The organism is Phenylobacterium sp. VNQ135, assembly GCF_049445735.1.
Taxonomy (GTDB): domain Bacteria; phylum Pseudomonadota; class Alphaproteobacteria; order Caulobacterales; family Caulobacteraceae; genus Phenylobacterium.
The window spans coordinates 435,115-547,217 of the sequence record NZ_JBMSDS010000005.1 but is presented as its reverse complement, the minus strand read 5'-3'; the positions used below and the strand labels follow the sequence as shown (position 1 = coordinate 547,217).

The 112,103-nt window shown below is 68.2% G+C and carries 103 protein-coding genes, 2 pseudogenes and 1 other annotated feature (1 of these 106 running past the window's edge); of the genes and pseudogenes, 66 read left to right on the top strand and 39 right to left on the bottom strand.

From position 1 onward, the window contains the following. Nucleotides 1-100: 100 nt before the first annotated feature. Together ACO2Q0_RS20425 and ACO2Q0_RS20420 are read left to right on the top strand one after the other, a co-directional pair. Nucleotides 101-1,630 (top strand): TonB-dependent receptor domain-containing protein, encoded by a 1,530-nt coding sequence (locus ACO2Q0_RS20425; RefSeq protein ID WP_423353354.1) that lies wholly within the window; start codon nucleotides 101-103, stop codon nucleotides 1,628-1,630. Between the two features lie 67 nt (nucleotides 1,631-1,697). Further along, on the top strand, nucleotides 1,698-2,258 hold the full coding sequence (locus ACO2Q0_RS20420; RefSeq protein WP_423353353.1) for a carboxymuconolactone decarboxylase family protein: 561 nt from the start codon (nucleotides 1,698-1,700) through the stop codon (nucleotides 2,256-2,258). Between the two features lie 474 nt (nucleotides 2,259-2,732). Here the strand turns inward: ACO2Q0_RS20420 and ACO2Q0_RS20415 are convergent, their stop codons facing one another. Continuing rightward, nucleotides 2,733-3,338 (bottom strand): VOC family protein, encoded by a 606-nt coding sequence (locus tag ACO2Q0_RS20415; protein WP_423353352.1) that lies wholly within the window; start codon nucleotides 3,336-3,338, stop codon nucleotides 2,733-2,735. After that, nucleotides 3,319-4,986 carry an FAD-dependent monooxygenase gene (locus tag ACO2Q0_RS20410; protein WP_423353351.1) on the bottom strand — a complete coding sequence of 556 codons (1,668 nt, stop codon included), beginning with the start codon at nucleotides 4,984-4,986 and terminating at the stop codon, nucleotides 3,319-3,321. Before ACO2Q0_RS20410 ends, ACO2Q0_RS20415 begins: the two co-directional genes overlap by 20 nt. Nucleotides 4,987-5,089: 103 nt before the next feature. On the opposite strand from ACO2Q0_RS20410, the gene ACO2Q0_RS20405 reads away from it, so the two are divergent. From ACO2Q0_RS20405 to ACO2Q0_RS20390, 4 genes are all read left to right on the top strand, one after another. Continuing rightward, entirely contained in the window at nucleotides 5,090-5,812 is a 723-nt protein-coding gene (locus ACO2Q0_RS20405; RefSeq protein WP_423353350.1) for a GntR family transcriptional regulator, read from the top strand. 179 nt (nucleotides 5,813-5,991) lie between these two features. Further along, entirely contained in the window at nucleotides 5,992-6,792 is an 801-nt protein-coding gene (locus ACO2Q0_RS20400) for a phytanoyl-CoA dioxygenase family protein (RefSeq protein WP_423353349.1), read from the top strand. A 59-nt stretch (nucleotides 6,793-6,851) separates the two neighbouring features. Next, nucleotides 6,852-9,035, top strand: coding sequence for a TonB-dependent receptor (locus ACO2Q0_RS20395; protein ID WP_423353348.1), 2,184 nt, complete (start codon nucleotides 6,852-6,854; stop codon nucleotides 9,033-9,035). An 83-nt stretch (nucleotides 9,036-9,118) separates the two neighbouring features. Continuing rightward, nucleotides 9,119-9,370, top strand: coding sequence for a hypothetical protein (locus tag ACO2Q0_RS20390; RefSeq protein ID WP_423353347.1), 252 nt, complete (start codon nucleotides 9,119-9,121; stop codon nucleotides 9,368-9,370). 96 nt (nucleotides 9,371-9,466) lie between these two features. On the opposite strand, the gene ACO2Q0_RS20385 is transcribed toward ACO2Q0_RS20390, so the two are convergent. Next, nucleotides 9,467-11,266 carry an FAD-dependent monooxygenase gene (locus tag ACO2Q0_RS20385; protein WP_423353346.1) on the bottom strand — a complete coding sequence of 600 codons (1,800 nt, stop codon included), beginning with the start codon at nucleotides 11,264-11,266 and terminating at the stop codon, nucleotides 9,467-9,469. A 60-nt stretch (nucleotides 11,267-11,326) separates the two neighbouring features. Between ACO2Q0_RS20385 and ACO2Q0_RS20380 the strand changes: the two genes are divergently transcribed. The 20 genes from ACO2Q0_RS20380 (at nucleotide 11,327) to ACO2Q0_RS20285 (ending at nucleotide 27,318) form a co-directional block, all read left to right on the top strand. Continuing rightward, entirely contained in the window at nucleotides 11,327-11,629 is a 303-nt protein-coding gene (locus ACO2Q0_RS20380; protein WP_423353345.1) for an FCD domain-containing protein, read from the top strand. A 36-nt stretch (nucleotides 11,630-11,665) separates the two neighbouring features. Further along, on the top strand, nucleotides 11,666-13,183 hold the full coding sequence (locus tag ACO2Q0_RS20375) for a class I adenylate-forming enzyme family protein (protein ID WP_423353344.1): 1,518 nt from the start codon (nucleotides 11,666-11,668) through the stop codon (nucleotides 13,181-13,183). Between the two features lie 69 nt (nucleotides 13,184-13,252). Then, nucleotides 13,253-13,903, top strand: coding sequence for a glutathione S-transferase family protein (locus tag ACO2Q0_RS20370; RefSeq protein WP_423353363.1), 651 nt, complete (start codon nucleotides 13,253-13,255; stop codon nucleotides 13,901-13,903). 198 nt (nucleotides 13,904-14,101) lie between these two features. Then, on the top strand, nucleotides 14,102-14,314 hold the full coding sequence (locus ACO2Q0_RS20365; RefSeq protein ID WP_423353343.1) for a LuxR C-terminal-related transcriptional regulator: 213 nt from the start codon (nucleotides 14,102-14,104) through the stop codon (nucleotides 14,312-14,314). Nucleotides 14,315-14,567: 253 nt separating this feature from the next. Next, a complete protein-coding gene (locus ACO2Q0_RS20360; protein ID WP_423353362.1) occupies nucleotides 14,568-14,807 on the top strand; it encodes a helix-turn-helix domain-containing protein in 240 nt (79 codons plus the stop codon). A 93-nt stretch (nucleotides 14,808-14,900) separates the two neighbouring features. After that, entirely contained in the window at nucleotides 14,901-15,533 is a 633-nt protein-coding gene (locus ACO2Q0_RS20355; RefSeq protein WP_423353342.1) for a lytic transglycosylase domain-containing protein, read from the top strand. Continuing rightward, nucleotides 15,530-15,850 carry a TrbC/VirB2 family protein gene (locus ACO2Q0_RS20350; RefSeq protein WP_423353341.1) on the top strand — a complete coding sequence of 107 codons (321 nt, stop codon included), beginning with the start codon at nucleotides 15,530-15,532 and terminating at the stop codon, nucleotides 15,848-15,850. The genes ACO2Q0_RS20355 and ACO2Q0_RS20350 overlap by 4 nt, the downstream gene beginning before the upstream one ends. Nucleotide 15,851: 1 nt before the next feature. Then, a complete protein-coding gene (locus ACO2Q0_RS20345) occupies nucleotides 15,852-16,193 on the top strand; it encodes a type IV secretion system protein VirB3 (RefSeq protein WP_423353340.1) in 342 nt (113 codons plus the stop codon). An 85-nt stretch (nucleotides 16,194-16,278) separates the two neighbouring features. Continuing rightward, the gene (locus tag ACO2Q0_RS20340; RefSeq protein WP_423353339.1) at nucleotides 16,279-18,567 is read left to right on the top strand and encodes a VirB4 family type IV secretion/conjugal transfer ATPase; all 2,289 of its coding nucleotides are present in this window, start codon (nucleotides 16,279-16,281) and stop codon (nucleotides 18,565-18,567) included. Continuing rightward, on the top strand, nucleotides 18,564-19,271 hold the full coding sequence (locus ACO2Q0_RS20335; RefSeq protein ID WP_423353338.1) for a type IV secretion system protein: 708 nt from the start codon (nucleotides 18,564-18,566) through the stop codon (nucleotides 19,269-19,271). Before ACO2Q0_RS20340 ends, ACO2Q0_RS20335 begins: the two co-directional genes overlap by 4 nt. Then, the gene (locus ACO2Q0_RS20330; RefSeq protein ID WP_423353337.1) at nucleotides 19,268-19,492 is read left to right on the top strand and encodes an EexN family lipoprotein; all 225 of its coding nucleotides are present in this window, start codon (nucleotides 19,268-19,270) and stop codon (nucleotides 19,490-19,492) included. The genes ACO2Q0_RS20335 and ACO2Q0_RS20330 overlap by 4 nt, the downstream gene beginning before the upstream one ends. Before the next feature lie 8 nt (nucleotides 19,493-19,500). After that, the gene (locus ACO2Q0_RS20325) at nucleotides 19,501-20,436 is read left to right on the top strand and encodes a type IV secretion system protein (RefSeq protein WP_423353336.1); all 936 of its coding nucleotides are present in this window, start codon (nucleotides 19,501-19,503) and stop codon (nucleotides 20,434-20,436) included. Between the two features lie 208 nt (nucleotides 20,437-20,644). After that, nucleotides 20,645-21,322, top strand: a complete 678-nt coding sequence (locus tag ACO2Q0_RS20320) for a virB8 family protein (RefSeq protein WP_423353335.1) — start codon at nucleotides 20,645-20,647, stop codon at nucleotides 21,320-21,322. After that, nucleotides 21,319-22,140, top strand: a complete 822-nt coding sequence (gene virB9, locus ACO2Q0_RS20315; RefSeq protein ID WP_423353334.1) for a P-type conjugative transfer protein VirB9 — start codon at nucleotides 21,319-21,321, stop codon at nucleotides 22,138-22,140. The genes ACO2Q0_RS20320 and virB9 overlap by 4 nt, the downstream gene beginning before the upstream one ends. Further along, on the top strand, nucleotides 22,137-23,228 hold the full coding sequence (virB10, locus tag ACO2Q0_RS20310; RefSeq protein ID WP_423353333.1) for a type IV secretion system protein VirB10: 1,092 nt from the start codon (nucleotides 22,137-22,139) through the stop codon (nucleotides 23,226-23,228). Before virB9 ends, virB10 begins: the two co-directional genes overlap by 4 nt. Nucleotides 23,229-23,232: 4 nt before the next feature. Beyond that, entirely contained in the window at nucleotides 23,233-24,234 is a 1,002-nt protein-coding gene (gene virB11, locus ACO2Q0_RS20305; protein WP_423353332.1) for a P-type DNA transfer ATPase VirB11, read from the top strand. Next, nucleotides 24,200-26,074: a type IV secretory system conjugative DNA transfer family protein gene (locus ACO2Q0_RS20300; RefSeq protein WP_423353331.1), complete on the top strand. Its 1,875-nt coding sequence runs from the start codon at nucleotides 24,200-24,202 to the stop codon at nucleotides 26,072-26,074. Before virB11 ends, ACO2Q0_RS20300 begins: the two co-directional genes overlap by 35 nt. Beyond that, nucleotides 26,064-26,720, top strand: coding sequence for an LPD7 domain-containing protein (locus ACO2Q0_RS20295; protein ID WP_423353330.1), 657 nt, complete (start codon nucleotides 26,064-26,066; stop codon nucleotides 26,718-26,720). The genes ACO2Q0_RS20300 and ACO2Q0_RS20295 overlap by 11 nt, the downstream gene beginning before the upstream one ends. Before the next feature lie 100 nt (nucleotides 26,721-26,820). Next, nucleotides 26,821-27,084, top strand: coding sequence for a helix-turn-helix domain-containing protein (locus ACO2Q0_RS20290; protein ID WP_423353329.1), 264 nt, complete (start codon nucleotides 26,821-26,823; stop codon nucleotides 27,082-27,084). A 21-nt stretch (nucleotides 27,085-27,105) separates the two neighbouring features. Then, on the top strand, nucleotides 27,106-27,318 hold the full coding sequence (locus ACO2Q0_RS20285; RefSeq protein ID WP_423353328.1) for a hypothetical protein: 213 nt from the start codon (nucleotides 27,106-27,108) through the stop codon (nucleotides 27,316-27,318). A gap of 31 nt (nucleotides 27,319-27,349) precedes the next feature. On the opposite strand, the gene tcmP is transcribed toward ACO2Q0_RS20285, so the two are convergent. From tcmP to ACO2Q0_RS20255, 6 genes are all read right to left on the bottom strand, one after another. Continuing rightward, the gene (gene tcmP, locus ACO2Q0_RS20280; RefSeq protein ID WP_423353327.1) at nucleotides 27,350-27,997 is read right to left on the bottom strand and encodes a three-Cys-motif partner protein TcmP; all 648 of its coding nucleotides are present in this window, start codon (nucleotides 27,995-27,997) and stop codon (nucleotides 27,350-27,352) included. Nucleotides 27,998-28,026: 29 nt separating this feature from the next. After that, nucleotides 28,027-28,812: a DUF5131 family protein gene (locus tag ACO2Q0_RS20275; protein WP_423353326.1), complete on the bottom strand. Its 786-nt coding sequence runs from the start codon at nucleotides 28,810-28,812 to the stop codon at nucleotides 28,027-28,029. A gap of 108 nt (nucleotides 28,813-28,920) precedes the next feature. Then, nucleotides 28,921-29,430, bottom strand: a complete 510-nt coding sequence (locus ACO2Q0_RS20270) for a DUF6650 family protein (RefSeq protein ID WP_423353325.1) — start codon at nucleotides 29,428-29,430, stop codon at nucleotides 28,921-28,923. 134 nt (nucleotides 29,431-29,564) lie between these two features. Further along, nucleotides 29,565-30,473 carry a nucleotidyl transferase AbiEii/AbiGii toxin family protein gene (locus tag ACO2Q0_RS20265; protein WP_423353324.1) on the bottom strand — a complete coding sequence of 303 codons (909 nt, stop codon included), beginning with the start codon at nucleotides 30,471-30,473 and terminating at the stop codon, nucleotides 29,565-29,567. Then, the gene (locus ACO2Q0_RS20260; protein ID WP_423353323.1) at nucleotides 30,470-31,081 is read right to left on the bottom strand and encodes a type IV toxin-antitoxin system AbiEi family antitoxin domain-containing protein; all 612 of its coding nucleotides are present in this window, start codon (nucleotides 31,079-31,081) and stop codon (nucleotides 30,470-30,472) included. Before ACO2Q0_RS20260 ends, ACO2Q0_RS20265 begins: the two co-directional genes overlap by 4 nt. A gap of 134 nt (nucleotides 31,082-31,215) precedes the next feature. Then, nucleotides 31,216-31,974 (bottom strand): hypothetical protein, encoded by a 759-nt coding sequence (locus tag ACO2Q0_RS20255; RefSeq protein ID WP_423353322.1) that lies wholly within the window; start codon nucleotides 31,972-31,974, stop codon nucleotides 31,216-31,218. Between the two features lie 495 nt (nucleotides 31,975-32,469). On the opposite strand from ACO2Q0_RS20255, the gene ACO2Q0_RS20250 reads away from it, so the two are divergent. Then, on the top strand, nucleotides 32,470-33,054 hold the full coding sequence (locus tag ACO2Q0_RS20250; protein WP_423353321.1) for a DUF305 domain-containing protein: 585 nt from the start codon (nucleotides 32,470-32,472) through the stop codon (nucleotides 33,052-33,054). 156 nt (nucleotides 33,055-33,210) lie between these two features. Further along, nucleotides 33,211-33,263: a sequence feature (sul1 is cis-regulatory element that is thought to sense ions involved in sulfur or methionine metabolism; They are found in Alphaproteobacteria), on the top strand. A 63-nt stretch (nucleotides 33,264-33,326) separates the two neighbouring features. Then, nucleotides 33,327-34,811, top strand: coding sequence for a SulP family inorganic anion transporter (locus tag ACO2Q0_RS20245; protein ID WP_423353320.1), 1,485 nt, complete (start codon nucleotides 33,327-33,329; stop codon nucleotides 34,809-34,811). Between the two features lie 291 nt (nucleotides 34,812-35,102). Here ACO2Q0_RS20245 and ACO2Q0_RS20240 read toward each other — a convergent pair whose 3' ends face one another. Beyond that, a complete protein-coding gene (locus tag ACO2Q0_RS20240) occupies nucleotides 35,103-36,263 on the bottom strand; it encodes an IS110 family transposase (protein ID WP_423353319.1) in 1,161 nt (386 codons plus the stop codon). 314 nt (nucleotides 36,264-36,577) lie between these two features. Here ACO2Q0_RS20240 and ACO2Q0_RS20235 point away from each other — a divergent pair, with 314 nt between their 5' ends. From ACO2Q0_RS20235 to ACO2Q0_RS20195, 9 genes and pseudogenes are all read left to right on the top strand, one after another. Beyond that, nucleotides 36,578-38,569, top strand: a complete 1,992-nt coding sequence (locus ACO2Q0_RS20235) for a ParB/RepB/Spo0J family partition protein (RefSeq protein ID WP_423353318.1) — start codon at nucleotides 36,578-36,580, stop codon at nucleotides 38,567-38,569. Nucleotides 38,570-38,973: 404 nt separating this feature from the next. Further along, nucleotides 38,974-39,285: a DUF736 domain-containing protein gene (locus ACO2Q0_RS20230; RefSeq protein ID WP_423353317.1), complete on the top strand. Its 312-nt coding sequence runs from the start codon at nucleotides 38,974-38,976 to the stop codon at nucleotides 39,283-39,285. A gap of 74 nt (nucleotides 39,286-39,359) precedes the next feature. Beyond that, nucleotides 39,360-40,106: an ArdC family protein gene (locus ACO2Q0_RS20225; RefSeq protein WP_423353316.1), complete on the top strand. Its 747-nt coding sequence runs from the start codon at nucleotides 39,360-39,362 to the stop codon at nucleotides 40,104-40,106. Between the two features lie 171 nt (nucleotides 40,107-40,277). Then, nucleotides 40,278-40,559: pseudogene (locus ACO2Q0_RS20220) on the top strand (hypothetical protein); the annotation flags it as partial. Between the two features lie 30 nt (nucleotides 40,560-40,589). Then, nucleotides 40,590-41,648 carry a tyrosine-type recombinase/integrase gene (locus ACO2Q0_RS20215; protein WP_423353361.1) on the top strand — a complete coding sequence of 353 codons (1,059 nt, stop codon included), beginning with the start codon at nucleotides 40,590-40,592 and terminating at the stop codon, nucleotides 41,646-41,648. Further along, the gene (locus ACO2Q0_RS20210; protein WP_423353315.1) at nucleotides 41,645-43,420 is read left to right on the top strand and encodes a hypothetical protein; all 1,776 of its coding nucleotides are present in this window, start codon (nucleotides 41,645-41,647) and stop codon (nucleotides 43,418-43,420) included. Before ACO2Q0_RS20215 ends, ACO2Q0_RS20210 begins: the two co-directional genes overlap by 4 nt. Then, on the top strand, nucleotides 43,417-45,603 hold the full coding sequence (locus ACO2Q0_RS20205) for an integrase (RefSeq protein ID WP_423353314.1): 2,187 nt from the start codon (nucleotides 43,417-43,419) through the stop codon (nucleotides 45,601-45,603). Before ACO2Q0_RS20210 ends, ACO2Q0_RS20205 begins: the two co-directional genes overlap by 4 nt. A 185-nt stretch (nucleotides 45,604-45,788) precedes the next feature. After that, the gene (locus ACO2Q0_RS20200; RefSeq protein ID WP_423353313.1) at nucleotides 45,789-46,688 is read left to right on the top strand and encodes an ArdC family protein; all 900 of its coding nucleotides are present in this window, start codon (nucleotides 45,789-45,791) and stop codon (nucleotides 46,686-46,688) included. 101 nt (nucleotides 46,689-46,789) lie between these two features. Beyond that, nucleotides 46,790-46,987, top strand: coding sequence for a zincin-like metallopeptidase domain-containing protein (locus ACO2Q0_RS20195; protein ID WP_423353360.1), 198 nt, complete (start codon nucleotides 46,790-46,792; stop codon nucleotides 46,985-46,987). 32 nt (nucleotides 46,988-47,019) lie between these two features. Here ACO2Q0_RS20195 and ACO2Q0_RS20190 read toward each other — a convergent pair whose 3' ends face one another. Further along, nucleotides 47,020-47,898, bottom strand: coding sequence for a restriction endonuclease (locus ACO2Q0_RS20190; RefSeq protein ID WP_423353312.1), 879 nt, complete (start codon nucleotides 47,896-47,898; stop codon nucleotides 47,020-47,022). A 260-nt stretch (nucleotides 47,899-48,158) separates the two neighbouring features. Between ACO2Q0_RS20190 and mobC the strand changes: the two genes are divergently transcribed. Together mobC and ACO2Q0_RS20180 are read left to right on the top strand one after the other, a co-directional pair. Continuing rightward, entirely contained in the window at nucleotides 48,159-48,674 is a 516-nt protein-coding gene (gene mobC, locus ACO2Q0_RS20185) for a plasmid mobilization relaxosome protein MobC (protein WP_423353311.1), read from the top strand. Continuing rightward, entirely contained in the window at nucleotides 48,671-49,699 is a 1,029-nt protein-coding gene (locus ACO2Q0_RS20180) for a relaxase/mobilization nuclease domain-containing protein (RefSeq protein WP_423353310.1), read from the top strand. The genes mobC and ACO2Q0_RS20180 overlap by 4 nt, the downstream gene beginning before the upstream one ends. Before the next feature lie 68 nt (nucleotides 49,700-49,767). Here ACO2Q0_RS20180 and ACO2Q0_RS20175 read toward each other — a convergent pair whose 3' ends face one another. The 4 genes from ACO2Q0_RS20175 to ACO2Q0_RS20160 all read right to left on the bottom strand — a co-directional run bounded on the left by ACO2Q0_RS20175 (nucleotide 49,768) and on the right by ACO2Q0_RS20160 (nucleotide 53,241). Next, nucleotides 49,768-50,631 (bottom strand): hypothetical protein, encoded by an 864-nt coding sequence (locus ACO2Q0_RS20175; protein ID WP_423353309.1) that lies wholly within the window; start codon nucleotides 50,629-50,631, stop codon nucleotides 49,768-49,770. 151 nt (nucleotides 50,632-50,782) lie between these two features. Beyond that, the gene (locus tag ACO2Q0_RS20170) at nucleotides 50,783-51,589 is read right to left on the bottom strand and encodes a hypothetical protein (RefSeq protein WP_423353308.1); all 807 of its coding nucleotides are present in this window, start codon (nucleotides 51,587-51,589) and stop codon (nucleotides 50,783-50,785) included. A 72-nt stretch (nucleotides 51,590-51,661) separates the two neighbouring features. Continuing rightward, nucleotides 51,662-52,213 carry a hypothetical protein gene (locus tag ACO2Q0_RS20165; protein WP_423353307.1) on the bottom strand — a complete coding sequence of 184 codons (552 nt, stop codon included), beginning with the start codon at nucleotides 52,211-52,213 and terminating at the stop codon, nucleotides 51,662-51,664. 407 nt (nucleotides 52,214-52,620) lie between these two features. Next, complete coding sequence (locus tag ACO2Q0_RS20160; protein ID WP_423353306.1) at nucleotides 52,621-53,241, bottom strand: hypothetical protein; 621 nt, start codon at nucleotides 53,239-53,241, stop codon at nucleotides 52,621-52,623. A 185-nt stretch (nucleotides 53,242-53,426) separates the two neighbouring features. Between ACO2Q0_RS20160 and ACO2Q0_RS20155 the strand changes: the two genes are divergently transcribed. Then, entirely contained in the window at nucleotides 53,427-53,693 is a 267-nt protein-coding gene (locus ACO2Q0_RS20155; protein WP_423353305.1) for a helix-turn-helix transcriptional regulator, read from the top strand. A gap of 31 nt (nucleotides 53,694-53,724) precedes the next feature. Here the strand turns inward: ACO2Q0_RS20155 and ACO2Q0_RS20150 are convergent, their stop codons facing one another. From ACO2Q0_RS20150 to ACO2Q0_RS20125, 6 genes are all read right to left on the bottom strand, one after another. Continuing rightward, nucleotides 53,725-53,982: a ribbon-helix-helix domain-containing protein gene (locus tag ACO2Q0_RS20150; protein ID WP_423353304.1), complete on the bottom strand. Its 258-nt coding sequence runs from the start codon at nucleotides 53,980-53,982 to the stop codon at nucleotides 53,725-53,727. Further along, a complete protein-coding gene (locus tag ACO2Q0_RS20145) occupies nucleotides 53,979-54,632 on the bottom strand; it encodes an AAA family ATPase (protein ID WP_423353303.1) in 654 nt (217 codons plus the stop codon). The genes ACO2Q0_RS20150 and ACO2Q0_RS20145 overlap by 4 nt, the downstream gene beginning before the upstream one ends. Before the next feature lie 139 nt (nucleotides 54,633-54,771). Further along, on the bottom strand, nucleotides 54,772-56,148 hold the full coding sequence (locus tag ACO2Q0_RS20140) for an integrase arm-type DNA-binding domain-containing protein (protein ID WP_423353302.1): 1,377 nt from the start codon (nucleotides 56,146-56,148) through the stop codon (nucleotides 54,772-54,774). Nucleotides 56,149-56,528: 380 nt separating this feature from the next. Continuing rightward, entirely contained in the window at nucleotides 56,529-57,353 is an 825-nt protein-coding gene (locus ACO2Q0_RS20135; protein ID WP_423353301.1) for a class I SAM-dependent methyltransferase, read from the bottom strand. Continuing rightward, nucleotides 57,337-58,017, bottom strand: coding sequence for an FkbM family methyltransferase (locus ACO2Q0_RS20130; RefSeq protein ID WP_423353300.1), 681 nt, complete (start codon nucleotides 58,015-58,017; stop codon nucleotides 57,337-57,339). The genes ACO2Q0_RS20135 and ACO2Q0_RS20130 overlap by 17 nt, the downstream gene beginning before the upstream one ends. 192 nt (nucleotides 58,018-58,209) lie before the next feature. Further along, the gene (locus tag ACO2Q0_RS20125; protein WP_423353299.1) at nucleotides 58,210-59,022 is read right to left on the bottom strand and encodes a class I SAM-dependent methyltransferase; all 813 of its coding nucleotides are present in this window, start codon (nucleotides 59,020-59,022) and stop codon (nucleotides 58,210-58,212) included. A gap of 515 nt (nucleotides 59,023-59,537) precedes the next feature. Here ACO2Q0_RS20125 and ACO2Q0_RS20120 point away from each other — a divergent pair. Continuing rightward, nucleotides 59,538-62,582: a glycosyltransferase gene (locus tag ACO2Q0_RS20120; RefSeq protein ID WP_423353298.1), complete on the top strand. Its 3,045-nt coding sequence runs from the start codon at nucleotides 59,538-59,540 to the stop codon at nucleotides 62,580-62,582. Between the two features lie 17 nt (nucleotides 62,583-62,599). Beyond that, nucleotides 62,600-63,226, top strand: a complete 627-nt coding sequence (locus ACO2Q0_RS20115; protein ID WP_423353297.1) for a hypothetical protein — start codon at nucleotides 62,600-62,602, stop codon at nucleotides 63,224-63,226. 15 nt (nucleotides 63,227-63,241) lie between these two features. On the opposite strand, the gene ACO2Q0_RS20110 is transcribed toward ACO2Q0_RS20115, so the two are convergent. The 6 genes from ACO2Q0_RS20110 to ACO2Q0_RS20085 form a co-directional block, all read right to left on the bottom strand. Continuing rightward, a complete protein-coding gene (locus ACO2Q0_RS20110; RefSeq protein ID WP_423353296.1) occupies nucleotides 63,242-63,949 on the bottom strand; it encodes an FkbM family methyltransferase in 708 nt (235 codons plus the stop codon). A 21-nt stretch (nucleotides 63,950-63,970) separates the two neighbouring features. Further along, nucleotides 63,971-66,349, bottom strand: a complete 2,379-nt coding sequence (locus tag ACO2Q0_RS20105) for a glycoside hydrolase family 99-like domain-containing protein (protein ID WP_423353295.1) — start codon at nucleotides 66,347-66,349, stop codon at nucleotides 63,971-63,973. Further along, nucleotides 66,346-69,282 carry a glycosyltransferase gene (locus ACO2Q0_RS20100; protein ID WP_423353294.1) on the bottom strand — a complete coding sequence of 979 codons (2,937 nt, stop codon included), beginning with the start codon at nucleotides 69,280-69,282 and terminating at the stop codon, nucleotides 66,346-66,348. The genes ACO2Q0_RS20105 and ACO2Q0_RS20100 overlap by 4 nt, the downstream gene beginning before the upstream one ends. Nucleotides 69,283-69,341: 59 nt before the next feature. Beyond that, nucleotides 69,342-70,313, bottom strand: a complete 972-nt coding sequence (gene fcl, locus ACO2Q0_RS20095; protein WP_423353293.1) for a GDP-L-fucose synthase — start codon at nucleotides 70,311-70,313, stop codon at nucleotides 69,342-69,344. After that, a complete protein-coding gene (gene gmd, locus ACO2Q0_RS20090) occupies nucleotides 70,310-71,386 on the bottom strand; it encodes a GDP-mannose 4,6-dehydratase (protein WP_423353292.1) in 1,077 nt (358 codons plus the stop codon). Before gmd ends, fcl begins: the two co-directional genes overlap by 4 nt. A 102-nt stretch (nucleotides 71,387-71,488) precedes the next feature. Beyond that, complete coding sequence (locus ACO2Q0_RS20085) at nucleotides 71,489-72,814, bottom strand: glycosyltransferase family 2 protein (RefSeq protein WP_423353291.1); 1,326 nt, start codon at nucleotides 72,812-72,814, stop codon at nucleotides 71,489-71,491. Between the two features lie 152 nt (nucleotides 72,815-72,966). Between ACO2Q0_RS20085 and rfbC the strand changes: the two are divergent. The 9 genes and pseudogenes from rfbC to ACO2Q0_RS20040 all read left to right on the top strand — a co-directional run bounded on the left by rfbC (nucleotide 72,967) and on the right by ACO2Q0_RS20040 (nucleotide 82,617). Then, nucleotides 72,967-73,520 (top strand): annotated as a pseudogene (rfbC, locus tag ACO2Q0_RS20080) (dTDP-4-dehydrorhamnose 3,5-epimerase). A 135-nt stretch (nucleotides 73,521-73,655) separates the two neighbouring features. Then, complete coding sequence (rfbB, locus tag ACO2Q0_RS20075) at nucleotides 73,656-74,705, top strand: dTDP-glucose 4,6-dehydratase (RefSeq protein WP_423353290.1); 1,050 nt, start codon at nucleotides 73,656-73,658, stop codon at nucleotides 74,703-74,705. Continuing rightward, nucleotides 74,702-75,592, top strand: coding sequence for a glucose-1-phosphate thymidylyltransferase RfbA (gene rfbA / locus ACO2Q0_RS20070; protein ID WP_423353289.1), 891 nt, complete (start codon nucleotides 74,702-74,704; stop codon nucleotides 75,590-75,592). The genes rfbB and rfbA overlap by 4 nt, the downstream gene beginning before the upstream one ends. 390 nt (nucleotides 75,593-75,982) lie before the next feature. Continuing rightward, entirely contained in the window at nucleotides 75,983-77,161 is a 1,179-nt protein-coding gene (locus ACO2Q0_RS20065; protein ID WP_423353288.1) for a glycosyltransferase family protein, read from the top strand. Nucleotides 77,162-77,239: 78 nt separating this feature from the next. Then, the gene (locus ACO2Q0_RS20060; RefSeq protein WP_423353287.1) at nucleotides 77,240-78,859 is read left to right on the top strand and encodes a glycosyltransferase 61 family protein; all 1,620 of its coding nucleotides are present in this window, start codon (nucleotides 77,240-77,242) and stop codon (nucleotides 78,857-78,859) included. 78 nt (nucleotides 78,860-78,937) lie between these two features. Continuing rightward, entirely contained in the window at nucleotides 78,938-80,119 is a 1,182-nt protein-coding gene (locus ACO2Q0_RS20055; protein WP_423353286.1) for a DegT/DnrJ/EryC1/StrS family aminotransferase, read from the top strand. Between the two features lie 31 nt (nucleotides 80,120-80,150). Then, nucleotides 80,151-81,188, top strand: coding sequence for a hypothetical protein (locus ACO2Q0_RS20050; RefSeq protein WP_423353285.1), 1,038 nt, complete (start codon nucleotides 80,151-80,153; stop codon nucleotides 81,186-81,188). Next, the gene (locus ACO2Q0_RS20045; RefSeq protein ID WP_423353284.1) at nucleotides 81,185-82,081 is read left to right on the top strand and encodes a hypothetical protein; all 897 of its coding nucleotides are present in this window, start codon (nucleotides 81,185-81,187) and stop codon (nucleotides 82,079-82,081) included. The genes ACO2Q0_RS20050 and ACO2Q0_RS20045 overlap by 4 nt, the downstream gene beginning before the upstream one ends. Further along, on the top strand, nucleotides 82,081-82,617 hold the full coding sequence (locus ACO2Q0_RS20040) for a GNAT family N-acetyltransferase (protein ID WP_423353283.1): 537 nt from the start codon (nucleotides 82,081-82,083) through the stop codon (nucleotides 82,615-82,617). The genes ACO2Q0_RS20045 and ACO2Q0_RS20040 overlap by 1 nt, the downstream gene beginning before the upstream one ends. Here ACO2Q0_RS20040 and ACO2Q0_RS20035 read toward each other — a convergent pair. Then, nucleotides 82,593-83,327 (bottom strand): methyltransferase domain-containing protein, encoded by a 735-nt coding sequence (locus ACO2Q0_RS20035; RefSeq protein WP_423353282.1) that lies wholly within the window; start codon nucleotides 83,325-83,327, stop codon nucleotides 82,593-82,595. The two genes, ACO2Q0_RS20040 and ACO2Q0_RS20035, sit on opposite strands and share 25 nt — an antisense overlap. Continuing rightward, the gene (locus ACO2Q0_RS20030) at nucleotides 83,324-84,127 is read right to left on the bottom strand and encodes a phytanoyl-CoA dioxygenase family protein (RefSeq protein WP_423353281.1); all 804 of its coding nucleotides are present in this window, start codon (nucleotides 84,125-84,127) and stop codon (nucleotides 83,324-83,326) included. Before ACO2Q0_RS20030 ends, ACO2Q0_RS20035 begins: the two co-directional genes overlap by 4 nt. Nucleotides 84,128-84,313: 186 nt before the next feature. Between ACO2Q0_RS20030 and ACO2Q0_RS20025 the strand changes: the two genes are divergently transcribed. After that, a complete protein-coding gene (locus ACO2Q0_RS20025; RefSeq protein WP_423353280.1) occupies nucleotides 84,314-84,556 on the top strand; it encodes a hypothetical protein in 243 nt (80 codons plus the stop codon). Between the two features lie 76 nt (nucleotides 84,557-84,632). On the opposite strand, the gene hutC is transcribed toward ACO2Q0_RS20025, so the two are convergent. Beyond that, a complete protein-coding gene (gene hutC / locus ACO2Q0_RS20020) occupies nucleotides 84,633-85,349 on the bottom strand; it encodes a histidine utilization repressor (protein WP_423353279.1) in 717 nt (238 codons plus the stop codon). Continuing rightward, on the bottom strand, nucleotides 85,346-86,704 hold the full coding sequence (locus ACO2Q0_RS20015; protein ID WP_423353278.1) for a formimidoylglutamate deiminase: 1,359 nt from the start codon (nucleotides 86,702-86,704) through the stop codon (nucleotides 85,346-85,348). The genes hutC and ACO2Q0_RS20015 overlap by 4 nt, the downstream gene beginning before the upstream one ends. A 69-nt stretch (nucleotides 86,705-86,773) precedes the next feature. Here ACO2Q0_RS20015 and hutI point away from each other — a divergent pair, with 69 nt between their 5' ends. The 4 genes from hutI to hutU are packed head-to-tail and all read left to right on the top strand — an operon-like array spanning nucleotide 86,774 to nucleotide 91,945. Next, on the top strand, nucleotides 86,774-87,955 hold the full coding sequence (gene hutI, locus ACO2Q0_RS20010; protein ID WP_423353277.1) for an imidazolonepropionase: 1,182 nt from the start codon (nucleotides 86,774-86,776) through the stop codon (nucleotides 87,953-87,955). After that, nucleotides 87,952-89,472, top strand: a complete 1,521-nt coding sequence (hutH, locus tag ACO2Q0_RS20005; RefSeq protein WP_423353276.1) for a histidine ammonia-lyase — start codon at nucleotides 87,952-87,954, stop codon at nucleotides 89,470-89,472. Before hutI ends, hutH begins: the two co-directional genes overlap by 4 nt. Continuing rightward, complete coding sequence (hutG, locus tag ACO2Q0_RS20000; protein WP_423353275.1) at nucleotides 89,472-90,284, top strand: N-formylglutamate deformylase; 813 nt, start codon at nucleotides 89,472-89,474, stop codon at nucleotides 90,282-90,284. Before hutH ends, hutG begins: the two co-directional genes overlap by 1 nt. Beyond that, nucleotides 90,281-91,945 carry a urocanate hydratase gene (gene hutU, locus ACO2Q0_RS19995; RefSeq protein ID WP_423353274.1) on the top strand — a complete coding sequence of 555 codons (1,665 nt, stop codon included), beginning with the start codon at nucleotides 90,281-90,283 and terminating at the stop codon, nucleotides 91,943-91,945. The genes hutG and hutU overlap by 4 nt, the downstream gene beginning before the upstream one ends. Here the strand turns inward: hutU and ACO2Q0_RS19990 are convergent. Beyond that, entirely contained in the window at nucleotides 91,942-93,582 is a 1,641-nt protein-coding gene (locus ACO2Q0_RS19990; protein ID WP_423353273.1) for a glycosyltransferase family 4 protein, read from the bottom strand. The genes hutU and ACO2Q0_RS19990 overlap by 4 nt on opposite strands. Before the next feature lie 102 nt (nucleotides 93,583-93,684). Between ACO2Q0_RS19990 and ACO2Q0_RS19985 the strand changes: the two genes are divergently transcribed. Further along, nucleotides 93,685-94,482 carry a sialate O-acetylesterase gene (locus ACO2Q0_RS19985; RefSeq protein ID WP_423353272.1) on the top strand — a complete coding sequence of 266 codons (798 nt, stop codon included), beginning with the start codon at nucleotides 93,685-93,687 and terminating at the stop codon, nucleotides 94,480-94,482. Then, complete coding sequence (locus ACO2Q0_RS19980) at nucleotides 94,482-95,291, top strand: FkbM family methyltransferase (RefSeq protein WP_423353271.1); 810 nt, start codon at nucleotides 94,482-94,484, stop codon at nucleotides 95,289-95,291. The genes ACO2Q0_RS19985 and ACO2Q0_RS19980 overlap by 1 nt, the downstream gene beginning before the upstream one ends. Here the strand turns inward: ACO2Q0_RS19980 and ACO2Q0_RS19975 are convergent. Next, nucleotides 95,278-97,128, bottom strand: a complete 1,851-nt coding sequence (locus tag ACO2Q0_RS19975; RefSeq protein WP_423353270.1) for a hypothetical protein — start codon at nucleotides 97,126-97,128, stop codon at nucleotides 95,278-95,280. The genes ACO2Q0_RS19980 and ACO2Q0_RS19975 overlap by 14 nt on opposite strands. A 105-nt stretch (nucleotides 97,129-97,233) precedes the next feature. Here ACO2Q0_RS19975 and ACO2Q0_RS19970 point away from each other — a divergent pair, with 105 nt between their 5' ends. The 3 genes from ACO2Q0_RS19970 (at nucleotide 97,234) to ACO2Q0_RS19960 (ending at nucleotide 99,908) form a co-directional block, all read left to right on the top strand. Then, nucleotides 97,234-98,913, top strand: a complete 1,680-nt coding sequence (locus ACO2Q0_RS19970; protein WP_423353269.1) for a glycosyltransferase family 4 protein — start codon at nucleotides 97,234-97,236, stop codon at nucleotides 98,911-98,913. Between the two features lie 81 nt (nucleotides 98,914-98,994). Then, complete coding sequence (locus ACO2Q0_RS19965) at nucleotides 98,995-99,369, top strand: glycine zipper 2TM domain-containing protein (protein ID WP_423353268.1); 375 nt, start codon at nucleotides 98,995-98,997, stop codon at nucleotides 99,367-99,369. Next, nucleotides 99,369-99,908, top strand: a complete 540-nt coding sequence (locus ACO2Q0_RS19960) for a hypothetical protein (RefSeq protein ID WP_423353267.1) — start codon at nucleotides 99,369-99,371, stop codon at nucleotides 99,906-99,908. Before ACO2Q0_RS19965 ends, ACO2Q0_RS19960 begins: the two co-directional genes overlap by 1 nt. On the opposite strand, the gene ACO2Q0_RS19955 is transcribed toward ACO2Q0_RS19960, so the two are convergent. Genes ACO2Q0_RS19955 through ACO2Q0_RS19940 form a run of 4 tightly spaced genes read right to left on the bottom strand, consistent with a single transcriptional unit; the run spans nucleotide 99,872 to nucleotide 104,354 of the window. Further along, complete coding sequence (locus ACO2Q0_RS19955) at nucleotides 99,872-101,095, bottom strand: glycosyltransferase family 4 protein (RefSeq protein WP_423353266.1); 1,224 nt, start codon at nucleotides 101,093-101,095, stop codon at nucleotides 99,872-99,874. The genes ACO2Q0_RS19960 and ACO2Q0_RS19955 overlap by 37 nt on opposite strands. Then, nucleotides 101,092-102,738, bottom strand: a complete 1,647-nt coding sequence (locus ACO2Q0_RS19950) for a hypothetical protein (RefSeq protein WP_423353265.1) — start codon at nucleotides 102,736-102,738, stop codon at nucleotides 101,092-101,094. The genes ACO2Q0_RS19955 and ACO2Q0_RS19950 overlap by 4 nt, the downstream gene beginning before the upstream one ends. A gap of 36 nt (nucleotides 102,739-102,774) precedes the next feature. Then, nucleotides 102,775-103,521 (bottom strand): ABC transporter ATP-binding protein, encoded by a 747-nt coding sequence (locus ACO2Q0_RS19945; RefSeq protein ID WP_423353264.1) that lies wholly within the window; start codon nucleotides 103,519-103,521, stop codon nucleotides 102,775-102,777. After that, nucleotides 103,518-104,354 carry an ABC transporter permease gene (locus ACO2Q0_RS19940; RefSeq protein ID WP_423353263.1) on the bottom strand — a complete coding sequence of 279 codons (837 nt, stop codon included), beginning with the start codon at nucleotides 104,352-104,354 and terminating at the stop codon, nucleotides 103,518-103,520. The genes ACO2Q0_RS19945 and ACO2Q0_RS19940 overlap by 4 nt, the downstream gene beginning before the upstream one ends. A 128-nt stretch (nucleotides 104,355-104,482) precedes the next feature. On the opposite strand from ACO2Q0_RS19940, the gene ACO2Q0_RS19935 reads away from it, so the two are divergent. From ACO2Q0_RS19935 to ACO2Q0_RS19925, 3 genes are read left to right on the top strand one after another with little or no spacing between them, the layout of a single operon-like run. Next, nucleotides 104,483-105,550, top strand: a complete 1,068-nt coding sequence (locus ACO2Q0_RS19935) for a glycosyltransferase family 2 protein (RefSeq protein WP_423353262.1) — start codon at nucleotides 104,483-104,485, stop codon at nucleotides 105,548-105,550. Next, nucleotides 105,547-105,906 (top strand): hypothetical protein, encoded by a 360-nt coding sequence (locus ACO2Q0_RS19930; RefSeq protein WP_423353261.1) that lies wholly within the window; start codon nucleotides 105,547-105,549, stop codon nucleotides 105,904-105,906. The genes ACO2Q0_RS19935 and ACO2Q0_RS19930 overlap by 4 nt, the downstream gene beginning before the upstream one ends. Before the next feature lie 24 nt (nucleotides 105,907-105,930). Then, complete coding sequence (locus ACO2Q0_RS19925; RefSeq protein ID WP_423353260.1) at nucleotides 105,931-107,304, top strand: hypothetical protein; 1,374 nt, start codon at nucleotides 105,931-105,933, stop codon at nucleotides 107,302-107,304. 21 nt (nucleotides 107,305-107,325) lie between these two features. Here the strand turns inward: ACO2Q0_RS19925 and ACO2Q0_RS19920 are convergent, their stop codons facing one another. Together ACO2Q0_RS19920 and ACO2Q0_RS19915 are read right to left on the bottom strand one after the other, a co-directional pair. After that, nucleotides 107,326-108,072: a class I SAM-dependent methyltransferase gene (locus ACO2Q0_RS19920; RefSeq protein ID WP_423353259.1), complete on the bottom strand. Its 747-nt coding sequence runs from the start codon at nucleotides 108,070-108,072 to the stop codon at nucleotides 107,326-107,328. Beyond that, complete coding sequence (locus ACO2Q0_RS19915) at nucleotides 108,069-109,118, bottom strand: sulfotransferase family protein (protein WP_423353258.1); 1,050 nt, start codon at nucleotides 109,116-109,118, stop codon at nucleotides 108,069-108,071. The genes ACO2Q0_RS19920 and ACO2Q0_RS19915 overlap by 4 nt, the downstream gene beginning before the upstream one ends. A gap of 128 nt (nucleotides 109,119-109,246) precedes the next feature. Between ACO2Q0_RS19915 and ACO2Q0_RS19910 the strand changes: the two genes are divergently transcribed. Together ACO2Q0_RS19910 and ACO2Q0_RS19905 are read left to right on the top strand one after the other, a co-directional pair. Beyond that, complete coding sequence (locus ACO2Q0_RS19910; RefSeq protein WP_423353257.1) at nucleotides 109,247-111,202, top strand: glycosyltransferase; 1,956 nt, start codon at nucleotides 109,247-109,249, stop codon at nucleotides 111,200-111,202. Then, on the top strand, nucleotides 111,202-112,103 hold the 5' portion of the coding sequence (locus ACO2Q0_RS19905; RefSeq protein ID WP_423353256.1) for a hypothetical protein. Its footprint extends 718 nt past the window's final position; the window shows 902 of its 1,620 coding nt (coding positions 1-902); it begins with the start codon at nucleotides 111,202-111,204; its stop codon lies beyond the right edge, outside the window. The genes ACO2Q0_RS19910 and ACO2Q0_RS19905 overlap by 1 nt, the downstream gene beginning before the upstream one ends.

Here is a 112,103-nt window from a genome sequence, read left to right as displayed (position 1 = left end):
CACATCAACCTGACGCAGCTTGGCGACAATCTCTTCCGGCTTGTGGCGCTTCCTTGCCATCGTTCCATCCATCCAAATGGTCCTCGGACCAACATAAGGGATGGATCACTTCAAGGGGGTCAGACCAACCAGCCCCGACGACCCCTACACGCCGATGGTCGACACCCGCGACCGCTTCCTGCGCAAGACGACCGCGCTGTCGGCGGAGCTCACCTGGGATCTGGCGGGAGGGGTGCTCACCAGCCGCACGAGCGGCAAGTGGGTCAAGCAGAAGCTCTACTTCGACCGTGACGCGCTGTTCGGACAGCCCTTCAACACCTCAGCCGCCGCCGGGCGTGAGTTCTGGGTCGGCTTCCGGGACACGACCATCGACGCCTACCAGCAGAGCCTGGACTACACCCACGCGGTGACCCTGTTCGGCCTGAGCGGCGACTTCGCGGGCGGCGTGGAGTTCCTGGCCGACGAGACCGAGCGGTTCAGCTACGAGGGAACGATCTGCGCGCTCGTCCCGACGCCTGCGGTCTGCCCGCGGGCCAATCCGGCCAACGCGAACAACATCGCCGCCTACCATGTGAAATCGAAGTCGTACTCCGGCTTCGCGTCGCTGAACCTGTCGCTCACCGAGCGTCTTGAGATGACGATCGAAGGGCGGCTGATCCACGATACGGCGGACTTCGACGGCGCTCAGGAGTTCGGCAGCAACGCGGTCCGGGTCTATGACCGCTTCATCAACCCCGCACGGCGTTCGGACAGCCTGAAGAGCACCGACTTCTCGCCGGCGGTCAGCGCGAAGTTCGCGGTGACCGACAACTCCAATATCTTCGGGCGCATCGCCACCGGCTACCGCGCGGGCGGCTTCAACGACCGTACCGGCAACACCCTATCGCCGACGCGCACCGACCTCCTGCCCGGCACGTTCGACCCGGAGACCAACATCTCCTACGAGCTGGGCTTCAAGGGCGAATACAGCAGCGTGCCGGTGCTGGACTCGGTCTTCCTCGACATCGCCGGCTACTACATCGAGAGCGATGACGTGATCATCGACTCGACGGCCACGGTGATCAATCCGAGCGACAGCATCATCAACAACAAGAACGGCGGCACCTCGGAGCAGTATGGCGTCGAAGTGCAGGTGCGGACCCGCACGCGGCTGGGCGAGAACACCCTGGTCACCACCTACATCGGCATGAACTACGCAGAGGGCTTCTACACGGACCCCGACGCGCGGGCGAACCCGACGATCAATGCGGCGACCGGCATGGTCACCGTCGCCGGCGCTCCGATCTTCGGCAACCGGATCCCGCTCCTGCCGAAGTGGCAGGCCAGCGCTTCGCTGGGCGTGGAGCACACGATCGGCGAGCATGCCCTGTTCGCGACGCTCGGCTACACCGGCGAGTGGCAGCAGGCGCACGATCAGGCGCAGACCCAGCCCTTCACCCGCCGGGTGGCGGACCGGGCGCTGTTCGATCTCTCGGCCGGCTACCGCAACGAGGACTACACGGTGCGCGGTGTCGTGAAGAACCTGTTCGACAACCAGTTTTGGCTGGCGCCGGCCGTGGCCGCCCAAGGGCGGACCGCGCGCACCAACCTCCCGACCGAATGGCGGTTCGAGGTCACTCGCCGCTTCTAGATGCTTCCTCCCCGAAGCGACCTGGCGCCGGGCGAACCCGTCCGGCGCCAATTCTTTTGGAGATGGCATGAGACGCTACATCGAGCGCACGCGCGCGGACCTGGATCCACAGCAGCGGAGGGTCTACGACGCCATCGTCTCCGGCCCGCGCGGCGCCGTTTTGGCCCCCCATCACATCCTGCTCGAAGCGCCCCACCTCGCCGGACCGGCGCAGGAGGTCGGCGCGGCCCTCCGGTTCGGCGCCAGCCTGCCGGCCACCCTCACCGAGTTGGCCATCCTGGTCACGGCGCGCCATTGGGACCAAGGCTTCGAATGGCGCGTGCACGCCCCGCTGGCGCGGGCCGCGGGGGTGTCCGAAGAGAGCTTGAATGCTTTGGCCGCCGATGAGGAGGCCACGTTCGCGAGCGTCGATGAGGCGCTCGTCTATGCGCTCTGCCGGGAGGTCCTGCGCACCGGTACCCTGTCCGACGCCACCTTCGGCGCGGCGGTGACCCGCTTTGGCCGGCCCGGCCTGGTCGAACTGCTCAGCATCGCCGGCTTCTACAGCTGGCTGGCGTTGCTTCTGAACGCCCATGGGGTCGGCGGGGACGATCCGGCCCCTAGTGCGGGCCTCGAACGAGAGTCCTGAGAGCGTTCGAGGGACGGCGATGGCGGACTAGTCGCGGCGGCTGCAATCGGCGCGGCGCGCGCCTCAGACCATGCAGCGGCTTGAGGGCATCCTCGCCTCCGCCATGGATGCGATCATCACGATCCACCAAGTGTAGAGCATCGTGGAGTTCAACCCCGCCGCCGAGCGGATGTTCGGCCTCAGCGCCATCGCCATGGCCCTCGCGAAGGACCTGTCATCGCTCGGGTGGGATGTGCTGGGCCCCGCCGCGACGCTCCAGGAGGCGCGCGCGCTTATCGCTGGCGGCCTTCCGGACGCCGCGGTCCTGGGTGTCAATCTCGGGGGCGAGCTCGTCTATCCCTTGGCCGAGCGTTGCGGCGGCAAGGCGTCCCGTTCGTCTTCTGCTCGGGTTTCGAGTTGTTGGACAGCGAGCTGCTGCGAGCCAGCAAGGTCGCCTGAGCCCCGGCGGCCGCGCCGCCGGGCGCTGGCTGCAGACTAGTCGATCGCCACGAGTTCGCGCCGTGGAGTCCCCGCGCGGAAGCGGGCGACGAAGTCCTCCACATCGATCTCGATGCCGGAGGGATTGCGCCGGTAGCTCTCGGACTGGAAGTAGGCGAGGTACTCCGCCTCGGTGTCGAAGTTGGACGCCGAGAGCTCGACGCGGTTTCCGTCCGGGTCCTTGTAATAGAAGCTCGTGCCCGGGCCGTGGTTGGCGGTGCGGAACGGGTGCTGGCCCAAGGCCTTCAGCAGTTCGAAGCGGCGGACCAGCTCCGCCAGGCTGGCGTTGCGCAGCTGCATATGATCCAGACCCGGCTCGATCTTGGGTTCGCCCGTCACCTCCGGCACTTCGAACAGTCCCAGAACCTGAGCGTAGGGATGGTCCAGGTGGAGGCGGATGAACGCGATCCTGCGGTCGCTTGCCCGCCCGAGACCCGAGAGATCCTGGCCGGGCGGCGGCGTCCGCTCGAAGAAGGGGGCCACGCCGACGACGCGTGTGTACCACCCCTTCATCTCCTCGAAGCGTTGCGTCTTTAGCACGACCTCGCTGATCCGCAGCGGGACCAGCGTCATCAGGTCGGTCTCAGGGGACGATACGGTCACGGGCAGTCTCCTCTTGGGGCGTGGCCGCGTCACCTGCGCCACGGATCTGGTCGAAGAGCGCGTAGCGGTCGCGCGGTGCCTCATCGCCCCGCCAGGCCACGTACCCATCGGGTCGCACGAGCACGAGCCGCCGCTCGTAAGCGGTCAGCACGGCGGGCGAGTCGACTCGTTGCAGGCGGAGCGGCACCCCGCGTGCGCGCGCGGCGCTTAGGAGGGGCAGAGGGTCGGCCTCGCCGCCGAGCTGAAGCAGTGTGAAACCGCGGCCATAGAGATCCAGGGTCGAGCGCCCATCCGCGAGCCAGACGTGCGGCGCACGCGACCCCGGGCGCGCGGTCTGCACATAGGTGGTGGGAGTGTAGACGGGACCGGGCTCGGCCTCGAGGCGGCAGATCGGCGAGGCGTCGTATCGGCAGTCCAGGTGGACGCCCACGGAACGCCACTCCTCTTGCATCAACTCGGCCACGGCGCTGCCGACCTGCGTCCGCGCCGCTTCGCCGTCCGGACCCGGATCGAGCAGCCGCGGATGGGTCGCCGCCTGCTTCATCCGTCCGAGATTCGCCGAGGCCTGGGCGGCGTTGCGCGCGGCGATCGGCCGGCGCTCGTCGTCGTAGCTGTCCAGCAGCCGCTCGCCGCCCCAGCCCTCCAGGGTCGCGGCGAGCTTCCAGGAGAGATCGACCGCCTCCTGCAGGCCCGTGTTCATGCCGTAGCCGCCCGTGGGCGACATCTGGTGGGCGGAGTCGCCCGCGAGGAAGCAGGGTCCGCTGCGGAAGCGCTCGGCGACCATCTGGCGGCGCACCCACGGCATCACGGAGAGCACCTCGAACGCGAGGTCGGCACCGAGCGCCCGGCGCACGGCGGCGTCGACCTGCGCCGGTGTCCATTCGCGCGGTTCGCCGCCCCCCACGATCTGCAGCCGGAAGACGTCACGCCCGTTGATCGCCACCAGGGTGGCCCAGATGCCTTCGGTCCCGATGAGGACATGCCGATAAGCGCGCCGGGTCCCCGCCCGGGCCAGGAGGTCCTCGCACCGGATCAGGACGTTCAGGCTGTAGGTGAGCGCCTCCGGTCCGATGAGCTTGATCCCCAGCCGCCGGCGGACAGGGCTCCCCGCCCCATCGCATCCCACGAGATAGCAGTATGCGACCCGGGCCTCCTGGCCCTCTGGGCCCATGAGGCGGGCCACGGCGCCGTGGGGGCTTGTCTCCAGATCGACGAAGCGCCAGCCGAACCGGAGTGTCACGTCCGGCAGCTGCTCAGCGGCCCGCCGCAGGACGGGGTCGAAAAAGTTCTGCGGACAGCGCTCCCGTCGCTGCGGGCTAAAGGCCGGAATCGGCTCCTGCGACATGCTGGGCTTGGCGTCGCGGCCCATCTCGTGGCCGAACACCGCGGTCGAATAGACGATGTCCTGCGGGAGATCGCGAGGGAACCCCGCCTGTTCCACAGCGCCTACGATCCCCCAGCGGCGGCAGAACTCCATGCTGCGGACGCCGACCATGTCCATCCGCGGCTGCTCGACGTGACCATCGGTCTGTTCCACCACCAGGCATGAGACCCCGCGCCAGCCCAGGTCCAGCGCCAAGGCGAGACCCACGGGCCCGGCGCCGACGATGAGAACAGAGGTTTCCGTGGGGAGCGGAAGAGATTGCATGCAATAAACATGCGAGAATGCCATCAAGGCGTCAAGTGGGCGGCGGGCTTGCATTCGCCTAATGATTGTATGCATCATGGGGGCGGACTGCAGGAGCTATATGGTGTCGACACAGACGGAGGCGGCGATCGCGCAGCTGCGCGAACTACTCATGAAAGGCGAGTTCGCGGCGGGCCAGAAGTTGGGCGAGAAGCTGCTGGCGGATCGATTGAACGTCTCGCGCACACCCATCCGGCTGGCGCTCAGCGAACTGGCGAAGGAGGGCCTGCTCGAATACCACGCCAATCGCGGCTTCGTGGTTCGGCGGTTCTCGATCGACACCATTGTCGACGCGGTCGCGGTGCGCGAGCAGTTGGAGGGCATGGCCGCCGGCCTCGCGGCCAAGCGGGGCTTGGGCGAGAGCCATCAGCGAACGCTCGAAGGCTGCCTGCTGCAGATCGACGGCCTGTTGCTGAAGACCCGGATCGACCATCGCGACGTGCAGACTTGGAGCGAGATCAACGGCGCCTTCCATAACGCCATCGTGGAGGCGGCGGACAACCAGGTCCTCGCCGACTTCGTCCGTCGGCTGGAGATGATCCCCCTGGCTTCAGCGCGGACCTTCGCCGGCATCTCCGACCATTTGGGCGCGCAGCTGGCGGTCATCCGCACCGCCCAGGCGCAGCATCGATGGGTCTATGAAGCGATCTTGGCCGGCGACGCGCACCGCGCCGAGACCGTGATGCGGCAGCACATCTACGACGGCCGCAACAATCTTCGCCGGCTCTTGGAACGGCTCAAGACCGAGTCGGACGACAATCTCTCTATCCTGCGCCTGGTGAGCTGAGCGGCGCTGGCGGCGGCCAGCTCCGTACGGATGGGCATGATCCACGCGCCGCACGGCCGCGTGGGGTGCCAGAGCGCCAACCCGCGAATCAGCGTCGCCGAGAACCCTAACGGTCGCGCCTTGTGGATTGCATGCATGCATAATGCCTCCCAGCATACCGACGGCCGCCGGAGGATACCATGGTCACGGACGCGGAAGTCGCGACGTTCGAGTGCGATGGCGTGGTTTGTCTGCGCGGTCTCGTGGAGCCGGAGTGGATCGAGCGGCTGCGCGACGCCGTCGAACAGGTGATGGCGAGCCCGGGATCGGAAGCCCGTGACATCACCGAAGACGGCGGCCGCTTCTTCACCGACATCTACATGCACCGCACGAACCCGACGATCCGGGCGTTCCTCACGCAATCCGGGATTGGGGCGGCGGCGGGGCGGCTCCTGAGCTCGCACCGTGCCCGGCTCTACAACGACCACCTGCTGGTCAAGGAGCCCGGCACGGATGCGCCGACGCCCTGGCACCAGGATTTACCCTATTTCCGTTGCGACGGCCGACAACTGGCCTCGTTCTGGATCGGCCTGGACCCGGTGACCCGCGACAGCGGCGCCATGAGCTTCGTCAGGGGCTCGCATCGCTGGGGGAAGATGTTCCAGCCGGTGAGCTTCGCCTCCGGCGACGCCCTCGACGCCGATGAGTTCGACGGCCCGCTGCCGCAGATCGAGGGGCGCGAGGACCTGGACTTCGTCTGTTACGAGATGGAGCCGGGCGACGCCACGTTCCACCATGTGCTCACCCTGCACGGGGCCCAGGGCAACGCCACCCTGGACCGCAGGCGCCGCGGCCTGTCCGTGCGGCTGGCGGGCGACGACGCAGTCTGGCTCCGGCGCCGCTTCTCGCCGAGCGGCATCGAAGCCGGCCTGCCCGACGGCGCGCCCCTGACCGGCGACCTCTTCCCGCTACTTTGGAGCGACGCCGCCGCAACGGCCTAATCCTTCGCCTTCCCTCCATACCCGCCATCCAGGCCGTCCCGGACGGCCGAAGGAGCCGCATGCCCAGATCCCTGATCCACCGCGCCATCCTGTTCGCCGGCGCCGCAACGCCGCTCCTGGCCGCCCCCGCCTGGGCCCAGGAGGCGCAGATCGAGGAGGTCGTGGTCACCGCCACCAAGCGCGACGTGGCGCTGTCGGACGTTCCGATCTCGGTGAGTGTGGTGACCGGCAAGGTCTTGGAGGAAACGGGCGTCTCGACCCTGTCCGAGATCGACGACTACATCCCCAACCTGGTCATTTCGGAGACGCCCTCGATCCCCATCGTGGTGATGCGCGGGATCGGCTCAAGCACCGGCAGTCTGGCCTTCGAACAGAACGTCTCGATGTTCATCGATGGCGTCTACGCCGGCCGCCCCAAGCAATTTGCGGCGCCTTACTTCGACGTGGATCACATCGAGGTGCTGCGCGGGCCGCAGGGCGCGCTCGTCGGCAAGAACACCAGCGCCGGGGCCATCGTGGCGGTGACGGCACGACCCACCGCGGCGCCCATGGCCCGCTTCGGGCTGTCCCGGGAGTTCGTCCTGCAGCGGACCCAGGTCAGCGGCGTGGTCTCGGGGCCGCTGACGGACCGCGTCGGCGCGCGCCTGTCGCTGATGGCCGAGGACCAGGCCGAGGGCCAGTTGACCAACCGCGTCACCGGCGCCGAGGACCCACGACCCCAGGCCTTCGTCGGCCGCCTCGTCTTTGACTACCGAGGCGAGGGCCTGGACGCGGTCAGCAAGTTCGAAGCCCAGCGGCGCCGCATCGGAGGCCAGCCCTTCCAGACTGTGTCGGCGAGCCGCGGCATCCGCTTCGACAAGACCCGTGAGGCCGGCAGCGCGCTTGGCCCGGAGTTCGACGAGATCCGCGCCGAGAACGGCATGGTACGCCTGGACAAGGACCTGGCCGGCCACACGCTCACGGCCGTCTCGGGCTACTCGGCCTACCGCGCCGCCACCGGCCTCGATTCCGACTACTACACCCCCGACCTCAGCTACTCGCGGTTCAACGAGGACTACGAGCAGTGGTCGCAGGAGATCCGGCTCGTCTCGCCGGAAGGCCAGCGCTTCGACTACATCGTGGGCCTCTACGGCCAGCGCAGCGACCTCTTCATCACCCGCGGCACGCACCAGACGTTCGCAATCAACGGGAGCAACCGCCGCTATTTCGACCAAGAGACCAAGATCTGGTCCGCCTTTGCGGAGGGCGTCCTCAAGCTCACGCCGACGCTCCGCGCCAAGGTCGGACTGCGCTACACCTGGGAGGACAAGACCGCCAGCTACCGCCAGATCACCGGCGCCGGCGCCCTGGGCGGAACGGCCCCCACCACCATCGCCTTCCAGGACGCACGGTCCGAGGAGCTGTTCGATCCTTCCGCGGTACTGCAGTGGGACGCGACGCCGGATGCCATGCTGTTCTTGAGCCTGGCCAAGGGGTCGAAGGGCGGCGGGTTCCAGGGCGATATCGCCGGCGCCCGCCTGGCGAGCTTCCAGATCAAGCCCGAGCGCTCGCGGTCCCTGGAGGCCGGGGGCAAGTTCCAGCTGCTGGATCGACGCGCCTATCTCAACGCCACCGCCTTCCTGACGCAGTACGAGAACCTGCAGCTCACCACGATCGATCCGAACGGCACGGGGCTGAACTTCACGACACGCAACGCCGGGGAGGCGGAGAGCTACGGCGTGGAGGTGGAGACCGCGTGGCGCATCACGCCCACCCTGTCGGCGCTGGCGTCGCTGGCGTATCTGCACGCGGAGTTCACCGACTTCGCCGCCGGCCAGTGCGCGCTGGGCCAGCCCGCGAACGGCGCCTTGCCGGGCACCTGCAGCTTCAACGGGGTGAGCCTGCCCTATGCCCCACGCTGGAACGGCTCGGCGTCGCTGAACTGGCGCCGCCCCCTGCGCGACTTCGAGCTGCGGACGAGCCTCGGGATCCGCTTCTCCGACGCGGCGCGCTACACCTCGACAAACGATCCGCAGGCCGTCCAGGCCGCGTTCGCCAAGGCCGACGTGCGGGTGGCGATCGCCGCGCCCGGCGACCGCTGGGAGATGGCGTTGTCGGTTCGCAACCTCACCGACGAGCGGACCTTCAGCTTCGTGACGCCCAATCCCGTCGGCAACGCCTTCGGCGGGACCGGCCCCGACGGACGCGTCAAGGTGATGGACGCGCCCCGCACGGTGGAGGCGCAACTGAACCTCCGCTTTTGACGCGCCCGCGCTGTGCGGCGGGGTCTATGACGCCGTGACGGTGACGCCGTTGAGGCGCGGGGCCACGGCGGCGCTGGCGGGACTTGCTGACCTGCATCCGCGAGGGCCGGACCGTGCACATGCCGGGCTTCGTGCTCGAGGCCTACGCCGAGCGGCATCTGAAGCCGCCGGGCGAGATGGCGCGGTTGTTCGCCCGGTTCCGCGGGATGGCGGAACGCAGCGCCGAGATCGCCGGCCGGATCGGCCTCGACCTCTCCGAGCTGAGGTGCGAATACACGGACGAGCCGGTGCCGTTGGGCAAGACCGCCATCCAGCACCTGCGGCACCTCGCCTGAGAAGGCGCGGCCTGGCGGTTCCGGGACAGGCTGACGGAGAAGGTGCGCGCGACGATCGAGAAGGAACTCGACCTGATCGAGCGCCTGAAGCTCCTCCTACGCTGATGAACCGGGAGTTGGCGGGCCTCCAAGGAGTTGGTGCATGACATCGGCCAAAGTCTTCCGCGGAGCTGGGTCCGCTCCCTGTGACCGCCAAGCTACGTGCCCGTCGGGGCGGAGAAGCAGCGCACCCGACGGACGGTGCCCGCACAACTCGCGCCAGGAGCCCTGCGGATCCTGAAGCGGTGACGCACCGCCAATCTGCTCAGAGGAAATGCTCATGCCGGAGTCGCGGAGGGCTAACGCGGCTGCGAGCCAGGCCTGGCCTTGCCCCCCGGCGAGCAGTGTGAAGCGATCGTAGGAAAGTAGGTCGTGCACGGAGAGAGTCGCGCCCTCTCTCGTGATCGATGCATGAGGCAACCGAGAGCCTGGGCGGGTGTTCGGAAGATAGGTCGTCGTGTCCTTCCAGATCCGCTCGGTTCCGTCAGGGATCACCGCGCCGCCTTCATAAGAGTAGCCGAGGTCAAGGCCGAGGGAGGTGTAGTGCGGGCGTTGATCCTCCGCAGCCGCTTGGGCAAGACGTCGAAGCTCCTGCGCGGTCGCCGATGGTTGTCGCAGTTGCGCTAGGACCTTCCAGTCGTGCTCTCGATCGCCTGTCAGTCCGATCGCTTCGTGAACACCGCGGTTGCGCAACTGGTTGTGCAGGCTCTGAGCCGAGTTGGCGCGGGCAACCGGCTGGGTCTCGACCTGATAGGTGTCCAGGAGCGCCTCCCTGGCCGCCCCACTTAGGACCAGGGCCAGCTTCCACACCAGATTGTAGGCGTCCTGGATCCCGGTGTTTGCGCCCAATCCTCCAGTGGGCGGAAACCGGTGCGCCGCGTCTCCCACCAGGAAGAGCCGCCCGTGGCGATATCGTTCCGCTATCTGAGCCGTCTTGGTCCAGCTTCCAATCCCGCGAATCTCGAACGGATGGTTCCGGTCTCCGACCACATCCTTCACGATCTCCGCGCAACGCGCCTCGTCATACTCCGCCAGGGTCTCCAACTCCGGCTCGTAGGGCTGCATGAACACGGCTCGGCGATCGATTCCATGGACGATCAGGCTGCCAGAGTGTTCCGGCTGCACGCACCAATTCACGTTCGCAGGGTGGTCGCTGAGGAAGGGCCGCAGGTCAGAGCCGAAATAGATTGCGATGTAGTGCGCGATCGCGCTGGGCCCCTGCATCTGGATGCCAGCCTGCTTGCGCAGACGGCTCCCCGCGCCATCCGCTGCGATCACGTATTCCGCGGTGACCTCTTCTACCTGACCCGACAAAAGTTGACGCAGGTAAACCCGCGCCCCGCTGGCGCTCTCTTCGACGCTTTCGCACTCAACATCGAAAGAGATCTCGATGCCGCGCTTGACGACCGCCTGAAGGAGCAGATCCTCGAGCTCGTCCTGCGGGAGGTTTGCTGCGCGGGTGGGACTTATGGTGGCGAGCCAGTCTCCCATCCGCACTGACGCCAGGTCGAGAGAAGCAATCTTGGGCTCCGCTAACGAAACGAACCAATTGATGTACCGGAGCTGCTCGCGGGGTGTGGCTCGAGAATGCACTGCCTCATCAAGGCCGAGGGTGCGGAAGATCTCCAGCGTGCGCGTCTTCAGCACATGGGCTTGAGGTGCCGTGTGCAAGCCGCTCCGCTTCTCCACAACGCGTGCTTGGACGCCCAAGCTTTGCAGGAGCAGCGCGGCCGTGAGGCCAACAGGCCCGGCGCCTACTATGAGAACAGGAAGCTTCCCCACGCACCACCCCAGTTGCACGCAATATGCCTGAGTTAGCGCGGCCGCTCCCCATTGACCAGTATGAAAACGGGCCATGTGCATGCAATATGTCATCCCATCCGTAGCTGCGTGTCCTTGCGCGGAGCTGAATGCGCTTTGAGCCCCCCCGCTGCGCGCTCGCGGTCAGGGACGCTCGACGTCATTCCTCTGGCCTCTGCGCGTACGTTCGCCGGCACGTATGATCGCCTCGCCGAGCAATTCGCGGTCATCAAGGCTGCGCAGGACCAGCACCGCTGGATGTTCGAAGCCATTCTGGCGCGCGATCCCCAGCGAGCCGAGAACGTCATGCGTCAACACATCTATGGAGGCCGCAACAACCTGCGGAACCTGCTGGAGCCGATGAAGCAGGGATGCTGGCCACGTACCGATGCTGTAGCTCGTCAGCTAGGCTTGTCGTAAACGACATTGCATGCAATCACCTCTTGAGAGGTGGCCATGTTTCCTATCGACTGCATGTACCGCGGCGCGCTCGTCGCTCCAGACGCCATTGCCGTGGAGACCGAAGCCGGCGATCGAGCGCTAACACACCGCGAGCTAGCGGGCGCCGTCGACGCCCTTGCCGCATACATCCAGGATCGGATCCCCGCTGCTCAAAGTCGGATCGCGGTCTGCGGGCACAACACTGTCGAGCATCTCATCGCGATCCTTGCGATCTATGCCTCGGGGAACACTTGGGTTGCGCTCAATCCGCGCAATGCTCGACCTGAGCTCGATCGTCTCGTCCTCGCCTCTCGCGCCGGTCTCATAATCGCGGACGAGGATTGCCTAGACCGGTTCGACACGAGCCTTGCGCCCGTGCTCGTCGGCGCCTCCGAAGGCCGGGCGCAAGGAAACCTCGCGGCTGTCATTCACGCCAACCTGGGGCGTCGGCCCAGCGCGCGGCCGATCACGCTGCAGGACGTTCAGGCCATCAAGTTTACGGGTGGCTCTACCGGCATTCCCAAGGGAGTGATGCAAAGCTACCGCGCTGGCGCCACCGCCATCGCCAACCTGCAGTTCGCCTATGGATACGATCGCTCCGAGGTGAACCTCGTTGCCGCTCCCGTCAGTCATGCGGCGGGCGTCTACGTCCTCCCGATCCTCGCGGTTGGAGGGCGTCACATTCTGCTCAGGACCCCTGCGGCCGGAGCCATCCTCGACGCGTTCGAGCGGCGTGGCGTGACGCGCTGCTTCTTGCCTCCGACGGTCATCTACAATCTCCTGGAGGACAGCTCCGCTGCAGCGCGGTCCTACCCCTCTCTGCGTGCCATCAGCTACGGTGCGGCGCCCATGCCAATGCCGCGGATCCGGCACGCCCAGGCTGTGTTTGGCCCGCGGATCGACGCGGCGTACGGGCAGGTAGAAGCTCCGCAGACGATTGCGCTGGCTACCGCTGACGAGCTCGCGAGAGATGATCTCGCGGGTTCCGTTGGCAGGCCAGGACGGATGAACCGTGTGTCTATCCGGACTGCCGATGGCCTTCCGGCGGGGCCTGGAGAGATCGGCGAGATCTGTGTTGCCGGCGATTTGCTTATGAACGGGTATTTGGACGCGCCGGACCTGACGGAACAGGTCCTTCGCGATGGATGGCTGTCCACTGGCGACCTTGGCTTCCTTGACCAGGGCGGACGTCTCTTCATCCGTGGGCGATCGAAAGAGATGCTCATCAGCGGCGGCTTCAACGTCTACCCGGTCGACGTCGAGAATGCGCTGGCGAGCCACCCTGCTGTCGCCGAGTGTGTGGTTTTCGGCGTCTCTGACGAGAAGTGGGGCGAGCGGGTCGAAGCCGCCGTGGTGCTCAAGCCAAATCTCTCTGCGAGTTCTGAGGAGCTGATCGCTGCAGCCAAGGCGCGCGTTGGGTCCGTTCAGGCGCCGAAGTTCGTGCACCTGGTGCCATCCCTCCCAAGGAATGCCGTTGGCAAGCTAGTCCGGCGCGAGATCGCCGCTGCGCTTACAGGCGCCCCAGGCTCGTGATCCTTCGGCTGTACCACTTCAACGACGCGGTCTGCGGGGCCAAGGTGCGCCTCGTGCTGGCCGAAGGAGATCGCCTTCGACGAGGAGGTTATCGTGGGCGAGGGGCTGTACGCCCCTGAGTACCGGCGCCTCAACCCGGCGGGCGTCGTCCCCACCCTCGTCCACGGTGGCGTGGTGCTCGTCGAGTCCACCGTCATCATGAACTATTTGGAAGACGCCTTCGGCGGCCGTGTCCTGCGCCCGGCAGCGGCAGCGGCAGCGGCAGCGGCAGCGGCAGCGGCAGCGGCAGCGGCAGCGGCAGCGGCAGCGGCATTGGACCGGGCCACCATGAACCTCTGGCTCAAGCTTGCAGACGAGGTCTACCATCCCCCGTTGGGCGCGTTGACGTATGCGCTGGTGGCGCGCCAGCCCTATCTGAACCTTACGCCCGAGGCTCGCGAAGCCGCCTACAGGCGCATCCCCGATCCTGCGCGCCAATCCCCGCGGCGGAGCGTTGTTGAGTTCGGGATGGAAGCGTCTGAGATCAGGCCTCCGCTCAAGGCGTTACGCAGCCTGCTGCTGAAGATGAATGATCTATCGACCCCCTTCCAGGCGAGAGAGCAATACAGCCTCGCCGACGCGGCACTTACGTTCCTCGATCGTCTGGACGCATTCGGCGCGCTGAACCGGAACACCGCTGCGGCCGGGTGGCTTGAGGTGATGAGCGAGAGGGCCTCCTAGGCGGCCGCTATCAAGGAACGGTTGGCGCTCGATTATTTCCTCAGGCTTGCCGCAACTGCCGATCTGCAGGAGGAGATCTTGACACTGAGCTGCGGCCCTAAACCGCGCCACCAAGTGGAGGCATGCGCGGCATCCCAACTCGCAGATTGCATGCAAAAATGGTTGCCGCTGACGACCTAGGCGAATAGCGATGCCGAAATGGCCCTTGACCGTCCAGTTCGCTCGCTGAGCGCCCGTCAGCTCGATTGCCTACGTCTTGTTGCTGATGGCCTTTCGTCTCCCGAAATCGCTCGGAGGTTGAGCCTCTCGCCCCGCACGGTTGATGAATATCTGGGCGCTGCCTGCGGCCGGCTAGGTGTGCGTACTAGAGTTCAGGCCGTCGCGACGGCCATACGGCTTGGGTTGATTTAGCCCCGTAAATATGCGGGCGAGAACGTGCGGGAATTGACCCCAACTTATCCACAGGGAATCAATCTGAGGTAGTGGTGCTGTAGTATCCAAGCTCTGCGCCACAACGTTAGGGCGACCTGCCGACCGTTCGTCGGGAGAGGCGCCGGTCCGGTTGGGGGGCTACCCAATACGGAGAGTTCGCGTGTCCGAAGTTGTTTTGAAGCCCGAGTCCAAAACCTTCCTCGCTGCTGGCGGCCGACTATCGGCCCCTGAGATGGTACCTCATCGGAGCATCACTGAGCGCCAGTTGCAGTGCCTCGCGTGGGCTCAGGAAGGAAAGAGCGCGACGGATATCGGCGTAATCCTCGGCCTTTCTGGCCGTACGGTCGAAAAACACCTGACGAAGCTCTGCGGGCACCTCGGCGTCAAGACGCGCGTCCAGGCGGTGGTGCGCGCGCGAGCTCGGTCTAATCGGCTAGGTACGGGCGTAAGTCTACGCCTCGAGGCTGGGTAGACTTACGCCTCGCGAAGAGACCTTCGGGTCGGCAGCATCGTCGCACGAGGCGGCGAAGAGCCGCCGCCAAACCGCGCTGTCTACAGGTTCTTCATGTCGCTCTCGATCGCCGCCACCCTGGCGCTGGCCGCACAGTGCGCGCCGGACATTGCGCCCGAAACACTGCTCTCCGTCGTCCATGTCGAGAGCCGGTTCAATCCGCTCGCGATCGGCGTCAACGGCGGCTCCGCAATTCGCATCTCACCCTCGACGCGCGCCGAAGCAATTGCCCAGGCGTCGTCCCTGATCGCAGCCGGTCGCAATGTCGATCTTGGGCTCGCGCAGATCAACAGCCGCAACCTGGCTTGGCTCGGACTGACGGTCGAGGAAGCCTTCGATCCCTGCGCGAATCTGGCGGCTGCCGCCCGCGTGCTGCAAGACGGCTATCGTCGCGCTGCTCCCGCCCAGTCCGGGCCGCAAGCGGCACTCCGAACGGCCTTCTCCTACTACAACACCGGCCGCGCCACCCGTGGCTTCACCAATGGGTACGTCGGCAAGGTCATGCGCGCCGCCGGTCATGTGGTGCCGGCCATCCGCGCTGCGGCTGATGAGGGGTTCGGCCAGGTGGCGGCAGACGCGGTGACCCCCTCTGCGCCGACCCCGCCAGCTTGGGATGTGTTCGCAAGCCGCCAGGTCAGCGGCTTCGTCATCCGACCCACATCATCCACCACTGGAGCTCTGCAATGACGCTGCGCTTCCGGCCGCACCGACCTTGGGCGGCGCATCTTCTACTCGCCGGGGCCATGGCGCTCTTCAGCGCGGAACCCGCCTTCGCACAGTCCAGCGGCGTCGGCGGCAACATCGGGACCTTCATCCAAAACATCGTCGACCTGCTGAACAGCAACGTCATTCGAGGCCTGGCGGTGATCGCCATCATCGTGACCGGGATCGCCTGGATGTTCGGTCATCTCGACATGCGCCGGGCGGGCACAGTCGTGGTCGGCATCATCGTCATCTTCAGCGCCGCCGGCATCGTCGACCTGATCGTCGGCGGAGGGGCCTGAGATGGCTGACGCCGCCGAGCGCTTGGCAGAGGATCCGCTCTTCCTGGCCTGCACACGGCCGGCGATGGTGGCGGGCGTGCCGATGGAGGCCATGGGCCTCAACATCATCGTCACGGCGACGATCTTCCTGGCCGCGCATGGCCTGGCCTGGCTGCTGATCGGCCCAGTGCTCCACGTCGTGTTCCGGGCGATCTGCAAGCACGACCATAACGCTTTCCGGGTGTTGTGGCTGTTCGTCGACACCAAGGGCCGCGCGCGGAACGGCTCGGTCTGGGGCGGCAGTTCGACCACGCCGCTTCCGGTGCGCCGCCGCTTTCGCCTCAATGAGGTGCGCCGTGGCTGACGATGGCACGCTCCGTGTCCGACCCCAGCCGTCCGCCGCCCGCCGCGAATTGGAGCCGCAGCGCGCGCTCCCTTACGCGCGGCACGTGACCGACCGCATCATCGCGCTCGATACCCAGGCGCTGATGATCTCGTTCCAGCTCGATGGCGCAAGCTTCGAGACCGCGGACATACGCGATCTCAACGACTGGCACGCCAAGCTGAACGGCGCATGGCGCAACATCGCCAGCGACCAGCTGGCCGTCTGGCATCACCTGGTCCGGCGCGAGCACCATGGGTATCCGGAAGGGGCGTTCCGCTCCGACTTCGCCGGTGCGCTCGACGGCCGTTACCGGGACCGGCTGGGCGGCGGACGCATGTTCGTCAACGAACTCTACCTGACCCTGGTCCTGCATCCCGGCCGCGAGGCGGCTGAGCGCCTCGGCGCCTGGCTATCGCGTGGGAAGGCGGCCTCCGTCGATGAGGAAGAACGTGTTCGCGTGATCGAGGACGCGGCCCGCGACCTTGCCCAGTACCTCGCCCGCTATGGCGTGCGGCCTCTCGAACTCGAGGAGCGCAATGGCGTCTGGTTCTCCCAACCGTTGGAGATGCTGCGGCTCATTCTGACCGGCCGTCACGAGCCGGTGCCGCTCGTCCGCGGCCACTTGGGCTCGGCGGTCTATTCGGCGCGGGTGATCTTCGGGCGCGAGGCCCTGGAGGTGCGCGACGCCGCCAGCGCGCGCTTCGGAGGCATCTTCGGGGTGAAGGAATACCCGGCCAGCACCCGGCCTGGCCTCTGGAATGGTCTCCTCTCCGCCCGTTTCCCCTTCGTCGCCAGTCACTCCTTCAGCTTCCTGTCCAAGCCTGCCGCCCGCGCGGTGATGGAGCGCAAACAGAACCAGATGCTCTCGGCTCGCGACCGGGCCTCGTCCCAAGTCGTGGGGCTCAATGATGCCCTCGACGACCTGATCTCGGGCCGCTTCGCCATGGGCGAGCACCAGGCCTCGGTCCTGGTTTGGGGTGATGGGACGCGCGAGCTTGCCGACAACCTCGCCAAGGCTCGCGCCCTGCTGGCCGAGTCCGGTCTCGTGGTCGCCCGGGAAGACCTCGCATTGGAGGCGGCCTTCTGGGCGCAATTCCCAGGGAACTTCGGCCGCCGGGTCAGGCCGGCCGCCATTACGACGCGGAATTTCGCGGGCCTGGCGCCGTTTCATACCCACCCCGCCGGGCGAGCGTCCGGCAATCATTGGGGCTCGGCGGTCGCGCTCCTGCGCACCTCGGCGGGCTCGCCCTTCCACTTCAATTTCCATGTGGGCGACCTTGGCCACACCTTCATCTGCGGCCCGTCCGGAGCGGGCAAGACGGTGGTCCAGAACTTCCTGCTCGCTCAGCTTGAGAAGCTGAACGCCCAGCAAATCTTCATCGACAAGGACCGCGGCGCCGAGATCTTCGTGCGCGCTTGCGGCGGCGCCTATCTAACCCTTCGAAATGGTGAGGCCTCGGGTTTCGCGCCCCTAAAGGCGCTCAGCTTCGACCCAGGCAGCCGCGCGTTCCTTCGCAGTCTTGTCCGTCAGCTCGTTGGCGCAGACCGCCAGCCCCCGACCGTTCAGGAGGAGCGCGCGATCGACGAGGCGATCGCCGCGCTCGCGCCGCTGCCTCCCGCCCAGCGATCGCTTTCCGCGTTACGTGCTCTGCTCGGCCAGAGAGACGCTGGCGGTGTCGGCGCCCGGCTAGAGAAATGGTGCCGTGGCGGCCCCCTCGGTTGGGCGCTCGACAATGACGAGGACGCGCTGTCGCTCGACGCGCGCTTCCTCGGCTTTGACATGACCCACCTGCTGGACAACCCCGAGGTCCGCACGCCGGTGATGATGTACCTCTTCCACCGGCTGCAAGGCCTGGTGGACGGACGTCGCCTCGTCATCGACGTCGACGAGTTCTGGAAGGCCATCGGCGACGAGGCCTTCCGTGACTTGGCTCAGGATGGACTGAAGACCTATCGGAAGCAGAACGCTTTCATGGTGTTCGGCACCCAGTCGCCGGCCGACGTTTTGGCGAGCCCCATCGCCCACACCATTCTCGAGCAGTGCGCCACCAAGATCTTCCTGCCAAATCCGCACGCGGCTGAGCGGGACTATGTCGAGGGGTTCGGCCTCACGCGCCGCGAGTTCGCGCTGGTCCGCGAGGAGCTGGCGCCCGAACGCCGGCAGTTCCTCATCAAGCAGGGCCTCAACTCTGTGGTCGCCGAGTTGCGGCTCGATGGTCTGGACGACGACCTGGCGATCCTCTCCGGCCGTACCGAGACCGTCGATCTACTCGACCGGCTGCGCGCCCAACACGGCGACGATCCGCAAGCCTGGATGTCGCCCTTCCTCAAAGCCTGGAGAACCCTGCGATGACCAAGCGTCTCGCCGCCGCGGCCTGCGCCGCCGCCCTGCTTGTGACTGGGCCGGCCGCCCACGCAGCCATGATCGTCCACGACCCTACCAGTTACGCCAAGCTGATCGCCCAGGCCCAGACCGCGCTCAATCAGCTGACGGAGCTGAAGACCCAAGTGCAGCAGGGCGCCGACCTTTTCGCGAGCCTCAACACGAACTCCCTCGTCAGGGCCATCGCCCCCCAACTCGGCCTGCCAAACCTGCGGGAAATCGTGCCCGACGTCTCCGCCCTGAGCGCCGCCGCCAAGGGTGACCTGAGGGCTCTGGGCGCTATCGGCCAGCGGGCTGGCGAAATCCGCGCGGCGGCCCGGCTCTACACCGCACCGGAGGGCGACGACTTGGGCGCCGATCTCGAAGCCACGGGCGATCGCATCGCGCGTGACCTGGCGGTGGGCGAGGCGGTCTCCACCGCCGGCGCCGCGCGCCTGAAGGGCCTCAAGGACCTGCAGCAGGCGATCGACGCCGCCCCCAACGCCCGCGCCGTCCTTGATCTGCAGGCCAAGGTTCAGACGGAACAGGCGATGATCGCCAACGATCAGATGCGATTGCAGGGCCTGGCCATGGCGCAGGCCGCCGAAGATCGGCTGCAGGCCCAGCGGGACCGTGAGCGGATGCTCGCCGCCCGCGACAGTCGGATGGCCCTCTATCGGAGTGGCTTCCAATGATCCGGCCTTACGGTCCGCTTCTCGCCGCCGTCGCTGCGGCCAGCTGCACACCCCAGGTCCGCGACGTCACCTACTTCGAGGCCAATCCCGAGGTGACGGCCAAGGTGGTCGCCGACTGCGCGGCCGGCGCCCATCGCGGCGAGGAGTGCGCCAATGCACGGGCCGCCGCGTCCTCGCTCCGCCGCGATCAGCGGATGGACGCCTACAAGAAGAACTTCTGAGGCGCGCCATGGCCGAGGCCTTCGAAATCTTCCAGCCGGCCTATCGCTTCGTCGACAGCAAGCTCGACATCTTCCTCAGCGATCGGGCCAGCGCGGTCATGGCCGAGGTCGCCGGACCCCTGAGGGCCGCGCTCGTCCTCTACGTGCTGCTCTACGGTTTCGCGATCATCCGGGGTTCGATCAGCGAACCAATCACCGACTTCGCCATCCGCAGCATCAAGCTCGCGCTGGTCTACATGCTGGCGACCACTGTGGCCTATTCCACCTACGTCACGGACCCGCTGTTCCGTGTCCTGCCCGACAGCCTGGCGCGCGCGATCAGCGGCGCCGGCGTCCCGGACGTGGGCGCCTCCTTCGACCAGTTCTTCTCGCGCGCGGCCTACCTCGCGGAGAAGATCACCAAAGAGGCCTCGCCGATCGACTTCGGACCCTGGATCCTCGGCGCCGTGGTCTACATCGTCGGCGCGCTCGCGGCCGCTATTGGCTTCGGCGTCGTCTTGATTGCCAAGGTCGCCCTGGCGCTTCTGGTGGCGCTCGGGCCCATCTTCGTAGCCTGCGCCCTCTTTGAGGCGACGCGGCGCTTCTTCTTCGGCTGGCTGGCCCAGGCCGTGAACTACCTCGTCCTCTTTGCCCTGATCATCACCGTCTTCCAGATGATCCTCTCGTTGGTCGCCCAGCAGTGGGGCTCTATCGACGGCTCCGATCCCATGGCCGGCGGTCTCCTGTTCGTGGCGCTGTGCCTGCTGGGCGCGATCTTCTTCCTTCAGACGCCCGCGATCGCCGCCGGCATCGCGGGCGGCGCCAGCGCCGGCCTCGCCGACTTCGCCAATGCGGCCTCGCTTAGCGGCGTGCCGCGTCCCGGCGCCCCTCAGGGGCCGCAGGAGGCCGGCCGTAGCGCCCCGAGCCGCGGGGGCTCTATCCGACCCGCAGGAGCACAGTCCTGATGCGACCGATGATTCCGCTTCTCTGCTGCCTTCTCATGTCGGGCTGCGCCTCCAACACAGACGGTAAGCTGCCGGTCTGCCAAGGAAAGCATCGGCGCCCGGCCAATCCCCATGGCTCCGTCCTCTTGCCGACGGACCGCACGCCGACGGCGGCGCCGAAAGCGGCAGACAAGCTCTCCGCCATAGCGGCTGCCCGGGGGACCTGCGCATGAGCGTCGCCGGTCCCGATCTGAAGGCCTATTTCGCCGAGTCCCGAAGCTGGGAGGCCGACCGCGTGCGGAGCGCGGAGCGGTCCCGTAAGCTGGCCTGGATGGTCGCGGCCGGCGCGGGCGGACTTGCCGCGGTCGCCGTAGGCGCCGTTGCGGCGCTCGCGCCCCTGAAGACCGTCGAGCCCTTCGTGGTCCGCGTGGATCGCGCCACCGGCGCTGTCGACGTGGTGTCGGCGCTGACGAGCGAGAAGCCCGTCACTTACGAGGAGGCTGTCACCAAGCACTTCCTCGCCCAATACGTTCGGGCCCGCGAAACTTGGCTCGCACCCGCCGCCGAGGCCAATTTCCGCCAAGTCTCGATCATGTCGACCCCGGCCGAGCAGCAGCGCTGGGGTGATGCGTTCCGGCCGAGCAATCCCGAAAGCCCGCAGGTGGCGTTCGGCCCCAACGGCGAGGCGCAGATCGCCATTCGGTCGGTGACCTTCGTCGCCGACGGTGTCGCCAACGTCCGCTTCCACCGCGTCGTCCGCCAGTCACAGCAGGTCACCGAGAGCGACTGGATCGCAACGGTCGCCTTCACCTACACCAAGGCGCCGATGGCGGAAGGGGACCGCCTGCGCAATCCGCTGGGCTTCCAGGTGACCAGCTATCGGGCCGATCCTGAGGTGGTGCGATGAGACGCCTCCTGCTTCCCGCCGCGCTCGCGCTCGGGATCGCCCAGCCCGCTGCAGCTCTCGACACCCCTAAGGCTGGCCCGCGCGACCCGCGCATCCGGGTGGTCGATTACGACCCTTGGGGCGTCGTGAAGGTGACCGGCCTCTTCCGTACCGCGACCCAGATCCTGCTAGGCGACGACGAGACCATCCTCCACGTCGCGGTCGGCGACACGACCGGTTGGGATGTGGCGGCTGAGAAGAACATTCTCTTCGTGAAGCCGAAGGCCGCGCACGGTCCCACCAACCTGATCGTCACGACGACCTATCCCGGTGGCGAGCGGCATTACACCTTCGAGCTCTCGACGCGCGCAGCGTCAGCCAAGTCGTTGACGGACGCCGTATTCGGTTTGCGCTTTCGCTACCCGGCTCAGGTTGCTGACGCCGCGACGGCGCGGCTGCAAGCCCGCGTCCTCGAGCTGAAACTCGATCGGGCGGTGGTCGAGGGCCAGCGCAACCTCGACTACACGGTCGAAGGCTCCGGTGCGCTACAGCCGTCAGAAGTCTCCGACAACGGACGCTTCACAGTGCTGCGCTTCCCCGGAAACCAGCAGGTGCCGGCCATCTACCAGGTGGAATCGACCGGCACGGAAAGCCTCGTGCCCTTCGACGTTCGCGGCGAATTCGTCGTGGTGCATGCCGTGGTCCGCCAGCTTCGCCTGCGACGCGGGCGCGAGGTGCTCTGCATCTGGAACCAGCGCTTCGAGCCCCACGGATTCGCTACGGGGACGGGCACGGCAGCTTCCGACGTGGAGCGCACGGATAAGGGAGCCAATCGTTGAGCGAGACCCCTGAACTCGAACCTGCACCCCCGCGCATCGAGAACGTCGAGCGGTCCATCTCGCCGATCGCCGGGCGCCTGGGCCCCGGCATGCGCGGTAAGGCGGTGGTGACGTTGGCCCTGGTGGCGGGCTGTGGCGTCTTCGTGGCCGCGACTTGGGGCGACGCCAAGCCTAAGGCCGAAAAGCCAGCGAGCGAGCCCGCCCGGCAGGTCGTGTCTTTCGAGCCCGCGCGCCGTGACGGGCCGACCTTGACCGACCCTGGAGCCGATGCGCCACGGCTGCTTCCCGTCGGCGACGATAGTCAGACGGTCCCGGCCATCGAACCTCACGCCAGCGGCCTGGGCGGTGCCGATCCCGCCGCCCAGCGTCGCGCCGAACTCGCGACGATCCGCGGTGCTCCGATCCTGGCCTTCAGCAGGTCCAATGGAACGTCCGGTCCCGTCGCACTGGCAGGGGACGATGTGCGCGAACCTACGGATCTCGACCAACTGCGGCGCGCCAGCGCGATCGGCCGCGCACGCGCCGCTCGGGTGGGCGACCGCAACTATCTGATCCTCGCCGGGGCCAATATCCCGTGCCTGCTGCAAACCGCCATGGACACAGCGGCCCCGGGCTATGTCAGCTGCGTGATCCCGCGCGACGTCTATTCCGACAACGGCGCGGTCGTCCTGATGGAGAAGGGCACCAAGGTCCTGGGCGAGTACCGCTCCAGCCTGAAACAAGGCCAGCGCCGTCTCTTCGTCCTTTGGTCTCGCGCGGTGACGCCTTCAGGCGTGGCGATTAGCCTGGCGTCGCCCGCGAGCGATGCCTTGGGCCGCGCCGGTTTCGACGGCGCGATCGACACGCACTTCTGGGACCGCTTTGGCGCGGCCCTTCTGCTGAGCATCGTCGACGACGGCGTCTATGCCGTGGCCGGCAACGAGCGCGACTCCTCCACGGCTCGCGTCCCCTCCGACGCGGCCGCCGTCGCCCTGCAGAGCTCGGTCAACATCCCCCCATCGCTGCGCAAGGCGCAGGGCGCGGAGGTCGCCATCTTCGTCGCCCAGGATTTCGACTTCTCGGGCGTCTATGGCCTCCGAGCGAGGTGAGGGAATGCTGCAGGACACCTCCGTGCTCCGTCATTACCTGGCGCCCCTCCAGGCCCACCTGGCGGGCGATGACGTGACCGAACTGGTGGTCAACCGGCCGCGCGAACTCGGTGTCGAGGGGGCCGGCGGCTGGCGCTGGCACGATGCGCCGGAACTGGACGAGACCTGGCTCGCCACCCTCGCGCGTGCCGCGGCCGCCTTCACGGCCCAGGATGTGACGCCTGAGACCCCCATCTGTTCAACCGTTCTTCCCGGGGGTGAACGCTGTCAGGTGGTACTGCCGCCCGCGGCAGAGCGACTGTCGATCACGCTGCGAAAGCCCGCCTCATCGGCGCTGGACCTCGACGCTTTCGCGCGGACCGGCCTCTTCGAAACTGTGCGCCTCGCCACGGACGAACTTTCAGAGGACGAACAGGCGCTGGTCGCGCTCCGGGACGCCGGCGACTGGCCGGCATTCTTCCGGCGCGCGGTGCGCGGCAGGCGCAACATCCTGATCTCGGGCGCAACCGGTTCAGGCAAGACGACCTTCGCCAAGGGACTCGTCCAACTGATCCCGGCCGAAGAGCGTCTCCTGACCATCGAGGACGCGCGCGAACTGTCGGTGCCGCACCGCAACGCCGTGCATCTGCTTTACGCGAAGGACGGTCAGGGGCTCGCTCAGGTGGGCGCCAAGGCGCTGCTGGAGAGCGCCTTGCGGATGCGGCCCGACCGCGTCCTTCTGCAGGAACTTCGGGACGGCACGGCCTTCTTCTACCTGCGCAACGTCAACACCGGTCACCCCGGCTCGATCACCACCATCCACGCCGACAGCGCCACCCTGGCCTTCGAGCAACTGACCCTGTTGGTGAAGGAATCCGAGGGCGGCCGTGACCTCGCTCGCGACGACATCCGTGCGCTCCTGCACATGCTGGTGGATATCGTGGTCCAGCTGAGGCGGGTCGAGGGGCGCTTCCGCATGACCGAGGTCTGGTATGACCCGCTTCGCAAGCGCGCCCTGGCCGCTTAAGGCGGCCTATGTCGCTCTGCTCGCCTGCGTGGCAGGCGGACTCGCCGCCACCGGGGCGGCCTTGGTCGCCCTAGCCGGCCTCGGTCAGCTCAGGCCTGGTGTCGATCTGGGCCAGGCGCCGGCCTGGTTCTGGTACTTCCGCGCCGATTCGAGCGTGCAGCGGTGGGTGGGCATCGGCGCCTTGACCGCAATAGGCGGCGCCGGCGTGATCGCGCTTGGCATAGCTCGCGGTTTGAAGCCGCCACTTCATGGCGCTGCGCGCTGGGCCAGCGAGGCGGAGATCGCGCGGTCCGGGCTACGGGCCCAGCAAGGTATCGTGCTCGGACGCAAGGGCGGGCGCCTTCTCGTGTTCGGCGGATCCGAGCACGTCATGCTCCACGCGCCCACGCGCAGCGGCAAGGGTGTGGGCGTGGTCATCCCCAACCTGCTGACCTGGCCAGACTCCGTCGTGGTCCTCGACGTGAAGCGTGAGAACTGGGAGGCGAGCGCCGGCTACCGCGCCGCGCATGGTCAAACCGTCCTCCTCTTCGATCCGCTGGACTCTGAGGGGCGCACCGCGCGGTTCAATCCATTGGGCCACATCAACCGGGCCGATCCTGCCGCCGTGCTCGACGAGCTTCAGAAGCTCTCGGTCATGCTCTTCCCGGCGCCGCCGAACGCTGACCCGTTCTGGGCGGAGGCGGCCCGCACCGGGTTCATCGGCGTGGGCGCTCTTGTGGCCGAGATGCCCGAGCTGCCGTTTAGCCTGGGAGCCATCTACCGGGCGCTCACCCACGGTGAGCCGCGCACGCGCCTGCTGGATGAGGTGAGGGCGCGCGCCCACGCTGAGACGCCGCTCCCCCACGGCTGCGTCAGCGCCATCTCCGACTTCTGCTCCGCCTCGGAGAACACCTTCGCTTCGATAAAACAGACGATCACCAGCCGCATGGGCCTGTGGCTGAACCCCCGCGTCGTGGCTGCCACCGACGCCAGCGACTTCGACCTGCGCGACCTGCGGGAGCGGCGCATGTCTCTCTATCTCGGCGTCTCGCCGGACAACCTGGCGCGCGTCGCGCCCTTGTACGGGCTCCTGCTGCAGCAGCTGATCGACCTGAACACGCGCGAGCGGCCCAGCGGCGGGCGGAATGACGCCGAGGTGCTGCTGGTGCTCGATGAGTTCGCGCGCCTCGGCCACGCGCCGGTGATTGCGCACGCCTTCTCCTACGTGGCCGGCTATGGCCTCCGGCTCTTGCCGGTGCTGCAGAGCCCGGCCCAGCTCCGCGCGGAGTACGGCCCCGACATCGCCGAGGAGATCATCGCCAACTGCGGCGTCGAGGTCGCCTTTGCGCCCAAGGAGCTGAAGGTGGCGCAGGACCTGTCCGAGCGCCTGGGCTTCTGGACCTATCAGAGCCGGTCGCACAGTCGCCCGACGCTGCTCTCCGACGGCAAGCGCAGCACGACCGAGTCGGATCAGCGCCGCGCGCTCATGATGCCGCAAGAGCTGATGCAGATGGACGCCGGCCAGCTCATGTTGCTGCGCGCTGGCCTGCCGCCGATCCGGGGCCGCAAGATCGTCTACTGGCGGGAGAAGGCGTTCCGCGACCGCCTGCTGCCCCCGCCGGTGGTCCCGTCCCGCGCCGTCGCTGCAGCGCCCGCCGGCCGGTCATCTGCTCCACGTCATCAAGGCGCCGATCCGGATGCCGACCTGACGCTCGACGTGGTCCTGCCGGCGCTCGAGGCGGCGGACCTCGAGCCTCCGCCACCGCCGGGCGCCACCGAGGCCGAGGTCGCCAGCTGGGTGGACCGGTTCATTGACGCCACGAGCACATCGCCCGCGCCGGAGCTGGACCATGCCCGATGATCCCGAAAACACCATCACTGCCGAGGGCGGCGCCCCGTCACGCGCCCCTGGCGATGTGCCCGAGGCGTTGCGGCGGCGCTACTTCCTCGATGAGCGCGGCGGGCCCGGGCTAGGCTTCTACGCCGACGCCCGGATCGCCACGCCTGCCTTCCGGGACCAGGGTGCGCGGCTGATCGCAACGCGGCCTGATCCCAACGCGATCCGCGACATGATCGCCATCGCCCAGCACCGCGGCTGGGCGGTCGTCGTCCTGCGTGGCGATGCGGATTTCCGCCGCGAGGCCTGGCTTGCGGCCATGGCAATGGGCATTGAGGCACGTGGCTACCGGCCCACGGACCGGGACCACCAGGAGCTGGAGCGTCGGCAGGCCGCCACCCCGCGGCGCGAGCGGGCGGCCCATGGGCCGCAGCGCGGCATCGAACCCGAAGCTCAGAGCGCCAGAGCGGCGCGCGCCAACATGCGAATTGTCGAGTCGGTGGTGCGCTCGCGGGTCGCCGCGGGACCTGCCCAGGACCGGATCCTCGCCGCTGCTCGGGAGCGGCTCGCCAGCTGGCTGGAGCGAAGCGGGCACGTCAGGGCCGTTCCCATTCCTGCGTCCGCGGAGCGCGACGGCTATCGCTCACGCGAACGACATCGCGATCGATAGCATCGTAGACACGCCGCCGTTTCCCTGAGCCGTGTCATAGGGCTAATATGTAGTCCAAAGACCGTGGTTTCATCGGCTACAGAAGTGTCCCCGTTCCTAAATGAAGGGGCGCGCGCTTCTGGCCTGGAACCTCAGGGCTCTGCGCACCGCCAGGTCGCTCTCTCAGGAGCGCTTGGCGGCGGACGCGGGCGTGGACCGGGCATGGGTGAGCGAGCTTGAGCGGGAACAGGGAAACACCTCCGTCGACCTGCTCGACCGCCTGGCCGAGGCACTCGGCGTGCCGATCGCGGCCCTATTCGCCGAACCGGACGCCGACGCAGAGAAGCCGCTGCCGCTGCGCAGCGGCCGTCGCCCAAGAGGCTGACGCCCGTTGCGAGAGGTAGCTGTGGACCACGCGCTCGTTGCTGCGCACGGTAAGATGGTGGCGCTCGTCGCGAGCGTCCTCCACGCCGCCGGTATCACCACTACGGACGAGTTCGCGCGGCTGTTGAAGGTGTTCGCCGACACGGTCGGCGAGGCGGACGCGCAGGAGGCCGAAATCCTCACCCTGTGGTCGGAGACGGTCGCGGCGCTGCTGCCCGAAAACCGCACGCACTAGGCCGACGACACCGTCTGTGCGGGCCGAGTGATCAGTGCATCATCCGCGCCTTGATACGCGCGGCTGTCTCGCGCAGGAACGCGAGGAGTGACTCGATCGCGAAGGTGTAGAAGATCTCGGCCGAGGGCGTGGCCCGCATGATGTTGACCAGCGTCGCGCGCTCGATCGCCGAATGACCGCACTGGTCGAGGTTGAAGAGGACGTTCCGGTAGCGACCGTCGGCGACAAGGTCGCGGATCGCCGGGTAGGCCGCCTCGAAATCCTCGGACATGTAGCCGACCTGCAGGTGCAGCTTAGGACAGGTCTCCTTCGCCGCGGCGAGCACAGGCGCACAATGCTCCTTGAGCAGTTCGGTAACGTCGCGCTTCGCGTCGTTGAAGATCAAGAGGCACTCGATCTCGACGGGGCCGAGCCCTTGTGCGGCCCGCTGCAGGTTCACGGCTTCGAGAGCGCGCTGCAGCTCCTCGATGAAGATGATCGGCGATCCAGGGCTGCCGCACCGATACCGCCCCGCGCCCGAAAAGCCATCGACAACGGCGAGCCGGAATTTGGTCTGCTGCGGAATCTGGCAGCGCACCGTGATATAGCGGAAGAAGTATTCCCGCAGAATCTTGTGCTTCCGGTCCGTATGATCGTCGAGCGCCGCGCCGTCCGCCCATGCATATGCCTTGGTGACCACCTATCGCTCCCGGCGCTGCCGCGCCGCGTCTACGCGCTCGCGGATTCCGCGGTGACGGGCATCTCGTTCCAGGTCCGCCCCCGGTACTCGCGGCCATTGGCCTTCTTCGAGCGCCGCTTGTTGTCCTTCCCCCAAGTCCCCCACTGCTTGAAGAAGAAGGCTGTACCATAGTCGCCGCACTGTTCGTAGATTTCGTCAATCCACGTTTCGCGGATCGCCCGCGCGGCACGACCGCTTTCACCGCCGACGATCGCCCAGTGGATCCCGGTCAGGTTGACCTCGCCCACCGCGCCGATGAGCGGCTCGAACGAGATGAAGCGGATCGCGGCCGGCGCCCGCCGAAGGTGATCGATGCGTCCGCGCGCCGTGGCGTCCTCGACACTTGTGCCGAGCCAGACGTTGGGCAAGACCTCGGGGACCCGGCGCGCAACGACGTCCGCCATTCGCTCGGGCCGCTTCGTGAGGATCTGGTAGTTGTGGTGTGGCGTCTCGCGCATGACGCGCCAGACGGACAGGATGAACTCGTCGCTGACCGCCTCGTGGAAGAGGTCGCTCATAGAGTTGACAAAAATCTTGCGCGGCTTCTTCCACGCGTAAGGGATATCGAGCGCGGCTGCATCTTCCCGCACCACGCCGTTCCAGATTGTGCGGCCGCCGCTGCGGCGCGTCAGGCCCTGGTACTTCGGCGCGCCCATGGCCTCCAGCCGGCGCGCCATTTCCATGGCATAGCAGTTGGTGCAGCCGGCCGTGATGATGGAGCAGCCCGCCACCGGGTTCCAGGTGGCGTCGGTCCATTCGATCTGCGTTTCCGCCATGCTCTGTCCCTACTCGGCGTCAAGCCGCCTGCAGCGGAGCCCGCGTGCTCGCGCCGGCCGACTATGGCTAACGAAACTTTATCAAGCGTTGCGCCGAGCCGAGCGCGCTTAGGCCTCGTCTAGGTCGGGCAGCACGCTCGCAAGCTCCCCTTCCACCTCGAGATCGTAATGCGCCGCCAGCCGCGCAACCTCGAGACCGACGGTTGCACGGAAGGCACCCAGGGCCAGGAACGCGCCGGCCGTCAGGGCGCCGCGATGCCCGTTGAAGCCGGCGTGGCGGAATTCAATGGTCGTATCGTCGAGGTATCGTCGGCAGGCGGCGCGGATACTGCGTATCGGAACGGTCGCAAAGTCGCTCGACGCGAACGCCTTCAGCGCTGTGGTGCAGATGTTCCGAATCTCGGCCACCGACGCATCGACCTGGCTGCGCACCTCCAGCCAATCCGGGTTGTAGAGCACGCGCCGGTCCTCCAGCTCGATGAGGAACCTGCGGACATGCTCACGCTCGGAGGGGCCTGGATCCGCCCATTGCACGCCGCCCCACGGACCGGAAATGCCGGTGATCCGGCGCGCTGTCTCGGCGGTGACTCGGGCCGCGGGCTTGAAGGGGTTCTTCATCGATCTTCCCGATCGGTTGTTCCGAGCCTGCCGCTCCAGCAAGTCGCAGACGTCGCGGCCAAGGCTTCATGCCAGCAGTTTGGGTGAGCGGCAGCATCACGGCAAAGCTTCCATGCCGGCCGTAGGGCCAGGCTTCAATCGTTCCACGGGCCGCCGGCCGGCCAGCGCGCCGCGAACGGCTCGCCTTTGGCCGCGCTGAGCGTCGGCGGCATCACGAGCGCAACGATCTGCGCTTGGATCTCGGGGAAGGGTTCGGGGGCCAGCGAGATCTCCGTCCGCTTCAAGAAGGCGGACCACTGCGCCTGCTTGGCCTCGGCGAAAGCCGCCGTGAGCGCCAGCGGCGGCTCGGTGGGCAGCGGCGTTTCCCGGCGCGCGAAGGTGGCGGCGACGGCTTCGGCGAGGACCGCGCCCTCGAACGCGAAGGTGTTGGCGATCGCCCAGAGGTCGAAGAAGTCCTTCATCCGCGAGTTGACCATGCCAAGCGCGGTCACGGCCTGGAACTTCTCGGCCACCACCGTCTCCGGCGGGTAGGCGCGGAGCTTCGGCGCCGGCAGATCGAGCAGGGACGGATATTCGATGTCCTGGGCGCCGGGGGTGATCGCGTCGCCGAAGCCGATGTCCACGTGGATGGGCAGCCGCGCCCCGGCGAGCTCGGCCTGAAAGTCCAGGCGAACCCCGGCGTACTCGTCCTCGGCGCGCGCGGCGGCCGCGACGACGGTGTCGGGCTTGAAGACGATCCCGTCGTCGGCCGCGATCACCATCACTTCCCGGAAGAGGCCGGCCACCTGGTCGGGGTCGTTGTTGCCGAAGCCCAGCAGGTCCAGATCGCCCGTGGCTCGATAGGGCGTGGCCGCCCAGAGGCTGAAGAGCATGGCGCCCTTCAGCACGAAGAGCTGCCGATAGGCCGAGACGCTCAGGCGCCACAAGAGCCGCTCGATGACATAGCGGGTCATCAAAAGCTGGGCGTTCTCCTTGCGCTCCCGAGCCCGGTTGGTGAGGCGCGCACGGGCGGAGACGGCCATGTCCTTGGGCTTGTCGTTCACGTCAGCGCCTCGAGATAGGGACGCATCACGCTTTGGACGCGATCGACCTCGGCGAAGCGCCACAGCTCGTCGACGGGCGGGCGGCGGTCCGATTTGCGCATAAGGTCGCGCAGCGCCTCTACGGCTACGTCGAGGCCGATCTTGTTGCGGTATTTGAAGCAGTCAACAACGGTCTTCGCGGGCGAGGTGATCGGCACCGGGACTTGATCGATCTCGTGGTGCTCGACGCCTTCGCTGAGCGCGCGGCCGCTGGCGCGGATTACGCGGATCTGGACCGGCGCGCTGGTGGGCGCCCAGTCCTTGGGGCCGAGCAGCATCCACACGGCGTGGGGGGTCTGGGTGGTGAGGTCGTGGAACTGCAGGGCCGAGAGCAGGCCGATCACACCGCGGGGCTGGAGACGCGCCGCCTCCGCCAGGCTCGTCGCGACATCAGACGATGAACCGGCGAGGCGATAGAGCCCGCGCCCGACCTGTAGGAACACGCCTTCCTGCGTCAGTCGCTTCAGGGTCATGCGCGGCACTCCAGCCGCGTCGAAGTCCGACCCGCGGGCGATGCCGCGCGTTCGGGCGACCTCGAGGGCGCGTTGGCGATGGCCTTTCGGTCCCATGGATCGCGTTATAAATCCTAGGTGATTACCTGCAAAGACCTAGGTTTTGTAACAAGCTGCGACTCTGGCTGGACTGCGGCTCGCGGCGACTCCGATCTCTTTCGAAGTCGGCCCCGACCCGTTGCGGCGGCGAATCACGAACCTGTCCGCCAGCGCTCGTAGCGGCCGATGGGGTCGTGGAATCCGGATAGGCTCGGCTTTGTCTTCAGGGCCCATATCTTCTTGGCCAAGGCCGCGAGGTCCGCCGCGTCGTCCGGCCGCCAACCACGGCGGATCGCCCAGGATTTCAGGTTTGCCGATTGATCGGCGTGCCCTTTGGCGCGGAGGATGCGCAGGATCTCGTTCGCCATCGCCTTATCGCGCGGGTGACCCAGGCCGGTCGATAGGTTAACCACGCCGGACAGCGTCTCCATCGCCCCCGCGAACACAGGGTCATCGATCAGCGTCGCCGGGGGTTGCTGCGCCTGGCCGTGAACAACGGCGCCCCACCTGTCCACCCAGGCGTCGGCCTCGCCGGGGAGATCGGGCACGGCCACCACGCCCACGACGTTGTTCAGGCCATCGACATAGTCGAGGATCTTCGGTTCGGCATAGTAGACGACGACTACCGACTTGCGGGGCGGATACCGCAACGTCTTCATGGTTCCGGCGTGCAGCCGCGCGCCGCCCGGCAGCGGGACCGGCCCCTTGCCGAGGGCCTTGACGTTGGCCGCGCCGAGGAACCGCGACAGACCCGTGTGGTCCAGCTGGTTCTTCGTGTGCACGAGCAGGATGACGTCCTGCACGTCCGGCCCCACCGTCTCACGGATCTTCGTTGCATAGCCCAGCGCGACGCGGAGGGCTTCGGCGTCCTGACTGTCGAGGGGCACAAGCACGCGTATGGGCTTGGTCATAGCATCATCTCTGGCGGGTGATCGGATGTTCATAGGGCGCGCAGAGGGCTCAGGCCAGGATCACCGCCGCCGATCCGGCTGTTGCATGTCGGCTCGGCGCCAGCGCCTGCGATCCGGCTCGTCGAGATTATTCAGCTGCCGCTTTAGAGGCTCAGGAGGGGAAAGCCTTCCCCTGCGCCGGAGCCGCAAGGTCTCCGTCGACCCCTTCGAGCGGGGCTGTGCCCCGCAACGCCCCGGTTTCGGAGAGCGGCCGGCGGGCGTGCTCGGTCCCGCCGCTGACGCGGCTCCTACGGGTCCGCCCCTTCGGGCGCTTCGCGCCGGCGGCCGCTCGACGGCGCGTCCCGCCGTGCAGCGCGTGGCCGCGCGCAGGCTCCTTGCAGCCTCACATGGGGATTGCTTCGTCAAGATTTCCCACAAGTGCCCTGCCGCCTAGGCGGACCGGATTGAACCGGACCTGATCTGACGGATTTCGCTTAAGCCGAGGAGCGGGAATCCATGGAACAGCAGCAGCACTCAATGAGCATGGGCTGGGGCCGGTTCGCGGCCATGATCGTCGTCTCAACGATCATCATGTTCTTTCTCATGTACCAGCTTGTTTATAGCTGGGACCATGCTCTGTTCAGTCTCACCAGGTTGGTCTCATCCTTAGTCATGGGTTGCGTCATGACTGCGGTGATGCTCGCTTTCATGTGGAAAATGTACCACCCGAACGCGGCCAAGATCGCCGTGCTCGTTGGCGCCATCGTCGCCGGAATCATCCTACTCGCCGTCAACCGCAGTCAGGCGCTGGTCGGTGACGTGAACTTTATGAAGGCGATGATCCCCCACCACTCGATCGCCATAAACAACGCCCGCAAGGCCGACATTCGCGACCCGCGCGTACGGTATCTCGCTGATCGGATCACCCGCGACCAGGTCAAAGAGATCACCGAGATGAAGATGCTCATCGACGATATCGACAAACATGGTAGGCGGGCCGACGCCCCGCTCCCAGCAGGCCCGGTTGCGCTCACCCCGAAGGGGGCGCAGGAAGCGAAAGACCTCCTTTCCGGCCAGCTCCTGAAAGACGAGCCGCTCTGAGGCCGGCGTCCTCGGCCGGCGCCGGTAAGCGCGTCGTCCCGCCTCAGCCCGGTCGTCGGCTTCGGCATCAAGGGCAGATCACCCTTCAAGATCGATACGCTCAGCCACCATCAAGTGGTTGCATTTCGCAGTGCAACAAAGCACAAGGGCGCACCACAAGGACCCGGCTCGCCGGGTGGCTATCCTGGGCGCCGATCCCCCGGGGAAATCCACAAGCTGTCGCCCGCCGCCTCCAGAGCTGAGGCGGGACAGCGAAGAAGTGTCCAATTCCCATGTCTGTCTTTGCATCTGCGCGCCAGCAATGGCTCGCCAATCCTCGCCGCGACCTGCTGGCGGGCACCGTTGTGGCGCTGGCCCTGATTCCAGAAGCCATCGCCTTCTCCATCATCGCCGGGGTCGACCCCGCCGTCGGCCTCTACGCCTCCTTTGTCATCGCCGTGACCATCGCCTTCGTCGGCGGACGTCCGGCGATGATCTCCGCCGCGACGGGCGCGATGGCGCTCCTGATGGTGACCCTCGTGAAACAGCACGGGGTGGAATACCTGTTCGCCGCGTCGATCCTGACCGGCGTGTTTCAGGTGATCGTCGGCCTGTTGAGCCTCGGACGCTACATCAAGTTCGTGTCGCGCAGCGTCATGACCGGCTTCGTCAACTCGCTGGCCATCCTGATCTTCCTGGCCCAGATGCCCGAACTCATCGGCGCCAACTGGCAGACCTTCGCCCTCGTGGCGGGCGGCCTGGCGATCATCTACGGCTTCCCCAGGATCACGAAGGCCGTGCCGTCGCCGCTGGTGGCCATCGTCGTGCTCAGCGCGCTGGTTATCTACACGGGCCTGGACGTGCGGACGGTCGGCGACATGGGCCAGATGCCCTCGAGCCTGCCCATGTTCCACCTGCCCGTGATCCCGCTGACCTGGGAGACCTTCGCCATCGTCGCGCCCGTATCGGCGACGCTGGCCTTCGTCGGTCTGCTGGAGTCGCTGCTGACCGCTAACCTGCTGGACGACATCACCGACACCCCGTCCGACAAGGATCGCGAAACCCGTGGCCAGGGCATCGCCAACATCGCCTCGGGCCTGTTCGGCGGCATGGCGGGCTGCGCCATGATCGGCCAGTCGATCATCAACGTGACCTCCGGGGCCCGAGGGCGGCTCTCCACCCTCTGGGCGGGCCTCTTCCTGTTGTTCCTGATCCTGGTGCTGCAGGACTGGGTTGCGCGCATCCCGATGGCCGCCCTGGTGGCGGTGATGATCATGGTCTCGATCGGCACCTTCGACTGGGGGTCGGTGCTGCGCCTGCGCGCCACGCCCGTGCAGTCCTCGATCGTGATGGTGGCCACGACGGTGACGGTGGTCGCCACCCATGACCTGTCCAAGGGGGTGGTGCTGGGGGTACTGCTCTCGGCCGTCTTCTTCATGCGCAAGGTGGGCAAGACCATCGCGGTCGAAGAGATCGAGACTCCGGAGGAGGGCGTGCTGCGTTACCGCGTAAGCGGCCAGCTGTTCTTCGCTTCCGCCGACCTCTTCGCGGCGAGCTTCGAGCACCACGGCCATCCCAGGCGCGTGGAGATTGACATGAAAGAGGCGCACCTCTGGGACCTCACCGGCGTCGCCGCGGTCGATAAGGTGGTGTTCCGCTATCGTCGCCAAGGCGCCGAGGTCGAGCTGATCGGCATGAACCAGGCCGGGCAGACCCTGGTCGATCAGGTCGGCAAACACGATAAGAGCCACCTGCCGGCCGGAGCCGGGGCGCACTAGTGGCGTTGGCCGGGCGCGGGCCACAGAAGGCCTTGCGCTCGGTCATTCAGGGCCACGCCCACCGGCATCCTAGGTCTGAGCCCACAATCGATTTGGCCATCAAGGCCAGATCAACCTCACATTCGGTGGCCGCTCTAGCGGCTGAACCAATTTCCCGCATTCGATGGGCATTGGGCTCAGGAGGACGGGACCATTCTTCATCTGCGGCTGTTTGAGGGCCACGGCTGCAATCGGTCCGCCCGCCTGGATCCGTCAGGGCTGATCAGGCCCTCGGGATAGTGAGAGTGGCGGTCACGCGGTCTGCAAGACTGCGCCTTCGATTACCACACCGCTGCTGACGTACTTCCAGAACGCCACCAGCAGCTTGCGGGCCAGGGCCACGATCGTGGACGTGCGCATCCTTCCGCCGTTGCGCTGCACCCGCTCTTGGAACCAGAGGCTGAGCGCCGACGAGGGCTGGTGGCGCGTCCAAAGCCACGCCACCTGGATCATCGTGGTCCTGAGGCGTGGGTTGCCAGCCTTCGACACGCCCTGCTCGTGGTCGATCGAGCCACTCTTCCACGGGGTAGGGGCCAAGCCGGCGTAGGCGGCAACCTGTCGTCGATTGTCGAAGTGCCGGTAGAGCGCCTCGGACCACAGGATGGTGGCGATCTGAGAGCCGATCCCCTTGAGCTGAGCCAGCATCACGGCCGGCGTCGGAGCCGTCTCGCCGGCAGGCTCAAGCAGGGCGTCGCGCTCGGCCTCAACGATCTTGAGCTGAGCGATCAACAACTCGATCCGGTCGAGTTCGCGACTGATCTGGGCTTTGAGACGGGTCGGCAGGGGTCGCCCATCTCCAGTCTGGAGATCGTCGAGGCGCGCCCGCCTGTTTCGGAGCAAGGGGTCGTAGTCGAAAACACCCTGCGCGCAGAGGAGTCCCTTGATCCTGTTTGTATGCTGGATGCGCTCAGCAAGCAGCGTCTTGCGCTCCCGGCAGACGCGGCGCCGGTCTTCTTCATCCGCGGTCGGTGGCCGGACCATCGAGCAAACCCGCGGCTCTCCGCGCTTGTAGGCCAGAAGCGTGCGGACCAAAGTTTCGCCGTCGATCCGATCTGTCTTGGCCTGCCGGCGGCGACGGGAGGTCAAGATCGACGCCGCGTCGACGACATGACTCTCGACTGCCTCGCTCTCTAGGATGCGATGAATCCAGAAGCCGTCCAGGCCGGCCTCCTGGATGGCGATGATGGGAAAGAGCTTGTCCAGGCGGGCGGAGGCCTTCTGCTGAAGCTGTGCGAACCGCGCGAGCAAGGCGGCGATGTCTCCGGCCTGGATCGAATGCTTGGACAGCTTTTCGCCAGCGCCAGGGGACAGCGAGGTGATCAGCCAAGTCGAGCGGCTTAGTTCCAGTGACACAAAGATCGCACCTAGATCGGTGCGGATGGCGGTTTGGTCGTGCGATTGGCGCTCGGGCATCAGGCGGTCTCCTGCGAGGGGGTGATACTGCGACCTCACTCTGCTGCTGGCCGAGCGGAGCGCTACCTCGCCCCATGGGATCTTTTCTTGAGCCGCGCCGACACGCGGCCGTGGCTTGGGGCTCCGCCCCCGGCGCGCTTCGGAGCGGCTTCCGCCCAGCTTCGGGCTGGGCAGGACCGGCAGGATCGCAGGGCCTGAAGCCCTGCAGCCGGTTCCCCGCGAAGCCGCCCCTCCGCTTGCACCCCCGGTCTCGCCGACGGGCAGGGCTGCAGGCGCGCTTTGCGCCTGCAACCCAAGCCCTAAGGAGCAGGACCATGACCCAACAGGTCGAGACCACCCATCAGGACGGCGATGTCGTCGACGTGCCGCTCAACAAGTTGAAGAAGTCGCCGCGCAACGCGCGGCGGACCCCGCATGCTGAGGCCGACATCCAGGCCCTGGCCGCTAGCATCGCGGTGAAGGGCGTCCTTCAGGCCCCCGTGGTGGAGCCCGAGGTGGACGCGGAGGGGGCGGCCACAGGCTCCTATTTTGTGACCATCGGCGAGGGGCGCCGCCTCGCCCTGCGGCTACTGGCCCAGCGCAAGCGGATCAAGAAGACCCATGCCGTCCGCTGTGTCGTGGACCTCAGCAAGGACCCGCACGAGATCAGCCTAGACGAGAACGTCACCCGCACCGGCATGCATCCGGCCGACCAGTTCGAGGCGTTCCGTAGGCTCGCGGAGGAACGCGGCTTGTCGGCCGAGGAGATCGGCGCCCGGTTCGGCGTCTCGGCCCAGGTGGTGCGCCAGCGGCTTCGCCTCGGCGCCGTAAATCCGGCGTTGATGAATCTGTACCGCGCGGGCGAATTGACCCTGGACCAGATGATGGCCTTCGCGGTCAGCGAGGACCATGCCCGGCAGGCGCAGGTGTTGCAGCAGTTGGGCGCGCACCGTCCGCCCTATCTGATCCGCCGCGCCATGACCGAGGCGAAGGTGTCCGCCACCGACCGGCGCGCCATCTTCGTCGGCGCCGAGGCCTATGGCGAGGCGGGCGGCGCCATCCTGCGCGACCTCTTCACCGAGGACGGCGGCGGCTGGTTCGAGGACCCGGCGCTCTTGGACCGGCTGGTCGCCGAGAAGCTGGCCGTGATCGCCGAGGAGGTGCGCGCGAAGGAGGGGTGGAAATGGGCCGAGCCCCACATCGACTTCCCGCGCACGCTTGGGCTCGCCCGCGTCTATCCGCATCCGGTGGAGCGGTCGGGCGAGGAGAAGGCGCAGATCGACGCCCTCTCCGCGGAATACGACGCCCTGGTCAGCGAGTGGGACGCCGTCGAGGAGCTTCCGCCCGAGATCGAGGCGCGGTTCAAGGAGATCGACGCCGCGCTGGACGCCTTCGGGGACGGCACGGCTTACGACCCGGAGGAGATCGCGCGCGGTGGGGTGTTCGTCATCCTCGGCCAGGACGGCGTGGCCCGCATCGAGCGCGGCCTGATCCGTCCCGAGGACATGCCTGCGCCCGAGCCGGAGCCGGACGTCGGAGCGCCTGAGGGCGCGGCGGACGCCGATCCGGAGGGCGGGCGCCCCGAAGCGGACGAGGCCGACGAGGCCGACGAGGACTGGGGCGCGCCGCTCTCGGAACGGCTGGTCCTGGACCTAACGGCCCACCGCACCCTGGCGCTGCGGGACGCCCTGGCGGGCAACGCGACGGTGGCGCTGTCGGCGGTGGTTCATGCCTTGGCGCTATTCGCCTTCTACCCGGCCTACGAGCGGCCCACCTGCCTGGAGATCAAGGGTGTATCCGCCTACCTCGACGGCCACGCGCCGGGCATCGACGACACCCGCGCCGGGCGCAGCCTCGCTGAGCGGCATGCCGCCTGGGCGGGCCGGGTCCCGAAGGAAGCCGACGCGCTCTGGGCTTTCGTGCAGGACCTGTCGGTCACCGACCTGCTGGACCTCCTGGCGCACTGCGCGAGCCTGACGGTGAATGCGGTGCGGGCGCCCTTCGACCGCAAGCCGGGCGCGTGGGCGCACGCGGACCGGCTGGCGGAAGCGGTAGACCTGGACATGACCGGTTACTGGACGCCCACCGTGACGAGCTACCTGGGCCGCGTCACCAAGGGCCAGATCGCCGAGGCGGTGCGGGAGGCGGTCTCGGACGAGGCCGCCGAGCGGATTAGCGGCTTGAAGAAGCCCGACATGGCGAGCGAGGCCGAGGCGCTGCTGGCGGGCAAAGGCTGGCTGCCCAGCCTGCTGCGCAAGCCGGTCCCGGTTCCGGCTGAGGTGGAGGTTCAGGCCGAGGCGCCGAAGCTGACCGAAGAAGCCGCCTGAACGCGGGGCCGCGCCGGCGGCCTTGCCGATCTGACTTGAGGGCCGTGCGCCGATGAGGCGTGCGGCCCTTCCTGTTGCACCGTGGGCGCGGCGGCGCAGTTTCGCTGCAGGAGCGTCGCCAGCCTCCGACTCGAAGGGCTCCGCGCCCGGCCCATGCCGCCTCTCTGGCCTGATCTGGCCGCGGGGTTCGGACCGCCAAGGCGGCCCCGACGTCCGCCGCAACGCCGGCGCATCAACTTCTTTCCCCTTCGGCTCCGCCGAATTCCTCGCGGATCAAACAAGTCGACGCCAGCGTCCTCCGCTGCGCTCCGGGCCTGAAGGCTGCGGCGGCCGTCGCCCCTCGTCCTCGGGATCGCCATTGAGGCCGCGATGGGCGCGGTCCGAGAGACCTCAGGAGACTTCACATGGCGACCATCGGCACCTTCCACATGCAGGACGACGGCTCCTACACGGGCGCGATCAAGACCCTGACCCTCAACGTCAAGCAGGCGACCCTCCGCAAGGTGGAGAAGGACAACGATAAGGCCCCCGACTTCCGCATCTTCTCCGGCCAGACCGAGTTCGGCGCCGCCTGGAAGAAGACCTCTCGCGAGAACCGGGATTACCTCTCGGTCAAGCTGGACGACCCGAGCTTCCCGGCTCCGATCTACGCCAGCCTGGTCGACGCCGACGAGGGCTACAACCTGATCTGGTCGCGCCCGAACGGCTCGAACTGATCTCCCGCAGAGCGCCCCGCCGACACCGGCGGGGCGCCGCTCCCAGACAAACCTCAAACTCACAGGAGGCCGCGATGACGCGCCTCAACGAGACCTCGCGCCCGGACCTCTACAGCCGGGTCACCAACGCCATCGTCGCCGAGCTGGAAAACGGCGTCCGCCCCTGGATCAAGCCTTGGTCCGCTGAACATCTGGCGGGCCGGATCAGTCGGCCGCTCCGCTCAACCGGGGAGCCCTACAGCGGCATCAACGTCCTGCTGCTCTGGGCCGAGGCCACGGCCCGCGGCTACACGGCGCCGATCTGGATCACCTTCCGCCAAGCGTTGGCGTTTGGCGGCCATGTCCGCAAGGGCGAGCACGGCGCGACCGTGGTCTACGCCAACCGGATCAGCCGGACGGAAGCCGGCGACGACGGGCAGGACATCGAGCGGCAGATCCCGTTCCTCAAGGCCTACACGGTGTTCAACGTCGAACAGGTCGAGGCCCTTCCGGCGCACTTCTACGCGGTGGCGGAGCCGAAGCTCGACGCGACCCAGCGGATCGCCCATGCCGAACGCTTCTTCGCCGCGATCGAGGCCGACGTCCGGCACGGCGGCAACCAGGCCTACTACGCTCTGCAGCCCGACTACGTACAGATGCCCCCGTTCGAGTGCTTCGCCGACCCCGAGGCCTACTACGCGACGCTAGCGCACGAATGCACCCACTGGACGCGCCACCCCAGCCGCCTCGACCGCGATTTCGGCCGCAAGCGCTGGGGCGACGAAGGCTACGCTCGCGAAGAACTGGTCGCCTTATCTGGACAGTCTGCACCGCTGCATTGAGCGTCTTTGCGGGCCACGGCGCAGGCGGGCTCCAGGCCGGCCGCAGCGCTCCCAAGAAGCTGGCGGAGGCCGGCCTGGAGCCCGCCGGCCGGTTAGCCGCTGACGCTGATGCAAGGTTCGGGTGGGGGTCTGGGGGAGGGTTGCATAGGCTGTGGATAAGCTTGCGGCAGCGTGCGCCATCACGGTCCAGGAGCGCCGGCTGGCCGACGGGCTGGACGCGTATGTGCCGATGATCCGGCGCGGCGACGCGCTCTACGATCCAGATCTCGACCGGTTCTTCCTCGATCTGCCTCTCGCGGGCGTGCGCTCGCGGCATTCGCTGCGCGCTTACCCTATGATGTCGTGGTCTGGCTCCGCTTTCTTCAGGATGCCTGCGGTAGGGACGTCTGGGCCGCCACGCGGGACGACGTCGCGGCCTTCCATCGCGCGCGCCGGCGCGACGACGCCGGGTTCCGCATTTCGGCCAGTTCCTGGAATCGCGCCGTGGCCGCCCTGGACAAGCTCTACCGCTGGGGCGAGGTACAGGGCCTCGTGGCTGAGGCGCCGTTCACGCATCGCGCGGTCTGGAGACGCGGCCACGCTGGCCGCCGCGGCCAGATCGCGACGCGCAACGACGCCTACGAGCGGGCGGCCAAGCGCTCCGACGTGCGCTTCCTTACGTTGGAGGACTACCGCGTCTTCCGTGACGTGGGCCTGCGCGGGCTCACGCTGGACGGGGCCGAGCGGCCCGGCGCGCGAGATCGCAACGGCGCCCGTAACGCGCTCTTCGCCGAGCTGCTGGTCACCACGGGCCTGCGGCTGGAGGAGGCCTCCTCCCTCTTCGCCGCGGAGGTCCCCGCTGGCGCGGCGGCGGCCGGTCGGCAGATCTGGCTTGAGCTGCCGGCCTGCCTCACCAAGGGCGAGCGCGGTCGCCGCGTGCTCCTGCCTCGCAGGCTCGCCCAGCAGATTTCCGCCTATCTCGCCGTCGAGCGCGCCGCCGCCGTCACCAAGTTCCAGGCGCGGGGCGGCTGGGGCTCCATCGATCAGCCGATCTTCGCCGACGGGATCCAGCCGGGCGCGGTGCTTCGGCTCCGCGACGGGCGGACCGTGTCACTCGACGCGCTCACGCCGGATGAGCGCGCTCGCGTCGTCCTCTGCGGCGACGGCGCGCCGTGCGAGCCGGCCGCGCTCTGGCTGACCGAGGTCGGCCAGCCGGTTCGGCCTAATTCCTGGGAAGCGATCTTCGCCCGCGCCTCCCGACGCTGCGCCGAGGCGGGCGCGCCGGTGCGGATCAGCCCGCACCAGCTCCGCCATACCTTCGCCGTCCACATGCTGGCGATGCTGATCCAGCGCCGCCTCCAGGAGGCCGCGGCGCCGGCAGGCCCGATGGACAGCTACCGCGAGCTGCTCGGCGATCCGCTGCAGCAGGTGCAGCGGCTGCTGGGCCACGCCAGCCTCGCCACCACCTACGTCTACCTCGACCATGTCGCGTCGCGCGCCGATACGATCGATGCCGCGGTTGAGGAGCTGCTCGCCCTCGTGCCGACCGGGCGGCCTGCGTGAGCGCCCGCCCACGCAAGGGCCGCCGGGTCGGGTTCTGTCCCGGCGAGGGGGCCGTGCCCGCGGCGCCGCGCGATACTGTCGCGGGCTTGCGGTTCACGATTGTCGCGCAGCACGGCGGCTCGTTGCTGGTGGATTTCACCAAGCTTCGGCCGCGCAGCCTGGCGCTGGCCTTCGCCCAGGCGCTTCGGGGCCTGGCCGGCTTCGGCGGCCCGCTCGGGGTCCGGTCCACCGTCAAGGCCTACGCCACCAGCCTGCCGCGGTTCTTCCAGTATCTCGCCGCCGCCGGCGAGCGGGTCTCCGGCCCCCAGGACCTTCGTGCTCGGCACGTCGACGGCTTCGAGGCCTGGCTCGAGGCCCAAGGCCTTTCGCGGCCGCATTTATTCACCGTGCTGGTCAAGGTCGTCGCCTGGCTGCGCCAAGTTGCTGCGGACGATCCGCAATTGATCGCGCCGGATCTGCGCGAGCGGCTGCGCTACGTGAGCGCCAAGCCGTTCCAGCCGTCGCGGCCCCGCGATGCGCTCAGCCCCTTCGTGGCGCGGCAGCTTCGCGACGCCGCACGGGCGGACGTCCTCGCCATCGCCGCCCGGCTGCTGGCGGGACCGCCTGCGGAGGAGGATCCCGAGCTCGCCAGGGCCAGCGCGGCGGCCCACGCCGTCATCGCCGAGCATGGCGTGCTCGCCGCGCACGATCCGGAGATGATGCAGCTCTACCGCGCGCGCTGGCGCCGTGGCCTGAAGAGCCCCCAGCTCGTCGAGCGCCTGCACGAGGCCCATTATCTCACGGCGGGCGATATCGTGCCGTTCCTGGTGCTGCTCGCGCTTGAGACCGGGCTCGAGATCGAGTGCTGCAAGACGCTTTCGGTCGATTGCCTGCGCAACGCTTCGGCCGGCACGGTTGAGATCGCCTATCTGAAGCGCCGCGCCCGCGGCGCCGAGCGCAAGGCGATCCGCGTGCGGGACGGCGGCTCGGCCACGCCGGGCGGCCTGATCCGGCGACTGATCGAGCTCACTGCCGCCGCTCGGCGTCATCATCCGAGCGACAGTCTCTGGGTCTATTACCGCTGGGGCGCGCTCAGCGCCGGCATTCGCCAGCCACGCCCCACGATCGACGCCTGGACCGCCCGCCACGGCGTCACTGACGACGAGGGTCGACCGCTCCGGCTCGTGCTGTCGTCGCTGCGCAAGACGCACAAGGCGCTCTGGTACCTCAAGGCCGAGGGCCGCATGGCCCGCTTCGCGGTCGGCCACACCGTGGAGGTGGCGGCCCGGCACTACGCGGATGTTCCGGCGCTCAGGCCGCTGCACGAGGCCACGGTCGCGGCCGCTCTGGAGGATGCGCTCGCCGGGCCGCGGATCATCGCAGAGTCCGATGCGCCGGGGCCGGAGACGGCGGACGGTGACGGCGGTCCGCCGATCTCGCCCGACGCCGTATCGCCCCAGGAGCTCTGGCTCGCGAGCTGCCGGGGCTTCTTCGCGAGCCCCTTCGGCGACGCCGGCGCGCCCTGTCCCACGCCGTTCTGGGGCTGTCTGGCCTGCGCCAACGCCGTGATCGCCGCCCGCAAGCTGCCGGCGATCTTGGGCTTCCTCGCTTTCGTCGAGAACGAGCGCGCCGGGCTCTCCGCCGCAGACTGGGCCGCCAAGTTCGGCGAGGTCCACGCCCGCATCACGCGTCAGATCCTGCCGGCGTTCTCCGCGACGGTGCTGGATCAGGCCCGTGCGTCTCTCGCTGATCTGCCGCCGGCGATTTATCTGCCGCCGGAGGCGCGCGCGTGAGCGCACGTCCCGCCGCTCAGCTCGCCCCGACCGTCGATGGGCGGCCGGTCCTGGTCTCCGCGCCCCTGCGCCCAGGTTTCGATCGCGCCGCGCTGTCGCGGTACGGCGACCAGATCTGGGATCTTTCGCCGGCCGTGTTCCGCGAGAACGCCCGGCGCTGTCACGTGACGGTCCGCTTCGACAGCGTCGCCGATCCGATGATCGCGACCGCGCTGCGCGAGTACCTCTACGCGCGGCTCAACGTCGAGCGGCCCGGCTATCGACCCGTCCTGCCGCCCGCGAGCGTCCGCGGCGCCTTCAACCGCGCCCGGCGCTTCTTCGAGTTCGTCACCGCCACGCTCGGCCGTTGCGAGCTCGGCCGCGTGGATCAGGCGCTCACGGACCGCTACGTCAAGACGCTGAGAAGCGCCGGTGTGCGCCCGGTCGTCGTCTCGCACCTCCTCGAGGTCGTCTTCGATCTCCATGCGTTGCGCGACCAACTTCCCACGGCGCGGCTTTCGTTCGAGCCCTGGCCCGGGCGCTCGCCGTCGCATGTCGCCGGCGTCGCCTATCAGGCCGCAGAGAACCGCACGCCGCGCATCCCCGAGCCGATCATCGCCCCGCTGCTCGCCTGGTCGCTGTGCTACATCGAGGTGTTCGCCCCGGATATCCTGGCCGCACGCGCCGAGCTCACAGCCCTGGAAGCCAAGCGCGACGCGCTGCGCCAGGTGGATGTGGGACTCAGCTGGTCGCAGGTCCGGCGGCAGCGCCGGGAGCGTCTGGCCGCCTATTTCGAGCAGCGCCGCGTCGAGCGTCGTGGCGTGCCCATCTGGACGACGGCCCACAACGGCGTCTGGCGACGCGATGTGGCCACGGGCGCGCTCACCCCGCCCATAAACGCCTACCTCCTGCACCTCCATATGGGCGTCGACGCGCAGAGCGAGCCCGCCGATCACCTGCGGCTGAAAGGCGGAGCGGCCGACCTGATCGCGGCCGCCGTCGCCGAGCTTGGACTCGAGGTCGGCGGCATGGATACGGCCATTTCCGAGCTTCCCGGCGCCGGCCGGCCCTGGCGGCCGCGGTTCGACGCCAAGACACTCGCGCAGGAGGAGCGCATGCTGCAGGCGGCTTGTTATGTGGCCTGCGCCTACCTGACCGGTATGCGCGATTGCGAGGTCCAGGCGATGCGCTTCGGGTGCGTGTCTGTCGCCCGAAGCGAAGACGGTATGATCCTTCGACATCGTCTCCAAGCCACGGCTTACAAGGGCAAGCGCGCCCGGGGCGAGCCTGCCGAGTGGGTGACGATCGCGCCCGTGGCCCAAGCGGTCCAGGTCCTGGAGCAGCTCTCGGCGCGTTCGGCGGGCGCGCGCGGCGTCGACACGCTGTGGCCTGTCCTCTCGCTGAAGACTGGCACGAAGACCCATGTCTCAGCGGAGATCGTCCGTCAGCTCAACGCCTTTCGCGATCACCTCAATGGCCTGTTTGGCGCGGCCGGCGAGCCTGTCATACCGCCCGCCGCCGATGGCTCGCCCTGGCGGTTCACCACGCGTCAGTTCCGCCGCACGATCGCCTGGCATATCGCCAACCGGCCGTTCGGGACGGTGGCCGGCATGATCCAGTACAAGCACGCCTCCGTCGCCGCCTTCGAGGGCTACGCCGGGTCCAGCCGCTCCGGCTTCCGGGCCGAGGTGGAGGCGGAGCGCAGGCTTGGCCAGCTCGACGACATTCTGGATTATTTCGAGGGGCATCAGGTCGGCGCACGGCTTTCCGGTCCCGCCGCCGTCAAGGTCGGCCGTGCGCTTGACGCCGCCGCGGAAGGGCTCGGGCCATCGCCGACGATGATCGCCGACCGGGGACGTCTTCGCGTCCTGCTCGCCAGCACTGCGCGCTCGCTTCATCCCGGCCTGCTGGCCGACTGCTTCTTCGATCCCTCTACGGCGCTCTGCCTGGCCGGGCGTGCGCCTGCCGCGTCACCGGTCATGCCGCTCTGCCAGCCGACGCGCTGCCCTAACGCCTGCATCACCGCTCGCCACAGACCCGCATGGGCAAGATCCGCCGACGACGTTCGGGAGCTGCTGCGGGAGAAGCGCCTGTCATCGGCGCAGCGGACCGTTTTGGCGGGAGAGCTCGCCCGGTTCCAGACGGTGCTCGATGACCTCGATCAGGTGAGTCCGATGGACGGCGCCTCAGCAGCGCAGAGCTGATCGGGCTCGCCCACGCAGACCCATCCCCGGCTTATCCGGCGGAGCACGCCCCGGCCGTCTCGGCCCGGCAACGGCTGCGCCGTCCTCCGCTACGCTTCGGCTCTGGCGAGTGCGGGCCCGCGCCGGCCGGCGCTGACCAGGCTCCGCCGCCGGGGACGGTCCTCGGCGGGACAGGAGTCCCGACCATGTCCGCAACAGCTCGTATCGACGTCTACCGTCGCGTCACCGACGAGATCATCGCCGCCATCGAAGCCGGCCCGGGCCGCTTCCGCATGCCCTGGCACCACGACGGCGCGGCCGTCAGCCGCCCCGTCAACCTCGCCTCCGGCAAGGCCTACCGCGGGATCAACACCGTCACGCTCTGGGCCGCCGCCCAGGCCAACGGCTACGCCAGCGGCGTCTGGGCCACGTATCGCCAGTGGCTCGCCAAGGGCGCTCAGGTGCGCAAGGGCGAGCACGCCAGCCTCGCGGTCCTTTGGAAGGACGTTCGCCGCGACGACGATGCGACCGGCGACGAGGTCCAGGAGCAGAAGGGGCGGCCGCGCGTCTTCGCCCGCGGTTTCGCAGTCTTCAACGCCGACCAGGTCGATGGCTATGTCCCCGCACAGCAGGCGATCCTGCCGGAGGCGGAGCGCCTAGCCCAGGCGGACACCTTCATCGCCAACCTAGGCGTCAAGACTGTCTTCGGCGGCTCCCAAGCCTACTATATGCCTTCGAGCGACACGGTCTTCATGCCGCCGTTCTCCAACTTCCGAGACGCCGCCTCGTTCGCCGCTGTGTGGCTGCACGAGATGGGTCATGCCTCAGGGGCCAAGCATCGCCTGGACCGCGATCTGACCGGTCGCTTCGGCTCGGCCGCCTATGCCGCCGAAGAGTGCGCCGTCGAGATTCTCAGCGGATTTGTACTCGCCGATCTCGGCATCGCCCATTATCCCCGCCCCGACCACGCCGCCTACATCGCGTCCTGGCTGGAGGTGCTGAAGAACGATCCGCGCGCCATCTTCACCGCCGCCAGCAAGGCCCAGCAGGCCGCCGATTGGATGCACGCCCGACAACCGGATCAGTCCGCCACCGCGGCCGCTTGAACAGTTCGCCGACCGGAGCCGTTGGCCGGTCCACCGCCGACGGCTCCGCGCCCGCTTTGGGCCGCCAGCCTGCGGCCTTTCTGGCTTGACTGTCAGGATAAATAGCGGAGCTGGGCGCGGCATTCCTCTGCGCCGACCTGAGCCTTGAGCTCGAGCCCCGCCCGGACCACGTCAGCTACATCGCCAGCTGGCTGAAGGTGCTGAAGGAGGATCGGCGGTTCATCTTCACGGCGGCGGCTCACGCGCAACGGGCGGCCGACTTCCTCCACCAGCGCCAAGCCGACACGCAGGCCGCGTGACCGGCAGGCGCGGCGCCCCGCGGCGCCGCGCCTCAGCCGGGGAAGAGATCCCGAACGCGCACGAACGCCATACCCGTCTCCGCGGCGCGCCGGACCTTCCGGTCGAGGACATGGTCGAGGGGCAACCCCCGCTGCAGCATCTCGAATAGGTCGAGCCCATCCATGCAGATGACGCGCTTGCCGCGGCCGAAGGCAGCCAGGCCGTCTTCCGAGAATCCGGCATGGCTGATGAACAGCCCTCGCGCCCAGGCGGCCTTTTGGTCGAGCTTTCCGTGAAAGGCATGCAGATCGGCGACGCCGGTCGGCGCGGCGTGCCATTTCGCCTCCAGCAGATAGGTCTCGTTGGCGAGCACGAAGCTGCCGTCGATCTGCTCTCCGCGGTTTCGGAAGGCTTCGCGCGCCTGAAGCCCATAAACATCGAACAGCGACTTCAGGAACGCCTCGAACGCGTACCCCCGCGCATGCGGCGCCAATGTCGACACCTTCACCACCTCCTCCTTGAGAGCGGCGATGCGCAGCTGGTCGAAGGCGGGTTTGGGCGCTTCCTGCGGGCCCTGCGCAGCATCCGGGCTGCCGCCCAGCCGATTGATCACGGTCAGGTAGCGCGCCTCGGCGTTCTTCACCGGATCGTCGTGGCCGGTCCGAAGCAGATATCCCGACCGCACCTCCCAAAGCGCCTTCAGCGCACGCAGGGCCGTGCGGTCATCCACCTTCTGCAGGAAGCACTTCAGGCGCTTGCCCTTGGAGCCGCCGTTCACGGCATAGGCGGGATCGTCGATATCCACATCCAGCTCCGTGGCGAAGAACTGGGAGAAGGTGTGGTCCGAGAAATCGAGGACGTAGCCGCGGCCCCGAATGAAGTCGACCAGGGCGTCCACCACCATGAGGTCGATCGTGCGGAGATTGCTCATTAGCGGGGCCTTGTCGTTCCAGTCGCTCCACGCCCGAGCATCGCCGAATCGACCCCGAGCCCTCTAGCCTGGACTGTTCCAACGCGGCTTTGAAGTCCGCCGACTGGCCCGGCTGGGGCGGCCCGAAGGGCCGGCGGGCGAGTGCGCGCGGGGCGTAGGCTTACGCCTCGCGCGCACCGAGGGGAGGGGCCAGTCTGAGGCGGTCGCGGTCTAGGGCAGGATAGCCTTCGCGGCGGCGGATCACTACGTGGAGCGGCCCGATGGCCAACCTCAGCGTGCGGGTGCCCGACGAGCTGCTAGCGCGCTTCGACGTGTGGGCCGGCGGCCATGGCGGCCGCGCGCCCAGCTTGCGCCGACTCATGGACCAGGTGGCCGGCGAGGTCTCCCTGAGCGTCGGCCCCCTGCCGGCTCGCCCACTGAAGCTGACGGTTCGGCTCTGCCGCGACGACGGCGCCGGCCTGGAACGGGAAGCGGCGTCCATGGGGCTGACGTCCAACGCGTGGGCCGCCGCGCTCATTCGCCACCGTCTACACGGCAAGCCGCGGTTTCCGCGCACGCAAGAGGTTGCGGTGATTGCGATACAGGGCGAGCTGCGGCGGATCGGCGTCAACGTGAATCAAATCGCCCGCGCGCTGAACACGGCCGTAATGGAAGGTAAGGTGCTCGATCTGGAGTTGGCCGCCCTGGAGGCTCTTCGGTGCGAGCTTCGCGCTCACATAGTGGCCCTACGGGAAGCCTTCGCGGGTAACCTGGCCTACTGGGACACCGCGGCATGACCGAGTTCCAGACGGTCATGGGGTTCGAGGACGTGTGGCGGCCGCCCGTCCGTCCGAGGTTGGTCCGTCCGGGATCGCTCCTGCATCCGCGGCAGCCAACCTCCGAGGCCATACGCACGCGCCTCACCCGGGTCGTCGCGCGCACTCCAGAGGTGATGGTGAAGGTCACCGGCCGAACACGGGACGGGGCGCACCTGCGTGCTCATCTCGACTACATCTCAAGGAATGGCCAGTTGGAGCTGGAGGATGCCGACGGCGCCATGCTCGTCGGTCGCCGCGATGTCGCCGACCTTGCTCAGGAGTGGGCCAGCGCGGCCCAGAACGATAGTCGCCGACGCATAGATGCGCCGGTCAGCGTCTCGGTCGTGCTGTCGATGCCCGCCGGCACGAACGAGATCGCACTTCGCGACGCTGCGCGGGCGTTCGCTGCGGACCTGTTCGCAGGTCGGCATGATTACGTGTTCACTTTGCACACCGACACGCCACGCCCACACGTCCACCTGTCCATCTGTGCACGTGGCTTCGCCGGAGAGCGGCTCAGCCCAAAGAAGGCCGATCTGGAGGTCTGGCGGCAGACCTTCGCCCAGGCCCTTCGCGACCGCGGCGTTGAAGCCGAAGCGACGCCGCGGCGGGCACGTGGTCTGACGCGCAAGACCGAGCGGACGTCGGTACGGAAGATCCGCGATAGGCACGAGGATGGCCAGGGCGAAATGGCCAGCACACGCCGTGCCGCATACCAAGACGCGGCCCGCGCCGCCTTCGGCGGGGATGTCGGGCTGCGCCCTTGGGAACGTCGCTTGTTGGATCGGCAGGCGGAAATTCGACGCGCCTATCTCGCCCAAGCTGACCTGCTGGCGCAGTCGGCCCATACCGAAGACCGGGCTTTGGCGGCGCGCGTCGTGGCCTTCGTGCGGTCCATGCCGCAACCCGACAGTCAACGGCTCGCCCTGGCGCGAGAATTACGGGCGGGCGGCAGAGGCGCTGAACCTCGGCGCAGCTCCAGAGAAAAAGATCGGACGAGGTGAAGCCGGTGCGGACGTGCACGATGGAGCTTCTGACTTCAGCCGCAAGCTGCTGCACAAAGCTCCTCCGGTTAGATCGATACGGCGGGGTCCTCTTCAGGCGTCTCCGGAGTCCAATTGGATTCAGTCCAGAGTTCGCGAACCATCGACTGTGCGCCCAGGTAGTCGATCGAGATCAGGCTCTTTCGCAGGCGCATGTCGCGGTCGGCGAACCAGCTCAACAGGATCCGGGCCTTGACCGGCAAGTCACGCTCAATGATCCGACGCTCCTCGACGTCCCAGCTCGCCTCGGGCGGCAGTCCAGCGCGGACGTCGGAGAGCACCCCGGCGGCGAGGTCCGCGACGCTACACAGGTCCTCGAAGTGCCGGTGCTCGGAGTCCTGAGCGGTAGTGTTGAGGGCGAAGACGCCCATCGGCTGGTCAAGGTACATCGAAGACAATCGGCCTGCGGCCAGCAGGGCGTCGTCATGGCGCCTGTCGTTGGCGACGAACTCGTCCTGGTCCGTGAGCCAGGTTATGTGCGCCCCAACGGGCGCCCACACGGACAGCAGCAGCGCAAGGAAGTGCGCTTTGCGCATAAGGGCCTCAAGCGCCCGCGGATTCCAGGGGCATTGCAGCTGGTACGCCCGACGCAACTCGTCGGCGACGCCGGGCTGCGTCGATAGCCATTTCTGGCGCTTGTCGACCGCGATGGCCACGAGATGCCCATCGAGGTCGGCGGCCGCGCTCAAGAACTCCGGCAAGGCGGCCTGGCGCACGCCGTCGCCAAGCTTCTTGTAGGCCATCGTCCGATCGCCGAGCGTCTCGCGGCGCAAGGCGGCCATGCGGTGCGTCCAGTCTTCGAGACCCGTTGCGACGACGAGGTAGACATAGAGGAGGTGGGTCGCCGCCTTATGCTCGCCGCCGAAGTCGGAAGCGACGACGAGCTGGTGCACGGGCGCGGGACCTCGTTCCTTGGGCGCCAAGATGCGTTGAATGGAATGTCCCCAGCGCCAAACGCGTTTGAGCCCAACATTCCTCGGCGTGATCAGCCGCCAGCGGTCATGCCGTGAAAGGTCCTGCAACACGCGCTTTTGCCCTGACCATTCACCCCGTGGGCGCTTCGGCGTCCTGAAGGCGCGCCAGCTGCGCCTTGGAGTAGCCGTGCAGGCGAGCTCCACGCCAGTCGGCTGGCGGCGGGCGCTCCAGCTCAATGTCAAGGTGCGGTCGCCGCACGCCGGGCTGAGGCGCGCAACAGGTCTCGTAGAGGCGGCCGCCGCCACACGGGCAGGGGTCGCTCGGCGGGATATGGGCGAAGAGTTCGTGGGGATGGTGCGCGAACGTCCAATGGGCGCGCCATCGCGCAAAAGGCTCGCCGACCATCTCCACGACGCTGGCGACGAGCGTGTAGCGATCGGGATTGTCCACGTCGGCGAACAGCACCGAATACTTCTGCACCGGCTTGAGGACGATGGAGACCTCCCGCAGCTCCACCTCTTCCAATCGGCGCGCGCAGAAGCGGCCTGCATAGACGCGGCCCGGCCGATGGCCACAATGGGTGTCCAGGGTGTTCGCCGCGCCGCAAAGCGAGCAGGTGGCCCGACGGACCCGCATTCCTGGACTGATGAACACCCCATAGGGGAAGAGCGACTGCCATTCCGCGATGCGGTCCAGGAAGCCCTGGATGTCGAACCGGCTCGGCTCGTAGAAGGGGTTGGTCAGCAACGCGCCCAGCCCAATCTCGACCTGCTCCAGTTGGCACCACGCGGGATAGTAGCGCTGCGCGCGCATTTCCTCGAATGCGGCGACGTAGGCCGTCACCATCTCCACGTACTGGCGGAGGAACCACAGGCGGTTCTTGGCTTGGTCGGTCGGTTCGTCGTCGATCTCCCGGGCGAGGACCTCCGCGGCCATTGCCTGCCAGTCGGGCCCATGCGGCACGGGCCGCGGGGGCGGACAGTCCCTCGGCCAGGTCGTCGACGCTCGTCACTTGCGTGCCGCGCCTTTCGCGTCCGTGAGGTAGCGGCCGCACCGCTCGATCTGCTTGAGCACCACCTCGGGAATGGCGTCCGGCGGTCCCTTGTAGGTGACCGCGAGGCAGCGGTGGTTCTCACCTTCGACAACCAGATCCATCTCGATGGTGTCGCCCGCCTCGAAGCCGGGCAGGAGTTCGGCCACCTTGTCCGAGAGCAGGTTCACCAGCAGCGGCACCAGAACAAATCCGATCAACAGCTTCGGTAGCCGCCATTCACGCGAATGCAGCACCAGCTCGGCGTAGTCTTCGGGGCGCGTCGGGATCGCGATCGCCAGATCGGGACCGAGCGCTTCGCGCAGCATGTGCACGAACTCCGGCGCGGCCGTCGGATAGTGGACCTTCTCGCCCTCGGCGTCTTCCCAGGGGAGCACAACGATCGGCGCCGCCGCAACGGCAGCGCGGCGGTCCGGGTCAACCCAGCTTCGGGAGATCCAATAGGCGCGATTGCGGTCGGTCTCGGCGACCCGGGCCTCTAGAAAGGTCTCGACTAGCTTTTCTTCCATCCGCCGACTCTAATATGAGTCCTGCCCGCCCGAGGGCTCGTCTGGGACGACCGTGCCTCTCTGCTTGGGCGGGTCAGCGGCGCCGGTCGCGCCGTTGCGTTAGGGCCGACGCCGCCGCGCGCCTTTGCGCCGCCGAGGCGCTCGGATCACTGAGCACCTTGCCAGCAGCGCTTGCAGCGGCCCGGCTGGTCTCCTCGAGCTGCGTAGCCCGCTGAGTGAGAGTTGACGCGGCTGCGCTCTTCGCCGCCGGCGATGCATTCGGATCACGCAAGACCTTGCCTGCGGCGCTCGCCGCGGCCGTGCCGGACTCTTCCCGATTTCCCATGAGGGGCTTCCCTGGTCCAAAACAGGAACGTGGGGTGCCTACGGCGCCGGTTCAAGGGCCCGCCAAGACGCAAGCGAGGCCCTTATGCGATAGGAGGCAACGGCGCGTGTTCGCGGGTGATCGGATGCACGAGCTGAAGGCTTCCGTCCGCCGGATTCATCGCCAGAAGAACAGTACGACCGAACGCCTGCGTCTCGGCGAGATGAATGTAGACTATAGGCTGCAGGTCACCTTGGTAGTATCGGCGGACAAATTCGAGGCAAACGTCCAGCGCCGCGTCCGTCGTCGGTGAAGCCAGGTCGGCCGGCAGCAGGAATTTGAACGTCCGCTCAGCTGGGCCTTCGACCCAGATCGAGAAGGCATGAGAATAGCGCTGAACATCGGCGACCTTCCCGGGCGATCCGACGAGTGTGAAGCGAAGGGATTTCAGCCGGTCATTGAGGCGGTGCACGGCCTGCTTCACCGCGACATAGTGGTCCTTCCCCAGCTCGGCGAGAAAGCCCTCGAAGTAGGCCTTGCCGAGGAAGAGCATAACCGCCGTGGGAAGTAGCCATTCCACCCCGGCGAACGGCGTTGCAGGGCGGGCATCGACGCGTAGGCGCAGGCCATCTGTTCGAAGCTCGCGCTGGAAGTCCTCGAAGAACTCCGGCGGCAGCGAGTCCAAGTAGGATAGGCCGATATGAGGGCGCTCCATGAGCTTCAAGCGGTCCTCAGGAGGTGGCGGCAATACTTCCGCCCCTGGATTGCTGGTCTGCCGGACGCATGTCTCGGCGTACTCCGGCTGGGTAGACTTACGCCTTTCCCGCCAAAGCCGCGCCTGCCTACGCTGAGTCGATCATGGAGCGCGCCCGCCTCCGGGCGAACTCCCCGCGTGGAGGTATCGCCGTCATGGACGCATCCCGAGTGCCCAATCGCTACATGCGGACCCCCGAAGCGGGCCGCTACCTCAGCCTGTCCGGGCGCACCCTGGAGAAGCATCGCACCTATGGCACCGGGCCCCGTTACCGGAAGATCGGCGGCCGGGTCGTCTATGCCGTGAGTGACCTGGAGGCGTGGGCGGATCAGGGCGCTCAGACGTCGACCACGGACCCCGACGGGGGTCGCGTCCGCGCCGCGCGACGCCACGAAGCGGAGTCCCAGGCTCAGTCCGCCTGACCACCTGTTCGCACGTCGACGCGTGGACACGTCAACGCTCGCCGAAGGGGTGCTTGCCGTACTTGCGCATCAGGTCGTCGATGGCCTCCCCCAACAGACCTTGGAGCGTCGTGCTCTGCTCAAGCGCCAGGATGTTCAACGCCTGGCTCAGCTGGGGACTGAAGTAGCCCCCGACAGCCTTCTTGCCGATCCTCGCGGGAGTCCGACCTGACGGCGCTGGGACATCGGCAGGCTCAGGCGCAGGCTCGGCCTTCGATCGCTCGGTCCGGATGGCGCTGAACCGGCTCACGCCGGCAGCTCCTGGGCGCGCGCAGCCGCGCCCAGCCGTTCGCAGGTCCAGCTCCAAAGCGCCCGAATTTCATCCGCGGCCTTTCCGGTGGCATCATGCTCAGGCGCGGTGCGACCTGCGGCGGCGCTGTGATGGAAGGCGGCGCGCTCAGGCAGGACCACGGGCGCGATCTCAAGACCGAACTCGCCACCGATCAACTCGGCGGCTTCGCGATAGATGTGCGGCGCGCGCGGCGGTCCAGCATTGAACACCACGAACGCCGGCTTGTGGCTGGATCGCACGAGTTCCGCGGTGGCCTCGATCGCGGCCAAATCGAAGGCTCTGGGCCGGCACGGAATGAGGAGCAGGTCGGCCAAGCGCGCCGCCTGGCGCGCCATCGCGTCGGCATGGGGCGGCGTGTCGATCACGGCGATGTCGGCGCCGAGCTCGGCGGACTTGGCCAGCTTTCCTCCAAGCAGGCTCGGCGCCCCGCAGTCGACGACCTCAGGGTCGCGGCCGTCGCGCCATTGACCCCAGCGGCTGGCGGTCGCCTGCGGGTCGGTGTCGATGATCAGTGCGACGAGAGACCGGGCCGCCTCAGCCGCTAGATTGACGGCCAAGGTGGTCTTTCCGGCCCCGCCCTTCTGGCTGATGATCGCGATGGTCCGCATGTCCACCTCCGCACATGAGGACATGTGAACAGGCCCGACACTTGAAGCCAGGGCGCGCGCCAATGCGTCGTGGAAGATCGTAGATCCGGATAGAAATCGGCGGACTGCCCACGTGTGGACACGTGGGCGCGCGGACGTGTCACGCCGCTTCGGCTTCCGGCTCGACAGCGCTCTTCTTCCGGCGCGGTCCGATCGGCACGCCAAGGCGCGGGTCGGGCGGCGTGGGGTCGAGCGCGTCGTCTGCAATGCGGCGAGACGGAAGCCTGGGCCAAACCCGCTCGCGCTGCGCGCCGTCCTTCGGCGCCGGCGTCCCGACCGCGATGATGTAGTCGGACAAGGTCTGCTGCGATGCCCGCAGGTGGTCGTTCAAGAGCTTCGATCGGGTGATGTAGCCCTCGTTGACGTTTGCCCCGCGGACGCTGTGGTTCATCAGCAGGTGCATGTCGACAGTCGACAGCCCGGCGGCCTGGCCGAGGGTGCGGTAGGTGTGTCGAAGGTCGTTGCCCCACTTAGACAAGGTCCCGCGGTCCTCCTTCTGCTCTACGATGTGCCCCTCTTCGCTATCGGCCGCGAAGATCCAGGTCTCTGCGGCCTCGGGATAGAGCATCCGGCCCGCCCGCATCGCCCGGACGAGGCAGCGGATCATCGGTCGAGAGAGCGGGATGTCGAACGCCTTCTTGGATCCGCCCTTCGGCGAAGGAATGTGCAGGACCCGATCAGCGAAGTTCAGATGCTGGACCTTGGCCAGCTTCAGAGCGGTCGGCCGACTGCCGCTCAGCAGGGTGAACAGGTGGAACTCGCGGCGCACGGGGTTCCGTAGGCGCCCTGCTTCGCTCATCCATGCCGGCATATCGATCGCGCCCATGGCAACGTCGCGCCGCTTCTCCTCATTCCAGTCCACCGCCATCACCGGGTTCTCCGGTGGCAGCCCCCGCACGCCCCGGCGAGCGTGATTGTAGATGGCTCGCAAAGTCCGCATGCAGCCGTTGGCCGCGTAGGGCCCGGCGCTCTTCGTCAGCCCGTCATGCCGCTGGGACACGAGGCCCGGATTCTCCCCAAGCTCCTTCAGCGGCTTGTCGAGCCAGTCGGCCAACATCCGTTCGACGTGGTCTTGGTAGCCCGCGATCGTCCCTGCGCTGCGGCCCTTCCGTTCCAGGTGCGCTACCTTGTAGCGCGCCCAAGCCTGGCGCAGCGTGATGTCTGCCGAAGGCGGCGCGTCGGGGGACTTCGCCGCAGCTTCCGCATATTCGCCCTTGGCGATCTTCCCGAGAACGTCCTTGGCCTTTGCCCGGGCGTCACGGGTGGTCAGCTCGTCTGTGGTGCCGAGCGTGACCTTCTTGGCGTGGCGCTTGCCGTCCTTCCAGTGCTCGCCGAGGACCGCGAAGGCCTTCGTCCGCGTTCCGACCCGCACGAAGAAGCCCCGGAGCTCGGTGTCCCGAACCTCGTACTGCCCCTTGTCGCTCAGCGGCAGGCGGCCGATCACCTTGTCGCTGAGGGTGGCCTTCAGATCGCTCATCAACGGAATTAGGTTGGGGTTTAGGTTGGGGTTTGGTCCCTACCAAGTCTCCAGGTGGGACCACGCAGAAACCCTACCATCTTCGAAAAAGATGAGCAAGAACAATGTATTTAGTGTGAATTGGCGTACGGTCGGCGGCGTGCTTCGGAATGGCCAATAATGACTACGAATCTGAGGGTCGGACGTTCGAATCGTTCCGGGCGCGCCATTTTCTCCCCTATCGACATGGTCGGGCTTCTTCGGGCGCACACCTCGTGTTTGGAAGGCCTGGGCCGACGTTGAGCCTCTGCCGTCCTCCAGGGATGGTGAGTCGCGCCAAGAGCGCCGGCGATGCGAAAGACCGGTGCGACGAGGAGCCACCGTCGACCTGTGGCATCGGGTTAGAGCGTGGTCTTCGGCCGGTTGCGGTTCAGATAGCTGTCCACGACTGAGAAGCTAGTCGAGGGGTTTGGGCCGCGCACGATGAACGCCGCGTTCGGCGTGACCTTCACGCTCTCCACGAAGCCGCTCCCGCCCGTCACCGAGAGGCAGGCGTGGATTAGCAGGTTGGATAGTGCAGGTCGGTGGAAATCCCGGTTGCGTGAATCTTGCCATGGACCATTCCAGTGGGCCCAGCCCCAGTCCTCCAAGACGTAAATGCCGCCCGGTTTTATCAGCGGGAACAACCCGTCGAACGAGCGGAGGCTGAGCTCATAGTCGTGCGAGGCGTCGTCGATGACGAGGTCGAATTCCCCCCGCGTCCCGCTGACCTCTTGCCAAAGATCGAGGATCCGCGGGATGTCGCTCTGGCTGGTGGCGTAGTCGGCGCGGAACCTCCGTCCCGTGGCGGCGACGTGCGCCGTAAGCTCCGCAAGTCCGTCGCCAGCGAAGCCATGAATGTCGATGGCAAGGTGGTTCTGTGGTTGAAGAAGCGCCTCGAGGAAGGCGCATGAGCCGCCCTTCATGATGCCAAGTTCGAGGAGGTTGCCCACTGACACGGGCAGCTCTTGTTCGTAGCTCGCCACGAGCGGGGCGGTCTTCATGAGCACAAAGGATGGGTAATCTTCGCGAATCTCTCCGATCTCCGGACCGATACACGGGACGAAGCGGAAGCCGCCATAGTCGAAACCCTCGGCGCTCCAAGCCGCAGGCGGAGGTTTCCTGTGGTGGAGGGCGGCTGGCTTCATATCCGCGGCCGCCGCGTGCGCCTCAGCCCCGCCAGACATGCCACAGCTCCGCCTCGAACCCGTCCTTCAGGTTTTTGAAGTGCTGTGTCTTGACGGCTTTTGAGATGAAAATTGCGTCACACTGCCATAGCATGCCGTCGTAGTACGCGGGCTCGACGAGATCGAACAACTCGAAGCCCGCATCCTGAAGCGGCTTGATCCTCTCGGTAATCAGGTTGGCCGGCGCTTCGATCATCACAATCGCGGTGTCTTGGAGAGTTTGCTGAGCGCCGTTGAGGACGCGCAGCTCATGGCCGTCGATATCGATCTTCAGGAAGTAGGGACCCTGAGGATTGTTCTGCCTGACCCAGTCATCGACCGTAAGCATCGGGACCACTCGCTCGCCGGCGGCCGGCGGCTCATCAACCATTGAGCTGTGGGAGATGTCCCAGCCTTCGATGACAGTGCTGACCGCCAGGGTCGTCTCGCCAGATCGGTCGGAGACAGCCGCGCTGACGAGTTCGTGGGGGATCGCCGCGTACGATTCGTGGATCTGCGCGGCGAACTCCACCACGGGTTCGAACAGGACGTGCTTGACGGTCGGGAACACCTCCATGAGTTCCGGAGTGCCGGTCAGGACGCCGACATCGAGGATCGTACCGATGCTCACGCCGCGCTGGAGCAACGTCTGGAGAGCCTCGATCTTGCTGGGGGATCTGTTCATTCGCGCCTCGAATTCGGTGTTGCGGTCGGATGTCGTCGTCTGTCAGCCTGCGCCGTAGTCCAATGGCGGGTGCAGCATAGTACTGCTCTCAATAGGATGTCGCCGCGCGTCGGCGTCTACCGGCATTGAGGCAGGGCGTCCCCAGCTTGGCGCCGCCGACAGGCGAAATTTGATCTTCGGCGCGCCTAGGGTTCAGCGGGAGAAGAAAAAGATACCCCCGCCGGTCGCATGCACTCCCTTCCGCGCCAATGACGGGAAAGCGGCCTGAAGGCTCTCGGTATGGAAACGGCCCATGTAATGGACTGGGAATAGCGTGTGACCGCCGTCGAAGCCGCCAAAGATGTAAGCGGCCAGCAGATATTGCTCATTGTAAAACCGTTCGATCCAGGCCTCAGGATAATCGTACGGCAGAAAGATGTCGTGGATACCGACGATAACTCCACGTTTCAGCAGGGGCAGGATTTCCATGAAGAAGATCGTGACGTCCGAGCTCATGAATGAGCGGTGGCTGTTGTCTATGAAGACAATGTCGCCGCGTTCCAGCGCGCGGAATTCGTCCTGAGGAATGTCCTCGAGGCGCTCCTTGATCACGTGGTGAGCCAGCAGATGCATGTCGTCGCGAGGGTAGGGCTCCACCGAGGTGATCTTTGTTCGAAGGTTCAGCGTATTGATCGACCACCGGGCAAACTTCGTCGAGTTTCCCGAGCCAACTTCTAGGTACCGGCTTGGTTTGAACACCGTCAGCATCCCGCACAGGGTGATCGCGTCGAGCGGTGGCAGCCAGATATTGTTCCAGAAGGGGGTTGTACCCGCTGGGTCTCCGTCTTGCGGGATCTTGGCGAGCAGGGGATCGAGTTCCGCAAACCTTGACAGGAGGTTGAGGAAGGACGCGGAGTCCTGGTCGAACTTGTTCTTGAGCGCCGTCATGGCCGGGTGAGCCGGCCAGTCTCTCGGCTTGGGTGAGTAGGGGTAGTCGAACACCGGAGAGTTGGTCGTGTACGTCACTTATAATGTCTCCCTGCGCCCGGTCTCCTGACAGGGTGCGCCAAACTCCCGGCGCGGCGTTTCCGCGCTAAAGCTTCCAGCCATGCCGGGACCCCGTTGTCTCCGAAAGCTTGGGGAAACAGCGGAGTTCCCACGCCGCACTCTGACCGCGTTTTCGCGCGACAGGGCGTGTCGCTAGTGCCAAGGCCAGCGGCGGTCAACAGTCGGCTGCGGCTGGGCGCTTGGGGATGTGTCCTGTCAGCGCCCGGGTCTTTTTGATTCCGCTCTCTTCTGTGCGTCTGCGCATGAGGTTGGATGGCGCCGTCGCGGTCTGCCGCGACCTGCTTACGCACAGGCATGACATTGATCGTTGCGCAGCCAAAATCTAAGACGAGCAATAGCTTGGGCGCCGGAGGGGCGGCCAACTGCCGGCCGAAGCACGACAGTCTCGTTAGGCTAAGGCCGGGCGAGTCGTCGAGACGCCTGGATCAGGATCGGGCGAGTTCCGGCGAATCGAAGGGGCGAGTGGGGGAACGATGCGTATTGCGATCCAAGACTGTTGGCCCAATCTGCCGGAGAACGCCGAGAAGGAGTTCATCGCGCGATTTCGCATCGCGTGCGCCAAGCTCGGCTTGGACAGCCGCGCTGTTGTCACAAGCGACGACATCCACGCGTATGATCCCGACGTGGTGCTTATTTCCCATGAGTTTGGGAGGAAGCTGACCAAGTATCCGACAGTTGGCCTGATCTGGAGCCCGCTCGAGTTCTTCCGCAGGGACCCGTACCGAGTCAAATCCATCCTCTCCTACGATGGATATCTTGCAGGCAGTGAGGGAATCCGGGAGTTCCTCAGTGATTTGCAGGCGGGCCTACCGGTCGAAAAGCCAATCTCTGAATCGATTTTTCTGCCCACCACCTACACCACCGATCTGCAGGCTTTCGAGCAAGCTCGCGAACCATCGCTCACTTACATCGGCGTGCATTGGGACGGGCATCGTCACCGGAAGTTGTTTGAGCGACTGGTCGAGCAAGAGCTGATCACATGCTACGGCCCAAAAGCGAGCTGGGAATATATCGCCGGCGCATACGGCGGATACGTCCCGTTTGATGGGCGCTCGTTGATTCAGACAATCGCCAAACACGGCCTGGCGCTCTGCATCCACAAGATGGAACATCGAAAGGCGAATACGCCCTCGATGCGAATTTTTGAGACCTGCGCCGTCGGCGGGTTGCCAATCTGTGATGAAATCCCCTTTGCTCGGGCTCATTTGAAGGATTTCGCGTTCTTCATAGATACTGACGAGCGGTATCCGAACATTGTCGCCCAATTGAAGGACATCGTGGAGTGGGCGCGCGCCCATCCCAAAGAAGTCGCCGAACGTGGGCGAGCGGCGAAAGAATGGTTTGATCGCAATTGGTCTCTGGAAGCCAAAATCGAGTCAGCGTTGCTGCCGCTTCTCGCTGAGGTGAAGACGTCGGGGAAGTTCACGTGCGGCAAGCCGAGCGCGGGCGCTCCCCGAGACCTGGCGTGCGATGTGGTCATTCGCACCGGCGGTCGCGACATCAGCTTCCCGCGTCGAGCGATCGAGTCTGTCCGGGCGGCCAACTCCGAAGAATTCCCGCTGCGCATCCTGCTCGTGGACTATAAGGGGCGCGCAGACGTCGAGCAGCTCGCGCGCGAGGCGGCGGGAGACGGCTTGGAGATCGAGTATGTGCGATCGCCCGGCACGGGGTTTCGGTCTACCGCCCTGTGGGACGGACTGGGCAGGGCCACGGCGCCCTTCGTCGCCCACCTCGACGACGATGACACGATATATCCTAACCACTATCGACAGCTCTTCGAGGCGTTCAACAAGCGGCCAGACGCGAAACTATGTTACTCTGGCGTCGTGCGCATCGAAGACGAGGAAGGCTTCTATTTCGATCCTCCGAACTTCGCGGGCGCCGGCGGGCGGCTAATCCCGGAACGGCGCGATCTGCACTTCCTTGAGTCCTATAGCCTCCTGCGACTGATGAAGTTCGACAACTTCATCCAGTCGAATACCTGGATGGCCCGAACATCCTACCTTCAAAGCAAGCTGGGCCCGGATCCGAAGCTCCTCGTGGCGGAGGATGTCTATCTCTATCTACTTTGCGCTGCGGACGGGCCGCTGACCTTCACTGGAAGCCCTACTGCGGCATGGCATTGGCGGTCGCGTACCACTGATAATTCCATGACCAACGTTCCTCAGGCGGTGTGGCAGCACCATGCGCGGCGGGTTCAAGATCGGCTGAGATCAATCCCGTTCCCAATGTCGCGAACGTTCGGCGAGCTGCTGGACTCCGATCTCAGTGGCTTTGCCATTTCCGACACGATTGTTGAGCCGAGGAAGGACGGGCTTGATCTTGAACGCCGCGCTGAAGGCGGGTTTGAGATCGCCTGCTACGCGGAACTCGAAGGGTTCCATGAGCCCGAGAAGGAAGGCCTGTGGACGCGCAGCAAGATCGCGACGATGGCCTTGCGCATCTCCGACCGCGCGGCGGCTAATGGAGGCGTGCTTCGCTTGTGCGTTGGAGGAACATTCGACGAAGAACAGGTGCAACGCTTTACAGTCAGTATCTTAGGAGGATCGTCGGCGTCGTTTCACGCCGTGAACTGGAAGACGCGAGAGATCGAGCTTCCTTTCCCGAGCGCCGCTGCCCCGTTCGTCGTGCTTGAGTTCACCTGTGAGAGCCTTCGTTCCTTCAGCCAGCCCGCCCGTGACCTAGGCGTGTTCGTCAAGACGATCGAAGTGCAGCCCGCGACGGGTTCAAGTTTGGTCGACGACGAGCCAGAGCCCCAGCGCTTGCGCTCGCAAAACGGGTTGGCGGCCGGGCCCCTGGCGCTTCGAACGAAAGGGTCGATGGGCGTTACGGCGAATGGCCAAGGAGTGTTGCTAATCGGCAGCGCCAACGAACTCAACGTCTATCATCTGCCGGAAAACCGGGGCTTCAGCGGCTCAGTATCCTACCGGTGCAACTGGCTCATGTTCCTGCAGCAGCGACCGTGGACCGACGTCGAGCTGGAGGTCGCAGCCCGAGGCGAAAAGTACGCCGAGCCGGCAATCAAGCTGAACGTGGAGGAACGGGTCGAACTCGGGCCCTTCTTCACTACCGAGGACACTGACTACCAGCATATTGACATGACAGTCGTGCCAAGCGCCCGTCATTCACCGTCCCGCACACCGTTATTCATGCGCCTGCAGCGGCATGGCGCTCACCTGTACCTAGAGGTCAGAGAGAGTTACGGGGCGTCTTGGAAGCCACTCCACATGATCGGCCGGCGGCAGCAGGATAGCCACGGGTCGTACGTCCGGGCGAACATCAACGACTTCCGAGCGGCTGTCTTCAATCCGGACGCCGCCGCCGACGCGCCGGCCGCTGTGCAGCTTGCTGCGGATATCCTTCGCGCATTCCTTTGCCGCGCCGCCCTGGCTATCTACACCGAAGCGCCGGGGCGCAAGCGCGAGTTCCTGACGCGTTGCGTGCATGCCCTGGCCGAGCCGCTTCACGCTGGCGCGACCCCGCAGCCCGCTGCTGTTAGCCGCATGATCGAAAGCTGACAATGCGAGTGATCTTAGTGGCGACACCGCCCAGGTCAGGCAGCACCTGGCTGTTCAACGCGGCGAGGCTGTTCCTGTCCGAGGACGCGGGGCGGCTTTGGTCCGGCTGGGTCGACGACTTCCCAGACGGGGGGCTCGATGGTCGATTCGACACGCTCTTGGTGAAGCTCCACGCCCCGGATCAGGCCTGGCTGGAACGCGGTCAGATCGTCCTCACATGCCATCGCGACTTGCGCGATGTCGCGGCCTCCTACTCGGCCATGAGCTGGGCCGAGTCCGAATATGACATACGCGTTTCAGCAAGTTTCGCACGCAACTGCCATGAGTTCTGGTCGCCGCACGCTGCTCTTGACCTCCGATACGAGCGGATCGTGGTCGATCCAGAGGAGGCCCTTGGCGCGGTGCGACAGGCAGTGGGCCTCCCGACCGCCGTCGAGGAGACGCGACGGGTGGCCGCTGAGCTCGCGTCGATGGCGGAAAGATCGCGTCGTGGTGAGAGCGTCCCTAAGGGCTCGCTTCTCCACCCTGGCCATGTAACGGACGGGCGAAGCGGAGGCTGGACCGAAAGGCTGCCGGCCGGGCTCGCCGAAGATATCACCCGTGACAACCTTGAGTGGCTCCGCGCCCACCAATACGAGGGCTAGATCGGCGCGCAATGCTTATCGTTGGGTGATCAGGCTCTCGAAGCTGGCGATCGGCACCCACTTTTCCCAGCCGAACGTCACGTTCTCCCACGGCCGCAGGGTAGGCCACGCGGCGACTTGGGGCGACACGCAGATGAGGTCAGCCTGGGAGAACATCCCAGCGTAGTAGCAGGGATCGACGATGTCGAAGAGCTGGAAGCCGCGGCTCGCCAAGGCGTTCAGACGCTCGACGAAGGTGTCCTTGGTGGCCTCCACGATGACGCATGCCACGTTCGCGGCGAAGGCGCCGAGGCTCTCGATGATCGGGATCTCATAGCCATCGACGTCGATCTTGAGCAGGAACGGACCCGCATAGTTCTTCTGGCTCAGGAACGTGTCCAGGCGCTGGGTTGGGACCGACTCCACGCCTTCGGTGGAGGGGTCGACGAGCGTGCTGTGGCTGACGCCGCCGCCGTCGATGTCGAACTTCTTGAGCGAGCCGACGCCGTCGGTGTGGGAGATGGCGAGCGGCACAAGTTCATAGTCCATGCCGGCGTAGTTCGCGTGGATCTTCGCGTGGAAGTCCTCGGCAGGCTCGAAGAGGACATGCTTGGCTCTGGCAAATGCAAGCCTCAGCTCCACCGTTTGCTCGTGCGCGCCCACGTCCAGCACGGTCGCAACACCCAGCCCTGCGGCCTTCAGGCGGCGCAGCGCATTGGACTTGGAGGGGAACGGCGTCGACATGAGGTCCTCCTCGGGAGGTGACTAGCTGCGCGGCCGCGGCAGCCGCGAAACGCTTTCCACAAACGCTCGCTCGGTGTCTATGGTCGGCGCTCGCGCGAAGTCGAGAAGGCCCTGGAGCAGGGCCGTCCGCGTGACCTCCAGCCAAGCCCGGCCGTAGGTATCGTCCGGCTCGAGATAGGCGCCCTCCGCCCACTCGTTCCAGGCGTTCACGAAGATCAGCGGAGCCTTCTCGGTGCGCCTGGCCAGGGCGTCCCGCACGAGGTGGCGGAGCCAGTACCCGTAGGCCTTGGCGGACTCGTTGATCAGCACGTGGGCGGCGCGTTTTCGCCTGGGCGTGTTGTCCCACCTGGGGAACAGCCCGCGATACCAGGTGTAGTCGGGTTGCGGAGCCGCGATGCTGTCCGCCGCCACGGCGATATAGTCCTCGAGATAGCCGGTGAACTGGGGATCAACCTGTATCCCGTGCTCGGGAGCCACCTCCAGCAGGTGTCTGGGGTGTACGAGCCGGCGCCCCACGTGCGGCGGCGAGAACTCGACGGCGGCGTCCATCCCGTAGGGACGCGGATCTCCGATGCCGAAGGACTGGCTCGCCACGATGTGCAGGCGGTCGATGCCATGTTCCTTGGCGATCCGGCGCCAGGTCGCGACGGCCTCGTGAGGATCGGGAAGATCCGAGGCCTTGTAGATCATCAGGAGAGGAGCCCCGTTCACCCGGATGTATCGCGGGTCCTTCAGGATGGGCATCACGTCCAGGATGAATTTCTCGGCGAAGCCCTCTCCGTAGCTCTGAGGCATCAAGACTTCGGCGTCGGAACCGTCCCAGCGGCGGCTCCACGGCTCATTCGCCCAGCAGATGCAGAAGGGGAAATCGGGCCCGGACGCGAGCCACAGGTCGAGCGGCGTCTCCAGAAGGCGGTCGCCATCGAACCAGTAGTAATAGAAGCAGAAGCCTCCGACCCCATATTCCTGAGCTAGCTTGGCCTGCCGGTGCAGGGTCTCGGCCACCCGCAAGTCATAGAACCCGAGCTCGGTCGGAAGCCGCGGCTGATCGTGCAGCTGGAAGTTTCGAGGTGCCCGGACTACGTTGGTCCACTCGGTGAAGCCCTTGCCCCACCACTCGTCGTTCTCCGGGATAGGGTGGAACTGGGGCAGATAAAACGCTACGAGCTGGACCGGGAGTTCGGTCGGAGCAGGTTGGGCCGCGGTGCCCTGCTTGGTGCCGTCCCGTCCGCCGCTGTGCTTCAGCGCGGCGGCATAGAGCTGTTCGACCGTTTGGGCGGCCTGCGACCAGGTCAGGTTCGCCAGCGCGAATTCGCGGCCGGCGGCTCCGATCCTGCGCGCGAGGGCGGGATCGGCCAGAATGAGCTCGATCTTAGCCGCGATGTCGTAGGCGTCGCTGCTCCCCAGCTTGATCACCTCCTTGCCGTCCGCAAGGACCTTGCCGATGTTGCTGTCGGGCAGCACCACGGGGACGCCGGTCGCGAGGTATTCCGGCAGTTTCGACGGGAAGCGGTAGTCGTTGAACAGGTCGGGGCGACCCGGCTGAACCAGGAGATCCGCCGCTCCGACGACGCCAGGCAATTCGGCGCGCGGCAGGAATCCGAGCCGGATGATGCCGAGCTCCGTCTGCGCCTCGTCGGACAGCCCGAGGTCGGCGTAATCCCAGCCGGTGCGGGCGAGGCGCACCTTGTGGCCTCGGCGCCGAACCAGCGCGATCGCAGCGTACAGGCTCCGGATGTCGGCGACGATCGAAGCATGGACATTGCCCGAATAGACGAGGAGGAACTCGTCGGCCCCGATGCCCAGAGACGCCCGAACCTCTGAGCGGCGCTCGCGGCTGGCGAGGAACTCTTCTTCGAACCCTGGCCAGAAGACCGTGTTCGGCGCCTCCGCCGGGGCAAATTCCAGGAGGCAGTCGATGAGGCAGGTATAGCCCGCCGCGTTCTCGACGAACTCCCGATATCCTACCGGGTTGGATCGGTGGTCGATGCCGATGATCGCCGCGCTGGCGTAGGCGGGCATGTTGCGCAGCTCGGCATAATCGAAGCCCGCCACCTCGTCAGCGACGATCTGCTCTTCGTTGTCCTCCATGTGGACGACGTAGGGGATGTCGTACCGAGCGCTGAGGGTCCTCGCGACGCGCGCCACATGGTCCCGCGGCGTGAAGGCGTGGATGATGTCCGGCCGCTCGATGGTCACGGCCTCCGGGCCGGTCGCCAGCGCATCGGCAAAGGTGTAGACGGTGAGGTCGCCAAAGCCGGCCTCTTCCGCCGTCTCCGCCCGATCCGGCACCAGGACGGTGGTCGTGTGGCCGAGCTTCTTCAGCTGACGGCAAAGTGCGCCGACGTGATAGGCGCTGTTGCCCGTGAAATTGCAGTGCGAAACGAACAGAATGTTCATACGGAAAGCTTGGTGGCCCGCTCGGTGTCGTACATGGGAAGCGCGTAGGGATCCGGGAGGCTGAAGACGGCCGCGTGCTTCTGAGCAAGAAGGATCTGATCCACGGCGGGTAAGGCGGAACTGTTCGCGGCAACGACCGCCACGCATCCGGCGATATTCACGTTGCGGAGGCCAAGGCCCTGGGCGCGGATCGAGATGTCGACGAGCGCGCTCACCGGCGATCCCAGATCGCGGTCAAGGGGGCCGATCTCACGCAGGCGGTCCAGGCGAACCCCGAGTATTGGCCCGAGGACGGCGCGGACCTCCCGGTCGCACGCCAGCGACCCGGCGTGACCGTCGGCCCGGATATGGAAGCCCTTCATCGCGGCATGGAGGCCGGACTCGGAGGTCATGCCGCCGGCCTGCACCACCAAGCCCTCGCGAGTCGAAGAATGGAGCGCGGCGCAGGCGACGTCCTCGCGGGACAGGTGCATCTCCAGATAGCGAACGAACTGCGGGGAACTGGGCCGGGCCGACGCGTCCCAATAGACGAGCGTCTGTTCGGTGGTGCGCGCCACTATCTCTTCGAGTTCGGAGATGGCCGCCTGTCCGCTGCCGTGCAGAACTTTCAGACGGGCGGCCGTCCCTGACCGTTTGAGCAGCGTCCGGCTCCTGGCGAGTGTGGCCTCGTCCGGCTGGCCGCCCATGACGATCAGAACAGGCGGCGCGGCGTTGGTGTCGACCTTCGGGACGATGCGCAGGCGGTGGGGCAGGCGCTCGTGCGGGTGCGCTTCGCCGGGGAACCCGGTCCGGGCGAAGTGCCCGTTGACCGCCGCAGCCTGCAGCGGCTCGATCACCCCCTTCGCGGACGCGTCATGTGCAATGCTGCCGGGCGTCCGCCGCCAGTAGTAGATTATCTCGGGCAGGTGAGCGATGCGGCTGGTGTGCTCGGACACGCGGAGCATGAACTCGAAGTCCTGCACGCGGTCGAATTTGCTGTCGAACCCGCCCACCCGCAGGGCCAGTTCGCGCCGCACGATCAGGAGGTGGCCGACGTACATCACGCCGTAGAGGAAGGTGGGGGACCAGTCGGGCTTGTGGAACTCGCCGTCCCAGCCGCCGGCGTCGGTGATGTAGGCCTGGTCGGAGTAGGCGGCGTCGGCCTCTTCATCGAGGAGCTTGCCGACGAGGAGCTCGAGCGCCTCGGGTTTCAGAACATCGTCGTGGTCGAGCATCGCCACGAACTCACCCGTCGCGGCGTTGAGCGCGGTGTTCGTCGCAGCGGAAATCCCGCCGTTCTTCTTGTTGCGGATGACCTTCAGCCGCGGGTCTCGGCGGGCTTCGCCTTCGCAGAACCGGAAGGTGTCCATCTTGGGAGAGCCGTCATCGACGATGACCAGCTCCCACGCAGGATAGGTCTGAGCTCGAACGCTCTCGATCGCGCGGGCAAGGTGCGGCTGGGGACTTGAGTAGACGGGAAGCAATACCGAAACGAGCGGCTGGTGACCCGGCCGGGGCCGCGACTTGCTCGGATCTTGCGCGGACGACCTCCGGGTTTTGACGCGGCCCTTCCACGCGGCCGCCGAGATGGTCTTCGACCGGGGCGCCATCCGCGACTGCACATAGTCCACGAGAGGATCCACCCCAGCCATGGCGCGGGTGCTCTGCGCGCGCAGGGCCTCGCCGTCGAAGAGCGGGTGCGGATGCCGCCGTTCGCTTGGTTGGGCCCGGAGGTAGTGGAGCAAGCCGCCTCTGACCGCCTCCGCCGGGTTCGGACTGTGCCAGGCGTAGTGTTCGGGGTCGAACATCGGATGCGGCCGGCGCATCTCCCGGTGCCCTGCGGCGGCGTAGTGCCGGTGCGGTGGTACGCCGGAAGCCGCGACGTCGGGATACCAGGCGAGGTACAGCGTCGGGTTGAACAGCGGATGCGCCGAGTGGCGCATGGCGTCGCCCACGGCAAGGAAGTGCAGGTAAGGGTGAACCGCGCCCGTAGTCTTCGCGGCGGCCACATACCAGTGAAGATCGAACAGAGGGTGGGGGCTCTTGTGGTCCCGCCAGCCTTTCGAAAGGTAATGTTCGAGGTGGCTCTCGTTGCCTGGCGCGCCGCCGATCTGGTGCTCGTACCAGCTCACATCGAAGAGCGGGTTTGGGCTCGCTCCGAGACGCCAGCCGATGTTGATGTAGTGGAGGGCCGCGTCGAGGCTGGCCGCAGCTGGCTGCTGGCGAAGGTACCAGTGCCGGTCAAAAGCCGGGCTGATGGGAGTTCCCGACCGCCATCCGTCCTGGACGTAGTGCGCCGCGACGCCGAATTCGTAGGTGGCGGCGGCAGGCGCCTGGAGGACGTAGGCGTCGGGCGAAAAAAGGGGATGGGTCGGAAGCCCATCCCGCCAGCCGACCGTGATGAAATGGCGGGCGAAATCCGCCCCATCGCTCGAGGCCAGATGCGGCCGCGCCGCGCGATAGGGCCCCGGGACGAAGAGCGGAGAGAAGGCGACCTTTTCCAGGCCGGTGTCCATCAGGAACTGAATCGGCTCGGCGTCCTGCAGTGTCGGGTGCTGCTGGCGCAGCCATGGCACCGAGAGCATCGGGTGAGGGCTCAGGCCCGCCCGCCAGCCTTCCGTCAGGTAGTGCGTGAAGGGACAGTCGCCGACAGGCCCCAGCTCCGCGGCCTGCCAGACATAGAACTCGGGGTGGAACAGCGGGTGAGGCGAATACTTGCGCTTTGCACCGGCGAGCCGGAAGTGCGCGAGCGCGTCCACTGACGTATCAAGCTTGGCCTGGCTGCGGTACCATGCTGGATCGAACAGCCTGCTTACGATGTCAGTGTCCACACGGATATTCCAGTCGCATGGATCACCCTGATCCAACAGACCCGGAAGGTCACGGCGATGAGCGCGCAGCGCTCGTCTGAATCCGTCACCCTCCAGAGTCCCCCCCCCCGTTCTGCCTAGCATTCACCGACGCGTCTAGACCGGAGTTCCGGCCACGCCACGCGCCATATTGTCGTTGCTCTTCAGAGCGGCTTCATGGGGGCGGACGGCGCGGCGTCGGCCGTGGCCAGGAAGCTCTGGTAGGCGTCGGCGATACCCTCGCGCAGACCGATGCGCGGGCGCCAACCCATCGCCGCGAGCCGCGCGCCGTCCATCAGCTTGCGCGGCGTCCCGTCGGGCTTCGAGGTGTCGCACACGATCTCGCCCCGGAACCCCACCACCTCGCAGACGAGATGCGCCAGGTCGATGATCGGGATGTCCTCGCCCGAGCCCACGTTGACGTGTTCGAAGTCGGAGTAGGTCTTCAGCAGGAAGACCAGAGCGTCGGCGCAATCGTCGGCGTGCAGGAATTCGCGGCGGGGCGAACCGGTGCCCCAGATGGTGAGCGTGGCGTCGCCCCGCACCTTGGCTTCATGCGCCTTGCGGATCAGCGCCGGCAGCACATGGCTGGAGTTCAGGTCAAAGTTGTCGCCGGGCCCGTAGAGGTTCGTCGGCATGGCGCTGATGAAGTCGCGCCCGTGCTGTTTGCGGTAGGCCTGGGCGAGCTTGATGCCGGCGATCTTGGCCACGGCGTACCACTCGTTTGTCGGCTCCAGCGGTCCGGTCAGCAGCGCGTCCTCGGGGATCGGCTGCGGCGCGAGCTTCGGATAGATGCACGACGATCCAAGGAAGAGCAGCTTCTCGACGCCGACCTGGAAGGCGGCATGGATGATGTTCGCCTCGATCATGAGGTTTTCGTACAGGAAGTCGGCCGGGTAGGTGTCGTTGGCCAGGATGCCGCCCACCTTCGCAGCCGCCAGCACCACGGCATCCGGCCGGTTCGCCTCCATCCACGCCTCGACATCGGCTTGCCGGATGAGGTCGAGTTCCGCGCGCCCAGCGGTCAGCACCTCGCAACCTTCGGCGGCCAGCCGTCGCACGACCGCCGAGCCGACCATGCCGCGGTGGCCTGCGACCCAGACGCGCTTTCCCGCCAGCTCGTACGCCGTCGTCATGGGTGCTTCGCGATGGGTTCGCTGAGCATGGTTTTCAGGTCCTCGCGGACCATCTCGCGGGCGAGCTCACGGGCGCTGGTCTCATGCGTCCAGCCGAGCTTCTCCTTCGCCTTGGTGGCGTCGCCGATCAGCAGGTCGACTTCGGTCGGCCGGAAATAGCGCGGGTCGATCTCCACCAGGCACGCGCCGGTCCTCGCATCGTACCCCTTCTCGTCGACGCCCTCGCCTTCCCAGCGCAGCGGAACGCCGGCGTCCTCGAAGGCCCATTCCACGAACTGGCGCACGGTCGTGGTGACGCCGGTGGCCAGCACATAGTCGTCGCCCTGCTCCTGCTGCAGCATCAGCCACATGCCACGGACGTACTCGCGGGCATGGCCCCAGTCGCGCCGGGCGTCGAGGTTGCCGAGGAAGAGCTTGTCCTGCCGCTTGTGGGCGATGGCCGCCGCCGCCCGGGTGATCTTGCGGGTGACGAAGGTTTCGCCGCGGATCGGGCTCTCGTGGTTGAACAGGATGCCGTTGCTGGCATGCATGCCGTAGGCCTCGCGGTAGTTCACCACAATCCAGTAGCCATAGAGCTTGGCGACGCCGTAGGGGCTGCGCGGGTAGAAGGGCGTCGTCTCCTTCTGCGGAACCTCCTGGACCAGGCCGTACAGCTCGGATGTCGAGGCCTGGTAGAAGCGGGTTTTCTTCTCCAGCCCCAGGATGCGGATCGCCTCCAGCAGCCTGAGCGTGCCGATGGCGTCGGCGTTGGCCGTATACTCGGGGGTCTCGAAGCTCACCTGCACGTGGCTCTGGGCGGCCAGGTTGTAGATTTCGTCCGGCTGGGTCTCCTGGACGATGCGGATCAGGTTCGTCGCATCCGTCAGGTCGCCATAGTGCAGGACCAGCCGCGGATCGGCCTCGTGCGGGTCCTGGTACAGGTGCTCGATGCGGCCGGTGTTGAACGACGACGACCGCCGCTTCACCCCATGGACCACGTAGCCCTTCTCCAGCAGCAGCTGGGCGAGATACGCCCCGTCCTGCCCCGTCACGCCCGTGATCAGCGCGACCTTGCGGCCCGACGTATCGACCAATGTTCACTCCCAGAACGCAGTTGCACCCGGCGGACACGGCGCCCGCGTCGGCTTGATACACTGGCGAATGCATCGACGCGACAGGGCTGTCGTAACGATGCTCTACAGCTGACGTTCGGCGGTGGCGGGGCCCGGCGGCAGAGCGATCGGCATCACTGCCACCTCCGGCCCATAGAAGCGAAGCTCCGGCGAATCGCCGTCGGTCAGCGGCTGGTAGAACCGCAGCTCGAACCCGTAGGCACCGTCGCCGACGCGGCTTTCGACCAGTTCGGGCCGGACCTGGTTCGCCACGGCGTGGCCGATGACCCGGCCTCTCGACTCGGCTTCCACCCGAACCCGCTGTTCCGGCGCGTCGGGTATCCACGCCCAGCCGGCCACCGAGGTGGCGGAGATCTGGTCGACCCAGCATTGTGCGCGCGAACCGGCCTCGTGGGCTTCGGAACCGGCTTGACCCTCGCCCGCCATCTCTGCCGTGGGGTCTGAACGCCGTCCCTCGATCCAGGTGCGGGCAATGTCCAGGTGCGCGCGGAACTCCTCGGTGAGCGTGTCGGTGCGGCCGGCGGCCAACTGTTCATGCAGCTGAGGGAGACCTCTGCGCAGGAGGTCGATCTCTCCATATCCTTCGCCGAACCGCTGATAGAGCGCGTCCAGGCGAGGAACGCCCTGAGCCGCTGCCGTCGGATCCACCACCCCGCGCGCAACGGCGCCTCTCAAGCATATCTCCCATTCGAACAACCCAGCCGAAAATGTCGGCGAGCCTTGCAGCGAGGACATCTGTCCATGGTGCTGCCGGAAGGCGGCGAGGGTGGCTGGCAGCGCCACCGTGATTGAGCGCTCGGAGGCGTTCATCTGGAGCGCGACGTCGATGAGGTGCCGGATCGGGAACCCGGCATAGTTGTCGAGGCAGGAGGCGTCGGGGAAGGCCGAACGACGCAGCATCATGGCCGTGGGCTCTCCAAGGACGTTCTGGAGATTGGTCACTAGGTGCCGGGCGATAACTCCCCGCCCGAACTCGGCCACATCGCCCCCGATAAACCCGGGGGGGCTACGCAGGCGGCGCCCCCAGGTGTCGATGATGTCGCGACGACAGACGGCGAGGGCGCATGCCGGCCTGGCCTGCAAAGCTGCCGCTAGCTCGCTGACGGCGGTGGGGTAGAGCAGGTCGTCGTCGTAGAGATACTTGAGGAGGTCGTGAGAGGCCTGCTCCCACACATGGACGCTGTTCGCTACCAAGCCGAGGCGAGGGCCTCGGATGAGGCGGATACGCGGATCTCGAAACCGCCCTACCAGCTCGGAGACGGAGTGGTCTGGACTGTCATCCGAAACAAGCAGTTCGAAATTCGTGTGCGTCTGGGTAAGAGCGCTGCAGATCGCCTGGGGCAGGAAGGCGGTTCGATACGCAGGGATGGCGATCGTTACAGCGACCATCTGTGAGGCCTTTTCCTAATAACGCGGAAGACACTAGGAGATCAGATACGTCGCGCGGCGCGGCGGAGCGCCGCTTCGATCTACATCTGTGGATCGCTTCTTTCCAAGTCGGATCGCGCCTCTTCTGAACCCGGTTGCCTCTCACAGACGACATGACCGCGATCACGCCGCTAGCCCTGCGCGACGTCCTGCTTATCACGCCCAAGCGCTTCGGCGATGCCCGCGGATGGTTCTCGGAAACCTGGAGCCGCAAGGCGATGTCCGCGGCCGGCGTCGACACCGAGTTCGTGCAGGACAACCAGGCGCTCAACACGAAGAAGGGCACCCTGCGCGGCCTGCACTTCCAGAAGGCGCCCACGCCCAGGGCAAGCTGGTGCGGGTGCTTCAGGGCGCGATCTTCGACGTGGCGGTCGATATCCGCCCAGGCTCGCCCACCTACGGCCAGTGGGCCGGCGCGACCCTGACGGCGGAGAAGGGCGAGCAGCTCTGGGTGCCGCGCGGCTTCGCCCACGGCTACGTCACGCTCGTGGACGACACCATGCTCTTCTACAAGGTGGACGGCCTCTATGCGCCGGAGACCGAGGGCGGCCTCATCTGGAACGATCCGGACCTCGGCATCGCCTGGCCGCTCGATGGCGAGCCCGTGCTTTCCGAGAAGGACCAGATCCTGCCGCGCCTGAAGGACCTCGGAGACATCCGCTTCTAGCCTATTTCGACCGAAGACCGCGCGCACCCTGCAGGGTTGAGCGGCCGGCGTTTCGCTGTAAGTACGGCCGACGAGGGGTGAACTCGGTTCTACTCGCGGCGGGGGCGCCGCAAAGCGAACGACCAGAAAGGCCGCATGAAGATCCTGATCACCGGCGGAGCCGGCTTCATCGGGTCGGCGGTGATCCGCCGGGCTATCCACGACGGCCACGAGGTGGTGAACCTCGATGCGCTGACCTATTCCGCCAACCTGGAGAACGTCGCCTCGGTCGAGGGCCACCCGGGTTACGCGTTCGAGCAGGCCGACATCTGCGACCGCGCCCGCCTCGAGGCGATCTTCGCCGGGCACAGGCCCGACGCGGTGATGCACCTGGCCGCTGAAAGCCATGTGGACCGCTCGGTCGAAGGGCCGATCGACTTCGTGCAGACGAACGTCATGGGCACCGCAGTGCTGCTGGAGGTCGCCCGCGCCTATTGGGCCAAGCTGGAGGAGCCCGCGAAGTCGGCGTTCCGCTTCCACCACGTCTCGACCGACGAGGTGTTCGGGGCGCTGGGCGAGGACGGCGAGTTCACCGAAGAGACGCCCTACGATCCCACCTCCCCCTATTCGGCGTCCAAGGCCGCCGCCGACCATCTGGTGCGCGCCTGGGGCCGGACCTACGGCCTGCCCGTGGTGATCACCAACTGCTCGAACAACTACGGCCCCTACCAATTCCCGGAGAAGCTGATCCCGACGGTGATCACGCGGGCGCTGGAGGGCAAGTCGATCCCGGTCTACGGCGACGGCCGGCAGGTGCGGGACTGGCTGCACGTGGACGACCACGCCGACGCCCTGCTGACGGTGCTGAAGACAGGCCGGCTGCACGAGACCTATGCGATCGGCGGCGACGCCGACCACCGCAACATCGAGGTCGTGCGGATGATCTGCGCGGAGCTGGACAAGGTCGCCCCCGGCAACACCGCCCACGCCGAGAAGATCGAGTTCGTCACCGATCGGCCGGCGCACGACTTCCGCTACGCCATCGACGCCTCGAAGGTCGAGCGCGAGCTCGGCTGGAGGCCGAAGGTGACCCTGGACCAGGGCCTGGCCGAGACGGTGCGCTGGTACGTCGAGAACTACGACTGGGTCGAGCGCATCCGTGAGCGCGGCTTCCATTCCGAGCGGCTGGGGCTGGTCAAGGCGTGAGGCGCGGCATCATCCTGGCGGGGGGCGCTGGCACGCGCCTGCATCCGCTGACCTTGGCGGTCTCCAAGCAGCTGCTGCCGGTCTACGACAAGCCGATGATCTACTATCCGCTGTCGGTCCTGATGCTGGCCGGCGTGCGCGAGATCCTGATCATCACCACGCCCGAGGACCAGCCGGCCTTCAAGCGGCTGCTGGGCGACGGGAGCCAGTTCGGCGTGCGGTTCGAATACGTGGTGCAGCCGACGCCGGGCGGTCTGGCCGAGGCCTATCTGCTGGGCGAGGACTTCGTCGGCGGCGAGCCCAGCGTGATGATCCTGGGCGACAACATCTTCTTCGGCCAGCACTTCGGCCAGATGCTGAAGCGCGCCGGCGAGCGCAGCGAAGGCGCGACGGTCTTCGGCTATCCGGTGCACGACCCGGAGCGATACGGCGTCGTCGAGCTCACCTCGGACGGCCGGGCCCTCTCCATCGAGGAGAAGCCGGCGAAGCCCAAGTCCAACTACGCCGTGACCGGCCTCTACTTCTACGACGGCCGCGCCAGCGAGATCGCCAAGACCCTGACCCGTTCGGCCCGCGGCGAGCTGGAGATCACCGCCCTCAACCAGGTCTACCTCGAAGAGGGCAAGCTGCACGTCGAACTGCTGGGCCGTGGCTTCGCCTGGGAGGACGCAGGCACCCACGACAGCCTGATCCAGGCCGGCGAGCTGATCCGCACCTTCGAGCAGCGCCAGGGCCTGCGCATCGGCTGTCTCGAGGAGATCGCCTATCAGCAGGGCTGGATCGGCCGCGACGAGCTGATCAAGGTCGCCGACCTCCAGGCCAAGAGCGAATACGGCCGGTACCTGCGCGAGCTCGCCGAGAAGCCTCCCGGCGAACCCGCCGAGTAGGCGTCAGGCCAATCCGACGCCGGAGCCGTGCGCTGTGCCGCTTGGCTAAGCAGTCTCACTTGAGGCGATCTGCCGCTCAGCGGTAGTCCTTGGCGAGCCACGTACGGAGCAGCCTTGTCCGAACCGCCGAGCCATAACCGCATTGGCCTCTTATCGGCCGACTGTGGTCTGTTGCGCGCGGCGCCTCTGACTGCTCGCTCTGTGCGCTACATTGGGGAGCGCTATGAGGCTTTCGCGCCGCATTACGGCCTGCGCAACCCGCGCGCGCGCGTGGAGAGGGGCGTCCCAGCGGCGGACGGAGAGTTCGTCGACCTGATCGTCTCGGACTCCAATGCTGACCTTGACGAAATATTGGAGGCAAGCTTCCGCTTGGCGGCGGACGGAGTCCTCGTGGCGCGTGTCGAAGGTGACTTCGAGCGGAGCCGAGCCGCGCTTGAGGACGCGGGGCTCGCCTTGGCGAAGGCTCGGCCGGACGATTCCGGCGAGGTGCTCGTGCTCGCGCGGCGGGGGGGGCTGCGATCGCCCCGTCTGCATGTCGAACTCTGGGCGTTCGCTCCGGCGCTCATGGACATCCGGACCCGCCTTCCGACCGAGCAACTCGACACCGAGCCGTGCGTGACCGCGCGCTGGCATCTGCGGCCCTTCGAACTGCCGGACCTGCCGCCCGATACGCCCAAGATCGTGGTGTCCCAGCGGCCGGGCCGCTACCCCGAGCCGTACCTGCGGCAATGGCTGGCCGAGACCTTGGCCAAGGGTTGGCTGCCGGTGCTGGAGACGGACGACCATCCTGGTGTGATGGCCCGCGTGCAGGCGCGCGAGCCCGACGCGCTCGACTGGCTGCAAGTCCGCGCCATGGCGGCGGTCCAGACGTCGACGCCGCGGCTCGCCGAGGCCCTGGCGGAGCACAATCCGGAGGTGCGGGTCTTCCCCAACGCCGTTTTCGAGCTTCCGCCGTTTCCCACGCGGGAGCGACCGCGGCGGGTGTTCTATGGCGCCGTCTCGCGCGGGCCGCTGGCGGTGGAGGTCGCCCGGTCGCTGGGACCGGTGGTCCGTCAGTTCCCGGACGTTGAGTTCCTCGTCGTCGGCGACCGCGCCGTCTTCGACGCGCTGCCGACGAGACGGAAGCGATACGAGGACATCGTACCGTACGACCGCTACTTGGCGGTGATGCGCGCCTGCAGCGTGACCCTGTCGCCGTTGGCGGGGAACGCCTACGAGGACACCAAAAGCGACGCCAAGTTCCTGGACGCCGCGCAGAGCGGCACGCTGATGATCGCCTCGCCGACGGTCTATTCTGACGTCATTCGCCACGGCGAGAACGGTCTGATCGCGCAACGGACCCAGGACTGGCCCAGACTGCTCGCCGATGCGCTCGGAAACGACGCGAAGCGCCGCGAGATGACGCTATGTGCGTGGTCTGAGGTGCGCGAACGGCGGATGTTCGCGGATCAGATCGCCGCGCGCCGCGACTGGTATCTCGACCTGTGGGATCGGCGCGAGGCGCTGGAACGGGCGCTGTGCGAGCGTCTCCCGGGGCTCGCGGACGCCATCGCCCATCACAGGCGCTGAGCGCCGTTACTTCGGCGTCTCGATCTGGGCCTGAAGGCTGCAGTTGCGGAATTCCGCGACGCACCGGCAGATGTCGCCATGAGCGAGCTCTCCGCGCCGCCTGACCAGGCCCAGATGGTCCGCGAACTCCTGGCCGCCCTGATCAATCAGGGGCGCATCGCCGATGCGTCGGAGCTGTTCGAGTCCCTGAAAGGCGCCCTGCCTGACGACCCGCAGCTCAAGGTCTACGAAAGCTACGTGCATCTGAGGCTCGGCCGGAACGAGGAGGCGATCCAGTGCGTGTCGCAGGCGCTGGCGCTGGGCTCGGGCGACCCGCTGACGCTGCTGGTGCTGGGCTCCGCCTCGCTGAACCTCGGCGCCCACGCCGACGCGGCTCAGGCGCTGCTGGCGGCGCATCGGGCCTCGCCCCAGCATCTGGAGGCCGCCTGCCTGTTGCTGGAGGCGGCGGTGGCCGCCTACGGCTTCGAAGAGGCCCAGGCGATCTACGAAGAGGCGGCGGCCCGGCTGCCGGGGTCCGCGGCCGCGACGACCTGGGCGAGGCTGCTGTTCGACGCCGGCCGCTTCGGCGAGATGCCGGATGGCTTCGTCGCCAAGCCGGTGGGCACGGTCTCCGCGTGGCTGAAGGGTCGGGGCGCGGCGCCGGCCTGGGTCGGCGAGCGGGAGATCATCCCCTCGCGGACGCCGCCGGTATTCGGCGAGCCCAAGCCGACGGACGAGGTCGTGCAGGTTCCCGGCTACGTGCCCTATGCGGCCACCGTCCCCGACGCGACCATCTTCTCGAAGTCCACCGTGATCGTGACGCCGGACGTGAACCTGCTGAGCGACACCATGGCGGACGAGCGCTTCGGTCGCTTCCTGGCGTTCAACCACGACCGGCGGGTGGTCCGGAACGCCGAGCGCGCGCTCTACGACACGCGCGCCGCAGGTCTCATGGAGCTCGACGCGGCGGTCATGCTTTCGGGCTGGACCACGGACTATTACGGCCATTGGGTTCCCGAGTATCTGTGCCGGCTGAGCTACCTCGAACACCATCCGAGGTTCGCCGACCTGCCGATCGTGGTCGACGCGGGCATGCCGGTGCAGCATCTGGAATACCTGCGCCTGCTGGTCCCGAACCCGGTGGTGGAGCTGCCGCGCGATCACGCCTTGCGCTGTCGCGAACTGCTGGTCGGGGGGCCGTCGACGTTCTTCCCGACCCATGTGGTCCCGGATCACCAGGTGCCGAACGACTATATGGGCGGCCTGCCGGTGGGCGGCTTCCGCTATCTGCAGGAGCGCGTCGCGGCGAAGCTGCCGCCCACGGGAAGGAGCGGCCGCAAGCTCTACCTGGGCCGCAAGTCCCGCAACTGGCGGCGGGTGGTCAACGAAGACGAGATCGCCGCCGCGCTGGCCGCCGAGGGCTTCGAGATCCTCTATCCGGAGACGATGAGCTTCGAGGACCAGGTGCGGATGTACCAGGAGGCCTCCGTCGTGGTCGCACCGGGCGGGTCCGCCGTGCTCAACGCTGTCTTCGCGCGGACGGACTTCCGGTTCGTGATCCTGTCGCAGCGCAACCTGTTCAACTGGGCCACCTACTACGGCCTGATGCGCGAGCTGGGATACGAGATGACCATGCTCTGCGGCGAGCAGGGGAACGACGAGAAGCATTCCGACTTCGAGATCCCGATCTCGCAGGTGCTGCAGGCCGTCAGGGGCTGACGCAGGGCTCTGCGACATGCTGCCCGGCCCGGGGCGGTTGCATTGACAAGGTTCGCGACGCAGCCGCTAGTCCGTGCGATGGAGGCCAGGCGTTCGCGCGCGCTCATCGCTTTGCCGCCGTACCTCGACGAGGTCACGGCGCCGGCCAGCCCTCACCTCCATACGCCCAAAGCCATCCCTGTCGCCCGCCCGCGCCTGCCGCCGCTGTCGGCGCTCGCGCCGTACATCCAGCGCATCGACGAGGCGCGCTGGTATTCGAACTGGGGCCCGCTCTGCCAGGAGCTGGAAACCCGCCTGGCGGCCCGCTTCGGGCTGGAGCCTGAGGGCGTCACCACCATTTCCAACGCCACCGTCGGCCTCAGCCTGGCGCTGCAGGCGGCCGGCGCCGAGCCCGGCCGTTTCTGCCTCGTGCCGAGCTGGACATTCTCGGCCTCGGTCCACGCCGCGGTGGACGCAGGCCTCGTCCCCCTGTTCGCCGACGTCGACGACACGGGGACCCTGACGCCGGAGATCGCCCGCGAGGCCCTGGCGTCGCATCCGGAGGCCTTCGGCGCCGTCATGCCGGTTTCGGTCTGCGGCCAGCCGATCGATCCCGAGCCGTGGGACCGCTTCTATCGCGAGACCGGCGTGCCCGTGGTCCTGGACGCCGCGCCCGGCTTCGACACGGTTCGGCCGGTCGCGGGCCTCGCCGCCGTCAGCCTGCACGCGACGAAGGTGCTGGGGGTCGGCGAGGGCGGCTTTGTCATGTCGCGGGATCCCGACTTGATCGCGGCCGTGAAGCTGAAGGCCAACTTCGGCTTCCTGGGCAGCCGCGAGGCGCGGATCACCGCCACCAACGGCAAGCTCAGCGAGTACGCCGCCGCCATCGGCCTTGCCGGCCTCGACGAGTGGGAGGAGCGCCGCGCCGCCTTCATGCTTGTCGCCCGCCGGTATCGAGAGGCCCTGGCGAAGGTGCCCGGCATCTCCCTGCCCCAAGGCTGGGGCGAGCGTTGGATTTCGACCACCTGCGTCGCGCGGCTGGAGGATGCGGCGTCGACCATGCCGGTGCTGGACGCCGTGCATGCGGCCGGCGCCGAGACCCGGGCTTGGTGGGGCCATGGCATGCACACCCACCGCGCCTTCGCCGACTATCCGCGCCTGCCGCTGCCGAACACAGAGCGCCTGGCCGGCACGGTTCTGGGTCTGCCGTTCTCTATCGACCTTTCGGCGGCCGAGGTCGAGACCGTGTGCGGGGCCATCGCCGGGGTGCTCGGCCGATGAGGCCCGCGCCCATCCGCACCTGAGGCGGCCCGTGCCAGCCTCGCGGCGCGCGACGTCCGGCGCGGACGACACCGACCCCATCGGCGGCTTCTTCGGCCTCGAGACGCCAGGGCGTGCAGGCTCGCGGGCCGACTTCGGTCCCGGCCACCGGCTGGATTTCTGGAACGCCCGGGCCGCGCTGGCCCACCTCTTCGCCGTGGAGGGCGTGAGGCGGGTCTGGCTGCCGGCGTACATTTGCCGGGCGGCGGCCGAGGCGGCGGACCGCGACGGGCGCGAGGTGCGATTCTATGCCGTCGGCGATGCGCTGACCCCCGAAGGCGCCGATGTGGCGGCCCAGCTTCGCAGGGGCGATGCGGTGCTGGGCGTCGACTATTTCGGGGCCCCGCGAGGCGCCCTGCCGGAACTGGCCGCGCGCTTCCCGGACGTGGTCTGGGTGCAGGATCGCGCCCAGGCGCTGTGGCCCGAACCCGCGCCCTGGGGGCGTCACGTGCTCTACAGCCCACGGAAGATGGTCGGTGTGGCGGACGGCGGCGTGCTGGTTTCCGGCGAGCGCCTGGCGCCTCCGCTGTGGGCGCCAGACGAGGATCTCAGCCGCCTGGAGCCCGCGCGGATGCGGGCGGCCGATCCGACGGGCGCGCGCAGGGACGTCTGGTTCCCCGCCTACCGCGCGACCGAGGCGGCGATGGATGTCGCCCCCCGGCCGATGAGCGAGGTGTCGCACCGCATCCTGGATGCGCTCGACCGGCCCGCCATCGCCGAGGCGCGCCGGCGGAACGCCGAATGCCTGCTGGAGCAGGTGGGCGAACACGCGCTCTTCGACGCGACGCGTCTCCTGGCGGGCGCGCCGTTGGGCGTGCCGGTGCTGACGGACGACGCCGGCGCCGTGGCCGCGCGCATGGCTGAGCGGCGGGTCTTCTGCGCCCGGCACTGGGCCGACCTTCCGTCGCCCGCGGCCGAGTTCACCGCCGAGCATGCTCTGTCGCGGCGGCTGCTGACGCTGCCTTGCGACCATCGCTATGACGCCGCGGACATGGCCCGCGTCGCCGACACCTTCCTGGCCTGCCGATGAGCCATCCGTACGCCAGCGCCGCCTACGCCCGCGTCTTCGAGGACGTGGCGGAGCCGTTGTGGGTCGAGGCCTGGGGCGCTCACGTGCTGGCGCGGGACATCCCCGGCGGCGGCCGTGATGCGCTGGGCATCTATCCGTTGGCGCCCTTCCGGCCGGATGCAGACCTGAAGGGCGGCCTGGACTGGCTGAGGGGCCAGGGCCTGGTGTCGATCGGCCTGGTGCCCGATCCGTCCGCGTCGCCGCCGCTGGCGCAGATGCAGGCGGCGTTCGGCCTGTGCATGCCGTTCAAGACCCACATGCTGGTCGACCATCGGCGGCCGGTGGAGTTCACCAAGCACCATCGCGGCAAGATCAGGCGCGCGCACGAGAAGGTGCGGACCGAGGTCGTGCCGCTGGCCGAGCACATCGACGACTGGTGCGGTCTCTATGGCAATCTCATCGACCGGCACGACATCCACGGCCTGAGCGCGTTCTCGCGCGCCGCCTTCGAGCGCCTGGCGCAGGTGGAGGGCCTGACGGCGGTCGCCGCCTTCGCCGAAGGCGAGATCGTGTCGATGCACCTGTGGGTGTCGGACCCGGAGACCAAGGTCGGCTACAGCCTGCTGGCTGCGACCAGCGCCGACGGCTACCGGCGCTCGGCCGCCTATGCGGTGAACGACGCATCGCTGCGGCTGCTGTCCGACCTGGACCTCGTGAACCTGGGCGGCGGCGCCGGCCTTCAGGCCGACGAGGACGGCCTGACCTATTTCAAGCGTGGCTTCTCCAACGACGAGACCACCGCCTATTTCTGCGCCGCCATCCTGGATTCGGCGCGCTACGCCGAACTGAGCGGCGGACGGACGACCTGCACGACGCCGTTCCCGGCCTACCGTTTCCCGCCGGCGGACGAGTGATGGCGGAGCCCCCGCTCCAGGTGCGTCTGCGCCCGCTGCGCGCCGAGGACCTGCCGCGGCTGCACGCCTGGTACCAGACGCCCGAACTGTGGGATCACCTGGTCCGCGACTTCACGCCCCGCACCGAGGCCGAGGCGCTGCCCTACATGACCCGCTGGCTCGCGCCGTCCGAGGACGAGCTCCGCCTCGGCATCGAGGTGGAGGACGCGCAGCCCGCGCGGCTGGTGGGCGTCGCCTTCTTCTCGCCTCTGCGGCGGACGGAGGGCTGGGCCGAGCTGCACACCATGATCGGCGATGCGGCCGAGCGTGGCCGCGGCGTCGGGCGCCTGGCCGTGGCGTTACTTGTGGCGCGGGGCTTCGCGCTTGGACTGGACCGCATCGAACTGCGTGTCCTGGAGACCAATGCGGCCGCGCGGCGGGTCTACGAGAGATGCGGCTTCAGGGAGATCGGACGAGATGCTCAGGCGACGAAGCAGGGCCGCGCCGTCGAGGTGCTGGTGATGGAGGCGGTTCAGCCGGCCTCGGCCACGACGTAGATGCTGGCGCAGAACGTCGGGTGCTCGAAGCCCAGCTGGTAGCAGCCTTCCATGAAGGCCTCGCTGACGAGCGGACCGCCCATCAGCTCGTTGAGCTGGAAGTTGGCCAGCGGCTTGAAGAAGATGCCGCCCGTCTGGGCGATCTTCATGCCGGCTTCGAGCGTGTCGCGGCACAGCGTGTCGAGGCGATACACCCGGCGATGGCCGGCGGCGACATCGTCGGGGCTGAGGGCTTCGAGGTGGCTGAGCGCCCCCATCTTCACGGCGATCCGTCGAGACGCTGCTTCGGCGTTCGGGACCACCAGGAACAGCCGGCCCGTGGGCGTCAGCAGCGAGCGCAGCTTGCGGATGGCGACGACGGGATCCTCCACATGCTCCAGCACGTGGGCGAACAGGATGGTCTCGTAGCGCTCGTCCGTTTCGTAGTCCTCGATGAGGCATTCCACGAAGCGGGCGCGATCGCCCACCCGGGCGCGGGTGCTGGCGATGAACTCGGGCGCGCCCTCGACGACGGTCACCTCGCCGAAGCGATCCAGAAGCAGGCTGGTCTGGTCGCCGTGCGCGCAGCCGACCTGCAAGCAACGGCCGTCGCGGAAGTGCGGCTCGAAAGCCCGCATCATGTAGTCGCGCATCTTGGCGTCGAAGGGGGCGTACGCCTCGCCGTAGGACGCCACCACGGCGCTCAGCCGCTCCTGTTCGCTGACGCTCACTTCTGGTCCGCCTTGAAGGTCCAGCGCTCGGGCGGCTGGTAGTATTCGTCGAGGCTGCCGGCGACGCGGGCGTGATAGCCGAAGAGCTGCTGAGCCATCGGGGACAGCTCGGCCTGCGGCGTCGGGATGTAGCGCTGGTAGTCGATCTGGGGCTTCAGCCACGGCCGGCCGAGGCAGAGGGTCAACGCGCGGCGGCGGGCGTTGCCGCGGTTCTCGCCGGCCGCGTGGACGGTCTGGCTGTCGAACAGGACGATGTCGCCTGCCTTGCCCGTGACGCGCTCGGCCAGCCGCAGGAACATGTCGGTGGGCGGGATCTGCTCGACCAGCTGCGAGCCGCTGAGCATCAGGGTGCCGCCGGTCTCGGGAGAGAAGTCGTCCAGCATGATCAGCATGTTCAGCGACATGCGGACGTCGCGCGTGAACTGGCGCACGTCGCGGTGCGGGCGGGCGACATAGGCGCTCGAGCCCGGCGGGTTCAGCGACGCGCCGAAATTGAGCAGGATGAACTTGCCGCCGAAGAACCGCTCGACCCAGTCGTAGAGCGGGAAGTCGTCGATCAGCCGGTCGAGGCTCGTGTCGTAGCCGACCAGATGGTGGGCGGTGCCCTCCATGTTGGCCGCGACGCCGTTGCGGGCCTGCACGTCGCGGCAGCGGTCGTAGAGGACATCCAGATCGGCGCGCAGCGCCTCGAGATCGCGATCGGCGAGCGCTCTGGGGAACAACGCCCAGCCGCGGGTCGCCATGAGGAAGTCGAATTCTTCGGGCGTCAGGCTCGGATCCTGGGCGATGTCGGTGCGCATCGCCTCCAAGGCATAGGGTAATTCGCGCCTGGCGCCATCGGCTTTCCGCGGCGGAGGGGCGCGGCTCGGCGTCGCTGTCCGGCCCCGTAATGACCGTAAGCCGACAGAGATCACGCCCGCGTGAGGAACCAAAAGATAAGTCTCGTCGTTACGGTTCAGCTTCCAACCTTAAGAAGGGGCTGCCCCATGAAACTCCGCACTGTCGCCTTCGCGGCCATCGCCGCTCTGTCGCTCGCCGCCTGCAGCAGCAAGCAAGACCAAGCCGCCGAACAGAAGGCCGATGCTCTCGAGCAACAAGCCGCCTCCACGCCGAACGAGTCGCAGGAAAAGGCCCTCAACGCTCAGGCGGACGCGGTCGAGCAGCAAGCCGGCAACGCCGATGGCGGCGCGACCACGGCGAACACGCCCGACACCAGCCCGTCCAAGTAAGACGGCCGAAATTGCTGACGCGGGTGCGCCCGCGTGACGAGGAAGCCTTCGGCCCGAGCCGGAGGCTTCTTTGCGTTCAGGCCTGCGAGGGCGTGAAGCGCGCGACCAGGTCGTAGGCCTCGCCGGGGAAGGTCATCCGCACCTCGGTGATCCGGTCGGCGCCCCGCCAGGTGCGCCGTTGCAGCACGAGGCAGGCTGCGCCGGCCGGAATGGCCAGCGCCCGGGCGGTGGATCGCGTGGCGGCGGCGGCGCCGATCCGGTGCTCGGCTTCGGTCCAGGGCACGTGGCCCAGCAGCCAGCTGCCCGGCGGCGTGGCGGCGAAGTCGACCGTGCGGGCGTCGGGGGCGGCGGCCAGGTTCACCAGGCGCTCCTCCAGGGCGAATGGGCGTCCGCCGGCGCGATGCAGGCAGCTCAACGCCAAGACGGGAGCGCCGGGCGGCAGATCCAGCGCATCCGCCTCGGCCGTGTCCGCGGGCCGCTCTTCGCGCGCCAGGAGCTCATAGGCATAGGCCTCGCCGCGGCCCGCCACCTCCGCGGCGATGTCAGGGATGTCCAGCACCGCGGAGTGGATCTTCGGCCTCGCGACGAAGCTGCCGGCGCGTCGGCGCCGCTCGATCAGCCCGGCCTCCGTCAGCGGCCCCAGCGCCTTGTTCACCGTCATCCGGGAGCAGCCGTACGCCGCCATCAGCTCGTGCTCGGCGGGGATGCGGTGGCCCGGCGGCCATTCGCCGGACAGGATGCGCCCCTGGACCTCGGCGCGGATCCGGCGATGCAGGGAGGCTTCGCCGCTCATGCGGTGATCCGGGCGAGCGCTTCGCGGTAGCGCGTGACGATCGCATCCCGGTCGATGTGCCGGCCCTGGGCGACCACCTGGCGGCCGCGCCGCCAGACGGCGCTCACGGGATTGTCGCGACAGGCGAAGATCCAAGCGTCCAGCAGGGCGTCGCCCGCGCGTCCGGCCAGCGACGGATGGGCAAGATCGAGGGCGACCACGTCGGCCGCCGCGCCGATACGCAGTCCCGCCTCGCCCCCGAGCGCCTGGGCGCCGCCGGCCAGCGCCGCCTGGAACAGTGCGGCGCCGGTCGAGCGGCCCGGCCCCCGCGCCGTCACGTTGCGCGCGCGATCCACCAGCCGCTGGGCGTACTCCAGCCCGCGCAGCTCGGCGGCCGCCTCGATCAGCACGTTGGAGTCCGTGCCCACGCCCAACGCGCCGCCCGCGGCCAGATAGGACCGTGTCGGGAAGACGCCGTCTCCCAGGTTGGCCTCGGTCACCGGACAGAGGCCCGCCACCGCCCCGCTCCTCGCCAGTCCGGCCGTCTCGTCGGGCGTCATGTGGGTGGCGTGCACCAGGCACCAGCGGCGGTCGACGGCGGCGTTCGCCAGCAGCCACTCCACGGGCCGTGCGCCCGACCAGGCGAGGCAGTCCTCCACCTCCTTCACCTGCTCGGCGGCGTGGATGTGGATCGGACCGTCCGTCATGGCGGCGACGTCGCCGAGCTCCTCGGGCGTGACGGCGCGCAGGCTGTGCGGCGCGGCGCCCACTGTGGCGTCGGGCAGGCCTCGAACTGCGGCGCGGCTGGCCTCCAGAAGACGGCCGAAGCCGTCCACGTCCTGGATGAAGCGGCGCTGGCCCGGTTTGGGCGGCAGCCCTCCGAAGTTGGAATGGGCGTAGAAGACCGGCAGCAGGGTGAGCGCGATGCCGGTGGTCTCGGCGGCGCCCACGATTCCCTGCGCCATCTCGGCCGGATCGGCATAGGCGCGGCCGTCCAGATCGTTGTGCAGATAGTGGAACTCGCCGACGCGAGTGAAGCCCGCCTCCAGCATCTCGGCGAAGGCGAGCTCGGCGATGGCGCGGTTGTGGTCGGGCGTCAGCCTGTCGACGAACAGGTACATGGCTTCGCGCCAGGTCCAGAAATTGTCGCCCTCCGGGCCGGCGACCTCGGCCATGCCCGCCATGCCGCGCTGGAAGGCGTGGCTGTGCAGGTTGCAGAGGCCGGGCAGGGCGGCGTCGTAGGCTGGTTCGCCCGGACGCCGCGCCGTGTCCCGCTGCAGGTCTGCGATCCGCCCCCCCGCGAGCGTCAGCCGCACGCCCCGCGCCCAGCCGTCGGCGAGCAACGCGTGATCGAACCAGAGCGAGCTTGCGGTCACTGGACACCCCTTCGGTCTCGGCCATAATGTCTATACATATCGACGGCGGCAAGCGCGGAGGGAGGACGGATGAAGGTCTGGCGGAACGCCCGTCTCGCGACCCTGTCGCCCCGCCTTCCAGGCCTTGGGGTGATCGAGGACGGCGCCGTCGCCGCCGACGGCGAGCGGATCGTCTATGCCGGGCCCGTGGCCGACGCCCCGGCGGGCGAAGTCATCGACTGCGAAGGCCGCTGGATCACGCCGGGGCTGATCGACTGCCACACCCACCTGGTCTACGCCGGCGACCGTGCGCACGAGTTCGAGCTGCGGCTGCAGGGCGCCACCTACGAGGAGATCGCGCGCGCCGGCGGCGGTATCGCCTCGACAGTGACGGCGACCCGCGCGGCGTCCGAGGCCGAGCTGACGGCCTTGGCCCGTCCCCGCCTCGAAGCCCTGATCGCCGAGGGCGCCACCACCGTGGAGGTGAAGTCCGGCTATGGCCTCACCACCGGGGACGAACTGAAGCAGCTCCGCGCCGCTCGTGCCCTGGGCGACCGGGCCTCCATCGCGACGACGTTCCTGGGCGCCCACGCCCTACCGCCGGAGTATGCCGGCAATCCCGACGGCTACATCGACCTGGTCTGCGAGGCGATGATTCCTGCGGTGGCGGAGGCGGGGCTCGCCGACGCGGTCGACGCGTTCTGCGAGGGCATAGGCTTCACGCCCGCACAGACGGAGCGGGTCTTCCAGGCCGCGCGGCGGCATGGCCTCGCGGTAAAGCTGCACGCCGAGCAACTCTCGAACCTGGAGGGCGCGGCGCTGGCGGCGCGATACGGCGCGCTTTCGGCCGACCATCTCGAGCATCTGGACGAGGCGGGCGCGGCCGCGATGGCCCAGGCGGGCACGACGGCCGTGCTGCTCCCCGGCGCCTACTACTTCCTGCGTGACGAGACGGCGCCGCCGATCGGCGCCTTGCGCGCCGCCGGCGTCCCGATGGCGGTGGCGACGGACAGCAATCCGGGGACCTCGCCGCTCACCTCGCTGCTGCTGGCCATGAACATGGCCGCAACCCTTTTCCGCCTCACCGTCGACGAGTGTCTGGCGGGCGTCACCCGCAACGCAGCACGCGCCCTGGGGCGTCAGGACCAGGTCGGAACGCTGGAGGCCGGCAAGGTCTGCGACCTCGCGATCTGGGACGTCGAGCGCCCGGCTGAGCTCGTCTACCGCATGGGGTTCAACCCGCTGCACGCCCGCGTCTGGAGGGGCAATTGACCGACATCGTGATCCGCCCCGGCGACACCCCGTTGGCCGACTGGCGTGCGATCTGGACCGGCGCCGCCTTGCGCCTCGACCCGGCCGCCACGGCCGTGGTCGCCGAAAGCGCGGCGGCGGTGGCGCGCATCCTGGCCAAGGGCGAGCCGGTCTATGGGATCAACACCGGCTTCGGGAAGCTGGCCACGGTGCGCATCGCCGACGGCGACCTCGCCACCCTGCAGCGGAACCTCGTGCTGAGCCACGCAGCCGGCGTGGGCGAGCCGTCGCCCCGCGCCGTGACCCGGCTGATGATGGCCTTGAAGCTGGCCAGCCTCGCCCAGGGCGCATCGGGCGTGCGGCCGGCGACCGTCGAGCTCCTGGAGCGGATGATCGCCCTGGACCTGATCCCCGTCGTCCCGGGGCAGGGCTCGGTCGGCGCCTCGGGCGACCTGGCGCCGCTCGCCCATATGGCGGCGGCGATGATCGGCGTCGGAGGGATCGAGACGGGCGGCCGGCGCGTCGACGCCGCCGCAGCGCTTTCCGAGGCGGGGCTGGCGCCGCTGGACCTGGGGCCGAAGGAGGGGCTCGCCCTGCTGAACGGCACCCAGTTCTCCACGGCCAACGCCCTGGCGGGCCTGTTCGAGGCCGAGCGGCTGTTCCGTTCCGCCCTGGTGACCGGGGCGCTGTCCACGGAGGCTGCCAAGGGATCGGACACGCCGTTCGACCACCGGATCCACGCGCTCCGCCGCCAGCGCGGCCAGATCGAGACGGCGGACGCGTTGAGGGCCTTGATGACCGGCTCGGCGATCCGCGCGTCGCACCTGAAGGACGATGAGCGCGTGCAGGATCCCTACTGCCTGCGCTGTCAGCCGCAGGTGATGGGCGCCGCCCTCGACGTACTGCGGCAGGCCGCCGCCACGCTGGAGACAGAGGCCAACGGCGTCTCGGACAACCCGCTCATCTTCCCGGACGCGGACGAGGCGCTGTCGGGCGGTAACTTCCACGCCGAGCCGGTGGCCTTCGCAGCCGACATGATCGCCCTGGCGGTCTGTGAGATCGGCTCCATCGCCGAGCGGCGCGTGGCGATGCTCGTCGATCCTGCCCTGTCGGGCTTGCCGGCGTTCCTCACGCCGCAGCCGGGCCTGAACTCGGGCTTCATGATCCCGCAGGTGACGGCCGCGGCCCTGGTTTCCGAGAACAAGCAGCTCGCCCACCCCGCTAGTGTCGACTCCATCCCGACCAGCGCGAACCAGGAGGACCACGTCTCCATGGCCGCGCACGGGGCCCGCCGACTCCTGGCGATGACGCGGAACCTTGAGGGGGTGCTCGCCGTCGAGCTGCTCGCGGCGGCGCAAGGCTGCGATTTCCACGCGCCGCTCAGATCCAGCGATGTGCTGGAGGGTGTGCGGGGCCGCCTGCGCCGCGACGTGCCGCCGCTGGACCACGACCGCCATTTCGCCCCCGACATCGCCGCGGCCGCCGCCATCCTGCGGAACGGCGAAATGGCGCTCGGCGACCTTCCGGGCGTGGCCTGATGGACTGGCTGGAGGTCACCCGCGGCGACGCGCCGCTGGTCGTCAGCTTTCCGCACACCGGCACGGACATTCCGGCCGACGTCGAGGCGCGGCTCGTCTCGCCGTGGCTCGCCCGCAAGGACGCCGACTGGTGGATCCACCAGCTCTATGACTTCGCCGCGGACCTGGGCGCGACACTGGTCCGCACCCGCGTCTCGCGGACGGTCATAGACGTGAACCGCGATCCGTCGGGCGCCTCGCTTTACCCCGGGCAGGCCACCACTGAACTCTGTCCGACCACCACCTTCGACGGCGAGCCGCTGTACCGGGTGGGCCAGGCGCCCGACCCGGCGGAGGTCGCCCAGCGCCGCGGCCGGTGGTTCGATCCCTATCACGCCGCGCTCGCGGCCGAGCTGGAGCGGCTGCGCAGCGCACACGGCAAGATCGTGCTCTACGAAGCCCATTCGATCCGCTCGCGGATCCCGCGCCTGTTCGAGGGCGAGCTGCCGAACTTCAACATCGGCGCCAACTCGGGCGCGGCCTGCGATCCCGGACTGGTGGCGGCGATCGAGAGCGCCTGTGACGTCTCGGGCTTCAGCCGCGTCACCGACGGCCGCTTCAAGGGCGGGTGGACGACCCGCCGTTACGGCCGCCCTGGGACCGGCGTGCACGCCATCCAGATGGAGCTCGCCTGCCGCGGCTACATGGACGAGCCCGAGGGCGAGCCTTCGCCCGAGACCTGGCCCACGCCGTACGACGCAGACCGGGCGCGCTTCATGCGCCAGACCCTGACCCACGTCCTCAACGCCTGCCTGGATTTCGCCCGCCGATGACCCGTCACGACCCGAACCGCGTGATCCGCCCGCCGATAGGCCCCGAGCTGACCTGCAGGAGCTGGCTGACCGAGGCGCCGCTCCGCATGCTGATGAACAACCTGCATCCGGACGTCGCCGAGAACCCCGCCGACCTCGTGGTTTACGGCGGCGTCGGCCGCGCGGCCCGCGACTGGGAGAGCTACGACCGGATCGTCGAGACCCTGAAGCGGCTCTCCGACGACGAGACCCTGCTGGTTCAGTCGGGCAAGCCCGTGGGCGTGTTCCGCACCCACCCCGATGTGCCCCGCGTGCTGATCGCCAACTCCAACCTGGTGCCCAGATGGGCCAGCTGGGAGCACTTCAACGAGCTCGATCGGAAGGGCCTGGCCATGTACGGCCAGATGACCGCGGGCTCCTGGATCTACATCGGCACCCAGGGCATCGTTCAGGGCACCTACGAGACCTTTGTGGAGATGGGCCGCCAGCACTATGGCGGCGACCTCTCGGGCAAATGGCTGCTGACGGCGGGCCTCGGCGGCATGGGCGGCGCCCAGCCCCTGGCGGCGGTGATGGCGGGCGCCTCGTGCCTGGCGATCGAGTGCCAGCCCAGCCGCATCGAGATGCGTCTGCGCACCGGCTATCTCGATCATTCGGCGGAGACGCTGGACGAGGCGCTGGCGATCATCGACCGCGCCAGGGCCGAGAAGCGCGCGGTCTCGGTGGGCCTGCTCGGCAACGCCTGCGAGGTGCTGCCCGAGATGCTGAAGCGCGGCGTGCTGCCCGACCTGCTCACCGACCAGACCTCGGCCCACGACCCGGTGAACGGGTACCTGCCCAAGGGCTGGAGCCTGGAGCGGTGGTTCGCCATGCGCGAGCAGGCGCCCGATCAGGTGGAGGAGGCGGCCCGCGCCTCGATGGCCGAGCACGTGCAGGCGATGCTTGAGTTCAGGAAGCGCGGCGTGCCGACGGTCGACTACGGGAACAACATCCGCCAGGTGGCCAAGGATGCCGGCGTCACCGACGCCTTCGACTTCCCGGGCTTCGTGCCGGCCTACATCCGCCCGCTGTTCTGCCGCGGGATCGGCCCTTTCCGCTGGGCGGCGCTGTCCGGCGATCCGGAGGACATCTTCAAGACCGACGCCAAGGTGAAGGAACTGATCCCTGACAACCCGCACCTGCACAACTGGCTCGACATGGCCGGCAAGAAGATCCGGTTCCAGGGCCTGCCGGCGCGGATCTGCTGGGTGGGCCTCGGCGACCGGCACCGGCTGGGCCTGGCGTTCAACGAGATGGTGGCCAAGGGCGAGCTGAAGGCGCCGGTGGTGATCGGCCGCGACCACCTCGACTCCGGCTCGGTCGCCTCCCCCAACCGCGAGACCGAGGCCATGCGCGACGGCTCGGACGCGGTCTCGGACTGGCCGCTGCTGAACGCGCTGCTCAACACCGCTTCAGGCGCCACCTGGGTGTCGCTGCACCACGGCGGCGGCGTGGGCATGGGCTACTCCCAGCACTCGGGCATGGTCATCGTCTGCGACGGCACCGAAGCCGCCGCGAGGCGGATCGAGCGCGTGCTCTGGAACGATCCGGCCACCGGCGTGATGCGCCACGCCGACGCCGGCTACGACATCGCGCTCGCCGTCGCCCGCGAAAAGGGCCTGGACCTGCCGGGGATCCTCTAGACGACCCGCACTAGGTTCATCTTCACCAGCCGGGCGACGACCTCCACGGCAAGCCCGGTCCCCAGCTTCGCCGCGGCCTGAAGCTCGGCGACGCTGGCCGGCCCCGCAGCGAGGCGGGCGAACATGGCCTCGATGATGGGCGCACTCACCCTCAGGCGGTTGAAGAGGATCTGCCCCTCCAGCGCGGCGTAGGCCTCGGGCGACGCGCCGGCGGCGGCGGCGACCAATGTCTCGGGGCCCAGCGCCGCCGTGGAGAAGCCGGCGAAGGCTTCGAAGGGCTCGCGGTGGCCAGGCGTGGCGCGGGGCGCCCGGTCCCAGTAGTCGCGGCGCTCGGCATAGTCGCGCTCGCGCACGGCGGTGAGTTCGTCCCAGAGCGCCTGGTAGCGGCGGTAGACCACCGCCCAGTCGTAGTCCTCGCGCGCCCGCCGCCGCCCGGTCTCACCCATCCGTCGGCGAAGGTCGGGATCGCGCACCAGCGCGGTCAGACGGTCGAGCAGGACGCCATAGTCCATCGAGACCGCCGCGCACGTCCGATAGAGCAATTGATCGTAGTTCATCGCGCCGGCCTCGTAGGCCAGGGCGACGTGCTTGAGGTGCCCCGGCGCGGGCGCCAGCGTGGGTATCCGAAATCCGTCTTCGCCGTCCCGAACCGTGTCGCGATAGCCGTCCCAGTCGCTGACCACCACGGGCAAGCCCGAGGCCATGGCTTCCAGCGGCGTGATGCCGAACGTCTCCTGGATGTTGTCGGACAGCGAGGTGAAGATGTCGGCCCCGGCCCACGCTGCCCGGTACAGGTCGAAATCCTTGCCGTCGACGTAGACGGCCCGGACGCTGGGGCAGAAGGCGGCGAGGCCGGCGTCGTAAGCGCCCTTGATCGCCTCGGTGGGCGCCTGGCCGGCGAGCACGAGCGCGAGCTTGACGCCGGTGGTCTGGGCCGCCGCCTCCAGCGCCTGGAACATCTGGAAGGGGTGGGCCTTGCCGTGGAAGCTGATGCGGCCGGCGAACAGCACCGCGACCTCGTCGGGGGCCAGGCCGAGGGCCGTCCGGGCGGCCGCCCGCTCGTCGGCGGTGAAGTCGAAGTCCCGGGTGTGGACGCCCAGCGGGATGATCGGCAGCTGCGGCCTCGGGGGCCGCACGGTGGCGCCGGCGCGCCAGCTCAGCAGGTCCTCGCTCGCCTCCAGAACGCCTTCGAGCACGCCGCGCGCCGCGCGAGAGGTGCAGATCAGGGCGTCCCACGGCGCGAGCGGCAGCGCCGGATAGCCGGCGAAGGTGGCGAGCGGCGGGCCGGAGAGGGTGTGGGTGACGCCGCAGATGCTGAAGCGGGCCGGGCCCGCCCGCAGCCGCAGGTTCGCCAGACCTCCGAGATCGCCGTCCGGACGGAATGCCACCCCGCGGGCCGAAAGGCCCCTGAGGTCGCCGCGGTCGATCCAGCGGGTTTGCCCGTTCGGATCGATCTCGGTCACGGTCTGCTGGAACGCGGCGCCGGCGTCGCTGAACGGCGAGAATCCCCAGAGCGGCCGTCCGGCATGCGCGGCCACGGCCGCGCGCAGGAAGCCGTTGCCCGCGGACTGCCGGCCCATCAGCTTTGGCCCGTCCATGCGGTAGCCGTCGTTCTCGAAGAGGATCGCCGCGTCCATGCGGGGGCACTAGCATGACCGACCGCACCGCCCAACGGGCCTCGTCTTGCCGCCGCCCCGGCGATGTCCTAGGCCGGCGACAGGTCGCGAGCGGGGAGACGCATGGCGAGATTCTTCGGCCCGGTCCTGCTGGCCCTGGCGATCGGACTGGCGAGCTGTTCCGCGAAGCCGAAGGCGGACCTCGTGGTGCTGGCGGGCCAGTCCAATGCGCTGGGCTATCTCACGCGCGCCGATGTTCCGGTCGAGATCCGCTGGCCCGATCCGGAGGTGCGCATCTGGCGTGACGGCCGGTTCGAGATGCTGGAGCCCGGACGCAACACCGGCTCCCCGAACCGCCCCGAGGCCTGGGGGCCGGAGGCGTCGTTCGCCCGCGTCTGGCGCGAAACCCGACGCGATCGGCCGCTCTACATCGTCAAGCTCGCCCGGGGCTCGACCTCCCTGGCTCCGGCGGAGGGCCGTGACTGGTCGCCGGCGTCGGGCGAGCTGTTCGCCGAAGCGACGCGGGAGGTGGAGGCGGCCAAGGCGGCGCTGTCCGCCCAGGGGCGGGCGCCGCGGATCGCGGCGATCCTGTGGGTCCAGGGAGAAGCCGACGCGATCGACCCGGCCATGGCGAGGGCGTACCGTGCAAACCTCACCAGCCTGATCAAGACGATGCGCCTGGGCTGGTCCGCGCCGCAGGCCGTGGTGGCCGTGGTCCGCATCCCCGACATCGGCGCACAGGCGGGTCAGGTCCGCGCCGCCCAGGCCGCCGTCGACGACGCGGACCCGCTGACGGTTTCCGTGGATGCGAAGGGGCTTCCCATGCAGGCGGACGGCCTGCATATCGCCGCCTCGGGCCAGGTGCGGCTGGGTCAGGCTCTCGCCCGCGCTGTCCTGCCGCTGGCCCCCAGAGGACTTTGATGAACGAGCCGGCCGCCCAGATGTACGAGACGCGCGACGGCAGGATGCTGGGGCTGCGCGGCGACGCCTATGTGAGCCGGTCGCTCGAGCTCTACGGCGAGCTCAGCCCGCCCGAGCGGCAGCTCCTGGAACAGCTTGTCCGGCCGGGCCAGACGGTCGTCGAGGTCGGCGCCAACATCGGGGCCTTCACCCTGGCGCTCGCGCGGCGCTGCGCGCCGGGGCCGCTCTATGCCTTCGAACCGCAGCAGCGGATCTTCCAGCTCCTCTGCGCCAACCTCGCGCTGAACGATATCGGCAACGTCGTCGCGCTGCCGGAGGCATGCGGCGACGCGGAAGGGCAGGCGCTGATCCCGCCGATCGACTACGCCGGCCAGAACAATTTCGGCGGCGTCTCGCTGCAGCCCGCGGCCGGGGCGGCGCGCGGCCAGCGGGTGAGGGTGCGCACCCTCGACAGCCTGGACCTGCCGGCTTGCCACCTGCTGAAGGTCGACGTGGAAGGCTTCGAGCCGCAGGTGCTGCGCGGCGCGCGAGAGACCATCCTGCGGACGCGGCCCATCCTCTACGTCGAGAACGACCGTGCAGCGCAGCAGGGCGAGGTGATCGGGCTCATGGCCGACATGGGCTACAGGCTGTACTGGCACACGCCAGCTCTGTACGCGCCCGGCAACTTCAAGGGCGAGACGCAGAACGTGTTCGGACGGATCGTCTCGGTGAATGTGCTGGGCCTGCCGCGGGAAACCGGCCGGCGGGTGGGCGACGCGGAGGAGATCGACCCCGCCAACTGGGCGTCGCCCGTCAGGGTGGGCTAGGCGCCCAGTCCTTCGGTCCGACCACCTTCTGATCGCGGGCCACCACCTCGTCGTGGTGCAGATAGGTCCACCATACGGCGTCCACCACCTCGGTCCGCAGCGGCGTCGCGCCATCGCCGAACAGCAGGTTGTCGATGTCCAGCGCCAGCGCCTGGCGAGAGAGTTCGACGCGCAGCGCGTCGTCGTCGATCACCTTGAGGGCGGCGGCGATGTACGCCTCTTCGGTCTTGGCGACCAGCCACTCGGGCATCCGCAGACGGCGCAACAGCATGGAATCGGTGCGGCCATGCGGCTCGGGGCACTCCAGCGCCACCACCGGGAGCCCCTGGCGCAGTGAATCGACGACACTGTGTAGCCCGCCGAACGGGAACGGGCTCAGGTTCAGGTCGCAGGCTGAGAGGAGCCGCAGGTACTCGTCGTAGCGCAGGCGGCCATGCACGATGGCCCCCGGCAGGGCCTGATCGACCACCCGGCGGATCGCGAGGTGCTCCGAGCCGCCGGCGTTGGGGAAGAGGTGGAACTCCAGCGGGCGGGCGGCTTGCTCGCGGATCTGGCGCAGCACGGCGAAGAAGTGCGGGTTCAGCTTCAGCAGGTTGCTGGGCAAGGCCACGCGAAGCGGGTCGGCCTTATCGCGGATCGCCGGCGGAACGGGCTGGTAGGCCGGTGAGCGCTCGAACACGAGGGCCTCGTCGGGCATCAGCAGCAGGCGCTCGCCGAACAGCGCCGGGTCCGACACGTACCCCTCCTCGGTGAGGTAGTAGTCGATAGGCGGGCAGAAGGTGGACGCCGAGTGGCCGAGCGCGGTCATCTGGATCGGCGCGAAGCGCAGGTTGGCGAGCATCGGCCCCCAGTGGCGCATGCCGACGCTGGGCCAGAAGACGATGTCGGGCCGGGTCTCGGTGAGCACCCGAGCCACCTCCAGCAGATGCTCGCCGCGCGCGCCGCGCTGGAAGGTGTGCACCTCGTCGTAGAGGGCGCGGACCGCATCGTCGACCTCGCTGTCCTCGGTGACCAGCACCAGTTCGAAGCGCTGCCGCAGCTGGCGGAGGTACTGACCGAAGTAGCGGTACTGCACGTGATTGGAGTGCATGATCTCGGCCGCCACGGCCATGCGTGGCCGGTCCTTGATCTCGCGACGCTCGGGCAACTCCGGCTCTCGCATGCGGATCTGGCGCGCCAGATCGGCGAGGGTGCGGTTCAGGGGAACCTTGATCTGGTGTTTGCGAGGATGGCTCGCATAGCTGCAGAGCATCCAGGCGACGCTGAGGGACGTGATCTGATTGACGGTCGCCGGGAGCGGGGCCGGGCGGAGTTCGTTCGCCTTGCCCACGAATGCTTCGCGGCGGGCGGCTCCAAGCGCCGAGACCACCGGCTTGGTGGCGACCAGGGAGATGTAGGCCACCTGCGCGATCTCGGCGGGCAGCGACAGGATGTCGTCCGGGCCGAACTCCACGTCGGAATCGAGGGACAGCAGCAGCGTCGCCTTCGCCAGTCGCATTGGGTTCAGGAGCTGGGCGGCGGGCGTTCCGCCGCGGGCCTGGAATCCGATGGCGCGGAGCACGTGGTCGAAGCTGCCGATCGGACTGGCGCGGACCAGGTTCTCCAGCTCCTGGCGGTAGACGAGCGCCTCCATGATCTGGTTCGGGGCGACCTCGAAGCCCGGGTCGGCGATTATCGTGCCGATCGCCGCCATCAGCCGGCCGGAGAGGGCCGCATCGTCGTTGCGCCGGGTGGCGGCCGCGTCGACGAGACCACGCAGGGCCGCCAGCAGATGGGGCCAGCGGTCCGGTGTCCGGTTCAGGGCCGCGTGTTCCAGGCCGGCGATGTCGATGTTCATGCTGTTCCTTGGCGTCCGCCGAGCCGTTTAGCGGGCGGCGGCGGCGAGTCCAAGCGGGCCGGGCCGGGGCGTGGCGTTCGGCGCGTGGTGGTGTAGGGAGGCTGCATGGGGTCGCGCCTTTCCATCTACCACCCGTCGGGCCAGGTGAGCCTCGGCGCCAATCCGTTCGGCAAGGACGTCGCCAACCTGCAGCTCATCCAGGCGCTAGCGCGCCACGGCGGCTTCGAGCAGGTCGACATCCTCTCGGCCAGGCAACCTTCCCAGGCGGACCTCCAGGCGGGCCTGTTGGGCGGCGACGGCGGGGGGACGAAGCTCGCGTGGGCGCCGCTGCTGGGCTCCGCCGCGCCCGCGGCTTCGGGCGCCCTGCTGCGGGGCCAGCCCTACATCAGCGAACTGGGCTGGCTGCGGCGTCGCGCCGGAGGCGACCGGGCCTACAGCCTGCTGGGCCTGGCGCACACGCTCGCACCGCCGGCCGTGCGGGAGATGATCGCCGCCAGCCTGACCGCGCCGACCCATCCGTGGGACGCGATCATCTGCACCTCGCCCAGCGTCCAGGACGGCCTGGCCCGCATGTTCGCTGACCTGGGGGAGCACCTGGCCGAGCGGACCGGCGGCCGCCCACCGCCGCAGCCGGCGCTGCCGATCGTCCCGCTCGGCGTGGACGGCGCGGCGTTCGCGGCCATGGCCGACCGTCCCGCCGCCCGGGCGACGCTGCGCCAGGAGCTGGGGCTCGGCGCGGACGACGTCCTGGTGCTCTGGGTGGGGCGCCTGTCGTTCTTCGAAAAGGCCTTCCCGCAGCCGATGTTCAAGGCCGTCCGCCAGGCGGCGGAGACCGCCGCCGCGCCCGAAGGCCGGAAGGTCGTGTTCGCGCTTGCCGGATGGTTCCCCGACGCCGCCGACCGGGACCGGTACGCGGCGGCCGCCAAGGCCCATGCCGGCGACGTGGACGTCCGCTTCGAGAACGGCAACGACCGCGACCGACTGGCCGATCTCTGGGCGGCGGCGGACGTCTTCCTCTCGCTGGTCGACAACATCCAGGAAACCTTCGGAATCACGCCCCTCGAAGCCATGGCGGCGGGCCTTCCGGTCGTGGCCAGCGACTGGGACGGGTACCGCTTCACGGTCCGGCACGGCGAAGAGGGCTTCCTGATCCCAACCCTGGGCGGCCCCTCGGCGGGCGGGCTCGGCGCCGCGATGGTCACGCGCCACGTGATGGAGCTGGAGTCCTACCAGACCTACGTCGGCGCCGTTGCGCAGCACACCGCCGTGCACATCGGCCGCTGCGCCGAGGCCTTGGCCGAGCTGATCCGCTCTCCGGACCTGCGGCGCAGGATGGGCGCGGCCGGACGGGAGCGGGTTCGCACGGCCTTCGACTGGCCCGTGGTGGCGCGGCAGTACCATGCGCTGGTGGAGGAGCTCGGGCGCGTGCGCGCCGCCGCCGCCGATCCGCCGTCGGGCCGCAGCGCCAATCCGGTGAAGGGCGATCCCTTCGTCGATTTCGCCCACTTCGCCACCGAGACGCTCACCGTGGACAGCCGGCTTTCCGCCGCGCCCGGCGTGACGTCGCAGGACGTGCTGAATACCGAGGCCGTCGTCCTCGACCGCGCCTACGCGCCCCTGCGGGCGTCCCCCGCGAGCTGCGCCCGGGTCGTGGAGCTGCTGAACGACCGCGGTCCGCTCACCGTGCGCGAGATCCTGCTGGCGTTCCCGAAGGGCGAACGGCGGGCGCTGGAGCTGGCGCTCGCCTGGATGGCCAAGCACGGCTTTGTCGACTGGCTGACGTAGGCCGCGCATCCGATCCGGCCGCCGGACGTTTTCCATCGCTGAGCCTCGCGCAGACGAGGCGACACGCAGAGGAGAATGTTCATGCGGATCGGCATGATGGCGGGCGCCGTGCTCGCCGTGGCCGCCCTGCCTGCTGTCAGTCAGGCGGCCTGTCAGAAACGGACCACCGGCACGGTGGTCGGCGCCGTCGCCGGCGGCCTGCTGGGCAACGCGGTGGCGGGTCGTGGAGACCGGACGGAAGGCACGCTGCTGGGCGCAGCCGTCGGCGGCTTCGCGGGCAACCAGCTGACCAAGTGCAACAAGCGCTACAGCTCGCGCAGCTATTCCGCGAGCCGCAGCTACCGCCAGGCCTCCTACGCGCCGCGCTACCGCGAGCCGTCGTGCCGCTATGAGACGCGGACCTACTACGACCAGTACGGCCAGCCGGTCTCGGCGCCGGCCCGGATCTGCCGGTGATGCGTATGCGAAACGGAGCGACCCTTGTCGTCGCGGTCTCCGCGGCTCTCGCCCTGGCCGCCTGTGAAGGCGGCCAGCGCAACCGCACCGCCGCGGCGGGCGGCGACGGACTCTGCAAGCCGTTCGTGGGTACGGCCCAGGCGGCCTCCCCGGGGCTTGGCGTCGACGGCGGCCTGGCGGTGGACGACTGCCTGCACCGCTGGGGCTATACCCTGGCCAAGGCGGACGACGACGCGGGCGCGGTCGCCCAGGCGGTGGTGGCCGCGTGCAGCGCGCCGCTCGCCCGCTGGAACCAGCAGACGCTCAGCAACGCCGCGGCCATGGGCGGCGGACAGTCGATGGAAGCGCCCAGCCTGCTGACCGGCGAATCCACCAATCCCATCGCCGAGCACAACAACTTCGCCGATGGGCGGGCGCTGTTCTACGTCGTCCAGGCCCGCGCCGGGAAATGCGATGCGCCGAGGGCCCGGGACGACGACGATGACCGGGCGGCGGCTCCGGCTCAGCCGGCCGTCGTGCCCAACAGCCCGGACCGCTGAGCCGTCACCGCAGCCTGCACGGCGTCGGGCAGGCTGCGGAGCCAGGCTTCGGGCGAGAGCTGCCGCGCCACCCGCTCCCGTCCGGCGGCGGCGAGGCGCGCGCCGAGGCCGGGCTCATCGCGCAGCCTGCGCAGCGCCTCGGCGGCGGCCTCTATGTCGGGCTCGAACCAGCTTTGGCCGCGATAGATGGCCTGCGGGTCGTCGACGGGCGCGCTCCGGGTCGGCACGAGCACGCCGGAGGCGTCGTCCATAAAGTCGAGATTGCCGCTGGCGCCGGTGGCTACGACGGGCGTTCCCAGGGCCATCGCCTCAGCCATAACCAGTCCGAAGCCTTCGGCGCGATGGAGGGAGACCAGGGCGTCCGCCCCGGCGATCAATCGCTTCACCTCGGCATAGGGCCAGGTTTCGTCGATGATCCGCACGGCGCCGGAAGCCTTCGCGCGAAGCGCTGCGAGGGCTTGTGGGTGGGCCCTCCCGTTCTGTGTCTTGATCACCAGCTCGCAGGCCGGATCGTCGCCGAACGCCTGGCGGAAGGCGGCGATCACGCCCTCCGGGTTCTTTCGCGCGGCGGACGAATTGAAGTCGAACAGCGCAACCGCCTGGAATTCGGTCGCCCGCGGCGCCGGCGTCACCTCGGCGTAGTCCTCGAGGAAGAGCGGGTGCGGAACGACGCGAACCGGCGCCCGGGCGCCGGCGAACGCCTGGGCGACATAGCGGCTCGGCGTCCAGACCTCGTCGACGAGGGCGGCGTCGTCCAGCCAGTCACGCGGTCCCTTCGGCAGCTCCCAGGCCCAGTAGCCGAAGCGCGGACCCGTCACCCGCCGCGGGCCCATCGCGGCCAGCGCGCCGACGAGCTCCGGCGGATTGAGATGGAATATCCAGATGGCGGGGGTGTCGGTCCGGAGGCTGGCCTTCCAGTCCAGGCCCTGATCGATCGCGACGGTCTCCACCGGCGCGCCCAGCGCTTCGAAGGCGCGAGCGGCGAGGCGCGCCGAAGCGGCGATGCCATGGCTGCCGTTGAAGAGGCCCACCAGCCGGATCGGCAGCAGCCCGCTGACCTGCGCCGGGGGCCGTCCCGCGGCGTGGGCATAGGCCCGCAGGCCCTGGCGGACGGCGGGCGCGACCGCGCGCCGCACCGGCGTCGGCAGCGCCTTGCGCCAGATCCCCTGCAGCGCCCGCAGACTCATCGACGACCCTTGAGGCTCGCGCGGGCGACCCGCATCGTGAGTCCTCCGCGCAGCTTCTCGGGCAGGCTCTCCGGCGGCGCCCCGTACTCGGCGAGGCCGCCCGCCAGGAGCCAGCGGAGATAGCGGAACCGGCTGACGGCGGTGTCGAGCGGATAGAGCTTCTGCAGGTCCGGCCGCACGTCCCAGATCTCGCGGAACAGGGTGAGGCCGGCGCGCGGGTCCGGCGCGAGATGCGGCGCCTGAAGCGCGGCGCGAAGGCGGGCGGGCCAGCCTGCGCGGTGCGGCAGCCCGAACGCGGCGAACAGCAGGCGGCGGAGCTCGGAGGGACGCCGCTCGGTCTCGGCCAGCTCGGCGGCCCGGGCGAGCACCGCAGGACTGGCCAGCAGCCGGTCGGTCTCGTGGTCGGGCAGTGCGTCCATCGCGAACTCGCCGGCCACGGCCATCGGACCGATCCACCAGGCGGTGAGCTCGTCGCCCCGGAAGCGTTCGGCCGGATCGGCCGGTCCCCTCAATCCCGATGCGGCCTCGGCGGAAATCCGGTCCGCCCCCAGCGCCTGGGCGTTGGGCGCGAACCACCAGGGATAGGCGGCGGCGGGCTGGTCGGCGGCGAGGGCGGCCATCACCCGGGTCATCTCGGGATGCGCCGGGTCGGCCCCGTCCAGCCAGGCTTCCGTCGCCGGGCCGAGGCCGTCGGGGAAGGTCTGTCCGGCGCGGGCCGCCTGCAGGGCGGCCAGCCGATGGGCCGGCCGGATCCGTCGCCCGGAAGCGAAACGGTCGAAGCCGTAGCCCAAGGCCTTGGCCTCGGCGTGGCCGTTCGCGCGGAGGGCGGCGGCGTAGTCGGCGAGCAGGCCCGCCATGGGCGATCCCGCCAGGACCCGGAAGCGGTTCTGATGCTTGGAGAGGTTGAGCGGCCGCGCGGGATCGAAGCCCGAGAAGTGGAAAAAGATCAGCGGCCGCCCGTCGACGCGCCAGCCTTCCGCGGTCCGCGAGAGTTCGCGGCCTTCGAGGTTCCAGTAGGCCAGGTTCAGGCCGGGGTGATCGAGGATCGCGGCGTTCGGCACGAAGTCGGGCGCCTGATCCATCCACCTCTGGTCGGTGAAGATCCCCTCGTCCGGCGCGACGCGGCTGTCGAAGCGGCAGCGCTCGGCCCACCAGTCGATGAGCTTGCCCACCTGCGGATCGGGGCGGCAGGCCAGGAAGCCCAGGTTGAACCGGCCCGACGCCGCAAGGTCCGCGTTCGTCGGATTGCCCGGCGTGGTCAGGGGCCGCAGCGTGTGCGGCGTCAGCGCCAGGGGCGCGGCGCGCAGGCCGTCCCACACCGGCTCCAGCGGCCGGAAGACGTAGATGTCGGGATCGAGGTAGGTGACGCTCGTCACGCCCGTCTGGGCCAGCAGCGCCCGGAAGGCGAACGGCTTCACCGCCGTGTTCAGCTCCAGCGCCTCGTAATAGACGCTCATGTCGCGGACGGGGGCGCCGAGTTCGGCCGCCTCGATCACCTCGGCGAGGGGGGCGAGCTCCGGGATCGGCCCGTCGGCCGCCACCACGATCCGGCGGGCGGCGGGCTCGGCGTGGCTGAGGCTCTGCATGAGCGTCGCCGCCTGGGCCGCGTAGTTCCGCGACACGATGGTGAAGATGACGTCCACGCCCTGATCCTTGGCGCCGGCGTACCAGTCCGGCGCCTAGGCCGCCAGCAGCTCGTCCACCCGGCGGATGTCGACGACCTCCGAGGCGACGCCGGCCTCGAGGCGCATCACCTTGTTGCAGTAGAGGCGCAGCAGGTCGACGTCGTGGGTGGCGAGAACCAGGATGCCGGCCCGCTCGACGAGGCCCAGGAGGCGCTTGTGGGCGAGCTTCTGGAAGTCGCTGTCGCCGACCGCGATCCACTCGTCCATCAGGAGCACGTCGCATTCCACCGCCGTGGCGGCCGCGAACGCCAGGCGCGCCTGCATGCCGGCCGAATAGGTCTTCACCGGCATAGCCAGGAACGGTCCAAGGCCCGTGAATTCGGCGATCTCGTCCATCCGCGCCTCGACCTCCTTGGCCGAGAGGCCCGCGATGCGGCCGCGCAGGCGGATGTTGTCATAACCCGTGGCCGTGAGGTCGATGCCCAACTGCAGGTCGAGCAGGGCGGCGATGCGGCCCTGGACTTCGATCATCCCCTCGTCCGGCTCGTAGGCGCCGGAGAGCGCGCGCAGCAGGGTGGTCTTGCCCGAGCCGTTGTGGCCGATCAGGCCCAGCCGGTCGCCGGCCTTCAGCTCCAGGTTCAGGTCCTGCAGGGCCGTGACGTCGGTCGCGCCGAAGTGGCGGCCGAGCTTGCCGCCGACCGCGACGCTGACCAGCGACTTCTTCAGCGACTTGGCGTCCACCCCATAGACCGGGAAGCGGATCGTGAGGTCGGAGCAGGTGATGGAGACGGGCGGGCTCATAGGTAGTGCACGATCCGGCGCCGGGTGCGGGCGAAGATGGCGAAGGTGAGCGCCCAGCCGATCAGCGCCATGGCCACCAGCACCCCGTAGCTGACCGGCGCCACGGCCTTCCCCAGCAGCGGGCTGCGGACCGCGTCCAGCATGTGGAAGAAGGGGTTCAGGTGCAGGATCGCCATGTGCTCGCCCGAGAAGCGCTGCGGGGTCCAGAACACCGGCGTCATGAAGATGGCGAACTGCATGACCGACACGACGATCTGCGGGATGTCGCGGAATCGCGCCGAGGCGATGGCGGCGAGCGTGCTGATCCAGCCGGCGTTCAGCACCATCAGCACGAGGCCGGCCAGCGCCAGCAGCGGATGCGCCTTGCCCCAGTAGCCGTAGAAGGTCAGCACGGCGATCACGATAACCAGGTGGTGGGCGAGGCTGATGAGATTCCGCAGGATCGTGCGCCAGACGAAGGTGAACATCGGCAGGCTGGTCTGCGAGAGCATGCCCTTGGCCTGGACGAAGGTCTCGCAGCCTTCGTTGATGATGCCCGTCATCACGCCGAAGAAGACGATGCCGAGCGCCACGAACGGCAGGAACTCGTTCAGCGGGATGCTGAAGAGGTTGGCGTAGAGGAAGCCGATGCCCAGGACCATCAGGCCCATGGACAGCGTGATCCAGAACGGGCCCAGGATGGAGCCGCGGTAGCGCGAGACGATGTCGTGCCAGGCGAGCGACCACGCGAGCCCGAGCCGCTGGCCCGAGCCCTTCAGGTCACGAAACGCCATCTGAAGCTGGAACAGCCCGCCGCGCTGGCCGGTCCGCAGCATGTGGGTGGCCGAGTCCATCAGCTCTCCCGAAAGAAGGCGCCGGAGGTATCAGGCGCGCCTGCCCGGTGCAAGGCGAGCCGGAACCGCCGCTTTGCCGCGTGCGGGCTTCCATGTTAGCCGGGCGGCGGGGGACCGATACGCCTGCCATGACCTCGATCGACAAGATCGCCCGCGACCCGAACCCGCTGTCCCTCGAAGGCTTGGCCGTGGGGCCGATCAGCCTGGAGGACGCCGGCGTGTGGCTGGTCGTGCCCTGCTACAAGGTCACGGCCCACATCCTGAACGTCATCGCCAAGGCGCCGGACTGGATCGAAGGGATCGTCTGTGTCGACGACGCCTGCCCCGACCGCTCCGGCGACTTCATCGAGGCCAACAACAGCGATCCCCGCGTCGTCGTGGTCCGGCTGGGGGAGAACCAGGGCGTCGGCGGAGCCACGATGGCGGGGTACCGCGAGGCGGTGGCGCGCGGCGGGCGCGTCCTGGTCAAGGTCGACGGCGACGATCAGATGGACCTGGACCAGTGCGCCCATCTGGTGGCCCCGATCCTCCTGGGCGAGGCCGACTACGCCAAGGGCAACCGCTTCACCTCGATCAGTCACCTGCAGGCGATGCCGTCGGTTCGGGTGTTCGGCAATGCGGCCCTGAGCTTCCTCGCCAAGATGTCCACCGGCTACTGGAACATCTTCGATCCGACCAACGGCTACACGGCGCTGGAGTCGAACGTCGCGAAGCTGGTGATGGAGAAGCGGGTCTCGCGTCGCTTCTTCTTCGAGACCGACCTGCTCTACCACCTTGGGACCCTGCGGGCGGTGGTCCGCGACGTCCCGATGCCGGCGCGCTACGCCGACGAGGTCTCCAACATCCGCATCGGCCGCATCATCGGACCGTTCGCCCTGAAGCATCTGCGGAACTTCCTTCAGCGCGTGCTGGGCCAGTACTTCGTCCGCGACTTCAACGTCGCCAGCCTGGAGCTGGTGTTCGGCGCCTTCTCGGCCCTGTTCGGCGTCGGCTACGCGCTGAGCTACCTGGCCAACCGCGAGCCGGGACAGACCGCCTCGGCGGGCGTGGTCATGATGGCCGCCCTGCCGATCATCCTGGGCGCCCAGCTCCTGCTGCAGGCGATGAACTTCGACGTGCTGAACGTGCCCAGCCGGCCGATCCATCCTTATCTGCGGACGGTCGAGCGGCTGCGAGGGCGGGAGCGCCGCGCGTGAGCCCCAGGGACATGATGCTGTGCGCCGGCTTCTCGCTGGCGCTGCCGGTCGGCCAGACCATGTTCAAGTGGGCGGCCGTCTATCAGAGCCGCCAGACCGGGCCGCTGATCCATAAGCTGATCACAAACTGGCCGCTGATCGCCGCGCTGGCCTGGTACGGACTGACCGCGATCTTCTGGTTCTACATCCTCACTCGCGTACCGCTGTCCAAGGCCTATCCGTTCGCCCTGGCCGGCACGGGCCTGATCCCGATCGTCGCGTGGCTCGTCTTCAAGGAGCCGCTGGGCTGGCGCATGGCCGGCGGCTACGTCCTGATGCTGGCGGGCCTGGCGGTGATCCAGAGCCAGAGCGCCTGAAGCGAAGTGTCCGGGGGGACGAAGATGACCTCGCAGCGGCTGATACGCCTCGCGCCCGCGTTCCTGTGGTTCGCGGTTCTCGCCATCGGCTACGTGCTGATCCTCACGCTGAACGCTCCCGGCCACATGTCGGTCGATTCGGTGATCTCGCTGGCCGAGGGCCGCCGCGGCGTCCGTATCGTCTTCGGACCGCCGATGTATTCCTCCATCCTGGGCTTCTTCGACAGGATCACGCCCAGCTCGCCGTTCGCCTACATAGCCGGCGCATCGCTGCTGCTCGTCGCCGCCTGGGCCGCCATGCCCGGGCTGCGGCCGCGCCTGGCCTGGATCGCGCCCGCGGTGCTGGCCGGCGCGATGCTGGCCCCGCAGGTGCTCCTCTACCAGGCGATCATGTGGAAGGACGTGCTGTTCGCGAACTTCGCGATCGCCGGCTTCGTGACCTTGGCCCATGCGGTGAAGCGCTGGGAGCGCCCGACGCCCCGGCTCCTGCTGCTCTTCCTGTCCTTCTTGCTGCTCGGCATGGCCTGCCTGCTGCGCCAGAACGGGGCGCTGGTCGCGGTGTTCTCGGCCGCGACGCTCGGCTGGGCCGCCTGGAAGAGCGGCTGGCGCAGGGCCGCGATGTGGGCGGCGGCGGGCTTCGCCGGGCCGCTCGTGTTCATGGCCGTGCTCGACGCCGCCACGCCGGTGAAGGATCCGCCCGGCGAAAACCGCGACGTGGGCTTGCGCCTGCTGCAGGGCTACGACCTGGCCGGCGCCATTGCGGCGGACCCGGACCGGCCCCTGCGGGCGCTCGAGGCTGACAACCCCGCCGCCGCCGCCGACCTGCGCCGCGAGTCGCCCAGGTACTATTCCGCCACGCGTGTCGACGCGCTGCTCGGCTCGAAGACGCTTGGGCGGGCCATCAACAGCTACAGCGACGGCGTGATCGCCGAGCAGTGGGTGCAGACGCTCAGCGAAGATCCCCTCGGCTACGCCACACGTCGGCTCGACGTCTTCCGCTGGGTTTTCGCGACGCCAGACATCGACCAGTGCCTGCCGGTCCACCTGGGCGTCGACGGCCCGCCGAAGCTGATGCAGGAACTCGGGGTCAAGAGGCGGCAGGACGCCGACGACCGCCGCCTTTGGAACTACACGACGTGGTGGATGGACACGCCGGGCCTGTCGCATCCGGCCTTTGCCGTGCTGGCGCTGGCGGTGACCGGCTTCCTGCTGCTGCGGCGCGAGCGGGCCGACATCGCCATGGCGGGGCTGATGCTGTCGGCCCTCAGCTTCGCCGCGAGCTTCTATGTGATCTCGCTCGCGTGCGACTACCGCTACCTCTACTTCCTCGACCTCGCGGCCATCACCGGGCTTGTCTACGTGGCCCTCGATCCGCGTCTCAGGCGCCGAAGCGCCTGAGCCCCCTTCGCGCTTTTCGGCTCAGGCGCCGAAGCGGCTGAGCCAGGCTTCGGCGACGTCCAGGCGCGGCCTGCGGGCCTCGATGAAGCGGTAGAGCGACAGCTGCCGACCGAGGCCGAAGCTCTTCACCGAGACCTTCTCGAAGATCGCCTTCGTCAGCGCCTCGATCTCGGCGGCGTCGTTGACGTGCTCATGGGCCATGAGCAGGCCGTAGTCGAGGCCGTGGCGGAGCCTGAACTCCAGGCCGGTCGTCAACGACCAGCCCAGCTTCCACAGGAAGCCGCCCTCGCTGGGGATCGCCGCCCGGAAGACGCCGCCCGGCGCCAGCAGCCTCGCCGAACGCGCCAGCGCGACTGGCAGGTCGGTGATGTGCTCCAGGCAGGCGACACTGGTGATCCGGTCGTAGCGCGCGTCCGCCGGCGCCTCGGCGACGTCGGCGTAGACCTTCCGCACCCGCGCCAGCCGCGGCGAGCCCTCGAACAGCTCGGCAAAGGGCTCGACTACGTCGTAGGCGCCGCCTTCAGGCTCGAACGGGAGCTGGTTCAAGTTGCCGGCGCCCAGCTCCAGCGTCGCCTTGGCGGGCGAGGCGTCGGCGGCCACCTGGCGGTGCATCCATTGCTCCAGCCGCTGCGAGAGCGAGGCGGCGGTGGTCTCGCCCGCCCGGTTCTCGGCGTACTGGCGCGCGTAGATCTCGGCGATCTCAGGCGGCAGCGGCGGCCGGGTCTTGGGGAAGCGCGCCAGGCGGGCTTCGAGCGAGCCCTCGGTCACGGACCGCCCTCGGCCAGGATGGCGTCGAGCTGGGCCTCCACGGCCCTCAGGATCTCGCGGTGCTGGTCCAGGCGCTGGATCGTGGCGCGCCAGCCGCCTTCCAGGACTTCGCGGTCGCGCTTCAAGGTGTCTTCCAGGACGCCCACCGCCGCCTTCGTCTCGCGCAGCTCGGAGCGCGCCTCGTCCAGGTCCCGGGCGGTCGGAGAGACCAGGGGGGCCATGTCGGCGGCGCGGCGCGACAGCTCGGCGGCGGCGGCGTCGAGGGCGGCGGTCGAAGGCGCCTCGTCGCGGGCGGCGGCCTCGAACCAGGCCAGCACAGCGGCGGCGAGTTCGCCCGGCCAGCCCAAAGCCGCCAGGTCGCCCGCGCCGGCGTTGTGGCGGAGATCCGGCGCCAACGCCTTGTCGATCTCGCCGGCCGCGCGTTCGTCGAGCGTCGGCAGCGGGGCGCCATGGGCCGCCTCGATGCGCTTCACCTGGGCGCGCCAGTCCGACAGCAGCGCGTCGTAGCCGACGAAGGCCCGGGGAAGGTCCCGGGTATAGGCTTCGGCCGCCAGCATGTAGGCGGTCCAGACCAGCACCGACTTCTGCTCGGTGAAGCCGTCGCGGCGACGAAGCGAGCCCGCAACCGCCAGCGGGTGGCGCACCGGGATCACCCCGCGGGCGTCGATCTCGAGGTCGGCCAGGGCCGTCCGCCAGAACGGCAGCAGCACGGTGACGCGCGGGTCCTTGAGCAGGGGGTAGCGCGCCTGGCCGAACTCCTCGCCCATCAGAGCCATCGCGCGGTTGATCCACGCGCGCTCGTCCTTGCGCGGCAGCGGACGATAGGGAAAGGCGAAGATGTCGTCCCAGGCCGAGCCGCCCGCGCGCAGACGCTCGTCGTTCAGGAGCGCCACCTTCCAGGGCTCGAAGTAGCCCTTCTCGTTGTGCTCGTCGCCCGGCATGACGTTCGCCGGCAGCTCGGCGCCGGCCAGCGACAGGAGCTGGGTCACGGCCGAGGTGCCGGACCTGTGCATGCCCAGCACGAGATAGGCGGTTCTCGTCGTCATTCTTCGCCCAGCGTGTAGGGAGCCTCGCAAATCGCCGCAAGTCTGCGCGCGCCAGGCGATCCCCCCGTTGATCGCAGGGTCCTTCTGTTGCACAGAAGCCCCCGTCACAGTGAAGGAATTTGCGCCGCATGGCCGCGACGGCCGCCGCCGACGAAGTCCACCGGATCGTCTCGGTCGCCCTCGACGCGGCGTTCTACCGGGCCGCCTATCCCGATGTGGCGGCGTTGGGCGCAGATCCCCTGAAGCACTACCTCGAGGCCGGCTGGCGCGAGGGGCGGGACCCCGCGCCCTGGTTCTGCTCGTCGGCCTATCTGGCCGACAACCCGGACGTCCGCCGCGCGAAGGTGGAGCCGTTCTTCCACTACCTGATGCACGGCCGCCGCGAGGGGCGCGAGGTGACGCCCTCGGCGGCGGGCGAGCGTTACCTGCTGAGCTCGGGCGCCCACGGCTGGAGCTTCGAGGCTCTCCAGGGGGCGTCAGAAGCGGCGCCCGAGGAATACCTGGGGCCGTCCCCGGAGCAACTCGCGGAAGAGCGCAGGCTGATCGCGCCCGAGTTCGACGCCGCCTTCTACCTGCAAGCCAATCCCGACGTGGCCGAGGCGGGGCAGGATCCACTGGACCATTTCCTCGTCACCGGCTGGCTGGAGGGACGCGACCCGAGCCGCCGGTTCTCGGTGCGCGATTATCTGGACACCTATCCGGATGTCGCCGGCACGGGCATGAACCCGTTCGTTCACTACGTCCGCGCCGGCCGGTCCGAAGGGCGGATTCCCCGCAACGAACTGGGCTTCCGCTACCAGCTCCTCGCCGATCTTCGGCCGGTGGCGATCCGTACCGCCGAGGTCGCCGCACGTGCTGCTGCGCGCACGCCGACGCCGCCCGCGCGGCTGACCAAGGCGCTGTCGCAGTCGCGCTCGGGCCTCCGGGACCTCCACGTCACCTTCAGCCACGACGACTACTCGGCGAACCTCGGCGGGGTGCAGCTCTGCCTTCAGCGTGAGGACGCCCGGGTCGCGGGCCTCGGCGGGGACCACCTGCACCTCTATCCGGCCGATCCGTGGCCGGTCGTGCGGGAGAGCAAGGAGCCTGGCCTGCTGGGCGTGCTCTGGAACGGCGAGCGGGTGGGAGCTTTCAAGCCCAAGGTCGTCGCCGCGGCGTTGAAGGCGGCCGCGCAGGGCGTGGAGCCCGGACGGCGGACCTTCGCAATCCACAGCCTGCTGGGTCATTCGGCGGAGGAGACCGCGGACATCCTCGCCGTCGCAGGCCTCCGCTCGGGCTGGTTCTGGCTGCACGATTTCGCCAGCCTCTGCGCGGGCTATCACCTGCTGCGGAACGATGTGCAGGACTGCGCCGCCCCGCCGCCCGGCAGCCCGGCCTGCAGCGTCTGCTCCTACTACAGCCATCGCCAGCGGCACCTCGACGCCCATCGCCATCTGTTCGAGCGGCTGGACCTGACCGTCGTCGCGCCGTCGCAGCCGACGCTGGACCTCTGGATGGCCAGTGGCGTCCAACCGGCCGCCAAGGCGGTCGTTCTGCCCCACGCCAAGCTGGTCGAGCGCGGCGCGGCTCCCGTCCCGCGGCCGGGACCGCTGCGGATCGCCTATGCCGGCCTCCCGTCGGCGCATAAGGGCTGGCCGCTGTTCTGCGACCTGGTGCTCAGGCATGAGGCCGACGATCGCTACACCTTCCTGCACCTCGGCAGCCGCGCCGTCGCCGGCTTGCCGCTGGAGTTCCACGAGGTCGCGGTCAACGAGACGAACCCTCGCGCTATGCAGGAGGCGCTCGAGACGGCGCAGGCGGACGTCGTCATCCTCTGGCCCCTCTGCCGGGAGACGTTCTCGTTCACGGCCTATGAGGCCATCGCCGCGGGCTGCGCCGTCGTCACCGGTCCGGACAGCGGCAACGTCCAGGCCTTCGTCCGCGACGGCGGTCACGGCTGGGTCCTGGCCGACGAAGCCGCCTTGGCGCGGGCCCTGGACGACGGCTCGATCGGCGAGCTCGGCCGCGCCACCCGCCGGCCGCGCCTGTACGACCTGACCTTCAGCAACCTGACGGTCGACCTGTTCGAGGCGGCGGCCGGCTGATGGCCTTGAGCATGCCGCCGATCGTCCGGCGCGTGGTGACCCGCGCGGCCGGCCTTTTCCATCCGGACCGCCGCCTGGTCGCGGCCGAGTTCGACCGCAGGCACTATCTGGGCCTCAGCCCCGACGTCGCCGCCGCCGGCGCCGATCCGCTGCACCACTTCCTGACCCACGGCTGGCGCGAGGGCCGTGACCCGAACCCGAACTTCTCGGTGCGGGCCTATCTGCACGAGAACCCCGAAGTCGCCCGTACGGGCCTGAACCCCTTCGTGCACTACCTCCGCCACGGTCGGAAGGAAGGTCGCGCGACGGCCCCGGACCTCGGCTTCCGTTATGACATCATCGCCGGCCGTCGTCCGATCGAGGACGAGGTCAGGGAGTCGGTGAAGGCCACGCTCGCGCGGGGCGCGGGGGAGCCCGAGCGCCTCGCCGCAGGCCTTGCCAAGGCGCGTTCCGGCTTGTCCCGCCTGCACGTCACCTTCAGCCACGACGACTACCGGAAGAACGTCGGCGGCGTGCAGCTCTGCATGCAGATCGAGGCCGCTCGGGTCGCCGAGCAGGGCCGTGACCACCTCCACATCTTCCCGGCGGCGCACTGGCCGGTGATGCGGGACGGCGAGGAGGGGCGGCTGGGCGTGCTGCTGAACGGCGAGGATCTCGGCGTCTACCGGCCTGCGGATCTGGCCGCCGCCTTGGGCAAGGCTGGGACCGCTGACGCCCGCGAGCGCAGCTTCGCCATCCACAGCCTGCTGGGCCATGCCGTACCGGAGACGTTGGCCATCCTGGAGGCCCTTCGGCTCGAGGCCGGCTTCCTGTGGCTCCACGACTATTCGAGCCTCTGCGCGGGCTACAATCTGCTTCGCAACAGCGTGGAGGACTGCGCCGCGCCGCTCCCGGAAAGCCC

Bases quoted from the DNA above. Each gene is read 5' to 3' on its own strand.
- ACO2Q0_RS19915 (WP_423353258.1), bottom strand. From the start codon at position 109,118: ATGACGACGAGAACCGCCTATCTCGTGCTGGGCATGCACAGGTCCGGC.
- ACO2Q0_RS20335 (WP_423353338.1), top strand. From the start codon at position 18,564: ATGACCAAGCGTCTCGCCGCCGCGGCCTGCGCCGCCGCCCTGCTTGTG.
- ACO2Q0_RS20300 (WP_423353331.1), top strand. From the start codon at position 24,200: ATGACCCGCTTCGCAAGCGCGCCCTGGCCGCTTAAGGCGGCCTATGTC.
- ACO2Q0_RS20045 (WP_423353284.1), top strand. From the start codon at position 81,185: ATGAGCCATCCGTACGCCAGCGCCGCCTACGCCCGCGTCTTCGAGGAC.
- ACO2Q0_RS20410 (WP_423353351.1), bottom strand. From the start codon at position 4,986: ATGCAATCTCTTCCGCTCCCCACGGAAACCTCTGTTCTCATCGTCGGC.
- hutI (WP_423353277.1), top strand. From the start codon at position 86,774: ATGAAGGTCTGGCGGAACGCCCGTCTCGCGACCCTGTCGCCCCGCCTT.
- ACO2Q0_RS20165 (WP_423353307.1), bottom strand. From the start codon at position 52,213: ATGGAAGAAAAGCTAGTCGAGACCTTTCTAGAGGCCCGGGTCGCCGAG.
- ACO2Q0_RS20345 (WP_423353340.1), top strand. From the start codon at position 15,852: ATGGCTGACGCCGCCGAGCGCTTGGCAGAGGATCCGCTCTTCCTGGCC.
- ACO2Q0_RS19925 (WP_423353260.1), top strand. From the start codon at position 105,931: ATGACCTCGCAGCGGCTGATACGCCTCGCGCCCGCGTTCCTGTGGTTC.
- ACO2Q0_RS20290 (WP_423353329.1), top strand. From the start codon at position 26,821: ATGAAGGGGCGCGCGCTTCTGGCCTGGAACCTCAGGGCTCTGCGCACC.
- ACO2Q0_RS20295 (WP_423353330.1), top strand. From the start codon at position 26,064: ATGCCCGATGATCCCGAAAACACCATCACTGCCGAGGGCGGCGCCCCG.
- ACO2Q0_RS20140 (WP_423353302.1), bottom strand. From the start codon at position 56,148: ATGAGCGATCTGAAGGCCACCCTCAGCGACAAGGTGATCGGCCGCCTG.
- ACO2Q0_RS19975 (WP_423353270.1), bottom strand. From the start codon at position 97,128: ATGAACATCGACATCGCCGGCCTGGAACACGCGGCCCTGAACCGGACA.
- ACO2Q0_RS20395 (WP_423353348.1), top strand. From the start codon at position 6,852: ATGCCCAGATCCCTGATCCACCGCGCCATCCTGTTCGCCGGCGCCGCA.
- ACO2Q0_RS20105 (WP_423353295.1), bottom strand. From the start codon at position 66,349: ATGAACATTCTGTTCGTTTCGCACTGCAATTTCACGGGCAACAGCGCC.
- ACO2Q0_RS20120 (WP_423353298.1), top strand. From the start codon at position 59,538: ATGCGTATTGCGATCCAAGACTGTTGGCCCAATCTGCCGGAGAACGCC.
- ACO2Q0_RS20170 (WP_423353308.1), bottom strand. From the start codon at position 51,589: ATGGCCGCGGAGGTCCTCGCCCGGGAGATCGACGACGAACCGACCGAC.
- ACO2Q0_RS20200 (WP_423353313.1), top strand. From the start codon at position 45,789: ATGTCCGCAACAGCTCGTATCGACGTCTACCGTCGCGTCACCGACGAG.
- ACO2Q0_RS20320 (WP_423353335.1), top strand. From the start codon at position 20,645: ATGAGCGTCGCCGGTCCCGATCTGAAGGCCTATTTCGCCGAGTCCCGA.
- ACO2Q0_RS20400 (WP_423353349.1), top strand. From the start codon at position 5,992: ATGGTCACGGACGCGGAAGTCGCGACGTTCGAGTGCGATGGCGTGGTT.
- ACO2Q0_RS20350 (WP_423353341.1), top strand. From the start codon at position 15,530: ATGACGCTGCGCTTCCGGCCGCACCGACCTTGGGCGGCGCATCTTCTA.
- ACO2Q0_RS20260 (WP_423353323.1), bottom strand. From the start codon at position 31,081: ATGGGACCGAAAGGCCATCGCCAACGCGCCCTCGAGGTCGCCCGAACG.
- ACO2Q0_RS20190 (WP_423353312.1), bottom strand. From the start codon at position 47,898: ATGAGCAATCTCCGCACGATCGACCTCATGGTGGTGGACGCCCTGGTC.
- ACO2Q0_RS20235 (WP_423353318.1), top strand. From the start codon at position 36,578: ATGACCCAACAGGTCGAGACCACCCATCAGGACGGCGATGTCGTCGAC.
- mobC (WP_423353311.1), top strand. From the start codon at position 48,159: ATGGCCAACCTCAGCGTGCGGGTGCCCGACGAGCTGCTAGCGCGCTTC.
- ACO2Q0_RS20355 (WP_423353342.1), top strand. From the start codon at position 14,901: ATGTCGCTCTCGATCGCCGCCACCCTGGCGCTGGCCGCACAGTGCGCG.
- ACO2Q0_RS20375 (WP_423353344.1), top strand. From the start codon at position 11,666: ATGTTTCCTATCGACTGCATGTACCGCGGCGCGCTCGTCGCTCCAGAC.
- ACO2Q0_RS20385 (WP_423353346.1), bottom strand. From the start codon at position 11,266: ATGGCCCGTTTTCATACTGGTCAATGGGGAGCGGCCGCGCTAACTCAG.
- ACO2Q0_RS19970 (WP_423353269.1), top strand. From the start codon at position 97,234: ATGGGGTCGCGCCTTTCCATCTACCACCCGTCGGGCCAGGTGAGCCTC.
- ACO2Q0_RS20055 (WP_423353286.1), top strand. From the start codon at position 78,938: ATGGAGGCCAGGCGTTCGCGCGCGCTCATCGCTTTGCCGCCGTACCTC.
- ACO2Q0_RS20025 (WP_423353280.1), top strand. From the start codon at position 84,314: ATGAAACTCCGCACTGTCGCCTTCGCGGCCATCGCCGCTCTGTCGCTC.
- ACO2Q0_RS19965 (WP_423353268.1), top strand. From the start codon at position 98,995: ATGCGGATCGGCATGATGGCGGGCGCCGTGCTCGCCGTGGCCGCCCTG.
- ACO2Q0_RS20255 (WP_423353322.1), bottom strand. From the start codon at position 31,974: ATGACCAAGCCCATACGCGTGCTTGTGCCCCTCGACAGTCAGGACGCC.
- rfbB (WP_423353290.1), top strand. From the start codon at position 73,656: ATGAAGATCCTGATCACCGGCGGAGCCGGCTTCATCGGGTCGGCGGTG.
- ACO2Q0_RS20420 (WP_423353353.1), top strand. From the start codon at position 1,698: ATGAGACGCTACATCGAGCGCACGCGCGCGGACCTGGATCCACAGCAG.
- ACO2Q0_RS20145 (WP_423353303.1), bottom strand. From the start codon at position 54,632: ATGCGGACCATCGCGATCATCAGCCAGAAGGGCGGGGCCGGAAAGACC.
- ACO2Q0_RS19910 (WP_423353257.1), top strand. From the start codon at position 109,247: ATGGCCGCGACGGCCGCCGCCGACGAAGTCCACCGGATCGTCTCGGTC.
- ACO2Q0_RS20110 (WP_423353296.1), bottom strand. From the start codon at position 63,949: ATGTCGACGCCGTTCCCCTCCAAGTCCAATGCGCTGCGCCGCCTGAAG.
- ACO2Q0_RS19955 (WP_423353266.1), bottom strand. From the start codon at position 101,095: ATGAGTCTGCGGGCGCTGCAGGGGATCTGGCGCAAGGCGCTGCCGACG.
- ACO2Q0_RS20240 (WP_423353319.1), bottom strand. From the start codon at position 36,263: ATGCCCGAGCGCCAATCGCACGACCAAACCGCCATCCGCACCGATCTA.
- ACO2Q0_RS20030 (WP_423353281.1), bottom strand. From the start codon at position 84,127: ATGCGCACCGACATCGCCCAGGATCCGAGCCTGACGCCCGAAGAATTC.
- ACO2Q0_RS20325 (WP_423353336.1), top strand. From the start codon at position 19,501: ATGGCCGAGGCCTTCGAAATCTTCCAGCCGGCCTATCGCTTCGTCGAC.
- hutU (WP_423353274.1), top strand. From the start codon at position 90,281: ATGACCCGTCACGACCCGAACCGCGTGATCCGCCCGCCGATAGGCCCC.
- virB9 (WP_423353334.1), top strand. From the start codon at position 21,319: ATGAGACGCCTCCTGCTTCCCGCCGCGCTCGCGCTCGGGATCGCCCAG.
- ACO2Q0_RS19935 (WP_423353262.1), top strand. From the start codon at position 104,483: ATGACCTCGATCGACAAGATCGCCCGCGACCCGAACCCGCTGTCCCTC.
- ACO2Q0_RS20060 (WP_423353287.1), top strand. From the start codon at position 77,240: ATGAGCGAGCTCTCCGCGCCGCCTGACCAGGCCCAGATGGTCCGCGAA.
- hutG (WP_423353275.1), top strand. From the start codon at position 89,472: ATGGACTGGCTGGAGGTCACCCGCGGCGACGCGCCGCTGGTCGTCAGC.
- fcl (WP_423353293.1), bottom strand. From the start codon at position 70,313: ATGACGACGGCGTACGAGCTGGCGGGAAAGCGCGTCTGGGTCGCAGGC.
- ACO2Q0_RS19960 (WP_423353267.1), top strand. From the start codon at position 99,369: ATGCGTATGCGAAACGGAGCGACCCTTGTCGTCGCGGTCTCCGCGGCT.
- ACO2Q0_RS20180 (WP_423353310.1), top strand. From the start codon at position 48,671: ATGACCGAGTTCCAGACGGTCATGGGGTTCGAGGACGTGTGGCGGCCG.
- ACO2Q0_RS20230 (WP_423353317.1), top strand. From the start codon at position 38,974: ATGGCGACCATCGGCACCTTCCACATGCAGGACGACGGCTCCTACACG.
- virB11 (WP_423353332.1), top strand. From the start codon at position 23,233: ATGCTGCAGGACACCTCCGTGCTCCGTCATTACCTGGCGCCCCTCCAG.
- ACO2Q0_RS20245 (WP_423353320.1), top strand. From the start codon at position 33,327: ATGTCTGTCTTTGCATCTGCGCGCCAGCAATGGCTCGCCAATCCTCGC.
- ACO2Q0_RS20270 (WP_423353325.1), bottom strand. From the start codon at position 29,430: ATGAAGAACCCCTTCAAGCCCGCGGCCCGAGTCACCGCCGAGACAGCG.
- ACO2Q0_RS20365 (WP_423353343.1), top strand. From the start codon at position 14,102: ATGGCCCTTGACCGTCCAGTTCGCTCGCTGAGCGCCCGTCAGCTCGAT.
- ACO2Q0_RS20085 (WP_423353291.1), bottom strand. From the start codon at position 72,814: ATGGTCGCTGTAACGATCGCCATCCCTGCGTATCGAACCGCCTTCCTG.
- ACO2Q0_RS20225 (WP_423353316.1), top strand. From the start codon at position 39,360: ATGACGCGCCTCAACGAGACCTCGCGCCCGGACCTCTACAGCCGGGTC.
- ACO2Q0_RS19985 (WP_423353272.1), top strand. From the start codon at position 93,685: ATGGCGAGATTCTTCGGCCCGGTCCTGCTGGCCCTGGCGATCGGACTG.
- ACO2Q0_RS20360 (WP_423353362.1), top strand. From the start codon at position 14,568: ATGGTACCTCATCGGAGCATCACTGAGCGCCAGTTGCAGTGCCTCGCG.
- ACO2Q0_RS20155 (WP_423353305.1), top strand. From the start codon at position 53,427: ATGGACGCATCCCGAGTGCCCAATCGCTACATGCGGACCCCCGAAGCG.
- ACO2Q0_RS20250 (WP_423353321.1), top strand. From the start codon at position 32,470: ATGGAACAGCAGCAGCACTCAATGAGCATGGGCTGGGGCCGGTTCGCG.
- ACO2Q0_RS20100 (WP_423353294.1), bottom strand. From the start codon at position 69,282: ATGCTAGGCAGAACGGGGGGGGGGACTCTGGAGGGTGACGGATTCAGA.
- ACO2Q0_RS20425 (WP_423353354.1), top strand. From the start codon at position 101: ATGGATCACTTCAAGGGGGTCAGACCAACCAGCCCCGACGACCCCTAC.
- ACO2Q0_RS20130 (WP_423353300.1), bottom strand. From the start codon at position 58,017: ATGAACAGATCCCCCAGCAAGATCGAGGCTCTCCAGACGTTGCTCCAG.
- ACO2Q0_RS19980 (WP_423353271.1), top strand. From the start codon at position 94,482: ATGAACGAGCCGGCCGCCCAGATGTACGAGACGCGCGACGGCAGGATG.
- ACO2Q0_RS19990 (WP_423353273.1), bottom strand. From the start codon at position 93,582: ATGGACGCGGCGATCCTCTTCGAGAACGACGGCTACCGCATGGACGGG.
- hutC (WP_423353279.1), bottom strand. From the start codon at position 85,349: ATGAGCGGCGAAGCCTCCCTGCATCGCCGGATCCGCGCCGAGGTCCAG.
- ACO2Q0_RS19945 (WP_423353264.1), bottom strand. From the start codon at position 103,521: ATGAGCCCGCCCGTCTCCATCACCTGCTCCGACCTCACGATCCGCTTC.
- ACO2Q0_RS20330 (WP_423353337.1), top strand. From the start codon at position 19,268: ATGATCCGGCCTTACGGTCCGCTTCTCGCCGCCGTCGCTGCGGCCAGC.
- ACO2Q0_RS20275 (WP_423353326.1), bottom strand. From the start codon at position 28,812: ATGGCGGAAACGCAGATCGAATGGACCGACGCCACCTGGAACCCGGTG.
- ACO2Q0_RS19940 (WP_423353263.1), bottom strand. From the start codon at position 104,354: ATGGACTCGGCCACCCACATGCTGCGGACCGGCCAGCGCGGCGGGCTG.
- ACO2Q0_RS20135 (WP_423353301.1), bottom strand. From the start codon at position 57,353: ATGTCTGGCGGGGCTGAGGCGCACGCGGCGGCCGCGGATATGAAGCCA.
- ACO2Q0_RS20040 (WP_423353283.1), top strand. From the start codon at position 82,081: ATGGCGGAGCCCCCGCTCCAGGTGCGTCTGCGCCCGCTGCGCGCCGAG.